The sequence below is a fragment of the Tritonibacter scottomollicae genome (assembly GCF_003003215.1).
In the GTDB taxonomy this organism is placed as follows: Bacteria; Pseudomonadota; Alphaproteobacteria; order Rhodobacterales; family Rhodobacteraceae; genus Epibacterium; species Epibacterium scottomollicae.
The window spans coordinates 1-93,081 of the sequence record NZ_PVUF01000014.1; the positions used below are offsets into that span (position 1 = coordinate 1).

Annotated in this window: 79 protein-coding genes, 6 pseudogenes and 1 other annotated feature; of the genes and pseudogenes, 59 read left to right on the forward strand and 26 right to left on the reverse strand. The window is 56.8% G+C overall.

From position 1 onward, the window contains the following. From CLV89_RS22935 to CLV89_RS17560, 4 genes and pseudogenes are all read right to left on the reverse strand, one after another. Positions 1-132, reverse strand: a pseudogene (locus CLV89_RS22935) (IS3 family transposase); the annotation flags it as partial. Positions 133-550: 418 nt separating this feature from the next. Then, positions 551-1,308, reverse strand: a protein-coding gene (locus tag CLV89_RS17550) for an IS5 family transposase (protein ID WP_106164977.1) whose coding sequence is annotated in 2 segments (ribosomal slippage) — positions 551-972 and positions 972-1,308 — 759 coding nt in all. Because the reading frame shifts where the segments join, the coding sequence is not laid out codon by codon here. A gap of 69 nt (positions 1,309-1,377) precedes the next feature. Next, a pseudogene (locus CLV89_RS17555) lies at positions 1,378-1,641 on the reverse strand (transposase); the annotation flags it as partial. Between the two features lie 163 nt (positions 1,642-1,804). Continuing rightward, positions 1,805-2,731, reverse strand: coding sequence for a LysR family transcriptional regulator (locus CLV89_RS17560; RefSeq protein WP_106164978.1), 927 nt, complete (start codon positions 2,729-2,731; stop codon positions 1,805-1,807). 116 nt (positions 2,732-2,847) lie between these two features. On the opposite strand from CLV89_RS17560, the gene CLV89_RS17565 reads away from it, so the two are divergent. The 6 genes from CLV89_RS17565 (at position 2,848) to CLV89_RS17590 (ending at position 10,412) form a co-directional block, all read left to right on the forward strand. Further along, a complete protein-coding gene (locus tag CLV89_RS17565; protein WP_106164979.1) occupies positions 2,848-4,296 on the forward strand; it encodes an aldehyde dehydrogenase family protein in 1,449 nt (482 codons plus the stop codon). After that, entirely contained in the window at positions 4,296-5,276 is a 981-nt protein-coding gene (locus CLV89_RS17570; RefSeq protein WP_106164980.1) for a membrane dipeptidase, read from the forward strand. Before CLV89_RS17565 ends, CLV89_RS17570 begins: the two co-directional genes overlap by 1 nt. Before the next feature lie 64 nt (positions 5,277-5,340). Beyond that, on the forward strand, positions 5,341-6,885 hold the full coding sequence (locus CLV89_RS17575) for a BCCT family transporter (RefSeq protein WP_106164981.1): 1,545 nt from the start codon (positions 5,341-5,343) through the stop codon (positions 6,883-6,885). Positions 6,886-6,996: 111 nt separating this feature from the next. Then, a complete protein-coding gene (locus CLV89_RS17580) occupies positions 6,997-8,688 on the forward strand; it encodes a hypothetical protein (RefSeq protein ID WP_106164982.1) in 1,692 nt (563 codons plus the stop codon). Beyond that, positions 8,685-9,335 (forward strand): DUF3726 domain-containing protein, encoded by a 651-nt coding sequence (locus CLV89_RS17585; RefSeq protein WP_106164983.1) that lies wholly within the window; start codon positions 8,685-8,687, stop codon positions 9,333-9,335. The genes CLV89_RS17580 and CLV89_RS17585 overlap by 4 nt, the downstream gene beginning before the upstream one ends. Positions 9,336-9,392: 57 nt before the next feature. Beyond that, positions 9,393-10,412, forward strand: coding sequence for an Ldh family oxidoreductase (locus tag CLV89_RS17590; protein WP_106164984.1), 1,020 nt, complete (start codon positions 9,393-9,395; stop codon positions 10,410-10,412). A 365-nt stretch (positions 10,413-10,777) separates the two neighbouring features. Here CLV89_RS17590 and CLV89_RS17595 read toward each other — a convergent pair whose 3' ends face one another. Both CLV89_RS17595 and CLV89_RS23235 read right to left on the reverse strand, forming a co-directional pair. Then, positions 10,778-11,887 (reverse strand): IS110 family RNA-guided transposase, encoded by a 1,110-nt coding sequence (locus CLV89_RS17595; RefSeq protein ID WP_106164985.1) that lies wholly within the window; start codon positions 11,885-11,887, stop codon positions 10,778-10,780. Then, entirely contained in the window at positions 11,884-12,102 is a 219-nt protein-coding gene (locus CLV89_RS23235; RefSeq protein WP_417818531.1) for a helix-turn-helix domain-containing protein, read from the reverse strand. Before CLV89_RS23235 ends, CLV89_RS17595 begins: the two co-directional genes overlap by 4 nt. Before the next feature lie 223 nt (positions 12,103-12,325). Here CLV89_RS23235 and CLV89_RS17600 point away from each other — a divergent pair, with 223 nt between their 5' ends. From CLV89_RS17600 to CLV89_RS17635, 8 genes are read left to right on the forward strand one after another with little or no spacing between them, the layout of a single operon-like run. Further along, on the forward strand, positions 12,326-13,081 hold the full coding sequence (locus CLV89_RS17600) for a FadR/GntR family transcriptional regulator (RefSeq protein ID WP_243395054.1): 756 nt from the start codon (positions 12,326-12,328) through the stop codon (positions 13,079-13,081). Continuing rightward, positions 13,074-14,267, forward strand: a complete 1,194-nt coding sequence (locus tag CLV89_RS17605; protein ID WP_106164987.1) for a PLP-dependent transferase — start codon at positions 13,074-13,076, stop codon at positions 14,265-14,267. The genes CLV89_RS17600 and CLV89_RS17605 overlap by 8 nt, the downstream gene beginning before the upstream one ends. 48 nt (positions 14,268-14,315) lie before the next feature. Beyond that, positions 14,316-15,575, forward strand: a complete 1,260-nt coding sequence (locus CLV89_RS17610; RefSeq protein WP_106164988.1) for an ABC transporter substrate-binding protein — start codon at positions 14,316-14,318, stop codon at positions 15,573-15,575. Continuing rightward, positions 15,557-16,507 carry a carbohydrate ABC transporter permease gene (locus tag CLV89_RS17615; protein WP_106164989.1) on the forward strand — a complete coding sequence of 317 codons (951 nt, stop codon included), beginning with the start codon at positions 15,557-15,559 and terminating at the stop codon, positions 16,505-16,507. The genes CLV89_RS17610 and CLV89_RS17615 overlap by 19 nt, the downstream gene beginning before the upstream one ends. A gap of 9 nt (positions 16,508-16,516) precedes the next feature. Next, positions 16,517-17,359, forward strand: a complete 843-nt coding sequence (locus tag CLV89_RS17620) for a carbohydrate ABC transporter permease (protein WP_106164990.1) — start codon at positions 16,517-16,519, stop codon at positions 17,357-17,359. A gap of 10 nt (positions 17,360-17,369) precedes the next feature. After that, entirely contained in the window at positions 17,370-18,446 is a 1,077-nt protein-coding gene (locus CLV89_RS17625; protein WP_106164991.1) for an ABC transporter ATP-binding protein, read from the forward strand. 11 nt (positions 18,447-18,457) lie between these two features. Beyond that, positions 18,458-20,842 carry a transketolase gene (locus tag CLV89_RS17630; protein ID WP_106164992.1) on the forward strand — a complete coding sequence of 795 codons (2,385 nt, stop codon included), beginning with the start codon at positions 18,458-18,460 and terminating at the stop codon, positions 20,840-20,842. A gap of 43 nt (positions 20,843-20,885) precedes the next feature. Next, the gene (locus tag CLV89_RS17635) at positions 20,886-22,148 is read left to right on the forward strand and encodes an AGE family epimerase/isomerase (RefSeq protein WP_106164993.1); all 1,263 of its coding nucleotides are present in this window, start codon (positions 20,886-20,888) and stop codon (positions 22,146-22,148) included. A 229-nt stretch (positions 22,149-22,377) separates the two neighbouring features. Here CLV89_RS17635 and CLV89_RS17640 read toward each other — a convergent pair. Next, positions 22,378-23,079: pseudogene (locus tag CLV89_RS17640) on the reverse strand (IS6 family transposase). 136 nt (positions 23,080-23,215) lie between these two features. On the opposite strand from CLV89_RS17640, the gene CLV89_RS17645 reads away from it, so the two are divergent. Together CLV89_RS17645 and CLV89_RS17650 are read left to right on the forward strand one after the other, a co-directional pair. Further along, positions 23,216-24,232: a nucleotidyltransferase family protein gene (locus CLV89_RS17645; protein ID WP_243395055.1), complete on the forward strand. Its 1,017-nt coding sequence runs from the start codon at positions 23,216-23,218 to the stop codon at positions 24,230-24,232. Between the two features lie 62 nt (positions 24,233-24,294). Then, positions 24,295-25,669 (forward strand): annotated as a pseudogene (locus tag CLV89_RS17650) (IS3 family transposase). After that, positions 24,629-24,745: a sequence feature (AL1L pseudoknot), on the forward strand. (Overlaps the previous pseudogene by 117 nt.) A gap of 268 nt (positions 25,670-25,937) precedes the next feature. Here the strand turns inward: CLV89_RS17650 and CLV89_RS17655 are convergent. Further along, positions 25,938-26,942, reverse strand: a complete 1,005-nt coding sequence (locus CLV89_RS17655) for an alpha/beta hydrolase (protein WP_165798148.1) — start codon at positions 26,940-26,942, stop codon at positions 25,938-25,940. Between the two features lie 36 nt (positions 26,943-26,978). Further along, positions 26,979-28,631, reverse strand: coding sequence for an RcgA family putative transporter (locus tag CLV89_RS22415; RefSeq protein WP_133166739.1), 1,653 nt, complete (start codon positions 28,629-28,631; stop codon positions 26,979-26,981). Between the two features lie 112 nt (positions 28,632-28,743). Between CLV89_RS22415 and CLV89_RS22420 the strand changes: the two genes are divergently transcribed. Further along, on the forward strand, positions 28,744-29,004 hold the full coding sequence (locus tag CLV89_RS22420; protein WP_133166740.1) for a hypothetical protein: 261 nt from the start codon (positions 28,744-28,746) through the stop codon (positions 29,002-29,004). Positions 29,005-29,008: 4 nt separating this feature from the next. Here the strand turns inward: CLV89_RS22420 and repC are convergent, their stop codons facing one another. Next, a complete protein-coding gene (gene repC, locus CLV89_RS17665; protein WP_133166741.1) occupies positions 29,009-30,259 on the reverse strand; it encodes a replication initiation protein RepC in 1,251 nt (416 codons plus the stop codon). A gap of 1,145 nt (positions 30,260-31,404) precedes the next feature. Here repC and CLV89_RS17675 point away from each other — a divergent pair. Genes CLV89_RS17675 through CLV89_RS17770 form a run of 20 tightly spaced genes read left to right on the forward strand, consistent with a single transcriptional unit; the run spans position 31,405 to position 50,751 of the window. Next, complete coding sequence (locus tag CLV89_RS17675) at positions 31,405-31,782, forward strand: hypothetical protein (RefSeq protein WP_106164999.1); 378 nt, start codon at positions 31,405-31,407, stop codon at positions 31,780-31,782. 55 nt (positions 31,783-31,837) lie between these two features. Beyond that, positions 31,838-32,125: a type IV conjugative transfer system protein TraL gene (gene traL / locus CLV89_RS17680; RefSeq protein ID WP_106165000.1), complete on the forward strand. Its 288-nt coding sequence runs from the start codon at positions 31,838-31,840 to the stop codon at positions 32,123-32,125. Beyond that, the gene (locus tag CLV89_RS17685) at positions 32,125-32,679 is read left to right on the forward strand and encodes a TraE/TraK family type IV conjugative transfer system protein (RefSeq protein WP_162804708.1); all 555 of its coding nucleotides are present in this window, start codon (positions 32,125-32,127) and stop codon (positions 32,677-32,679) included. Before traL ends, CLV89_RS17685 begins: the two co-directional genes overlap by 1 nt. 20 nt (positions 32,680-32,699) lie before the next feature. Further along, positions 32,700-33,410 carry a TraK domain-containing protein gene (locus CLV89_RS17690; RefSeq protein WP_165798149.1) on the forward strand — a complete coding sequence of 237 codons (711 nt, stop codon included), beginning with the start codon at positions 32,700-32,702 and terminating at the stop codon, positions 33,408-33,410. Further along, on the forward strand, positions 33,410-34,681 hold the full coding sequence (locus CLV89_RS17695; RefSeq protein ID WP_106165003.1) for a TraB/TrbI/VirB10 family type IV secretion system protein: 1,272 nt from the start codon (positions 33,410-33,412) through the stop codon (positions 34,679-34,681). The genes CLV89_RS17690 and CLV89_RS17695 overlap by 1 nt, the downstream gene beginning before the upstream one ends. Further along, positions 34,678-35,067 (forward strand): TraV family lipoprotein, encoded by a 390-nt coding sequence (locus tag CLV89_RS17700; RefSeq protein ID WP_106165004.1) that lies wholly within the window; start codon positions 34,678-34,680, stop codon positions 35,065-35,067. Before CLV89_RS17695 ends, CLV89_RS17700 begins: the two co-directional genes overlap by 4 nt. Continuing rightward, positions 35,067-35,282, forward strand: a complete 216-nt coding sequence (locus tag CLV89_RS17705) for a hypothetical protein (RefSeq protein WP_106165005.1) — start codon at positions 35,067-35,069, stop codon at positions 35,280-35,282. Before CLV89_RS17700 ends, CLV89_RS17705 begins: the two co-directional genes overlap by 1 nt. After that, complete coding sequence (locus CLV89_RS17710; protein WP_106165006.1) at positions 35,279-37,765, forward strand: TraC family protein; 2,487 nt, start codon at positions 35,279-35,281, stop codon at positions 37,763-37,765. The genes CLV89_RS17705 and CLV89_RS17710 overlap by 4 nt, the downstream gene beginning before the upstream one ends. Beyond that, entirely contained in the window at positions 37,762-38,121 is a 360-nt protein-coding gene (locus CLV89_RS17715; RefSeq protein ID WP_106165007.1) for a hypothetical protein, read from the forward strand. The genes CLV89_RS17710 and CLV89_RS17715 overlap by 4 nt, the downstream gene beginning before the upstream one ends. Next, positions 38,108-38,620 carry a S26 family signal peptidase gene (locus tag CLV89_RS17720; RefSeq protein ID WP_106165008.1) on the forward strand — a complete coding sequence of 171 codons (513 nt, stop codon included), beginning with the start codon at positions 38,108-38,110 and terminating at the stop codon, positions 38,618-38,620. Before CLV89_RS17715 ends, CLV89_RS17720 begins: the two co-directional genes overlap by 14 nt. Then, positions 38,617-39,264, forward strand: coding sequence for a type-F conjugative transfer system protein TraW (gene traW / locus CLV89_RS17725; protein WP_106165009.1), 648 nt, complete (start codon positions 38,617-38,619; stop codon positions 39,262-39,264). The genes CLV89_RS17720 and traW overlap by 4 nt, the downstream gene beginning before the upstream one ends. After that, positions 39,261-40,250 (forward strand): conjugal transfer pilus assembly protein TraU, encoded by a 990-nt coding sequence (gene traU / locus CLV89_RS17730; protein WP_106165010.1) that lies wholly within the window; start codon positions 39,261-39,263, stop codon positions 40,248-40,250. The genes traW and traU overlap by 4 nt, the downstream gene beginning before the upstream one ends. Beyond that, a complete protein-coding gene (gene trbC, locus CLV89_RS17735) occupies positions 40,235-40,990 on the forward strand; it encodes a type-F conjugative transfer system pilin assembly protein TrbC (protein WP_243395057.1) in 756 nt (251 codons plus the stop codon). Before traU ends, trbC begins: the two co-directional genes overlap by 16 nt. Further along, on the forward strand, positions 40,980-42,398 hold the full coding sequence (locus tag CLV89_RS17740; protein WP_106165011.1) for a hypothetical protein: 1,419 nt from the start codon (positions 40,980-40,982) through the stop codon (positions 42,396-42,398). Before trbC ends, CLV89_RS17740 begins: the two co-directional genes overlap by 11 nt. Next, positions 42,389-43,705 carry a conjugal transfer protein TraN gene (gene traN, locus CLV89_RS17745; protein ID WP_106165012.1) on the forward strand — a complete coding sequence of 439 codons (1,317 nt, stop codon included), beginning with the start codon at positions 42,389-42,391 and terminating at the stop codon, positions 43,703-43,705. Before CLV89_RS17740 ends, traN begins: the two co-directional genes overlap by 10 nt. Next, complete coding sequence (locus CLV89_RS17750; protein WP_106165013.1) at positions 43,702-44,094, forward strand: TlpA family protein disulfide reductase; 393 nt, start codon at positions 43,702-43,704, stop codon at positions 44,092-44,094. Before traN ends, CLV89_RS17750 begins: the two co-directional genes overlap by 4 nt. Further along, positions 44,094-44,912: a conjugal transfer protein TraF gene (locus CLV89_RS17755; RefSeq protein WP_106165014.1), complete on the forward strand. Its 819-nt coding sequence runs from the start codon at positions 44,094-44,096 to the stop codon at positions 44,910-44,912. Before CLV89_RS17750 ends, CLV89_RS17755 begins: the two co-directional genes overlap by 1 nt. Positions 44,913-44,925: 13 nt before the next feature. Then, the gene (locus CLV89_RS17760; RefSeq protein ID WP_106165015.1) at positions 44,926-46,161 is read left to right on the forward strand and encodes a DUF1173 family protein; all 1,236 of its coding nucleotides are present in this window, start codon (positions 44,926-44,928) and stop codon (positions 46,159-46,161) included. Beyond that, on the forward strand, positions 46,158-47,549 hold the full coding sequence (locus CLV89_RS17765) for a conjugal transfer protein TraH (protein WP_106165016.1): 1,392 nt from the start codon (positions 46,158-46,160) through the stop codon (positions 47,547-47,549). Before CLV89_RS17760 ends, CLV89_RS17765 begins: the two co-directional genes overlap by 4 nt. Before the next feature lie 4 nt (positions 47,550-47,553). Next, entirely contained in the window at positions 47,554-50,751 is a 3,198-nt protein-coding gene (locus CLV89_RS17770; RefSeq protein ID WP_106165017.1) for a conjugal transfer protein TraG N-terminal domain-containing protein, read from the forward strand. A gap of 2 nt (positions 50,752-50,753) precedes the next feature. On the opposite strand, the gene CLV89_RS17775 is transcribed toward CLV89_RS17770, so the two are convergent. Then, positions 50,754-50,987 carry a hypothetical protein gene (locus CLV89_RS17775; RefSeq protein WP_106165018.1) on the reverse strand — a complete coding sequence of 78 codons (234 nt, stop codon included), beginning with the start codon at positions 50,985-50,987 and terminating at the stop codon, positions 50,754-50,756. Positions 50,988-51,181: 194 nt separating this feature from the next. Here CLV89_RS17775 and CLV89_RS17780 point away from each other — a divergent pair, with 194 nt between their 5' ends. The 15 genes from CLV89_RS17780 (at position 51,182) to CLV89_RS17850 (ending at position 72,862) form a co-directional block, all read left to right on the forward strand. Beyond that, positions 51,182-51,883: a DsbA family protein gene (locus CLV89_RS17780; RefSeq protein WP_207796963.1), complete on the forward strand. Its 702-nt coding sequence runs from the start codon at positions 51,182-51,184 to the stop codon at positions 51,881-51,883. A 35-nt stretch (positions 51,884-51,918) separates the two neighbouring features. After that, the gene (locus CLV89_RS17785; RefSeq protein WP_106165020.1) at positions 51,919-52,317 is read left to right on the forward strand and encodes a hypothetical protein; all 399 of its coding nucleotides are present in this window, start codon (positions 51,919-51,921) and stop codon (positions 52,315-52,317) included. Between the two features lie 155 nt (positions 52,318-52,472). Beyond that, positions 52,473-52,958, forward strand: a complete 486-nt coding sequence (locus CLV89_RS17790; RefSeq protein WP_106165021.1) for a hypothetical protein — start codon at positions 52,473-52,475, stop codon at positions 52,956-52,958. 30 nt (positions 52,959-52,988) lie between these two features. Next, entirely contained in the window at positions 52,989-53,423 is a 435-nt protein-coding gene (locus CLV89_RS17795; protein ID WP_133166742.1) for a hypothetical protein, read from the forward strand. A gap of 478 nt (positions 53,424-53,901) precedes the next feature. Continuing rightward, positions 53,902-54,840 carry a hypothetical protein gene (locus CLV89_RS17800; protein ID WP_106165023.1) on the forward strand — a complete coding sequence of 313 codons (939 nt, stop codon included), beginning with the start codon at positions 53,902-53,904 and terminating at the stop codon, positions 54,838-54,840. A 565-nt stretch (positions 54,841-55,405) separates the two neighbouring features. Beyond that, a complete protein-coding gene (locus CLV89_RS17810; RefSeq protein WP_165798151.1) occupies positions 55,406-58,123 on the forward strand; it encodes a type IV secretion system DNA-binding domain-containing protein in 2,718 nt (905 codons plus the stop codon). 1 nt (position 58,124) lies between these two features. Continuing rightward, positions 58,125-62,912 (forward strand): MobF family relaxase, encoded by a 4,788-nt coding sequence (gene mobF, locus CLV89_RS17815; RefSeq protein ID WP_106165025.1) that lies wholly within the window; start codon positions 58,125-58,127, stop codon positions 62,910-62,912. After that, positions 62,909-63,400 carry a hypothetical protein gene (locus CLV89_RS17820; RefSeq protein ID WP_106165026.1) on the forward strand — a complete coding sequence of 164 codons (492 nt, stop codon included), beginning with the start codon at positions 62,909-62,911 and terminating at the stop codon, positions 63,398-63,400. Before mobF ends, CLV89_RS17820 begins: the two co-directional genes overlap by 4 nt. Next, a complete protein-coding gene (locus CLV89_RS22425; RefSeq protein WP_133166743.1) occupies positions 63,397-63,666 on the forward strand; it encodes a hypothetical protein in 270 nt (89 codons plus the stop codon). The genes CLV89_RS17820 and CLV89_RS22425 overlap by 4 nt, the downstream gene beginning before the upstream one ends. A gap of 145 nt (positions 63,667-63,811) precedes the next feature. After that, positions 63,812-65,086, forward strand: coding sequence for a tyrosine-type recombinase/integrase (locus CLV89_RS17825; protein WP_165798152.1), 1,275 nt, complete (start codon positions 63,812-63,814; stop codon positions 65,084-65,086). Next, positions 65,083-66,228 carry a site-specific integrase gene (locus tag CLV89_RS17830; protein WP_165798153.1) on the forward strand — a complete coding sequence of 382 codons (1,146 nt, stop codon included), beginning with the start codon at positions 65,083-65,085 and terminating at the stop codon, positions 66,226-66,228. Before CLV89_RS17825 ends, CLV89_RS17830 begins: the two co-directional genes overlap by 4 nt. Positions 66,229-66,645: 417 nt before the next feature. After that, complete coding sequence (locus CLV89_RS17835; protein WP_133166744.1) at positions 66,646-69,687, forward strand: hypothetical protein; 3,042 nt, start codon at positions 66,646-66,648, stop codon at positions 69,685-69,687. After that, positions 69,665-70,123 carry a response regulator gene (locus CLV89_RS17840; RefSeq protein WP_106165030.1) on the forward strand — a complete coding sequence of 153 codons (459 nt, stop codon included), beginning with the start codon at positions 69,665-69,667 and terminating at the stop codon, positions 70,121-70,123. Before CLV89_RS17835 ends, CLV89_RS17840 begins: the two co-directional genes overlap by 23 nt. Next, positions 70,117-71,268 carry a phosphorylase family protein gene (locus tag CLV89_RS17845; RefSeq protein ID WP_106165031.1) on the forward strand — a complete coding sequence of 384 codons (1,152 nt, stop codon included), beginning with the start codon at positions 70,117-70,119 and terminating at the stop codon, positions 71,266-71,268. Before CLV89_RS17840 ends, CLV89_RS17845 begins: the two co-directional genes overlap by 7 nt. Positions 71,269-71,992: 724 nt before the next feature. Then, positions 71,993-72,862: a hypothetical protein gene (locus tag CLV89_RS17850; protein ID WP_106165032.1), complete on the forward strand. Its 870-nt coding sequence runs from the start codon at positions 71,993-71,995 to the stop codon at positions 72,860-72,862. A 586-nt stretch (positions 72,863-73,448) separates the two neighbouring features. Here CLV89_RS17850 and CLV89_RS17855 read toward each other — a convergent pair. From CLV89_RS17855 to CLV89_RS22940, 7 genes and pseudogenes are all read right to left on the reverse strand, one after another. After that, positions 73,449-73,835 carry a thermonuclease family protein gene (locus CLV89_RS17855; RefSeq protein WP_106165033.1) on the reverse strand — a complete coding sequence of 129 codons (387 nt, stop codon included), beginning with the start codon at positions 73,833-73,835 and terminating at the stop codon, positions 73,449-73,451. Between the two features lie 80 nt (positions 73,836-73,915). After that, positions 73,916-74,245, reverse strand: coding sequence for an H-NS histone family protein (locus CLV89_RS17860; protein ID WP_106165034.1), 330 nt, complete (start codon positions 74,243-74,245; stop codon positions 73,916-73,918). A gap of 64 nt (positions 74,246-74,309) precedes the next feature. Continuing rightward, the gene (locus tag CLV89_RS17865) at positions 74,310-74,675 is read right to left on the reverse strand and encodes a hypothetical protein (RefSeq protein WP_106165035.1); all 366 of its coding nucleotides are present in this window, start codon (positions 74,673-74,675) and stop codon (positions 74,310-74,312) included. A 27-nt stretch (positions 74,676-74,702) separates the two neighbouring features. Continuing rightward, a pseudogene (locus CLV89_RS17870) lies at positions 74,703-74,930 on the reverse strand (transposase); the annotation flags it as partial. 94 nt (positions 74,931-75,024) lie between these two features. Beyond that, on the reverse strand, positions 75,025-76,023 hold the full coding sequence (locus CLV89_RS17875) for a site-specific integrase (RefSeq protein ID WP_106165036.1): 999 nt from the start codon (positions 76,021-76,023) through the stop codon (positions 75,025-75,027). Then, complete coding sequence (locus CLV89_RS17880) at positions 76,020-77,384, reverse strand: tyrosine-type recombinase/integrase (protein ID WP_106165037.1); 1,365 nt, start codon at positions 77,382-77,384, stop codon at positions 76,020-76,022. Before CLV89_RS17880 ends, CLV89_RS17875 begins: the two co-directional genes overlap by 4 nt. Continuing rightward, positions 77,381-78,118: a site-specific integrase gene (locus tag CLV89_RS22940; RefSeq protein ID WP_243395059.1), complete on the reverse strand. Its 738-nt coding sequence runs from the start codon at positions 78,116-78,118 to the stop codon at positions 77,381-77,383. Before CLV89_RS22940 ends, CLV89_RS17880 begins: the two co-directional genes overlap by 4 nt. Positions 78,119-78,943: 825 nt before the next feature. On the opposite strand from CLV89_RS22940, the gene CLV89_RS17890 reads away from it, so the two are divergent. Both CLV89_RS17890 and CLV89_RS17895 read left to right on the forward strand, forming a co-directional pair. Further along, positions 78,944-79,246, forward strand: coding sequence for a hypothetical protein (locus CLV89_RS17890; RefSeq protein WP_472143398.1), 303 nt, complete (start codon positions 78,944-78,946; stop codon positions 79,244-79,246). Between the two features lie 174 nt (positions 79,247-79,420). Then, the gene (locus CLV89_RS17895) at positions 79,421-79,840 is read left to right on the forward strand and encodes a hypothetical protein (protein ID WP_072506812.1); all 420 of its coding nucleotides are present in this window, start codon (positions 79,421-79,423) and stop codon (positions 79,838-79,840) included. Between the two features lie 186 nt (positions 79,841-80,026). Here CLV89_RS17895 and CLV89_RS17900 read toward each other — a convergent pair whose 3' ends face one another. Both CLV89_RS17900 and CLV89_RS17905 read right to left on the reverse strand, forming a co-directional pair. Next, on the reverse strand, positions 80,027-80,377 hold the full coding sequence (locus CLV89_RS17900; RefSeq protein ID WP_072506813.1) for a hypothetical protein: 351 nt from the start codon (positions 80,375-80,377) through the stop codon (positions 80,027-80,029). A 170-nt stretch (positions 80,378-80,547) separates the two neighbouring features. Next, positions 80,548-81,066, reverse strand: a complete 519-nt coding sequence (locus CLV89_RS17905; protein ID WP_072506814.1) for an SMI1/KNR4 family protein — start codon at positions 81,064-81,066, stop codon at positions 80,548-80,550. Positions 81,067-81,543: 477 nt separating this feature from the next. Here CLV89_RS17905 and CLV89_RS17910 point away from each other — a divergent pair, with 477 nt between their 5' ends. Continuing rightward, positions 81,544-82,206: a hypothetical protein gene (locus tag CLV89_RS17910; RefSeq protein ID WP_133166745.1), complete on the forward strand. Its 663-nt coding sequence runs from the start codon at positions 81,544-81,546 to the stop codon at positions 82,204-82,206. Between the two features lie 605 nt (positions 82,207-82,811). Here CLV89_RS17910 and CLV89_RS17915 read toward each other — a convergent pair. Beyond that, on the reverse strand, positions 82,812-84,503 hold the full coding sequence (locus tag CLV89_RS17915) for a DUF6892 domain-containing protein (RefSeq protein ID WP_207796964.1): 1,692 nt from the start codon (positions 84,501-84,503) through the stop codon (positions 82,812-82,814). 115 nt (positions 84,504-84,618) lie between these two features. Here CLV89_RS17915 and CLV89_RS17920 point away from each other — a divergent pair, with 115 nt between their 5' ends. After that, complete coding sequence (locus CLV89_RS17920; protein WP_106165040.1) at positions 84,619-85,059, forward strand: helix-turn-helix domain-containing protein; 441 nt, start codon at positions 84,619-84,621, stop codon at positions 85,057-85,059. 153 nt (positions 85,060-85,212) lie between these two features. Here CLV89_RS17920 and CLV89_RS17925 read toward each other — a convergent pair whose 3' ends face one another. Further along, positions 85,213-85,941, reverse strand: coding sequence for a response regulator transcription factor (locus tag CLV89_RS17925; RefSeq protein WP_106165041.1), 729 nt, complete (start codon positions 85,939-85,941; stop codon positions 85,213-85,215). Positions 85,942-86,026: 85 nt separating this feature from the next. Between CLV89_RS17925 and CLV89_RS17930 the strand changes: the two genes are divergently transcribed. The 3 genes from CLV89_RS17930 to CLV89_RS17940 are packed head-to-tail and all read left to right on the forward strand — an operon-like array spanning position 86,027 to position 89,903. Beyond that, the gene (locus tag CLV89_RS17930) at positions 86,027-88,417 is read left to right on the forward strand and encodes a vWA domain-containing protein (RefSeq protein WP_165798154.1); all 2,391 of its coding nucleotides are present in this window, start codon (positions 86,027-86,029) and stop codon (positions 88,415-88,417) included. Between the two features lie 11 nt (positions 88,418-88,428). Beyond that, on the forward strand, positions 88,429-89,328 hold the full coding sequence (locus CLV89_RS17935) for a hypothetical protein (protein ID WP_106165043.1): 900 nt from the start codon (positions 88,429-88,431) through the stop codon (positions 89,326-89,328). A gap of 26 nt (positions 89,329-89,354) precedes the next feature. After that, positions 89,355-89,903, forward strand: coding sequence for a hypothetical protein (locus tag CLV89_RS17940; protein ID WP_207796965.1), 549 nt, complete (start codon positions 89,355-89,357; stop codon positions 89,901-89,903). Positions 89,904-90,535: 632 nt separating this feature from the next. Here the strand turns inward: CLV89_RS17940 and CLV89_RS17945 are convergent. The 4 genes and pseudogenes from CLV89_RS17945 to CLV89_RS17965 form a co-directional block, all read right to left on the reverse strand. Beyond that, positions 90,536-91,083: pseudogene (locus tag CLV89_RS17945) on the reverse strand (IS5 family transposase); the annotation flags it as partial. Between the two features lie 243 nt (positions 91,084-91,326). Continuing rightward, positions 91,327-91,554, reverse strand: coding sequence for a hypothetical protein (locus CLV89_RS17955; protein WP_106165046.1), 228 nt, complete (start codon positions 91,552-91,554; stop codon positions 91,327-91,329). Between the two features lie 379 nt (positions 91,555-91,933). Continuing rightward, a complete protein-coding gene (locus CLV89_RS17960; RefSeq protein WP_106165047.1) occupies positions 91,934-92,125 on the reverse strand; it encodes a hypothetical protein in 192 nt (63 codons plus the stop codon). Positions 92,126-92,827: 702 nt separating this feature from the next. Next, positions 92,828-93,081, reverse strand: a 254-nt coding sequence (locus CLV89_RS17965; RefSeq protein ID WP_133166746.1) for an integrase core domain-containing protein, incomplete at its 5' end; no start/stop codon positions are given.

The following is a 93,081-nucleotide window of genomic DNA, read 5'->3' on the forward strand; positions in this document are numbered from 1 at the left end:
CCGGTAGTAAGTCTGAACCGTCACACCGATTTGCCGAACGGCTTCCTGAACCGAGCTCCCTTGCCCTTGCAGCACCTCAACCTGTCGCAGCTTCAGCACGATGTCCTCGGGCTTCTCTCGTTTGCCTGCCATCTCGTCGTCCTCCTGAAAACGGGATATTCCTATCCCAAAAGGTGGACCACTTCAGTGGGGGCACTCCACTTCGTGACACAGAAACTGAAAACGCAGATTTCACACACCGATGGCTCCCGCATACCGGCGTCTTGGTGGAATTCAGCTGTGACTGAACGATGTAGTTAGCAAAATAGCGTCTTCCGCTCGCACTATGGCAGCACCAACACCGCTCCATTTGGCAAAGGGCTAGCGTAATAACACCGAGCATCGGCGCTCCACTTTCACTTGAGTGGGGCGCGGTATCTCACCCCTCGGGTCCCTGACCCGAATGACCTGTATGGAGGTATGTGGACCCCGCCTAATTGCAACGGTCTGTTTTGGCTCTACATCGGAGGTCGCGATTCCTGATGTATATCGGGCTTCTTAGGGTCAGGATTCATAACCAGTAAATGACGAGAGCCGCGAGGGCGATGGCTGAGAGGAACACCTTCGGGCATCGATCATAGCGGGTCGCGACGCGCCGCCAGTCCTTGAGCCTGCCGAACATGATCACGATGCGGTTGCGCCGCTTGTGTCTCCTTTTGTCGTATTTGACCGGTGTCTTGCGTTTCTTCCGGCCTGGGATACAGGCGCGTATCCCCTTGTCCAGCAACGCTTCTCTGAACCAATCGGCGTCATAGCCACGATCCCCGAGTAGCCATTTGACGTTTGGCAGACCACTGAGCAGCGCGCGTGCGCCGATATAATCGCTGACCTGTCCGGCGGTGACGAACAGGTCGATTCGTCGTCCCTGACTGTCGCAGATGGCATGCAGCTTGGTGTTCATACCGCCTTTGGTTCGACCAATCAGGCGACCAAGCCCCCCTTTTTGGCGGCCATGCTGGTCGCTGTTCGGTGGGCCTTGAGGTATGTCGCGTCGATCATCACGGTCGTCTTCTCGCCGTGTTCCGCCGCCAGTCCGGCCATCATCCGCGCGAAGATGCCTTTCTCGCTCCAGCGCTTCCAGCGGCTGTAGAGCGTCTTGTGCGGGCCATATGCAGCAGGAGCGTCACGCCACCGCAAGCCATTGCGATTGATGAAGATAATCCCGCTCAGCACCCGCTTGTCATCAACCCGGGGCTTCCCGTGTGACTTGGGAAAGAAGGGAGCCAGACGTGCCATCTGCGCGTCGGTCAGCCAGAAGAGATCGCTCATGTCATCGCTCCGTTTTCGGAAGCGTGAATCACGCAGCGCAACAGAAATCAATGCATTCTGACCCTAGGGCAGCCCCACCATCATCCAAGCGAAAACACATGTCTCACTCCAGCGCTTCCAGCGACTGTAGAATGTTTCCGGAGCCACGGTCCCCTTCAACTGTGAGGGCCATAGGCGCTAGGAGCATCGCGCCACCTTAACCCATTGCGGTTGATGAAGATAATACCCGCTTAAAACACACTTATCTTCAACTCGAGGCTTGCCATGAGACTTCGGATAAAAAGGTTCCAGACGTGCCATTTGCTCGTCGGACAGCCAAAAAAAACCGCTCATAATCACCGCTCTGTTTTCCGGCGCGTGAAACACGCAGCGTGGCCGAAATCAGTGAATTCTGACCCTAGCTGTGTTGGCTTTGGTGATGTAAACGCCCCCGACGGCATCAATTTGCCAAGGTGGGTCTGCAACGATCCACATAGGAGAGCGGTTGAGGCACGGTTCAGGGCGCGTCTGACAGGCGCGCAGCATCAAGAGCGGCCTCCGACCCGACCTGCAACGTCGCCACCGTCTCTTTGATGCATTCTTCCAGAAAGCGTGCCGCGGGCGAGATAGACGAATCGGCCTTACGCAGCAGGTGAATTTCGCGCCGCGCCGTCGCATCCGCTAGCGGACGAAACACCAGTTCACCCACAGCTGCAGCCGATATGGCCATTTCCGGCAGCAGTGTGACCCCGATTTTCGCGCGCAGCATGCCAAAGATCGAGGTCAGGTTCTGCGCCGTCAGTAGCGCCTGCGCATGCAGGTCCCGCGCAGCGGCCGCTTCGATCCCGGCCGAGAGGCTGTTGGCAATCAGGCGATGTTCGGCCAGCTCTGCCCAGCTCACTGGCCCATCCTGCTGCGCCAGTGGATGGTCAGGTGCGCAGATCACCCCAAACTCGTCCGACAACAGCAACTCGCTGTGAAGCCCCGCATCATGTTTGCCCTTGGTGGCAATGCCAATGTCTATACGATTGCGCGACAGCTCATGCCGGATAGAGCTGGAGTCCATGTCGCGAACCTCGACGTCCACCTCCCCGAAGTCGTTGATGTAGCGCGAAAACACCTGCGGAATGATGGTGCCTGCAACCGAGGGCACGGTTGCGATCCGCACCCGCCCGTAGACGGCGCGGGCATATCCCTCGATGGCGCGCACGGTGGTGTCGAAATGCTGAACCTCCCGCTCCGCCTGCTCGAGCACAAAAGCGCCCAAGGCCGTCAGCCGGTTCTTCCGATCCGTCTCGAACAGCGGTTCGTCCAGATGCGCCTCTAGCTGTTTCAACATCATCGACAGGGCCGAGGGAGTTCTGCCCAGAACCTCTGCCGCGTCGCTCAGGTTGCCGCTGCGGGCCACGGTCACATAGGCGCGCAAAGTCTCAATTTTGAGCATGGTTTTGCTCCTGAATTTCAGCAAATCTGAAATTTACTTAAGAACTTTAAGTTTGCCTGAATGAAATCAGCGAGTCCATACCGGAGAAAACGGACTCCTGACGAGGCAAGACATCCATGAGAGAGATTCAAAAGAACCTGATTGCAGGCGAATGGCAGGCTGGCGAAGGCGAGATCGAGAACCGCAATCCCTCCGACCTCTCCGATCTGGTCGGGCTGTTTGCCCAGGCCAGCAGCGATCAGCTTGATGCGACGCTGGCGCATGCCCGCAGCGCGCAGCAGGAATGGGCCGCCTACGGGATGGAACGCAAACAGGCGGTGCTGATGGCGATCGGCACCGAGCTGATGACCCGGGCCGAAGAACTCGGCACGTTGCTCTCGCGCGAAGAAGGCAAACCGCTGGCCGAGGGCAGGGGCGAGATCTATCGCGCCGGTCAGTTCTTTACCTACTACGCTGCCGAATGCCTGCGCCAGTTGGGCGAGAACGCCGACTCCGTTCGTGCTGGTGTGGAAATCGACGTGCGCCGCGAACCCGTCGGCACCGTGGCGATCATCAGCCCGTGGAATTTCCCCACCGCCACCGCCGCGTGGAAGATCGCGCCGGCGCTGTGCTATGGCAATGCCGTGGTGTGGAAACCGGCCAATGTGACCCCGGCCTCTGCCGTGGCCCTGACCGAGATTATCGCGCGCCAGGATATTCCCCGGGGGCTGTTCAGCCTCGTTATGGGCGCTGGCCGCAGCATCGGCCAGAGGCTTGTTGAAAGCCCGCAGATCGACGCGATTTCCTTTACCGGCTCGGTGCCGGTGGGCAAGGGCATCGCGGCGGCGGCAATCCAGAACCTGACCAAGGTGCAGATGGAAATGGGCTCCAAGAACGCGCTGGCGGTGATGGACGACGCGGATCTGGACCTGGCTGTGACGCTGGCCGTTGGCGGCGCATTCGGCGGCACCGGTCAGAAATGCACCGCGTCTTCGCGCCTTGTGGTCCATGAGGCCGTGCACGATGCCTTTGTTGAGAAACTGGTAGCCGGCACCCAAGCGATGACGGTCGGCCATGCGCTGGAGCACGGCACCCAGATGGGCCCGGTGGTGAGCAAGCAGCAACTGACCGACAACCTCGCCTATGTGGATCTTGGCCGTTCCGAGGGCGCGGAACTGGCCTGCGGCGGCCAGCGGCTGGAGAGGGCAACCGAGGGCTTCTACATGTCGCCGGGCGTGTTCCTGAACACCACCAACCAGATGCGCATCAACCGCGAAGAGATGTTCGCGCCGCTGACCTCGGTCATCAAGGTCGCAAGCTATGACGAGGCGCTGTCGGTGGTGAATGACACCAACTTCGGCCTGACATCGGGCATCGTGACCCGCTCGCTCGCCTGCGCCACCCATTTCCGCCGCAACGCACGTACCGGCGTGGTGACCGTGAACCTGCCGACGGCGGGCACCGACTACCACGTGCCCTTTGGCGGGCGCGGTGACAGCTCTTACGGGCCGCGCGAACAGGGCAAGGCCGCGGCAGAGTTCTACACCACGGTCAAGACCGCCTACATCAGCGCCGGGCCTGTGTAATGCGGATCGACGGCCTGCAATATGCCAACTGGTCGGAAAAGATCTTCCGGCAGCTGCGCGAAGGTGGCGTGGACGCGATCCATGTCACCATCGCCTACCACGAGAATTTCCGCGAAGCGGTGCTCAACTTTGAGAAATGGAACCGCTGGTTCGAGCAATTTCCGGATCTGATCCTCAAGGGGCAGACAGCCGCCGATATCGACACCGCCCGAGCCACCGAACGCACGGCCGTGTTCTTCGGATTCCAGAACCCAAGTCCGATCGAGGATGATATCAGCCTAGTGGAGATCGTACACACCCTAGGCGCCCGCTTCATGCAGCTGACCTACAACAACCAGTCGCTGCTGGCCTCGGGCTGCTACGAGGACGAGGACACCGGGCTGACCCGCATGGGCAAGCAGGTGGTGCGGGAGATGAATCGTGTCGGCCTGGTGGTGGACATGAGCCATTCCGGCGATCGCTCCACCATCGCGGCGGCAGACCATTCCGACCGGCCCATCGCAATCACCCATGCCAACCCGCATGCTTGGGCCCCGGCGCTGCGCAACAAGCGCGACGACGTCATCCGTGCGGTTACGGAAAACGGCGGCATGTTCGGCTTTTCGGTCTACCCGCATCACCTGAAGGGCAAATCGGAATGCAGCTTGCAGGACTTCTGCGAAATGGTGGCCCGCACCGCCGAACGGTTCGGCGCGACGCAACTCGGGATCGGCACCGACCTGTGTCAGGACCAGCCCGACAGCGTGGTGGAATGGATGCGCGTGGGCCGCTGGACCAAAGAAATCGACTATGGCGAGGGGTCAAAATCCGCGCCTGGTTTCCCGGACATGCCCGAATGGTTCCGCGATAACCGCGACTTTTCCAATATCGAGCGCGGCTTGCGCGCCACCGGCCTAAGCGAGGCGGAGGTGGGCGGCATCATGGGCGGCAACTGGTATCGCTTCTTTTCTGAAAACTTTGGCCCCAAAACAACAACATAACCGGTCGAAGAGGACAACTTGCCCGCGCGGCAGACGCGGCACGGGCGGACAACGGGAGGGACTTATGTCCGACGCAACACAAGACGAAATCAAAAAGGACAGCCGCGTGAACGTGCCGCTGTTCCTGATCTCCGGCGGTTTTATCGCACTGTTCTGCCTGGCGGCGCTGATCAACCTCGACGCGCTCTCGGCAGCGGTCGACTGGGGGTTCAACATCGCGGCCACCTACTTTGGGCTGTATTGGCAGGTGCTGCTGCTGGCGACCTTCCTGATCGGGCTGGTGCTGTGCGTTCTGCCTGGCGGGCGGGCGATCATGGGCGGGCTTACGGCACCGGAATTCACCACCTTCCAGTGGGGGTCGATGATCATGTGCACCCTGCTTGCGGGCGGGGGCGTCTTCTGGGCGGCGGGAGAGCCGATTGCCCATTTCCTCTATTCGCCGCCGCTTTATGGCGCCGAAGGCGCGACAGAGGCCGCGGTGAACCCGGCGATCGCGCAGAGCTTCATGCACTGGGGGTTCCTTGCCTGGGCCATCCTCGGCTCGCTGACCACGGTGATGCTGATGCATTACCACTATGAAAAGGGACTGCCACTCGCGCCTCGTACACTGCTCTACCCGGTGTTCGGCGACAAGGCGATCCACGGCCCCATCGGGCTGATTGCTGACGCATCTTCCATCATCGCGGTGGTGGCCGGGACCGTCGGGCCGATCGGCTTTCTTGGTCTGCAAGTCAGCTATGGTTTTAGTGATCTCTTTGGTCTGCCCGACAGCTTTGCCACTCAGTTCGCGGTCATCGCCGGATTGGTCACGATCTATACCATCTCCGCAATGACCGGTTTGTCGCGTGGCATCCAGATGCTTTCAAAGATCAACGTTGTGCTGGCTGCTCTCTTGCTGCTGTTCGTGCTGGTAGCCGGGCCGACCACGTTCATCTTCGGCTCGTTCTTTTCCGGATTTGGCACCTATGTCGGCAATTTCTTCCAGATGGCCCTGTTCCGCGGTGAAGCGGGCGTGTTCGGCGATCCCGGCTGGCTTGGTTGGTGGACAGTGTTTTTCTGGGGCTGGTTCATGGGTTACGGACCGCTGATGGCGATGTTTATCGCCCGAGTCTCCCGTGGGCGCTCTATCCGCTCGATCATCCTCATGCTCTCGGTGATTGCACCGATCGTGACCAATTTCTGGTTCACCATTGTCGGCGGCACCGGCATCGCGATGGAACTGGCGGAACCCGGCACCATCTCTGCCGCCTTCGAAGGCTTCAACCTGCCCGCCGCTCTGCTGGCGATCACCACCAACTTGCCGATGGGCTTTGTGATCTCGGTCCTTTTCCTGATCCTGACCACCATCTTTGTGGCCACCACCGGCGATTCCATGAGCTATGTGATCTCCGCCACCATGAGCCGCGACGACACGCCGCCCACAGCCGTGCGGGTGTTCTGGGGCGTTGCCATGGGTGTCATGGCGGTGATCCTGATCTCCGTCGGCTCTGGCGGTGTCTCCAAGCTACAGAGCTTCATCGTGGTAACGGCGGTGCCGGTGTCGCTGCTCCTGCTGCCCTCGCTCTGGGATGCGCTGCGCATCACGCTAGCTAAAGGCAAAGAAAGCTGAACCTTTGCCCGGGCGCACCTGCGTGCCCGGGCGTCTATCCTGGCTGGAGGTGCTCCGGTCGACATACACACGGACTCTATCGACGCACACCCATTTTAAAGGCTCGACCGCATGACCGACGTTCCCGCCCGTGATCCAGATCTGGTAATGCGCCTCGCGCGCCTCGGCTCGATCCACCAGTTCCGCCTGTCGTTCATGCGGATCCTAACCCGCCGCATGGCGCGCGAAGGTTGGCGCTTCGAACAAACAGTGTTCGAGATCAACGAGCGCGGTGAGGGCCATGCAGTCTATACTGCCCATACACCTGACCGCGCTTATTCGCTTATCGCCTTTGCGCATGACCTGCCGCCGGAGAAACGCTCCGACCGGGTGATCGCCGACGCCTGGGACGCGACCTTCACCCTGTTTGACGGTATCCCGACGCCTGAGGACATCGCGCGGCTGGCACAGAATATCCCCCTGCAGGAAGCAGGCCGCGTCACCGGCAGCGAGCTTTCGGTCTCTCGCGCCAACCGCTCGGTGCGGCTGTGGGAGCATGTGGTGACCGCGCTGGCCGCCGGACAGCAGCCCGACGCGGTACAGATCGACGCCGTCGGCTACCTGATGCGCACCACCGCAGTTTACGGCTCCGGCAAGTTGGGCGCGGCAGATCGCGAGATGATCGCCGACCGCCCCGAATTCCGGGTGCCGTTTCAGGCCGAGATGCTCTCGGTCTACCTGACCCGCTGGTTCGTCACCGACCTTGTACAACATATGGCGGATTGCCGCGCCGCGCGGTTGGGCAAGACCGCCGCGACCCTTGCACCCGAACTGGCGCGTTCGATGGGGATTGGCAATTCCACCGGGCTTGGCATGGCCCCCTTCCTGCTGAACCACCCGGTGCTGTTCAACAACTGGATCGCCGCACGGGAGACTGCCCTCAGCCGGGTGCGCGGCCTCGATCAGGCCAGCCCTGTGGACATTGCCCTGTTTCGCGACCTGTTCGACCGCGCTGTGCAGCTGGTCAACAGCTGGCACTCCGAACACCCGGTTCAGTTGGGCAAACTAAAGGCGCTGAGGGACGACATCGACCAGTTGCGCGGCTACCTGGAGCGGGCGGATCTGTCGGCGCCCACCCCATGGGATACACTCTACCGCTGGGCCGAGACCACCCTGTCGCTGGAAGGGCAGGAATGGATCGCCTCTCTGATGCTGGAACCCTACGGGACACTGGTGGATGATCTGGCCGCCACCATGTCTGCCGACAACACTGCCACTTTCCGCATCGCCGGCGCCATGTCGATCAGGGATTTGCGCAACTTGCTGGACCGGATCTATGCCTGGGCCATAGAGACAGACTGGTCGGAGCCGGGCAACAAGGCCCGCGCCTGGTACGTGTCCGAGGAAAAGCTGGAACCGCGCCTTGGCGAACGGTTCGAGGAGCCGATCGAAGCCTATGAACAGCCGCTTGCTCCGGGCCGCGATGCCGCCCTGCTGCATGCGGCGCTGAAACACTGGCCGGACGAGGCGCAAGTTGCCGAATTCATCCTGCGCCATCCCGAGCACCGGCACGTGCTGCGCCGGGTCCAAATCGTGGGCCGCGCGCCTTATGCGGAAATTCGCGACAACACGATTTCCGACCGGGTGATGCCGATAGACATGCTGCGGTGCAAGCTGGCGTTCTTCGGTGCGACCAAATTCGATCCGCGCTCTGATCGCTGGGTACGCATCTGCATGTATGGCAACGCCCCGCTGCCTTGCGAATTGTCGCCGGAGACCGCCGATCTCTGGGTTTACCCCACTTTACCGGAGGGCCACGCATGAGCCACTCCCTTAATGAAATCGAAGCCATGAGCAAACGCGCGGCGCGCGGTGCAGGTCTGTCCTGGGGTCTCGCGGAAGAGGCGGCCAAAGGCACCCGCTGGCTGTCGGCATTCGGTTTTCCCGGCACCGACCTGTTAGCGGATCTCTTGGAAATGAACGACCGCATCCCGCCTATCGATGTCTCGCCCGTGTCCCTGCGCGCGCCCGTCTGGCATGCTCCCGCGCGTCGCATGAGCCCGCTGATCGCGGGTGCATCGCTCAGCGACTGCGCGATGCGGTTGTTGGAGCGTGGCACCATCGCGATGGAGAACATCTGCGTCCCGTTGTTGACCGTGCCATTCATGGCCGGGGCGGCGCTGCGCCTCAAGCATCCAGTGATGGCAGAATGGGATGGGGCCCGAGTGGCCACGGACGGGCGGCAGCTTTGCCTGCAAGGTGAAAGCGCCACGCTCCAAGCGCCGATGACCGCGCATATCTGCTTTGGGACCCCGGCAGAGATGACCGGACGCCGCGAACAGGTGCTGCGCGCCGAGGTCTCCGACCAGAGCTGGCGACGGCTGTCGACCTTTGCGCAGCGAACCTTTGCCCCGGCAACCGAAGAAAGCCGCCTGCGCGGCGCCGGGGCCGGGCTCAGCGACAATGACTGACCGCCCGGTGTCTCTCTCCCGTCGCCGCCCCAAACCCTAGCAGAAGAAAGATCCGCAATGACCGCCACTGAAACCCTCTCCTTGGGTGCCATCGAAGACCTTGCCTTTCGTGCGCTGGTCAAGGCTGGCACATCACCGCAGAACGCCCGGCCGCTGGCCGTCGCCACCGCCATGACCGAGGCCGATGGCGTCGCTTCCCATGGGTTGGCCTATATCCCGATCTACGCGCAGCATGTGGTCTGCGGCAAGGTGGACGGCACCGCCATCCCGATCCTGTCGCAGCCACGTCCCGCCGTCATTTGCGCCGATGCCGCCACCGGATTTGCCCATGCGGCGATCGACCAGGGCTTTGAACAGCTGATCCCGCTGGCCCGAGACATGGGCATCGCCCTGCTGGCGGTAAACAATTCCTACAATTGCGGGGTTCTGGGCGTGCACACCCGGCGCCTTGCTGAGGCCGGCCTGCTCGGGCTCGGCTTTACCAATGCGCCCGCCTCGATCGCGCCCTCGGGCGGGGCCACGCCGGTGGTCGGGACGAATCCGATTTCCATCGCTGCCCCGGCCACAGGCACGGGTGAGCACGACAGCGCCGCCCTTCTGATCGACCAGTCCGCCAGCACGATCGCCAAAAGCGAGGTGATGAAATACGCCCGAGAAGGCCGCTCGGTGCCCGAAGGCTGGGTACTGGACGAGGCCGGACAACCGACCACGGATCCGGCAGCCGGGCTCAAGGGGTCCATGGTGCCCTCGGGGGGCTATAAGGGCGTTGGGATCGCGCTGCTGGTCGAACTGCTCGCGGCGGCAATGACCGGAGCGAACCTAGGCACCCAGGCCAGCCCGTTCTCCGGCACCGCAGGCGGGCCGCCGCGCACCGGTCAAGTATTCATCGCCATTGATCCGCAGGTAAGTTCCGCTGGTGGCTACGCCGACAAGCTGCGCTGCCTTGTCGAGTCTATCCACGCGCAGGAGGGCGCGAGGCTTCCAGGCGATGGCCGCAATACCCATCGCCAACGCGCCGGGGAGCGCGGCGTCGAGGTCAACGCAGCCTTGCTTGAGACCGTGCGTAGCCTGAGCTGATCTCCGCACTCTCGCCGGGGCGCCACTAGACGCGCTGTTACCTTGACTGCCGTCACCTGTGATAGGGGTCTGTTCCCGCTGTGGGCAGAATGACACCTCTCATGAGCGTTTTTGATTTTCCCGGCACGATAAGACTACCCCGCTGGCGCGAGATGGTCAAAATCTGTGGCCTGTACAGGCGCTGGAGACGGCAGGCCGAACCGATGGTTGTCATTCTCTCATCCGCGGATTGGATACCGCCTGACCAAATTCGATACGGGTGACCTTTCTCTAAGACCGGATATTTGTCCCAAAGCGTAGACCGAGGATTTCCCTATCCATGGCCGCCATCTCCAGCGTGCTGCACAGGCAGTCTGAGTTGGCGTTCAAGCTGTGAGTGGTGTCTTTCGCGCGATATCCCAAATGACCCCAGCCAGTTCCCGGGCGATTGCGGCCAACACTCTGGGCTGCGGTTTGCCTGTCCGGCTCAGGTCGCGATACCGTTTGCAAAGCCGCGTCTGAGCTTTCCAGCCAATATCCTTGATCTCCTGCGGCAGATGCGCCGAGCGCTTCAGATACGGATGTCCTTCTTTGGGAGGATGTCGGTATGACCACCCCGCCTCGACCAGCATGGTGCGCGCCAGCGCGTTCCCCGCTTTGGTCAATCGTCCTCTCCTGACGGTGCTGCCACTGGAATGCTCGCTTGGCACGAGGCCGAGCCAGGACATGAGTTGGCGCGGGTTTTCGAACCGCGTGATATCACCGATCTCTGCCACAACAGTCGCGGCAATTGTCGTGTTCACACCGCGCAAGGCGCGCAGGGCATCAACTACCGGCGCAAAATGCCAATCAACGATAGCAGTTTCGATTGCCTGATCCAGCGTAGCAACCCGTTCCTCGGCTTGGTCCACCGCGCGTTTGAGTTCCTCAAAGACGAGTTGCTGATGCGTGAAACGGAACCGGCGCAACTCGGCGAGCCACCGGCGGTGCCGCTGCGTCCAGTAGCTACCCGTCTCATACGTGAGTCCATGTCGCAGCAGGAAGCTGAGCAGTTGCTGCTTGGCCACCTTCACCGCATCCATTGCCTGCTTGCGCGTGCGGATCAGGTCTCGCATCGCTTCTTGCTCTTCATCGGGCGTCCAGATTGGCGTCAGTTCTCCAGCGCGCCAGAGCCGGGCCAACATCTCCGCATCACGCCGATCTGTCTTGATCCGATCCCCCACTTTACGTGGGATCATCGCGGGAGAGACAACGGCACACTCAAATCCGAGCTTCACCAAGTGCCGGTGAAGGCCGTAGCCGCATGGACCTGCTTCATAACAAAATGATGGCCTGTGGTCATTCCGGGTAAGCGTTTTTGTCAGCCGCAGCACTGCATCCGCCGAATTGGCAATGACCCCATGGAACCGGATCTCACCGCCGCGTCCATCCTCAGCGACAGCCACTGCAATCCTATCCTTGTGGACGTCTAAGCCCACATAAAGCGTTTTGTTCATTTGCATTTCCTCCGTCGAACAATCCATGTTCGCCGTGAAAACCACGGGCACCACGCCCGCCGCAAAACGCTCATCTGGTCTAAGGCAACTAAGGCAACTCGGCTGTGTTTGCCCACTTCTTTGATCAGCCTGTAAGCAGTTGACCTTGCGATACCGAATTGTTTCGCGGCTTGGCCGGCGGTCATTCCGGCTTGAACGAGATTTTGCAAACCCACCCTGGCACATTGATGCCGTCGGGAGGGGCATCCACGCCATCAACAGAGCCCTGTGAACTGCGCCGATTGTGTGAACCGCCACCGAGATAAATTCGCAAAAAACGACAAAATCTGTTTATTTTCAAAAGTCTAAGCGCGAAAATTTTTATGTCCGACATTATTGTTGATTTTGTCGGACATTATGTGCAAGCCTTGTCTCAGCAAACGCAGAGCAGGACCCGCCGTGACCCAGCCGACCAATCCCAACCAGCAAACACAGACGCAGGCCGCAGGCGAAACGCTTGCGATCCTGCCGCCCGGCAGCACCAGCCGGGATGTGCTGGATGCGCTGTCGCGGATGATTGACCGCGAGGGGCTGCGGATCGGGGACAGGCTGCCGCCAGAGGTGGACATCGCCCGGCGGCTGGGGATCGGGCGGGCCAAGGTGCGTGAGGCGCTGACGTCCTGGCAGAGCATGGGCATTGTGGTGCGCAACAAAAAGGCCGGCACCAGGCTGGCAGCTGAAGTGGCGGCAAACGCCATCCATCTGCCGGTGACCATGAAACTGGAAGCCGAAAGCCTGCTTCGGACCCATGCGGTGCGGCGGCCACTGGAAGTAGAAGCGGTGCGGCTGGCCGCGCGCAATCGCAGCCCCCAGGACGCCGCCATAATCACCACCCGCGTCAGCGAGTTGATGCAGGTCTATGGCAGCAACACAGACTGGCGCCCGGCCGACGACCTGTTTCACCGGGCCATCTATGAAGCCTGCGGCAACCCGCTGTTTGGTCAGCTGATCCAGCAGATCCAACAAGGGTTCAAGGAAGTCTATGAAGCCCCGCTGGGCAAGCCCCATCTGGGCCACGAAACCATCCCGCTGCACCCGCCACTGGCACAGGCGATTGCAGAGGGCAACGAAGCAGAAGCCACGCGGCTGATGGACGAGATCCTGTCCATCGTCGAGGCCGAAATCCGCCAGGTTCTGGAGACCAAGAATGATTGATGAAACCGCCCTTGCAACACTGCTTGCCGCCACTCACGGAGCAGATGCCCCACTCGGGCAGATAGGGCAGTCGGGGCAGGCTGGGGTAGGCGGGTCGGTGCCCCCCCCCATCGTGCAAAGCTCGCTGTTCACATTTGACAGCTATCAGGCCTTTGCGGACCGCATGTCAGGCAAAACCAGCTCCCCGATCTATACCCGCGTGCAGAACCCCACCGTGGCTGCATTCGAGGACTTGATGGCCAAGGCAGAACGGGGCGAGGCGGCCATTGGCTTTGCCTCTGGCATGGCGGCGATTTCGTCGACCCTGCTGGCCTATGTGAAACCCGGCGACCGGATCGCCTGTGTGGAACATGTCTACCCGGATACGTTCCGATTGATGGAACGGCTGCTGCGCCCCTTTGGGGTGGAGGTGGAGTACCACCCGGTCAGCGCCTTTGAGAACGATCCAGAACTGCTGGCGGGTGTCACCATCGCCTATCTGGAGAGCCCCAGCTCCAACACCTTTGAGGTGATAAACCTGCCGCGGGTGACGGAACATGCCAAACGCCATGGCGCGGTGACGATGATTGACAATTCCTGGGCAGGCACGCTGTTCCAACGCCCCCTGACGCTGGGCGTGGATATCGTGTTGCATTCGGCCTCGAAGTATATTTCGGGCCATTCGGACACGGTTGCGGGCGTGGTTGTTTCCTCCCACGATCATATTGCCCGCATCCGTGATCTGACCGTTCCCTTGCTGGGCGCCAAACTGGCCCCGTTTGAGGCGTTTTTACTCACCCGCGGGCTGCGCACGCTGGTGGCGCGGATGCGCCAGCACGAGGCCACCGCAAATCTGTTTGTGGATCGGCTGAGCGTGCTGCCACAGGTGCGCAAAATCCGCAGCCCCGGCCCCAATGACGTGCCGGGCCTGACCGGAAGGTCCGGCCTGATGGGCGTGGAGTTCGACGACAGTGTGGATATTCCGACGTTCTGCGACGCGCTGACCCATTTCAAGCTGGGGGTCAGCTGGGGTGGGTTCGAGAGCCTGGTGATGCCGGCCCGGATTGGACTGGCGCAGGCCGGTGAGCAGAACTCTATGCAGAAATTTGGCGTCTCGCCAAATCTTGTGCGGCTGAACCTGGGCCTGGAGGAGGCCGAGGATCTATGGGCGGACTTTGCCACGGCACTGGCGGCAAGCCAGCGCTGAGCGCGCAGAAAAGACAACCAACCAATACCAACAACAGGGAAGGAACTCATGAAACATCTTCTGAAAGGGATCGCCGCTGCGGGCATGCTGATGTGTTCGGCAGCTTATGCGGAAACAAACCTCAAACTGGTTGAGGTCATCACAAGCCCCGAGCGCACCAAAGTGCTGCAAACGCTGGTCGATGAGTTCGAGGCCGCCAATGAAGGCGTCAACGTCGAGATCGTGTCGCTGCCCTGGGGCAGTGCGTTTGAAAAGCTGGCAACCATGGTTGCGGGCGGCGATGTGCCGGACATCGTCGAGATGCCGGAACGCTGGGCGGCGCTGTATGCCGGGTCGGATCAGCTGGTGGCGCTGGATGATTATGTTGCCGGCTGGGACCATGGCAGCACGCTGACCGAAAAGACCGTGCAGATGGGTCGCCAGACCGGCGAGATGCATATGCTGCCTTATGGGTTCTATCTGCGGGCGATGTTCTACAACAAGACACTGCTGGCTGAGGCCGGCGTTGATGGCCCGCCTGCCACCATGGAAGAGTTCATGGCGGCCTCGGCTGCGGTGTCTGAGCTGGACGGCAAGTCCGGTTACTGCCTGCGCGGTGGTCCCGGTGGTCTGAACGCTTGGGTGATGATGGCGGCCGCGATGAACGGCACCAATGAGTTCTTCACCGAGGACGGCAAGTCGCGGATCAACGAACCGGGCTCTGTAGCGGGCATCCAGTATCTGATCGACATGTACCAAAAGGGCTATGCCCCCAAGGACAGCGTCAGCTGGGGCTTTAACGAGATCGTGGCGGGCTTCTATTCCGGCACCTGTGCCTTCCTGGACCAAGACCCGGATGCGCTGATTGCGGTGGCAGAGCGGATGCCAGCCGAAGATTTTGCCGTGATCCCGATGCCGGTTGGTCCGGCGGGCAAGGCGTTCCCGACCATTGGGTTTGTCGGCTGGTCGATGTTTGAAGCCAGCGAGCACAAAGACGAGAGCTTTGATCTGATTGCGCATCTTTCGGCCCCTGAGGCCAACGCTACCTGGGCCAAGCGCATTGGTGTGATCCCTGTACACAAGGGCGCCGATCAGGATCCGCACTTTAAGACCGAGCAGTTCAAAGGCTGGTTCGACACGCTAAACGGCGACGAATATGTGCCGACCGTGATGCCGGTCTATCTGGAGCAGTTTGGTTATTTCGCGGACAGCATCGCGCTGGATTCCAGCCAGGAAGCCCTGCTGGGTCAGCGCAGCGCGCAGGACATTGCCGATGAATGGGCCGAGTTCCTGACCAATGAATATGCCACATGGAAGGCCGCGCAGTGATTGCCCGCGCCACAAAAACAGTCGTGCCCCGGAGACCCCGGGCACGACGCTCCCTGTATCTTCAGTATCTGGTGGAGCCTTTTGCCTATCTGTCGCCTGCGATCGTGTTGATCGGCACGGTGATCCTGATCCCGCTGATCATCGGAATTTCCTACTCTTTTCAGTCGATTGAACTTCTGCGCCCATTCGACAGCGGCTGGGTTGGGTTTGAAAACTATGCGGCGCTGTGGAGCGACAGGAAATTCTGGATCGCGTTGGAGAATACGTTTTTCTGGACCTTCTGGTCGGTGAGCTTGCAGTTTCTGCTGGGGCTGGGGCTGGCCTTGCTCCTGAACACGCAGTTCTTTGGCAAGCGGCTGTTTCAGGCGCTGGTGTTCCTGCCCTGGGCGGTGCCAACGTTCCTCTCCGCACTGACCTGGGCCTGGCTGTTCAACCCGGTGATCGGCCCGTTGCCGCATTGGCTGGCGGATCTGGGTATCCTGAGCGAGCCTTATAACATTCTGGGCGACCCGGAGCTGGCGATCTGGGGGCCGATCATGGCCAACATCTGGTTTGGGGTGCCGTTCTTTGCCATCACCCTGCTGGCCGCGCTGCAATCGATCCCCGGTGAGCTGTATGAAGCCGCCGAAATCGACGGTGCCAGCGCCTGGCAGACCTTTAGCAAGATCACCCTGCCGTTCCTGGCGCCGATGATTGCCATCACCGTGATGCTGCGCACCATCTGGATTGCCAATTTCGCAGATCTGATCTTTGTCATGACCGGCGGTGGACCCGCCAATTCGACGCAGATCCTGTCGACCTATATTTTCACAACCGCGTTCCGCAAGCTGGACTTTGGCTATGCCTCGACGATCGCGGTGGCGCTGCTGCTGATCCTGCTGATCTATTCGCTGATCGTGCTGTGGCTGCGCAAGAAACTCATCAAGATCTAAGGACACGCCATGCCTGCCGCTCTTCGCCGCAGCCCTGCTGCCACCGTTGCCAAATATGCCGCGCTGCTGTGCTATCTCGTGTTTGCGCTGTTCCCGCTGTACTGGCTGATCAAGATCGCCGTGACCCCGGATGCGCTGGTCTTTACCGAAGGCACCCAGGTGATCCCCAGCGCGGTGACGCTGGACAACTTCCGCACCGTGCTGCTGCAAACCGACTTTCTGTCCTACTTTGGCAATTCCCTGTATGTGTCGCTGGGCACCGCGGCGGTGACCACGCTGGTGGCGGCTGCGGCGGGCTATGCGTTCTCTCGGTTCGACTTTGCGGGCAAGAAGCTGTTGATTGCGGTGATGCTGATCACCCAGATGTTTCCGCTGCTGATGATCATCGCGCCGATCTACAAGATCATCTCGCAGGTGGGCATGCTGAACTCGCTCACCAGCCTGATTGTGGTCTACACCGCCTTCAACATCCCCTTTGCCACCTTCCTGATGCAGTCGTTCTTTGATGGCATTCCGAAGGATCTGGAAGAAGCGGCGATGATGGACGGCAGTACCCGGTTTCAGGCCCTGTACAAGGTGGTGTTCCCGTTGACGCTGCCGGGACTGGGCGCGACGCTGGGGTTTGTGTTCACCGCCGCCTGGTCAGAGCTGCTGTTTGCCTTGATGCTGATCTCCAAGAACGACGCGATGACCTTCCCGGTGGGGCTGCTGACCTTTGTGTCCAAATTCTCTGTCGACTGGGGGCAGATGATGGCGGCGGGCGTTCTGGCGCTGGTGCCCAGCTGCCTGTTCTTCATCTTCATTCAACGTTACCTCGTGCAAGGGCTGACGTCCGGCGCGGTCAAAGGCTAGGGAGGCCAAAATGGCACGTATCCAACTGAACGACGTCAAGAAAAGCTATGGTGATGTCAACGTCCTTCGCGACATCAACCTGGACATCCAAGACGGTGAATTCATCGTGCTGGTCGGCCCGTCGGGCTGTGGCAAATCCACCCTGTTGCGGATGATCGCCGGGCTGGAGCCGATCAGTGGCGGCGATTTCATGATCGACGGGGAACGCATGAACGATGTGCGCCCGCGAGATCGCGACATTGCCATGGTGTTCCAATCTTATGCGCTGTACCCGCATATGGATGTGGCGCGCAATATGGGGTTCTCGATGGAGATCCGCGGCGATGCCGCAGAGGAGCGCAAATCCAAGGTGGCCGCCGCCGCCGAAACCCTGGGCCTGTCGAAACTGACCAACCGCCTGCCCAAGGCCCTGTCTGGTGGCCAGCGGCAACGGGTGGCCATGGGCCGCGCCATCATCCGCGACCCGCGCGCGTTCCTGTTTGACGAACCGCTGTCCAATCTGGATGCCGCGCTGCGGGTGGAAATGCGGCTGGAAATCGCCCGGCTGCACCAGAAACTGGGCGCAACCATGATTTATGTGACCCATGATCAGGTGGAAGCGCTGACGCTGGCCGACCGGATTGTGGTGCTGGAGGGCGGCGACATCCAGCAGGTTGGCAGCCCGCTGGAGCTGTATGAACGCCCGGCCAACAAATTTGTGGCGCAGTTCATTGGATCCCCCACCATGAATGTGGTTCCGGTAGAGGGCGGGGCAGGGGGCATCACCCTGGCTGGCAGCAAACTGACGCTGCCGCATCTGGGCGATACCTCTGCCGCTGTGGAGCTGGGCATTCGCCCCGAACATATCGATGTGGTGGCCCCGGATCAGGGCATGCTGAAAGCGGTGGCCGATGTGGTGGAACATCTGGGATCGGACACCAACATCTATGCCCGCGTTGAAGGCATCGGCCCGATGATGGTGCGGGTGCATGGCAATATCCCGGCCCGGTCGGGTGATCTGCTGGGGCTGAACATCCAGCCGCTGAACGCCCATATCTTTGCTGCTGATGGTACCGCCCTGCGCCGTGCCGACGCGATTGCTGCCTAAGGCCTCATTCAATGACACAGACTGACCAAATCCGCGCCGATCTGGAGCGCAAGACCCTGTGGCTGTCCGCATGGATGATCCACCACGCCAACAACCTGCGCGAAAAGGGCAGCATCAAGGTAGGCGGGCATCAGGCGTCTTCTGCCTCGATGAATGCCATTCTGAATGCGCTGTATTTTGACGTGTTGCGCCCTGAGGACCGGGTGGCGGTGAAACCGCATGCCAGCCCGGTGTTCCATGCCATCCAGTATCTGCTGGGCAACCAAAGCCGCGCCCAGCTGGAGGATTTCCGCCGGCTGGGGGGCGCGCAGCCGTATCCGTCGCGCACCAAGGACGCGGATGACGTGGATTTCTCCACCGGGTCAGTGGGCATGGGGGTGGCGATGACCGCCTTTGCCAGCCTGACGCAGGATTATCTGGCGGGCCATGGCTGGTTGCAGCAGCCCAAGGGGCGGATGATTGCGCTGGTTGGTGATGCTGAACTGGACGAGGGCAATATCTATGAGGCGCTGCTGGAAGGCGCCAAACACGACCTGCGCAATTGCTGGTGGATCATCGATTACAACCGCCAATCTCTGGACGGGGTTGTCTCGGACGGGTTGAACGCGCGGTTTCGCGATATTTTCACCGCCTGCGGCTGGCAGGTGATTGAACTGAAATACGGCCTGTTGATGCAGGCGGCGTTTGAACGCCCCGGCGGGCAAGGGCTGCGCCAGTGGATCGACCAATGTGACAACGGGTTGTATTCGGCGCTGACCTTCAAGGGCGGTGCCGCCTGGCGGTCGCAGCTGGAACAGGATCTGGCGAATGATACGGATGCGCTGGCGCTGGTGGCGGATCATGATGATGCTGCCTTGGCCGCGTTGATGGGCAATCTGGCGGGCCATGACGCGGCGCTGCTGGCTGACACCATGAACGGCATCGACCATGACCGCCCGGTGTGTTTCATCTGCTACACGGTCAAGGGGCACGGGCTGCCGCTGGCCGGACACAAGGACAACCATGCGGGGGTGCTGACCAGCAGTCAGATCGACCGTTTGCGCCGTGAGATGAACATTGATGCAGGCGCAGAATGGGACCGGCTGGCAGGGGTGAGCGACCCCGACGCGGTGGAGGATTTCCTGACGGCAGTGCCGTTCAATCAGGGCGGCAATCGGCGGTATCAGGCGGCCACCTTGCCCGCCGACACACAGGTGCAGCCGCGGCTGAAGGATGTGATCTCCACGCAGGAAACATTCGGGCAGGTGCTGGCGGCGCTGGCCTCAGACGCGCCACAGCTGGCAGAGCGAATTGTGACCACCTCACCCGATGTGTCGGTCTCGACCAATTTGGGGGGGTGGATCAACAAGACCGGGCTGTTCGCCAAGACCGGCGTGGCGGATGTGTTCAAGGATCAGGCGATTGCCAGCCTGCAAAAATGGCAGCGCAGCCCCGAGGGGCGGCATGTGGAACTGGGCATTGCCGAGAACAATCTGTTCACCTTCCTTGGCGCGTTGGGGCTGTCGCATTCGCTGTTTGGTCAGCGTCTGCTGCCGGTGGGCACGGTCTATGATCCGTTTATCTGCCGCGGTTTGGATGCGCTGAATTATGCCTGTTATCAGGATGCGCGGTTCATGCTGGCGGCAACGCCCTCGGGCGTGTCGCTGAGCCATGAAGGCGGCGCGCATCAGTCGATTTCGACCCCGCTGATTGGCATGGCGCAGGATGGGTTGGCGACGTTTGAACCCGCCTTTGCCGACGAGCTGGCAGCGATCATGCACTGGGGGTTTGATTACATGCAGCGCGATGGCTCCGGCGTGGCCGAGGAACAAAGCTGGCTGCATGATGAGCGCGGCGGTGCGGTGTATCTGCGGCTGTCGACGGTGCCGTTGGAGCAGCCGCAGCGGCAGATGGATGCGGGTCTGGCGCGGCAGGTGATTGACGGCGGTTACTGGCTGCGGGCGCCTGAACCGGGAACCTCGGTGGTGATTGCCTATAGCGGCGTTGTTGCCCCTGAGGCGATCCGCGCCGCCGGGCTGCTGGCCGAGGACATGCGCGGCGTGGGCGTGCTGGCGGTGACCAGTGCCGACCGGTTGAATGCGGGCTGGCAGGCCGCCGAACGGGCGCGCCAGCGCGGCCAGGACACGGCGATGTCGCATGCCGAACGCCTGCTGGCGCGGATGCCGCGTGATGCCGGGATGGTGACGGTGACTGATGGCCATCCGGCCGGGCTCAGCTGGTTGGGCGGGGTCGAAGGCCACCGGGTGAAATCGCTGGGAGTTGAACATTTTGGTCAGGCCGGCACGGTAGAGGATGTCTACCGGTTGCATGGGATCGACTGCAACGCGATCCTGCATGCGGCGGCGGCGCTGCGGTCTGGACGGGGCAAGCGCTATGCGCTGCCGCTGGCGGGCTGATGATTGCCTATTGTATTGAAAAGACGCCGATTTGGAGAGCTTGATGCCTGATATTCTGACCGACAGCACCGCTGAGACCGGCACGCTGTGGATCACCGACCCCGGCCACCGCGCGGCGCTGCTGTATGAGGCGCGGCGGCAGTTTGACTTCTTTGCCGCCAGTGTGGACCCCAAAGGCGGGTTTGATACGCTGGATTTTGACGGTAAGCCACTGCCCGGTCAGCTGCGGGAAATCCACACGGTGACGCGGATGGTGCATTCTTATGCGTTGGCGCAGATGGCCGGTATTGAGGGCGCGGAGCAGATCGTCGATCACGGGCTGAGCTATCTGCTCAGCCACCACCGCGACCCGGTGCATGGCGGATTTGTCTGGGGGGTTCAGGGCAACGCCCCAGCGGATGATCGCAAACTGGCCTATGGGCATGCCTTTGTGCTGCTGGCGGCGGCCAGCGCAATTCAGGCCGGGCATGCGCACGCCGAGGCGTTGCTAGATGAGGTCTGGCAGGTGCTGGATGAACAATACTGGGAAGAGGACCACGGGCTGTTTGCCGATGAGTGGAACCGGGACTGGACACCATTTTCCACCTACCGCGGCATGAATGCCAACATGCATTCCATTGAGGCGCTGCTGACCGCCTATGAGGCCACCGGCCGGGCCGTGTTCTTGGAGCGCGCCGGGCGGATCTTGGATTTCTTTGTGAACCGCATTGCCCCGGCTGAGGGCTGGCGGCTGCCGGAACATTACGACGCCAACTGGCAGGTTGACCGCGCCTATAGCGGCAACCCGATGTTCCGTCCCGCTGGCAGCACGCCGGGCCATTCGTTTGAGCTGGGTCGGCTGCTGTTGCAATATTGGGACCTGCGGGGCCGTCCCGAAGGTGATGCACCGCAAAAGGCCCGCCGGTTGATCGAACAGGCGCTGACGGATTCCTGGAACACGGAGCGCGGCGGCTTTGCCTATACGCTGGGCGACGGCGGCACGGTGGCGATTGCGGATCGCTATTGGTGGCCGGTGACCGAGGCAATCGGAGCCATGGCAGCGCTGGTGAAACTGGACGCCCGCCCCGAGGACGAGGCCTGGTACCGCCGCCTGTGGGGCTTTGCCCATGCACATCTGATTGACCACGACCGCGGCGGCTGGTTCCCAGAACTGGACGCCAACAACAAGACCGTGTCGAAGCAGTTTATGGGCAAGCCTGATATCTATCATTCGGTGCAGGCGGCGCTGTTCCCGCTGGCCGCAGGCCTGTCGCGCAATGCGGCGGATCTGAAACGGCTGGACCCGCAAACCGCCGCGCTGCGTTGACCTGAACCGATCTTAATAAACGCGGCTCGCAAGCGCGGCCTGTAATGCCCGAAGGTCGGATTTCCCACCCGCGGCCGGAACTGCCCCACGGGGTGGTTCCGGTTATTAATGCCGGACGGGGCAGAAACCTACGCTCTCGTGAGCGTTTTCAGGTTTCCTGACTCTATTAAGCTACCCGGTGTTGTTACGTTTACTAGCGCATTCGGCAAATCGTGGTACCGATGGTGTATCAAGCGACATTCGCCGCGGATTTCCACATCTCGAAAGCTTCGAGCCGATGGTAGCGAATGGTGAGGACGGAGCGGCGGCGGGCTGAGACAGAGAAATAATTGCGGGTTGCGGACTACATGAATACGAAACGCTGCAAGCCGCCCGGTGATCGGAAGCCCTGCATTGCTCGCTCTCGTTTTCGAAATGGCAGATGGCTGTTTTCAGCGCGGTTGTTGAGGCCCTTGTGGGACCAATGATCAAGGCCGGGCGCGACCTCACGTTTTGCGGCACCATAGGATCGCAATTTGTCCGTAATGATCCTTTTGGGCACGAAGCTCCAACGTTTCATCAGCTTGATCAAAAGCCGCTTTGCGGCGTGCTTGTCTCGCCTCGATTGAAGGATTTCCTCAAGAACGACACCGTGTTGGTCGACGGCACGCCACAGCCAGTATGACCGGCCCGCGATCTTCACCACGGCTTCGTCCAGATGCCAGACATCACCAGGGCGCGGCTGCCGCCGCCGCAGAACGTGGGCGATCAAGGGGCCGAACTTAACGGTCCAGCGCCGGATCGTTTCATACGAAACGTCCACGCCCCTTTCCAACATAAGTTCCTCGACCTCGCGCAGGTTCAAGTTGAACCGGGCGTAGAGCCAGACAACATGAGCAATGATCGGAGGCGGAAAGCGGTGGCCCTTATAGCTGGTTTTCTCTGTTTGCATCGATACTGCCTACGCCCAGGTCACTAAAACAACAACCTCAGGACCGATAACGTGACAACACCGTCTAGAGGGATATGCCTAGCAATTTCATATTTTGATAGGTATACGTGCCAAGCAAAACTTGGAAATGATTGGCATGACCCCACTCAGCAGCATCGCGTTGAGCGCTTACACCGATCTCGTGCGGTTCCTCAAGGATGACGCGTTGTCTAGCGTAGAAGGTAAGCCGACGCTCAAGAAGCGTGCCGATAAGGCCTATTGGTATGTCGCGCGACGCGTCGGAACTGAAATGCGGTTTATCTATATGGGCGAAGACAGCGACGAGACGCGCGCGCGCATCGACCAGATAGAAGAGCTGCGCGCAACGGCTAAGGAAAGGCAGGCGGAACGGTCGCGGCTTGTTCGGCTCTTACGCGCCGAAGGCATGACGCCCACTGATCGCGCGACCGGTTCCATCCTGTCGGCTATGGCTGCAGCCGGGACCTTCCGGTTGGGGGGCACCATCGTTGGAACGAATGCTTTCCGGCTTTACGAAGGCGAGCTTGGCATTCGCCTTCCCCTGGGCGGCATGGCCAATACCGGCGACATCGACATTGCGCAGTTCGAAAAGCTAAGCGTGGCCTTGCAGGATCAGGTCGATCCGGGTCTCGCTGAGACCTTCTCGGCACTAAAATTCGATCCCTTGCCGGCTCTTGACCAAGGTCGGACGTGGCGATGGGCCCAGGGTGGTAGCGGCCAGTTGGTCGAATTTCTCACACCGGCCTTCGGAGATGAAACCATTCGTGATCTGCCAGCATTGGGCGTGAACGCCCAAGGATTGAATTATCTCAACTTCTTGATCGCCGAACCAATCCACGCAGCGGCGATCTACCGATCTGGCATTCTGGTGCAGATCCCGCGCCCGGAACGTTATGCGATCCACAAACTGATCATTGCAGACCGGCGCCGTGACGGAGCAGGCAGCCTCAAATCCGCGAAGGACAGGGAGCAGGCAGCGTTCCTGATACAGGCGATGGCGGATGACCGGCCCGATGACCTGGATCGCGCCTATGCCACCGCCATGGCGGTCGGACCGCGCTGGCGGGCTCATATCGACAACTCGCTGAAGCGAATGCCTGGGACGAAGGCCATCCTCGAGAGCCTGGACGCGTGATCGCCAGTTGAACCGCCCCGGGTTTGCCGGAGGCTTCAACTCCTGAGTAGGATGAAGCCACAATGAGCAAGACAACAAATAAATATTCTCCTGAGGTCCGCGAGCGTGCGGTGCGGCTGGTGCTGGACAACCAGGGCCAGCATAGTTCCCGCTGGCAGGCGATCATGTCGATATCCGCGAAGATCGGCTGTTCGGCGCACACGTTGAATGAGTGGGTCAAGAAGGCAGAAGTCGACTGCGGCAAGCGGGCGGGCGTCCCAACAGATGTCGCCGACAGTGCGGGTCGTTCGCGCAGCGCTCAAATGATCCGGGGGATCATTTGAAGGCCCAAACGAAGGCGCTGGAGCGGGAGAACCGCGAGCTGCGTCAGGCGAACGAGATCCTCCGCAAGGCATCGGCGTATTTTGCGATGGCGGAGCTCGACCGCCGGTCGAAGTGATGGTGTCCTTTATCGACATGCATCGCGGTGAGCATGGGGTCGAGCCGTTCTGCACTGTCCTGCCGATTGCCCCTTCCACGTATTATGAGCACCTGGCGAAGCGGGCTGATCCGGCCCGATTGTCGGACCGTACCCGGCGTGACCAGGCATTGCGGCCCGAGATCCTGCGTGTTTTCGAAGAGAACTGGCGGGTCTATGGCGTGCGGAAGATCTGGCGGCAATTGCAGCGGGAAGGTTTTGACGTCGCCCGCTGCACGGTTGCCCGGCTGATGAAGAGCATGGGTATTCAAGGCGCTCGCCATTGTCCTCGGACCAATGGCGGACAAAGGCTCGCTCCGGGGCAAGCCGCACAAGACCACGGTTCCCGACAAGAAGGCCCCATGCCCGCTGGACAAGGTGAACCGGCAGTTCCGTTTGCCCGCGCCCAACATGCTTTGGGTCAGCGATTTCACCTATGTCGCCACTTGGAAAGGGTTCGCCTATGTCGCCTTCGTTATCGATGCCTATGCCCGCAAGATCGTTGGTTGGCGTGTCAGCACCTCGGCGCATGCCGGGTTCGTTCTCGATGCTCTGGAGCAGGCTGTTCACGAGCGGCGGCCGACAAAGGCGATGGGGCTTGTTCACCACTCCGACCGCGGCAGCCAATACCTGTCGATCAAATACACAGAGCCGTTGGGATAAGGTGGTATCGAGCCCTCTGTCGGCAGCGTCGAAGACAGTTACGAGTTCAAGCAGGTCCGCGCAGCGGATCAAATGATCCGGCGGATCATTTGAATGCGCAGAACGCCCTGGCCGAGACGATCAACGGCTTGTTCAAAGCCGAGGTCATTCACCGCCGCGGCCCTTGGCGCAACTTCGAGGCAGTGGAATACGCAACACTCGAATGGGTGGATTGGTTCAACAACCACCGTCTGCTTGAGCCTATCGGGAACATTCCGCCGGCAGAAGCAGAGGCCAATTTCTACGCCGCTCTGAAAAATGAGGAACGAGCCGCGTAACTAACTGCAATCAGCCTCCGGCAAACCCGGGGCGGTTCACTTTGGGCACGTCTGGCTGAGATCGAAACAATCGAGATTACGCCGCATTGCCCGTCTCTCCGCAACCTACGTGTTTCGGAAGCGGCTGATGGTTGCTCTACCTTGTCGCTTTGATCTTTGGCGAACGAAGGGTAACGTCCACCAAACCGCTGCTCCGAAGGTCAGCCGCGCACCGCTCTCCACAAAAAAAGGCTTTAAGCCGATGCTGGCTAGGATGATAGAATATTAGCTATCCTACAATTCCCTTCTTGAAAAGACGATCCATGGAGCTCAAAATTACGTTCCTCGTTTCAGGCGTCTCAAATAGTAATTCATGCTTTACTCCTTCAATCATCTGAAATTCACCTTTTTTCCATTCTACAAGCCTGCTTTCAATCGCAGAAATATCAACGATATGATCTTGATCACCACAGAAACAAATGCATGGAATGTCTGGAGATGACATCCTTTTTAGAGTTTTGGTTTCCTTTAGAGCTTCGAATAGCCACCCCATGCTTGGTCCGCCAAGTAGTAGTTCGCCATGGGTGCTCGCCTGGTCAACACAGTATTGGTACATGTCGGCGTCAGTAGTGAGCCGATTGCCTTCGAAATCGTGGCTCAAGACATAGCTATTACCTGAGTATCCGGGGGCAAAGCTATGCGCTCTGCCCATAAGACACGCTGCCCAGGTTAGCGGCCATGCAGCAGTTCTCTCAATTTTAGAGAGATGAATATCGAACATTGGGGCAGAAAACGCACAAGCTGATATTGGAAGTCTTCGGCTCAAGGCTCGAATCCCAATACATGCGCCCATAGAATGGGCCAATAGATTCCATGGCTTAGGAAGCTCTAGTTCAGTCGCAGCTTTGACCATTGCATCGACATCGTTTTGATAGTCCAGAAAGCTATTCACATGTCCTGTCATTGCGTTCTTTGTGTCGCGGTCTGAAAGACCTTGACCACGCCAGTCTATTACAAATGTCGAGTAGCCAAGGTCGGCTAAGTCAGACGCAGTTTGACCATATATTTCAATGTACTCAGTCCGTCCTGGGAACAAAAATATGGTCCCATTGGTAGCATTGCCGACATTCCAAACACCAATTCGAAGACGAACACCGTCTTCTGTTGTAATCCAGCACGCGAAACCTTCGTCGGGGCCGCTAGCGATATCACTGAAAAGAACTGCTTCATCCATAGACCCATTGACAACATCAAATTTTGACATGCCAGTTGGTGTAGAATTTTCGCGGTTCATCTTAGGTTCCTTGTTCATGTAATTTGCCATTCAGCGCTAGGAGACATCTACAAACTTATCTCGCCAAAAGAAACTATAGATCGCGAGAACCACGCAGGCAGCTAATAGGAATGAAAACCCATAAAACACACCAATCGCGAAATAATTTGCGGCAAGCAAAACAACCACGGCCAACATTCTATTCCACATTACCATCGCCGGCATCACCATATCAGACGTGTTTTTTATACACTTTCTCTTGCAATCCTTACTCCTGCGTGAGCTACCTTCGAGAACGTGATAAATTTGAACTGAGCATAAGAAAAATACAAATGTCGTGATAAACAAAAGTAAGAAGCTCGTGAAGAATGGAGACGGGCTTTGGCTTAACCAGCTCCAACGGTCTATTCCAGTTCCAATAAATATCAAAGCGTCTTGAACAAGCCATATCAAGATATTCTGCCCATCAGAAACTAAATATGCCGCGTTAAGTTTGATACTTGTTGCAAGCATTACGCCAAGCACGGTACAGCGGAACAGCCCATGCATAATCCGCATGGATACTTTTGTCGCCATTTCATCTAGACGTTCACTACTTCGATTCTTTTGATCTTCGTAAACTTGCCTAAAGTCACTTGTGATTTTATACAACAGCAAGAGGCCTACAAAGAAGAACCAGTATATCAAACCTGAATAAAAAAATGCAAAAAATGAAACTGAAATCATTTCAATCTTCGTTGCGATTTCGGGCTTCACAAGTGTTACTAGGATCCAATCTACCATTGCCTTACCTGGCTGCCCCTCCAGCAATGGCTTGAGGTACACTCCTGCCCATTGCAACAAGAATATCCCAAAGAAACATATGAGTAATATTGCCCAATAAGAGAACGAAAAATTCTCGACTCTTCTCAACCAACCACTCTCGTCTACTTCATTGCAACCGCTGACGCAAAGAGACGATCTACCTTCATTCTTCCAGAATGAAATGAGATCAGAAACCAAAATAAGGAATACTGGTAGAAGTGCCATTTCTCCTATCGTCCAGCTGATTGACCAATAGAATCCCACTTGTTTGTCCAAGCCGGAGGCGGGACTATAGGTGACACTATGGACACCCAAAATGTAGGTAGAGAACCATAGGATACCGCAGGTTGTCCAAACCGCGATCGGTAGATTCAATGAGTTTCGTGCGTTAAACAATGCCTCTGATCGCTTCGCGAGGTTGAAACCGTCCCTCTCATCTTTCTCTTGATAGAGCCCACCGCCAGCCGACGGCGTGGGATCTTTGGCAACCTCTATGTCCAGCTGTTCTGTCGTAGCGTACTCATCAGAAGGGGCTGCTCGGCGCCTTCTTTGTCGCCTTTTAGCATTGAGCCGTTGCTGACCGGCCGCTAAAGCAGTTTGCCATTCAGAAGTAGCGTTGGTCTCTCCACATCCGAAAATCCTTGCCAACCATCGAATGTTGTCTGCGCTGATACCTTTGTCGTTCTCTTGGAACCATAGCTGCACGGTTCGGAGATCCACGCCAACACTGTTCTTATCGATTTCAGAAATTGCATCTGTTAGTTGATCTGGAGACCAAGGACCGGGAGATATCCCGTCACGATCAACAGCTCTCCCAGCTCCATTCGCGATGGCAAATCTGAGGATTTCCTTGATCGTTCCATCTTGCCCGGGTGGGGCAACGAAAAACTTATCATTCTTTATCAATTACTTACATGCTCTCGTTTCGTGTCGTTTCGTTCTATTTCGTTTCGTTTCGTGCAGGATAGGAAGGCTGGCGCCATAAGAAGGCTAACGCAACGTTAAGGTGTATTATCCCATGATCCCCTCCAAGAAAATCGCCCTTAATGCGATTGAGACCAAGCATGCGCAGATGTGTAATTTCTCAAAACGCGATATGCGCCGTGGTGTTAGAATTCTCAGTTTCATAAGTGCTGATGCACTCAGTTTGCAGATGCCTGACAAGGTCACCGCTCGTGTGGTTGCTGTTCCGTATGCAAGGGTTCGTGACGATAGAAGGCGTATGGGAATAGCATACCGCTGGAACAACGGTGATATGTCTGTTCGTTGGAGTGCCTGATCTTTTAGCTTCCATGCTTCCTTTGGAATAGCCCAAAGATGCTCCGATTGAGGTTCAGTTGTCCGCTTGCGTGCCTCCTGGTCATGGCTCTGAGAACGCCGCCTGGGCTCTTGATCGGGGTGGCCGGATGGAACCTGTTTCGATCAATAATCATGATACAAAGGCTCGCAGCCATACTACCCATCTGATCAGTGGCATCGTTAAACGCTGAAGGATGAATACCAAGTGGCTGCAATCGATCAATGGCGCCATTTGTGAAATCACGCTCATCAGGATATAGACGATCCCCTTGCGAAATTTGCACCTGGAGCTGCATTTCCTCCGTGCAGAGGTAAAACAAGCGCATTGGTGTCAGGTGGTCGCCCAAATCGGTCTTGTCTGCCGGTTGCGGATCACGATCATTTCTTACTTTGCTGACTGCGCAGCCGTTAGGCTGTGCAGTCAGCTGGTCTACGTCTGCCCGCTTGCGGGCAGCCCGCATATCCACGATACCATTACAGAATACAGATGTGTCTTGAGTTGTATCTTGTATATATTGAAGGGCATCCGTGTCCGCTCGACCGGACATTTTTTGCTTAGATTGTGAAAAGGCTACCAGCTTATCCAGAACTTCTGAAACCTCGGTCAAATGTTCATGCAACTCATCCACAGATACCGATGCATAGAAGCGTGTAGGCCATGACAGAAACGTATCTGCAGCCTCTCTAAGAGAGCTGTCATCAGGGAAGCGTGGTTGAAGATCCATTAGTTTGCTTTTCACCAGTCGCTTCGCAGCACTAATTTTTTGCTTCAGGATTGAGCGGTCAATGCGCCCTGAGTGCAGGTCTGCTTCCAGCTCGATCAAACGAGGCATGGCTTCGATTAGTGGGGAGAACACGATCCCCTGACGATACTCGGAACCATCGGACCGCCGAAACCGGCAACGCCGCCCATTCATCGCCACATCTTTACGGATGAAGCCAAATGCACCTTCAAGGACAGCTTCTACACGGCGTACCGTGCGTTCATCTTTTCCAGTGAGCGCTGCGATGTTGGACTGCATTGCAAAGCAAACTGGTTCGATGGTTGGATCAACCCAGTCTGATGGTCGCGTTTCATCAATCATTGCGAGCATGACGGTTAATTGCCCGTCATTCATACCGATCGCGGGTGCTACACGCCTCATTAGTCTCTGCACATCACTGCGCTGCATGTTCCCTGGTAGTACAGGGAATGAATATGCCTCCTCGCGGTAGGCATGGGAAATACTGCTCAAGGTCTTGCTCCATGTCGTGTGAAGCAAGGCGGATCTGATCCTAATCTGCAGACAACTAATCTCTGTTCGCACAAATGCGTTTTTTGCTTGCCTGGGATGTAGGGAATGCTGTAGAAAAAGGGTGACAAGGCTTTTTCTTACAGCACCCCCCGTTTAGGCTCCGCCTTGCGGGGGTTTCTTTTTGTCTTCTCGATAGCTCCTCTTGATTCCTATCCCTGTATGGTCTCGCTACTACCGCTAGCGAGTAGTAGCGCGCATCTCATGCCCATATAGACCTATCGCCATGATCACGTTCTTTGGTCAGCATGTTCTGTGCGGCATCCGAATGCCTATGCAAGTCCTACAGAACTGTTTTGGCCCACCACCCCATCCGTCATCATAATTCTAATGCCGAAATAATCCACTTGGCAACAAAGGTATTATTTCACCTCTTTCAGTTTTTGCTTGCGCGCCACGCGGTCCGACCTTATCACATGACAACAGACGTGCTACATCGCTTTCTATCAAACGTCAAACATCCTATGAAATCGTCTCACTGGGGAGACGATACATGCCGAGAGAAAGACATTACCTTTTGGTCACGATTGCTGGAGTCCGACTCTGGAGATCAGAGGGTAAGACGTTTCAAGTGCGGTATGACTTGTTGAGGACAGGGCAGCGCAATGTCTCCTCGGTCTACAACTGCGTCTATCTTCTTGAAGGGCGTGAATACATGCTCGTTGCCTCTGGAACTCGCCCAGATGGTACAGTTCAAGATCGTAAAATCAGTCTATGGCCCGGTGTCCTTGTTAAACACCACCTTGAATTCGGTGACGGTTCCCAGATCATTTTCAACCCGGCAGATCAGACAGTCTCAACCTGTTTTTTGGTTGATGATGCGACGGCTAAGATTAGCACTGTCGGTCGCGACCTCACCTAAGTCAGACAATCAATTTAGCTTTAGTACAGCTAACAGCATTGAAGTTTCACCAGAGGCCAGCTCGCATCGCGAACTAGGCCACTATCGCGTGCGCCCCTTTATCGGGACGACAGCACGCCGATCATTTGAGAATTCCGAGTTTCGCCCCGTGATGGGGTGAAAACCCTGCGGTTGAGGGACCGCGGGGCAATTTTGTGCATCTACATCAATAGAAGGAACGAGGGACATGCACTTTTCGAACAACCTGAAGCGGGGGGCCAAAGTTGCATTGGCGACCGCTGCACTCGCGATGAGCGCAACTGGCGCCATGGCTGCAGGCACGGACACTGGCGTTGAAGCTGGCTTCTTCGCAATTGCGGCGGATATCTCCACCATCCTGTCCGGCGCGGGTGGTTATCTTCTGATGATCATGGCCGTTGTCATTGGCGGCATTACTCTTGCCGTCTCGGGGCGCTGGACCCATGTGGCCGTTGCCTTTGGCGTCTCGATCTTCCTTGGCTACGGTGTTGATACCCTTGCGAGCCTCGGCGGCGTAACGGCGAGCACCGACCTGCTGGCGCAGTCCGCTGTCGATATTGCGGCAGTGGAATCCACCACTCACTAAGCGCCACTTCCTCCCGCGCCGCTAGGCGCGGGAGGATCGTCTGTAGGGAATTTTTATGAGCAAAGTCATCAAAATCGAACAGAGGCTGCAAGATCCACCGATGTTCTTCATCGTGCCCGCTGACGAGGCAATCGCAGGGGCATTTCCGATGCTGATGGGGTTGTTTACGCAGCATGCGATCCCGGGGATCATCGCCGGCGTGGTGTTCTATTTCATCTGGAAACGAGTTAAAGGTGAGCGCGGACTGCAAGGCTTGCTGGCACTCATCTATTGGATCACGCCGAAAGAGATGTCCGTGTATCGCTCTTTCCCAGATAGCGCCGTATGCGCCTGGAGGGCGTGATGAACTTCCAGAACATGGATAAAGCGCTCCGCAAATCCCGCCGTGCCCTGATGGTCGTAGGTGTTTCTGCTGTCGCGCTTGTTGGCTCAAACGTCCTGATGGCCGCAAAGATGTACTCACAATCCAATCAGGTGGTACTTGTGCCTACGGTGGTCAGCGATGGCATGGTTGCGCGCGGCTCGGTGGACAAAGGATATGTCGAGGCACTGGCGCTGGATGCAGTCTACGCAATGTATAACAGCTCGCCCCGCACCATCCTCTATGGTCGCAGTGTCCTTGAGCGACTGAGCGGCCCTGCAGAACGTGCATCCATCCTTGATACCTACGACCGTATTTCCAAGGACATCACCGAACGGAAGATCTCGACTGTCTTCTTCCCTCGCAAGATCGAACACAACTTCGCCAAGTATGAAGTTGTGGTTGAAGGCGACCTCGCCACTTACCTCGAAACAACTCAAGTCACCCGCGAAGATCGCCGGATTTTGATCCGGTTCAAGCCGCAAGCTGGTTCTGTCCGGCTCGCCGCTATCGGGAAAATCTCAGCGCAGGAGTGAACCTTACCATGCTGAAGTCTATGAAACTGGCTGCGGTCCTCGCAGCCGGGCTGGCCGTGGCTTGCCCAGCGTATGCCGTAGAGCAGCGATTTACTGTCAAAGAAGATGGTCTGGTCCGCTTCAAAGCATCTACCACCGGCATCACCCGTGTGAGCGTGGTCGGGGACCGAATTGCCTCGATCATCAATGACAACGAGTCCTCGGTCTACCAGGTCCGCAACGACGAAAAGACCGGCGATCTCTTCCTCAAATATGCCGGACCGGATGAAATGCCGTCCAAAGAGGGCGGATATATCGTCACCGAAAAAGGCCGCACAGTGGCCTACGAGATCCTGCCGATCCGCTCCGAAACCCAAACGGCGCTGATCACGGTGCGCGGCAACGCGCCGGAAGCAGACGCACCATCCGGCGGCACCGCCAGTGGCGGTTTTGCAGAAACCTCCTTCGGGGGAGGCGACGGACTTGCTGACCAGCTGACCTCAGCCACCCGCGACACCATTCGTACGAAAATCAAAAGCCCGCTGCCGCGCAGTGGTCGCAACGGAGAGCTGATTACGACGCATCGGTTAGGTGAGCTGGTCGGCGAGGTGCGCGTTGCAGCGGCCGGCAAAGACGCACGGCAGGTACGGGAACAGGAGTTCTATCGCTCGGGTGTTCTCTCGGTTTGGGTTCAGAAAAAGAGCCTCGCGGCTGGCGAGCGCTCCTGGGTTGTTGTTGTGAGGTCGAAGTGATGGCGCAGTCAGATCGCAAGAAAAACCAGATCATCGCAATTGGTCTCGTCAGTGGTGTCGTCCTCGTTGGCTTTATCCTGATGGGGGCGCTGCTGAACAACAGCGATCCAACTGGGGGTCTTCCTAGCCGCTCATCTCCTACGGTCGATGAAACCATCATCTCTGATCGCACCGCTGCGGCCTCTCCGGAAATGTCGTGGATCACGTCTGGCCGTCTGAAGATGGAACGGCTGACGAAAGAAACCGAAGAGCTGCGCCAGCTGCTCGATCAAGCCCGCAAGGAAGCACAAAACCAGTCGGAGACCATTCGACAGGAATATGACGAACTTCTGATCCAACAGACTGCAAAGATCGCCGCACTAGAAGCGGAACGGGCCAATACAAGCGCGCCTGCATCCAGCACCGGGCCTGAAGAAACATTCAACGCGGCTGCTGAACGACCTGGAGCGGACCTCACACCACCGCGCGCATCTGGCCCGGGTAGCGATTTCGTTCAGCGCCGTCCTCTGTCCCGCACCAGCACGCCGTCGTCACAGGGTGGCACAAGTGAAGCACCGGCCAGCACTGGCGGCAACTTTGGCCAAAGCTTCACGCTCGCCGCACTTGAGCAGCCGGAAACTGACGAACGCGAAATCCGCCGCCTCGGAAACTACCTGCCTGCAGGGAGCTACGCGCCAGCGGTTGTGCTGTCTGGTGCTGACGCCGCCACCAATGTTTCAAACCGGGACAATCCGATCCCGGTTCTGTTCCGGATCACCGGCTCGGCCGTCACCGCTGCACTCGGAAAAAGCCGCCCCGCTCGGGTGAACCTCAAGGGCTGCACAGTGCAAGGATCTGCAACCGGAGATCTGTCGTCTGAGCGGGTCAAGGTCCGCCTCATCTCGATGACCTGTGTGAACGGGCAGGGCGATATTCTGGAAACCAAAGTTGCGGGCTATATGGCGGGCTCTGGCAAGGAAGGCGTGCGCGGCAAAGTTGTAAGCCGCGAAGGTCCAGCCGTGACCAATGCGATGATCGCAGGTGCGCTTGGCGGACTTGGCAAAGGCATCAGTGCTGCAGGCAATGCCTCGATCTCTCAGGAAAACGCTTCTGTAGACCAAATCCTGCGGGGTGCTGGTGTCGGAACACTGGCCGGTGCCGCAGAGAACGCGGCCACGACACTTGCCGATTATTACATCAAACGAGCCGAACAATATCAGCCGGTGGTCTCCCTTTACGGCGGCACCAAGGTCGAGCTCGTGTTTCTTGAAGGGGTGGAGCTGGGCCAATGAGATCCATTGCAATTTTGATGTTCGCAACATTTGTCACCGGATGCGTCGCGTCCAACACAGACAAAGATTTCCTCTGTGAAGCGCAGGCCGGATCGCCGTGCACCACGATTTCTGCTGTCGATGGCACTGGTGCTGCTGGCGTGACCTCCGTGCAGGAACGACCTGAAGATACGGCAGTCAAAAGCCTGGCCCAAAACCCGCTGTTCGCAGGCAAAGGCAACGTCACTGGCGCGCCAGATGGTGGTTTTCCCTATAACGCAGCCGCCTATCGCTCTCCTGAAGTGGTCGGCACGCTCTGGATCGCCCCGATCCTCGACGAGGGAGGGATCATGCATGAGGCACGCTTCGTCCATTTTGTAATTCAAGAAGGCCATTGGCGTCAGTGATGGCCGGCAAATTGTTGAGCAAGATCGCCTCCCGCATGGCCGAAATCCGTAAAGCGCGGCGCGATGCAGGCTTTAATGAGGTCACGATCTGGGTGCCAGAAGAACAGGTACGCACCTTTCGTGACCTTGCTTGGCAGGCGGTGGAAGCCTGCGGGCGCAGCTTTCCGCACCGCGCACCAGATGGCCAGCATAGCCGTCAAAGGAGCAAGAAATGATGTTCTTTCGTGATGTGATGTCCGGTCTCTTTGGGGATGTGCCCTGGACCGAAGATGTTCCGGATTTGATGGGCGGGGATGTGCTTTCCGACATCCTGCCGTGGCGGGTCTATGATCCGGAAAAGAAGATCTATCACTTTCAGCATGGAAACGGCTTCCTCATTGAGGTGGGTGCCGCCATTGGTCAAAGCGATATGGCGGAAAACGTCGGTGGCGTCATTGCGGCCAACCTACCGTCCGATGCCACGTTTCAGGTGCTGAACTGGACCTCACCCGCCATTGATCCCATCACAGGACATTGGAAGAAAGCCCGTCTTGGTCGCACGCCCCTGGTGGATGAAATGGTGCGCCAGCGAGAAGCCCATCTGAAAAACCTGCGCTTTGGCATGGAAGAGGATGGCGCTCGGGCGATCCCCTTTGATCGCCATATCTTCATCGCAGTCTGGCTGGAAAATGATGATCTGAGCATTGCAGACGAAAAGCGACTGAGTTCCATGCGGTCCGGTCTGCGCAACGTCTTCAATACGGTGAGCTGGGCCGAGGATGTGGAACCACGCCGCTTCCTCGCCTTTCTTCGCGAGCTGTTCCACACCGCACGGCCGGCCGGGAGCGACGGAGATTGGAACGAAGAAGCCTATGACGAACATATGCCGCTCAACTACCAGATGCCGGGCGCGACCCTGCGCGTCAGCAGTGATGCGCTGACCTTTTCCGGCACCCCGGAAATGTCGGCCACGGTTGCCTCGGTCAATGCCTACCCGCCGGAATGGGTCTTTGGTCTTGGCATGGCGCTCAACGGTGATCCCGCACGCCTGATGGATCGGCCCGTTGGTCCTGTTCTGACGTCCTTCACCCTGAAAGCGATGTCGGTGCAGAAAGCCGGGGCTTACATTGTCAAAAAGCGCGGTGCCGCCGAGCATGCGTCAACGACCTCCTTTGGGAAGTTCATTCCAAACTTTGCTGAGAAGAAACGGGAAATCGAAGATCTCGCCGGGGAAATCAACGCCGGGGAACGCCTGTTCGAAACCCTGTACACGGTGGTTTCCTACGCCAAAGGTGGCGCGACCGATGCGCAGATGGCCTCAAGCGAGGTAGAGTCCATCTATCGTCGCCAGCGGGTCAAGCTCTCCAAAGACACCTATCTTCAGCTGCCGCTCTTCATGGCCAGTCTTCCCTTTGGCTGCTCGGACAAGATGATGTCTGATTTCGGGCGGCAGATGCGGATGCGGTTGATGAAATCCGCCGCCTCGATGTCATTCCTGCCGCTGCACGGTGAGTGGATGGGCAACGGTCGCGGCCAAGGCATGCTTCTGGCTGGTCGTCAGGGACAGATGTTCCAGTGGAACAACTTTGTATCTGCTGGCAACTACAATGTCGCAGTGGTCGGCAAGTCCGGGGCCGGTAAATCGGTGTTCATGCAGGAGCTGTCCGTTGGCATCTACACTGCTGGTGGCCGCGTCCTGGTGATCGACGACGGCTACTCGTTCAAGACCACTGCGGAAATCCTTGGCGGCAAGTTCATCGCCTTTGATGGCCAGACCCGCAACCGGCTCAACCCGTTCTCGCTGCTGGACGTGGATTCAATGGTCAGTGACGATTACCGGACTGACGCTATCGAGCTTGTGACCCGTGTGGTTGCAACCATGGCGGATCTGGGCAGCAACAGTTCAGGCCGCGTCGAGGGCGTGGAAGAGGATTACATTCGTGCCGCCATTTCAAAAGTCTGGAACGAGAAAGGCAGCGCGGGAGAAATCACCGATGTTCGGGATCACCTGAAAGAAGCGGCAAAAGAAGAGTCGCGCCTGCCGGATGTGGTGCGCAAGCTCGATGCATATTCCATAGGCGGTGCATATGGGCCGTATTTCGAAGGTGAAGCCAATATCGCGCTCGATGCCCCCTTCACCGTGGTGGAACTGAGCGACATCAAAGGGCAGGCGGGCCTTGAGGCCACCATCCTGCAGATCGTCATGTTCCTGGGCACGGAGCTTATGTACAAGACGCCGCGCTCGGTCCCGGTCGCTATCGTGATCGACGAGGCCTGGGATCTGCTGAAAGGCGAGGCAACCGCCAAGTTCATCGAGGGCGTTGTGCGCCGGGCCAGGAAATACACCGGCGCCCTCATCACCGGCACGCAGTCGATGCAGGACTACAAGGCCAACCCGGCCGCAAACGTCTGTCTGGAAAACTCGGACTTTCGGATCTTTCTCGCGCAGAAGCCAGAAAGCATCGACGCTCTGGGCAGTATCGACCCACCTGTGAAGATGCTTCTCAAGTCCATCACGTCGGTTCCCGGGCGGTTCTCTGAGCTGGCGATCCAAATGCCCGAAGGCTTTGCCTATGGTCGGCTGCTGCTCGATCCGTTCTCGCTGGCGGTGTTCTCCTCCAAAGGCAGCACGGTGGAGCGGATGAACCACTACAAGGCCCAAGGTATGACCACGGTCGAAGCCATCAAGACCCTCGTTGAACGGGGAGAAGTCTCATGAGCTGGACCAAGAAAGTTCTCTTCGCGCTTTGTGCGGTTTTTGCCCTTCAGCTGACTGCGCTTGCCGTCATGGTGCTGCCGGATCTTTTCCGCTCAGAGCCATCCGTGGCTGTCTTCGATCCCGAGCGCAGCCTGACGATGTTTGTCATCTGGTCCAATGGGCGGGTGGATGACGCGAAATTCCAGCAAACCCTGCCGGTGTTCCAGCAGTCGGTCCAGACGGAAATCAACCGCCTGACGGCCGAGACAGGTCAGTTGGTCGTGCGCAAAGACGCCATCCTGTCGCAAAGCCGCGCGGCCTCCGTCGATGTCACCGAAACCATCATGCAGAAGGTGCTGACCGATGCGGCGTTCTAATCTTCTCTGGATCGTGCCTTCTCTGGCGTTTTGCGCTGTAGGTTACTACGGGCTGGCGTTTGGTCGCCTGACCCTTAATGCGTCAGACAGCCTGCAGGGCAACGCTTACGCCATGGTCACTTGGCCCTTGGATATTCGGCCCGGCACCATCGCTGCAATCAAACTTCCAGAGGTACTGCGCGACAAATTTGACGGGCACGAGCTTTACCTGACCAAGCGTATTGTCGGCATCGCCGGAGATCCTGTTTCGGTCAAAGGCAACACCTTCTGCGTCAACGACAGCTGTGTAGAGGGCCAGCTGAAGGACGGCAAACTCGTGTCTCCTCTCTGGCAGGGTGACGTGGTTCCGGACGGCATGATCGCAGTATTCGGTGACAGCGCTGACAGCCTCGACAGTCGCTATGCGGTGATCGGGCCCCGTCCAGTTGATGACGTGATCGCCACCGGCATCGAGATTGTTTTTCCCCATTGGACTGAACTCGCGGAGCGCTGGAAATGATCGCACATCGTCTCTTCCATACCGTTCTCCTGTGCTCGCTTGCTGCTGCAGGGCAGGGGGTGGCCAAGGATCTCGGCACCCATGGACCTCTATTCGAGGTCGCAGAGCCCTCGCTTCTGGACACCATCAAAGCGCGCCTCAAGGACATGGAGGCGGCGGGTGAGCTGGATGCGATGCGTCAGGAAATGCAGGACACCACCCGCGCCTATGTCAGTCGTCCGCGCCCGGTGCAGGGCCTCGGCAAGGCTGAAGACTATGCGATTTGGGAAGTCGATATGTCGATCACGCTCACCGAGGATCTGGCCGACCACCAAGGACAGATCTTCGCGCATGCCGGCACCGTCGTGAACCCGATGGCCTACTCACGGTTCAACAAGCGGATCGTGCTGCTGGACGGCGACGATCCAGATCAGGTTTCCTTTGCCCTCTCTGATGGCGATGAGCTGGACACGCTTCTAGTGCTGGTGAACGGGGATCCTCTCGGGCTGATGCGGGAACATGGTCGCCGGTTCTATTTCGATCAGGACGCTGTGCTTGTGAAACGCTTCGGCGTCCAGAACGTGCCGGCTGTCGTCCAGCGCGCCGATCCCTTCATGCAAGTGGAAGAAATCGCCCTCGGGAAGGGCGGGGAGATTGCACAATGACATTCCGTTCCTTGCTCTTCGTCCTGACGTTCAGCCTCGCTGCGACGCAGGCGGCCGCCATTTGCAACAAGCGGTTCTTGAACCCGATCACAGAAATCTGCTGGGATTGCATCTTTCCGATTTCCATCGGCGGGTTGAGCCTGAGCATCGGTGCCAGCCGCCCCGATACGGACAATCAGTCCTTTCCTCTTTGCATCTGTCCGGGCGTCCCTCCGCGCCCTGGACTGGCCATTGGCTTGTGGGAACCGGCTCGGCTCGTCGATGTAGCCAATGAACCCGGCTGCTTTGTGAATATGGGTTTTGACATGGATTTCGGGCTGCTTTCGCTCGGGAAATCCAGCGCCAGCCAGCAGAACGGCGGCAGCACCGGATCGAGCTGGCAGGCTCACTATTATTTCTACCCGCTGATTTCATGGCTCGGTGTGATCGTGGACGGCCTCTGCATGCAGAATGCGCAGTTTGACGTCGCCTATATCTCGGAAATCGACCCGCTCTGGCAGGACGCCGAGTTGAACAACCTGATCAACCCGGAAGCCATTCTCTTTGCCAATCCGATCGCGCAGGCCGCGTGTTCTGCAGATTGCGTCCAGTCATCCTCTGGCAGGTTGCCGATGGACAGCCTGTTCTGGTGCACCGGCTGTGGCGGCTCGATCTATCCTATTCAAGGCGATGTCAGCGCGCATGTCGGTGGGGTGATGGCCAGTCAGGTTGTTGCCACCAAGATGGTCGCGCGGATGCATCGCCTTCTGATCGCCCGCCAGACGGCCTCCGACCGGGCCTTGTGTCAAACGCGGTCGCAGCCGGTGATCAAGAAAAGCCAGTACCGGATGCAGATCACCCGCCCGCGCCCCAAAACCTCGGGACGCTATGGCTGCGGCCCCATCGGCTTCTCATCTCAATTTGTCGACACCCTGCGGGAGTTCCCCTTCAAAGGGGAATCCTTCGGCTGGCTGCTGTGGAGGAAAAGAAATTGCTGCGCACTCTGAGCTTTGCATTGGCGGCAAGCGCCGCTCTGACGTCTCCGGTCCTGGCACAGGATGATGAGGACAAGGTGATCGACTATGCACCCGGCAGCACCGGGCGCATCACAGCCCCGCTGGCCACCATCGTGGATGACGCCAAGCGTCAGGGCGAAGCCCTGCGCGAGACCCTGATCCCGCAAGATGCGGCAGAGGGTGCATTTTCCGGTGTGGACTTCGAAGATCTCCGGACCAAGGCACTCTCGCACCCTCGGGTGAAGGCGCTTCTTGGAGCCAATGGGGCAGGGGTCTCGGGCGCAGAAGGAGATGAGGTGCGCTATGACGGGTCCACTGTGTTCCTGCTGGCCTCCTTCTCGATGCCCAAAGCCTCCCTGCGGCAGATGATGGAAGAAGCCAGCACCTATGGGCTTCCCATCGTGTTCCGTGGCTTCGTCAACAACTCGGTCTATGAAACGCGGGCCGCGCTGGAAGAAACCTTCGGCTCGATGGATGACGCGGTTGGCTTTTCCATCGACCCGACTGTCTTTGCCCGCTTTGGCGTCACCTCTGCACCGCAAGTGATCGCCATGGGGGAGGCCGTGGATGTTTGCGAAACACCCGGTTGCGAAAACGATCCTGTGCCTCCGCATGACCGGGTGGGCGGCAACGTACCTGTGGAGTTTGCCCTGCGCATGATCGCGGACCAGGGCGATGTGGCGGCAGCTGAAGCGGCCCGACTGCTGCAGGAGGCTCACGATGCGCAGTAAGCTTATCACCGCCTCCGCTCTGCTTTGCGTTCTTGCTCCGATGGCAGTTGCGCAATCCGCCATGGATCGTGCGGCCGCGGCGGCCGGCGCCGCGGTGGATACGGACAGCACGTTTCAGGATGGCAAGATCAACGAGGTGGTCACGCCCTTTGAAACCTCAAATCCAAACGAGGCTGGCATGAACCATACCAGCTTTGAGGATCGGATCCTTCAGATGCGGGACGCGGACAACAATCAGGGGCGGGTTCTGCGCGCCACTGAGGACAGTGCCGAGATCCGTCCGGACGTTGACATCGACGGGCAGGGTGAGTTGTTCGATGACGCAAATTGGGCGCATGAAAACGCCGACGACATCGCCGGCCAATACTTCACCAGCGAGAGCGGCAGCTGCACGACGCCAGACGTGCCGGTCTCGAACATTCGCGATGAGTTCTGCGAGAGCCTGCCACGCCGCCAGAACCATACCTGCGAATTGATCCGCAATATCTGGGTGGACCGCACCGACCGCTACAGATGCGACAAGCGCGCGGCCAACTTCGTGAAGGTCTGCGAAAAAGTCTCCAGCTACTCCTGCAACGTCAACACAAATGCAAACGCCTGCATCTCCCGCAAGGTGCGGTTTGAAGGTGGCGATGTGACATGGAATGGCAATGAAGCAACGATTTCACTGCCAGAGCCAGATCAAAAGCCTGCCGCTCCGATCCACTGGCAAAGCCCAGACCTTACCGCTTATGCAACGCTCGCGAAGCATGAGTTCTCGATTAGCTTCTCCGACAGGTTTCAGCCGTCCAGTGTAATGTTAAAGACCGTGACTGCCGGTGGTCCGGTCCAGATCATTGGTGACGACGGGCGCCCGATTACCACCGTCGCCTCATCAATCATCAGCACGTTCGGAAATCCCTCTGGGACCTGGAGCCATTATTTTCCCGTGAACTCTGAAGATGGTCTGCTCGTGCCCATGACTGCATGGCACGATAGGGGAAGCGGCGTACAAGCGTGGTTGGAAGCCTGGATCGTAAAATTCCCACTGTCAGTGGATTGCCAGTTTGACCCCTACTGCAACCATCGGATCGACTACAACGCCACATCAAATGTCTTTGAAACTGGCTGGGACATTGGCAGGGATGCCCCTGTGGAATGGGCATTGCGTTGGGTCACGAACTACTCGGTCTATGCGAATGTCGTTCACAACACTTCAGTTACCAGAAACGTCCTGCGCTTTCTGGAGCTAGAGCACTTCACGGAAACCAATCCAGCAGGGGCCGAGCGCTTCCGCGAAAACCGGATGACGGCCCGCGTCGTCTACAACAACGCGACCCCGGCAAATGGCGCGGCACAGCTCACTTTCGAATTCGAAGGCGCGTGCTGTGACAGTTTCACGGATACGGGGGGCGAAACATGCGAGTGATTTGCACCCTTTCCCTGCTTCTGAGCCTGTTTCAGGTCTGGGTCAGCCCGGCTGTCGCTGCAATCACCTGCACGGATCCAACTTATGACTGTGTTGAATGGTCTGATGGTGAGCTGGTGGGCGGCATCAACATTGGGCGCCACTGCGCGCGCTATGCTGGTCGGCAAGACTGCGTAGACAGCGATCCCATCAACCAATGTACGGCGCTCCAAGCCAGCGCAAAATGTGAGCGGACCAACCGCGAATGCGTCGATTACAAGAATGGTGCCTGCCGTCAGTGGCGTGAACGCTTCAGCTGCCTCAACGAGAATGAGAATATGGCTCCTGCGGTGCTGACCAGCACCGAGTTTGGGCCGACACAAGAGAATATCATCAACCAATGCTCCGAGTACGAGGGGCGAAGTGAGTGTGAGCTTGTTAACACCAGAACCACTGAGGGCGCAGAGATCCGCGACATCAATCGCAAGGATTTCTCGCGCAGCTGGTGGAAACGTGAGCGGACGTATTCCTGTCTGGCTCCGGGTGAAGGGGACAACACCTGTGGGCCGCTTGAGAGCGATCCGACCTGCACCCTGCAAGGCGCAACCTGTCTGGTCGAGAATGCCAACGGCGTCTGCAGCAACCGCGAGTTCCACTACACCTGCGGCGTCCAGTCCGGGGATCTTGAGACCAGCTGCGAGCCGATCAACGTCTGTGTCGGTGACAACTGCATGGGCATCGAGCAGGAAACCTCCAGTGACTTCGGCAGCTCCGCCGCCTGGCTGAACGTACTGGCACAGATGCAGCGCGACTACCGCGCGCAGGCTGCGACCGATCCGAACGATGTTCGTTTCTTCACAGGCACCAAAATGACCTGCAGTAAGGCCCCCGGCCGGAACTGCTGTTCGACGGGTGGTATCTTCGGCAGCACCTGTCCGGAGTCGGCGGCCATTCTTCGAGACAAGCGGGCTGCCGGATCGACCCACTATGTCGGTGTAACCTGTCAGCAGAAGGTTTTGGGCCACTGCGTCAAGAAGCGCTACCACTACTGCACCTTCAACTCGAAGTTTGGTCGCGTCTTCGTCGAAGAGTTCAAGAAGCAGGTCGAGGAAGGCTGGGGCACACCTCATGCTTCGGATTGTGGCTCTGTCACCATCGAAGATTTCGGCAATGTGGACATTGAAGAGATGGATCTGTCCGAGGTGTTTGGCGACATCATGGGGACCATCCAACTCCCGGTGTCTGAGGGCATTCAGGACTTCTTCGAAGATCGCTTTCCTGATGCCGAGGGCGATGCGTCAGGCGCATTCGAGGAGGTTGGCCAATGAACCGGCGCATATTCCTCCTGTCTTCCTTCTCCTTGGTGACAATGCCTGCGCTGGTCGTGGCGCAGGGAAATGTTGGGGTCATCTTCGTGGGCGCATCCTGGTGCGCGTTCTGCAAATCTGCCGCCCCGGTTCTGGCCGCCATGACGCAACCGGCGGGTATTCCGGTTCTTGTGGCCTCGCATGACGCCCGCCCCATCCCGCCCTTTGCGGAAATGGTGGATGCCCGCACGCATCCCATCGCCTCGCAAATCAAGGCGCTTCCCACAACCATGATCTATTCGCAGGAGGCCGGAACCGTGACGGGACAGATCTCGGGCTACCGCAACGCGCGCCAATATGCGCAGTCCGTCAAAGCGGCCATTCTCGCAGCTGCAGGGGGGCAGGGATAATGCTCAAGCCTGCAACTCTTGCCCTCCTGCTGGCCTCCGTCGCAGCCCCGGTACAAGCCCGGCTTACCTGCAATGGGGCCGAAGTGGACGGCTGGCATTTTTACTGCGACCCCGAACCTGCCAAGGAGCCGGAACCCGCGCCACCGCCGCCTGAACCGGAAGCCAAGAAGCAACCGCAGGATCCCGAAGAGCCAAAGGAAATGACAGCGACGGAAGAGATCGAGGCATTCCGCAAATACGCGGATGAGCTGAAGCATCGCGCCATTCTCGATCCGACCCCGGAAAACGTGCAGGCCTATATGGAGGTCAACAAGCAGATGGCGCAGCAGGCGGCACGCTTTGCAGCGGTCTGGCAGCGCGTTCTCTTTGGCACCCCGCACCTCGATGCAAATGTCAGCCGCCCACTGACCCAGATGGGCACCAATATCTATCAGGATCAGCGCAACGCAGCAGAGCAGGCCGCTTTGCAGCGGGCCGCGCAGGATGCCGGTCTGATCTTTGTCTATGACGATCCGGTTGATTGCCGCCTCTGTCTGGCACAGGCGCAGATCCTCGACGCTATGCGGAACGCATACGGCGTGGAAATCCTCGCGGTGTCCACCGATGGCAGTCCGATTCAATACTTCCCTGATGCCGTGCCCAATGAAGGCCAGCTCGAAGCGCTGGACCTTGCTGACAAGCCGCGCCCCTTCATTGCCATTGTCGATCCCACCAGCGGCGAGACGCAGCTGATCGGGGGCGGGTTGCTGACGGAAGACCAGATCCTTGAGCGCATCTACGTGGTTCGGGAAGTGCCCATGGGCGAACGGTTTGAGTGAAGGAGCAGGTACAATGTCATTTTCCATCAACAACACCGCAGTAGATCCGGCCACGGAAGAGGGCCAGATCCGTCTTGGCAAGGCGCATCAGGAGCGCAGCCGCGTCATCTGCACTTGCAGCTCACCCGCGCCCGCCATGTATGTCGCCTGCGTCAATGGCCGGTTTATCCTGAAACGGATGCCGGGCAGCGGGCCTGAACATGCACCGGGTTGTGACTCCTTCCTCCCTCCTGAAGATCTTTCCGGCCTTGCACAGGTGCAGGGCAACGCGATCAAGGAAGATCTTGAAACGGGCATCACCTCTCTGAGGGTCGATTTTTCCCTGTCGATGGGCAGCAAGCGGCCGGCACCGCCGCCGCCGTCTGGCAAAGCGCCGACCGAGGCCAAGATCACACCCCGCAAGCTCGGGCTATCGAGCCTGTTGCAGTATCTGTGGCATGAAGCCGACCTGGTGAAATGGACGCCGGCCATGAAGGGCAAACGCTGGTGGGGTCCGGTGCAGCGTGCCATTGGCACCGCAGCCGTCGGAAAAACCGCCAAGTCTCGCGATCTGCGCGATATCTTGTATGTGCCGGAAGTCTGGAAGCCGGAGCTGAAGGCGCAGAATGCAGCCCGCCGGGCAAAACTCCTGCGCACCCTGCAAGCTCCGGAGCGGGGCACCGCGCCGCTTGGTCTGGTCGTGGCGGAATACAAAACCCATGAAGCGACACGGATGGGCGCCCGCTTCCTGTTCAAACACGCCCCCGATTGCGCCTTCTTTGCGGAAGCGGATCTGGTGAAGAAGTTCGAGACCGTCTTTGCCCATCAGTTGATGCTCGCGGAAACGCTGGGCGATGTGCATGTGATGGTGATCGCCACGTTCAATGTCGCCAAGGCCGGTTATCCGGTTCTGCGCGAGATCGGCATGATGCTGGTGACAAACACCTGGATCCCGTTTGAAAACCTCCGCGACTACGAGCTGATCACCGCACTGACAGAGACCGACCGCGCGTTTCTGAAATCTCAGCGATTCATGCTGGCCGATGCCACGCCGATTGCCTCGGCGGTGCTGACGGATCTCGCCAGCCCGATGTCACTGTTTGCCGCCTCACCTTCAGCCAATGCCGATGAGATTGCTGCCCTGGGCGAGGTCGCCGCCGATGGCACCTATCCGGCGTGGCTCTGGATTGAAGACGATCTGATGCCAGAGCTGCCCGCAAAAGGCGCGCAAGTGGCTGAGGCCTCCCTCATTGAAAGGAAAGACGCATGAAAAAGCTGTTCGTAAACTGTGCGTTTGTCGCCGCCAGCCTCTTTGCAGCTGGTCCGTCGCAGGCCGATGTAGGGTCTGACCTGAAGAATTTCTGGGAGCGCACCGGCGGTGGCGTGAACGTCACCAAACCCACGGCCTACCGAGGTCAGCAGGCGGGCTATGCCACGCTCGGCTCTCTGTATCTGCGCACCCGACCGCGCAACAGTCAGCTGGCCACGATCCAGCTGCCCTCGATCCGCGCGGGTTGTGGTGGCATCGACATCTTTGGTGGCGCGTTTTCCTTTATCTCCGAGGACGAGCTGATCGCGCTGATGGAAGCGATCATGCAGAACGCTGCCGGGTTTGCATTTGAGCTGGCGCTGGAAAGCCTGTCTCCGTCTGTTCAGGAAATCGTCGCCAAGCTGCGCGACCTGATGCAGCAAGTGAACTCCACCAACATCAATTCCTGCGAAGCCGGTCAGCTGCTCACCTCATCGCTTTGGCCCAAGATGGACGGCGCATCCCAGCACGTTTGTCAGACCATCGGCGGCTACACGGGCCGTTTCGCCGACCGGGTGGCCTCCCGCCACGGCTGTGGCACTGGTGGCAATCACAGCTCCACCATGGACCGGGCGGATGGCGCGCTCGCGGATCAGGTGCCCACGGACGTCAACTATGCATGGCGCGCAGTGAAGAAGAACAACTTCCTGTCCTCGAACCCGCGCATTGCGGAATTCTTCATGACGCTCACCGGTACGATCATCACCGTTGCGGCGGAGGATGACGATACCAGTCCGACGCACCGCACCATTCCTGCGCGCGCCCTGTCACCTGATGCGGCCAAGGCGCTGGTGGAAGGCGGCGCCTACAAAAGCCTGCGCTGCGACGAAGTGAATGAATGTCTGAACCCGGTCATGCGCGATCTGACACTCAATGCAAATGACGCTCTCTTTGCTGTCACCGCCAAGGCTATCCAGGATCTGTCGGACGCGATCAGCAACGACACTGAGCCACCGGATGAAGCCATTGCGCTGATCAACCTCACATCAGTCCCGATCTATGAGCACTTGGTCACGGCCAAGAGCTACAAGTACAAATTCGTTCAGGACGACATCAACTCGATGGCGGAGCTGGTCGCTGTGGATCTGTCGATTGCCTACATTGATGAAGGCGTGAGCGAGATCCTGAACAGCGCCGCCAATGTCGATATTGCCGGCGATCTGAACCGGGAGTTTCAGGAAAAGGTCAGCCACACCAAGGGTGTGCTGCAGGATCTTCGCGCCTCCGCGCAGCGCAAATATGCGGAAGCCCTGCGCAACCTGGAGCGGCTGCATCTCGCCAAGGGCGAACTGGCTGCTTCGTCCAACACCATCTTTGGCAACATGATCAACGTGTCGGGAGGACAATAACCCCATGCCCGAACTCGAATTCCATACTGTTGGTGGTGGCTTCTACCTTTACGACATCTTCAACTACCTCGCAGCCTTCACCGGCTCGGGGAGCTTCGGGGCTTTGCTCTATGGGGGCATCGCCGCCGGGATCTTTGCTGCCAGCATTCAACTGGTCGTCTTTGGAGCCGTCCGGCAGGTCTTTACCTATTTTATCGGAGCCATGCTGGTAGTGGGCATCGGCATCGGTCCCAAGGCGCGGGTGGTAATCATGGATTCCACCGTGCCACTGGGGATCTACGGCGTTGTCGATGGCGTGCCGTGGTCCGTTGCCTGGGTCGGCTCTCTGACATCGAGGACCGGGGCCGCGATCACCGATCAGATGGAAACGCTGCTCGCCGCCCCGGATGACCTCACCTACCAAAAATCCGGCATGATGTTTGGCTCCACGATCATGAGCCAGGCGGCACGCTGGCGCGCGGTGACTCCCATTGTTCACGACAGCCTCGTGAACTTCATGGAAAACTGCATGGTCGATGGTTCCAACATTGGCTTGGTGGATACTGGAAATTTGGGGCATGCGGGCGATCTCTATGCGTTCATCGGCGCCTATGTCCCGAACTCTTTGGCCTACTTTGATCCGGTGCTCGATGAAACCACCACTTGTAAAGATGGCTGGCCACGCATTCAGGAGCGTCTCAACAATGAAGTGGTCAATGTGCTTCGTCAGAAAGCCGCGGCGCAGTTCGGCCTTCGTCGCGGAGGGGACGTCACACTTGCCGCTCAGAAAATGCGGGCCACCCTCTCTGACTTTCAAAACTACATCGGTATGACCTCGGCCGGATCGACGGAGACGATCCGCCAGACCATGCTGACGAACTCCATGGACGGTGCAGTCCAGCGCCTCATTGCCAGCTCGGGCAACAATGCTGCCATGACGGCCTATCAAGCCGCACGGACGGAGGCACAGACCTCAGCCAGCTACAGCGCAGTTGGGATCTCCGCCCTTAAATGGGTGCCGCTCCTGAAAATCGTGTTTACGGCGATCTACCTTGCCGCCTTCCCGCTGGCGGTGATCATGATGATGACGCCAATGGTGTGGAGCGTTCTGAAAGGCTACTTCGGCGGCTTCATCTGGCTTGCAGCATGGGATCCGCTTTCCGCTATCCTGCATTCCATCGTGATGAAAGCCAGCGCGGGCTATTATCGTGAAGCCATGGGCTCCTTCCGGACCGGCACCATAGATTATCAGATGACCTTCGCCAATTACCTCGGCATCCGCGCCGTGGAGCAGGATGTCGGGACAATTGCCGGATACCTGATGATGTCCGTGCCCTTCCTCGCCACCGTGATCCTCTTTGGCGCCGGTCGCATGGCGGGTCTTGCCACCTCGATGCTGAATGTGAGCCAGGGCGCCGGCATTGAATCCGGGCGCGAAGCGGCCACGGGCAATATCTCTCTGGCAAACGCCAGCATGAACAACTTTGCTGCAAACAAGTGGAACACCTCGTCTGTCCACGACGCCGGAGCCAGCACCGTCCGTATGGGCAATGGTGCCATGCGGACCGTCAACTCCGATGGTTCGGTGGTATTTGGAACCGGCTCGGCGCAGTCCACCAGCGGCATGTCGGCCAGAGTTGGGCAAACCATACGGGAAGAAATCTCGGACCGTAAGGAAGATGCGGTGCGCAACGCGACCTCGCTACGCGACGAATGGAGCACGGCGGTCAATCAGACAGCCTCGAATTACGCAGACTTCGGGCGGTCTTTGTCCTCGGGGACATCCGTTTCCAATGACCAGTCCACGTCGCAGGGGCGTCGTCATCAACAAGAAGCGCGGGAAGCCCATTCCGCCGTCGAGAGCTTTGCGAAAGAGCATGGGATTTCCCTCGATGCGGCTTACAAGGTCGCCCTTACCGCTGGCGTGAAAGGCGGAAGCGGCGGCGGTGGCACAGGTCTTTCTGCTGGCCTCGATGGTACGATTACTGGAACTGGCCTCGATCAGGACGCCTACCGCCGTGCTGAGAATGCGGCCCGTGAATCTGGCCTCTCAGAAACAGTCGCAAAATACGGCGATGCGGTGAATGCCATTCGCGCCAGCGAGACCAGCAATCTGACCAATACGGAAAGTGGCGGCGACCGCTGGAGCATCGAGGATGTTAAGCGCAAAGGCGAAACCTATGCGGAGGCACGCGAAGAGGCGCAAACACTCGCCTCGGCAGAAAGCAACCTCTACTCCCACGGCGTCAGCTATGACAGTCAGCTGACAGACGCTGTGATCGGGGAATGGCGCGAAGCTGGTATCAGCGATGAACAGATTTCCAGCTTGCTGAACCCAAAATCAACCGCTGGCGTCAAAGCTCAGGAAGCAGCGGTTGAACAGGTTCTACCCAACCTGCTGCAAGAACTTGGCCTCGACAGGCCGAACCCTGGCCTCGCACAGGCTCATACGCTCAGCCGCCCGGAAGAAGAGATTACCACAAACAAGCTGCCGTCGGCCGGGGTTGAGCATACCCAAGACTACAACCGGGTCAGAGCAGCGACAGACAATGTGTCATCCGTCATGGACGGCCGCCGCAACACCATGACCGATGAAACCAATGCAAGCGCGACAGAGCACGAGCGCGCCGTAGTGGAAGGGCAGGACTTTGGTGTTGTTCCGGGTGCAGTGGCGAAAGTAGGTAGTACGCTTTCTGATATAGCAGACAGCGCCGCTGATGCTTGGAATGGTGCTTCCTCTGCAATCACCGGCACGCCTCAGCTCACCAATTACGACCGTGACGTGATGATCCGGACCATCCATGGAGAGGCCGGTCGCGAAAGCGATATCGGGCAAGCTGGTGTGGCCCATGTGATCATGAACCGCGTCGACGACCCACGCTGGGGAGACAATCCAGCCGAAGTCAGCCTTCAGCTGAAACAGTTCTCAGCCTGGAACAGCGGCACTGGCGGAAACAGCCTTCCTACAAAACTTGAAGAAGGCAGTGAGCAATATGAGCGCATTGGCCGGATCGTCGATGGCGTCGCAGCCGGCGACATCGGCGATCCGACTGGCGGTGCGACCCACTACTATTCCCCCAAAGGCATGGCAGCTCATGTCGCTGCGGGTGAACAATCCAACGAAATTCCAACCTGGCTGGGGCAGGAATCCCAAGCACGCGGACATGACAACGTAACCATTGGCGGCCACATCTTCACTGGTCTCAAGAGGGACGGGGAATGATGTCAGTGATCTCTGTAGTAGCTGCCGTGCATGTTTCTGGAATCCATCAGGTCGCCATTGATGTCATAGCCACCACTACGGCTCCCGTCATTGTTCCGCAGAAGCCAAATGACGAGCCACGCGGTTCCTACAAGGCCATAGGCGATGAACAGACCTTCAAACGGGCTGAAGTTGAGCACCACAAAGCCCACGATGTAGGCGATCACTTTCCAGTTTTTGGTCATGAGACGTTTCATAGCGGTCTCTCCTCTAAGGCGAAGCAGTGTAGCAGCTTTCGCGTTTCCATCCAATGAACCCCCGACAATTCGAAGAACAGAAAGGCAACAGTATGATTTCGAGCAACAGAACATTTGGTAAGACCTTGATGGCGTCTGCAGTGGGTTTTGCCCTGCTATGGACCCCTGCAGCCGCCGAACAAGGCTCGCGTGACATGTCGAAACGGCAGGCAGGTGAAGGTTTCACTGCGCGCGCGGTCGAGCGCACAGAAGGAACCGACGCTGAATTTGATGAGCGTGTTCGTCAGGCACTGCTCCGCAATCCGGAAATCATGTTGGAGATCTTCGCTCTCCTTGAGCAAAAGGAAGTGGCTTCAAAGGCTGTGAAAGATCAGGATCTGATCGCCTCCGTAGCTGATGACCTGTTCGCCGGCCTCGATCCGGACAAGCCGATCCTGGTCGAGTTTCAGGACTACAACTGTGGCTACTGCCGGAAATCGCACGCCACCGTTCAGGCCCTTCGTGAACAGATGCCGGATCTGCAGCTGGTCTTGATGGAAATGCCAATCCTCAGCGACGGCTCTCGCTACACCGCACAAGCCGCATTGGCCCTGAAGGCACTGGAAGGTGAAGAGGCCTATCTCAACTTTGCCGATGCGATCATGGGCGGAACAGCGACCGCGAATGTTGGCACCGTGCTGCGCGTGCTAACCGATCAGGGGCACGACGCTGAAGCCGTCGTGAAAGCCATCAAGTCAGGGCAGGGCGCAGACGAGCTGAAGAAGGCACAAGATCTCGCCGATGCGCTTGGCGTGACCGGCACACCTTACTTCGTGGGTCCAAGCGGCATCATTCGCGGCGCCGCGTCCATCGAGCGCCTGAAAGGGCTGACCACAAGCGGCGAGACCAACCGTTAAGCAAAGCACTTGGCAACGCATACAGGAGAAACAATATGACCCGTCAGATCTTGGAAATCTCAAAGAGCCTGCTTGGAGCAACGCTCTCAACCACACTCACTGTCCTCAATCGTAGCACGACACTTTTTCCCTTCGTAGTCGCCGCGAATGTGCTCCGCCTGCGCATTCAGACCGTTTTCCTTTCAGATATGGAAATTGCCGTAGGAGCGGATAGCGCGAGAGGAGCCACTTGGTACGACACTCTCGCGACCTCGATGGAGCCTATCAACCTGCTCCCTGTTGTCCTTGTCTCCTTGGCGGCCGGCATCGCCTTGGCGATCTTCGAGGCGATCTCGAAGGAACGGATGATCAACACCTCCGGAAGCGCTGGAGCTGGCCGCAAGGATCGCAACGACTGGATAAGACCGGCCACCAGCGTGGAAACCAACGGATAGGCACTGTCAGGGATAATCGCGGCGGGCCTTGGCTGAAAACGGTGTCGTCGTGATGAGGCTCCCAGCCTGGGCAAATCTGGCCCGCCGCTTCCAATCAAATTCACCCCAAAGGGTAGCGCTGTAAAGGCAGCCCCCCGAACATTTTGGAACACGACATGAAAACAACAGTTATTTCACTCACACTTATCTCTGCTTTTACGCTCTCCGGCTGCATGGGCGGCGTGTCTCAGACGTCCGCCAATGTGATGGGCATGCAGTCCATCGCAGGCGTTCAGCGCTCCGCGCAGGCACAGCCCACGGAAAAGGATCTCGCTCTGTCCTGCAGTCAGGTGCAAAGCGAGCTGAGCCGGATCTATGCGCGCATGGAAGAGGTCAACAAATCCGAACGTGCCCGCGAGCGCAACGCCAACCTCACTGGCGGTTTGCTTGATGCGGGCCTGTCCGTCGTCGGCGCTGGCGCCATCGCCAATGCGGGATCCGCTCAGGCCATTTCCAACATCGGCACCGCCACCACCGTGGCCGGCGCGGCCGCCAGCACCACGCGCGGCTCCGGTCCCAGCGCCCAGACATACAATGAAGCAATGGCCATGGCCGAACGCAGCTCGGTCCTTGAGCGCGTGAAACTCGCCAAAGGCTGCTGACAGATGTCGATTTCCAACAAGAGGTCCAAGATGAATATCAAACCCATTGCCGCAACGCTCCTGGCTGCAACCACGCTTGCCGGCTGTCTCAATGACGGGACAGTCGCCGACAAACACGCAATCACCTTTGAAAAGCCCAACCCGGGCGGCGGGCCATCAAAGGCGCAGAGCCAATCGGCGCTGCAGCAATGGCTGATTGCCAATGTCCCTGAAGGTGACACCGCCAAGAATATCAGCGTCGGCCCGGTACGCTACGCGGCGATCCTCTGGCCGTTTCCGGAAAAGGACTACTTCGTCTGCGCTCGATACACGGCGAAGAACCAGTACGGAACCTATGAGCCGCCGCGCAACGTCCTGATGACCATGCGTGTCTATGACGCCGCCAAAGGCTGGCAAGCCGCGCTGATCAAGGATGAGACCTTCGACGGCTATCGCCAATACTGCATCGGTCAGCCGCATGCATAGTTTGATTTCCGGCTGAGTGGAGTTGAAATGATGGATACCTGCGAGGAAGACCTCTTCAATATCGGCGGATACGTTCCGCCCGAAACAGACTGGGCTCTCGGAACCGTCCTGACCTTTGCTAGGGACGGCGGATGCCAATGCCAGGTGGAAGTGAGCGATGCTGTAGTTGCTTTCCTCGCCTTGGACCGAGATGGGCTGATCCCGGAGATTGACCAAGAGTGGAAACAAGGCTTTGCAACTGCCCTGTCTCAGCATTCAGCGCCTCAAGGATCGGGACTGGTGCATTACAGCGGCCTTGAACCTGTTCCAGGTCGGATCTGCGATTGCTGTGCAGCGGAATGTCACGCTGTATTCACAAACGAGAGCGCTCGCTTTCTGATTGAGCGCTGGTCAATTGTTACCGCTATGATGGTATTGATCCGCCAAGGGCAGCTGCCAAGGCTATCCTTTGACTGGCACATTTCATTGGAGCGGCATTATGAGCGAATTTGTGAGACTGGGCGATACCACTACCGCCCCGGTGCGGGTGGACCTCAACATGTTTGAACGACTAACAAGAGGAAAGCACCCTTGGGCCCAATACGACTCTTCAAAGAAGAAAGTTCAACGGTTCGGCCTCTGCCCGGAGTGCAACAACGCCATGGTTCTGGTGAATATTCATAATCCAGAACCGCAGGTTACTCCGCACGGCCGACACCGGTTAAAGCGCGTTGACGGTTTTGAGTACTGCCTGGAAGAAATCTTGGGATGCCCCTTGCTAGATTCCCGACTCAAAAGTGATCTTGAAGCCGATATCACGGCCTTGACGCCTGAAGCAGTCGAACTCCGGGAGTTTCTAGTTGAGAACTTCAACTTGGCCGCGGGCATGTTTGCCGAGACAACCGGGATTTCACCATCCAAAACGATGTTACGAAAAATGCTCCGCTTGTTTTTCGAAGATCGCTGGTACCGTTGGCCAACAGTCACAAAAGGCAACTTGCCTTGGACTTTTGCTCGGCTGACCTGCAATTTCAATCTCTACAAGCAAAAGATCCGACCTGAATCTGCAGTGTGGACAGCGGTTCAGAAACACGTTCCACACGCGGCTCTCGGAGAATACGGACGACTGGAAGCTCGTGGCAGTCATCGTGTCTACCTTGAGTTCGGCCTTGGTCAACACAAGGTTCGATCAACGCAAGATGGCCGCATTCGGGAAACCATTAGTTTGCATGTTTTGAACACGGACCCGGTCGCGAAGGTCGATGAGCCAGTCTTTGAGACAACGCTTGATTTGAACACCGAGGAGTTCCTAAGGCGGGTCGCCCATAAACTGCACCCGGCCGGATATGGCGCGGAGCTTGTTGAAGAAGCCCGTATGGTCCTCGCTGACTATCTCCACAATCATCCAGAAGCCCGCAGTCCGGAGGTCGAGACATGAAGCTACTGCGAGATGTCGCCCAATGAAACTGCCGGTTCAGTTAGTGCCGCCATAGGGCCGCGACGGGTCAGAAATGGGTCAGGAATACTGACTTATTTAACATAAGAAGTATTATCACGCACGACGAAACACTCAAAAGAACAGAAAGGAGGACGGCATGAATACCCTCTACCATTGGTTTTATCTGGCTGGATATGGCGGATGGATCATGCCTCGTCTCCTGCGCAGGGTGACAGCGCGTTCTGAGTGTCATCGCGCGTGGGTACTCGGCCACCTTGGCTACTTCGAAGAAGGCGGCATCAGGTTCAGTCCAGCCAACCCTTACCCGCCCGGCTGACCCCAGCACATTTGTACCATTTTGGTGAAAAACCGCGCGGCCCGAAGCTACCTCGGGCCGCGACACCCGAGCTTTTGCCATTCGAAAACAACATCAGCCAAGTGCCGCGGGTGTCCCGAACTATGAGGGATAGCTCGCGCTGCAGTGGAACGAGGGACATCGCCCATGCGCAACAGAGGACACACGCAACTTGTCAGAGGCGGCCAGACGACACAACACTGGACGCGAATGGCAACACAGGTGCTCAAGTACAGCATCTCAATGGCCGCTGCGGCCTTCTCACTCTGCTATATAATTCTGGTCGCCAATAATTACGAAATGGATAAGGCCCGCCTGACCGGGACTTATTGGATTGCGGAATTCAACGTCGAGCAACGTGGCACTGAAGACCGCAAGCTGGACTACGTGGATCTGAGCGGCAAGCGCGTCGAGCGCACAGCCGGACAGATCTACGCAGATCGTGAACTCCGCGAGATCTACAATCGCTATTCTGCGAACGCCTGGCGCTTCATGTATATCTCGCTGATCCCGGCCGCCCTCGCCTTCGTGGTGGTGTTCGCGATCTTCGGGATGGTTGGCAACTCCCTGAAGGAAGAGGAATATATCCGGGGCGCGCGTCTGGTGACGGCCAATGAGCTGAAGGCCTGGTCAAAGCGGAAATGGCGCGAATACGAAAAGCGTTTTGGCAAAAACTCCAAGAAAGGCCCGCGCTACACGCTTGCCGGCATCGAGTTCCCGCCCAACTCAGTAGAGGCCCAGATCGGCATCACCGGGACAGTTGGTGTTGGTAAAACCAATGCGATGCATGAGTTGCTGAACACGATCCGCGAGGCGGGTGGTCGCGCCATCATCTATGACCGGATGGGGGGCTTGCTGCGGGATCACTACGACCCGGAAAAAGACATCATCCTGAACCCCTTCGATGAGCGCTCTGTTGGCTGGTCTCCCTTCAATGAGGTGATCTCCGCCGAAGGCTTTGCCCAGATTGCCGAGGTGATGATCCCAGACCATCCCGGTTCTCTGGATAGCTTCTGGACGCAGGCCGCGCGGCTGGTGTTCCAGTACACCGCCCGCGAGCTGGCCAAATCCGGAAAAACCACCAACGACGAATTGCGCAAGGCGATCATGAACATTCCGTCCGAGGAGCTGGCCGAGATCGTGGCGCCAACACCTGGCGCGCACTTCTTTGGCGAGCATGTGGCGAAAACCTCCGGCTCGATCCGGGCCAATATGATCACCGAGCTGCGCTTTCTGGAATACCTGCGGGACGATGCTGACCCCTTCTCAATCCGAGATTGGGTTGTGAATGACCGGCCCGGCTTCGTGTTCCTGACCGGCAACGCGGAGCAGTCGGCGGCGGTGCGCAATATCGTCTCGACAGTCTTTGAGGTGGCGGCAAACGCGCTGATGACAACTGAGGAAAGCCGTGATCCGAAAATCTGGTTCTTCCTCGATGAGGTTCCGACCCTCAACAAGTTGCCGTTCCTGCCCAAAAGCCTTGCGGAAATCCGTCAGTTCGGCGGCGCGTTTGTCGTGGGATATCAGGTGTTCTCCCAGCTGGAGGACATCTATGGCGACAAGGCTGCGGAGACCATCTCCGGGGTATTGAACAACCGCGTTGTCTTCAACACGCCTGATTACAACACGGCGCAACGGTCCTCTCGCTCTCTGGGCGAGGAGGATGTGATCGAGCAGCAGGAAAACATCACGCTCGGCGCGAACGACACGCGCGATGGCGTGGGGATTGTCGGCCGGCGCACACAGCGCGCGATTGTGACCCCTGCAGAGATCCAATCCCTGCCCCAGTTCGTGGCCTATTTCCGGCCCGCATATGACGCCCCAACAGCCAAGGTCCGGTTTGAACCTGTTCCAACCAAGGCAACGGCGGAAAAGTTCATCGCCTATAAGGGCAATGGGTTTGACCAGGGCGGCATGCAGGTCTCGGCCGTCAACGTGGAAATCAAAGAGGGCGCCAAGGTCGTCGCAGGCTTTGCATCTGACAAACCGCAAGATCAGAAGGCTGAATTTTTCCGCTGGCTGGACCGCGTGCGTCCCGAAGGATCAGCACAGATCGAGGATCCAGCCAACACGTCTGAGCGGGACTGGTACTGGCAGCATTTTGCCACGGCGCGCGTGCGTGGCCTCGATGTGAAAGAGATCGCCCATCCCGATCCCTATGCTGGCTTCGCTGGCAACGGCATCGGTCAGGCGCGGGAAACCGTCTATGTCCCCTACCCCGGCGCCGCACCTGGGCCACAGACAAGCCCGCCCAAAGAAAAGGCACCAGCTGCAGCTGAAGAACCCGTTCCCTCGTCCGTAAATAACCAACCCATTTGGCGGCAAGTACGGAACAAAGCCATTTTCCTCGACTTTGATGGCGTCCTGCACAAAGGGACATCAGGAACCTTCAATAAGTTGCCGCTTTTGGAGCAATTTCTGCGCCAGAATGATGATGTCGATGTGGTGATCTCTTCGAGCTGGCGTACAGCTGACCAAGATTATCTGGAACGCCTGTTCAGCTCTGATCTTCGCCATCGCCTGATTGGCACCACTATACCAGAAAATACAGTTCCGACCCGAAACATGGAAATCGACCTTTGGGCCGGGACCTATGGGGTGAAGTCCTATGTGGCGCTCGATGACGACGCCACCCTGTTTGATTCAGCCTGGCCCCATCTCCTTCAAACTGACGGTAGCAAGGGACTGCAGCCAGACGACATTCATCGGCTTGAAGAATGGATTGGGGCGGGCATTTCCACCCCGGATCAAAGGCCCCTGCCCCTCTCTCTTCGTGCCCATCCGGCTTTTGGCCAAACACAGCCAGACCGGAAAACGCCCCAGCGTCCAGCATCAGCGACCAAGTTCAGACTAAGCGAAGCAGATCCCCTCGATGATGCCGCCAGAAAGTTTCTGAGCCTTGAAACCGCTTTCGAGGAGGATCACTGACATGATGTCGATTTCCAACGTCTCGGCCGGGGCTGCTGCCAGCGGTTACTACAAGGAAGAAGGCTATTACAAAGCCGGATCAGAAGAGGGCCAGAAGGCTGCAACCTGGTTCGGAAAGGCCGCTGAGGAAAACGGCCTGACCGGCTTTGTCGATGACAAACAGTTCGCACAGTTCCTCGATGGTGAAGCTCCGGATGGTAAGCTGATGGGGCGCTATGTGGATGGTGAACGCCAGCACCGGCCCGGCCTTGATCTGACATTCTCTGCATCAAAATCGGCCTCGGTAGCAGCACTGGTCATTGGCGACAATCGGATCATTGAGGCCCATGACGCTGCCGTGCGCTCTGCCATGACGGTGGTGGAAGAGCGGTTCATCAAGACCCGGTTCCAGCAAGACGGGGAAATAACCACCAAGAATGCTGAAGGTATCATCGCCGGCATCTACCGACACGATACCTCGCGTGCGCTTGATCCAAACCTGCACAGCCATGCCGTCATCGCCAATATGGCGAAGAACGAGAATGATGGCTTCACTGCCATCCGCAATGAGGCTGTCTTCAACAATCGCAAGCTCATCACAGAGATCTACCGTTCCGACTTTGAGAACCGGATGAAGGAGCACGGGATCGCCACTGAACGCGGTAGGTATGGAGAGGTGAATATTTCCGGCATCCCACGTGAGGTCACGGAAACATTTTCAAAGCGCCGACAGGAGATCCTAAATGCACTTGATAACAAGGGTGTAGAATATTCTGCTGATACGGCGAGCAAGGCCACACTGGCGACCCGTGCAGCCAAGCATAAGAACCTGGACCGGGAGGCCCTGCGCGCTGACTGGCGATCTGATGCGCTTGCCGCAGGTCTCAGCCGGGATCAGCTGGAACGCGGAACTATTGAGAACGCCCCTATCGCGCCAACGGCCCCGACCCCAATACCGCGCTCGGTTCAAGAGGCAGAGCAAACCCCTCAATCGGACCCAAAAGAGGCCTCACTCGTCGCCGGCATCGTCTCGTGGATGAAAAACCTGGTTGCAGCCCCGCAGCAACAGCAACCGAAAGCACAAACGACGCCTGATACGATTGAAGGACGGGCCGTGAGCAAAGCCATCGAGCATGTAAGCGAGCGACACTCTGTTTATGAACGCTCCACCCTCACGGCAGCGGCGCTTCGCTTCTCCAGCGGCACCAACCTTGAAAAACTGGACAAGGAAATTGACCGGCGCATCGAGGCCGGCGATCTCTATGCCAACGGAAAGAACGGCGAACACCTCACCGATCGCGCATCGGTTGCGGTCGAAAAAGCGGTCCTGCAGACGTGGAAAGACTCTGAACAGACCCCCGGTCTCGATCTAAACTCAAGACACGCCAAATCGGGCATCCCTGATCTTTCCGCCACCTTGGCGAAGGAAAGCACGCTGACAGCAGGTCAGCTGGCTGCGCTCGAAACCTCACTTTCCGGTCAGGGCAGGTATGTCGGTGTTCAGGGCTACGCGGGATCTGGTAAGACCTACATGGTCGAAAAACTCAGCGAGTTGGCCGGTCAGGCTGGCTATGAGGTCAAGGGCTTTGCCCCTAGCCTTCAGGCGGTCAAAGAACTGGATACCGCCCTCCCCGGATCCTCAACACTGGCGCGCGTCGTGAACAGCGAACGCAACTATCCCCAGAAAGTGGACAACAGCCGGTCGATCCTTTTGGTGGATGAAAGCTCGATGGTCTCCGCACGCGATATGCGCAGCTTCATGGACTATGCGGAGCGCACCAACGCTGCCCGCGTCGTCCTGGTCGGTGATACCAAGCAGCTTGATGCCGTGAGCGCCGGCCAACCCTTTGCCCAGCTTCAGGAGACCGGCATGCGGACGGCCGTCATGGATGAAATCAGGCGGCAACGCGATGGCACCCTGCGCGAGGCAGTGTATGACACCGTGCGTGGCGACATTGCTGGTGCCTTCGCCAAGCTGGAGAACAACATCCACAAGGCGGAAAACCCACAGCAGGCGGCAGCAGAGAAATATCTATCCCTCCCGGCCGATGAGCGATCAGAGACCCGTATCCTGACGCTCACAAACGCGTCCCGCGCCGAAATCAACGCAGTGGTTCGAGACGGGTTGAAACAGGAAGGCAGCCTCGCATCTGAGGGTGTGACTGTTTCTGGTCTTGCCCCCCGCCCGATGACGGCTGTCGAAAGGAGTGATGCGCAGAGCTACGCCGCCGGCGATGTCTTGCAGTCCCTTGTCAGCAGCAAGGATCATGGGCTGTCGAAAAACGCCCTCTACATCGTTCAGGAGGCCGACACAAAAACCAACAGCCTGACGGTCGCGCGTGAATCCGACGGGGTACGCCTCGATATCCCACTGAATGGCATGACGGGAAACAAGGAACTCGGTGCCTCATTCATGGCCTATCGGCCGGAGGATCGAGAGCTGTCGGCCGGCGATGCGGTACGCATCCGGATCACCGACAAAGCCAATGACCTTTCCAATGGTGAGCGAGCAAAAATTACATCCGTCGAGGATGGCGCGATTGGATTGGAAACATCCAACGGCAAGCAAATCCAACTCAATGCACAAAGCCTCGGCGCGCGCGGTCTTGAACATGATTATGCAGCAACCGCCCATTCGGTTCAGGGTGAAACTGTTGATCGGGTCATTGTGTCGATGAATGGCGGCGACAGGCTGGCTACTCAAAAGGGGTTCTATGTGGAAATCAGCCGCGCACGGGATGAGGCGGTTTTATACACGGACAACCGGGCGGCCCTGGCAAGAAACATTGCAGAGAATACCGGCATCCAGACAACCGCATTGGCAACACAAATTGAATCACAAAAACCACGCGAGGAAATTATCGACTCTGTTCAAGCGGTGGATAGAGCGGTCGAGCATATAAGTGAACGCGACTCCGCATATAGCCGTGGGCATTTGACAATTACTGCTTTACAATTTGCCTACGGCTCTAGTTTTGATCAGGTCGATAAAGAAATTAACACACGCATTAAAGACGGTCGGTTATTTGTAAGCGGCGATGAGGGTGAAATGCTCACAGACAAGGCATCTGTTGATTTGGAGCGTTCCATTATTGCGACGTGGCAGGCTTCCGAGAAAAGTGGCGGATTGGACCTCCCGTCCGAACAAGGACGCAATGGGGAAAGCTTACTATCCCGACGGTTAAACGTCGTCCGTTCTCTAACTGATGGTCAGCGGTCGTCAATTGAAACGGCTCTCACGGGAGAGGGGCGATATGTTGGTATTCAGGGTTATGCGGGTACTGGTAAAACCTACATGCTTGAGCGCATGTCGCATTACGCCGCGCAAGCCGGGTACGACGTAAAGGGTATGGCCCCAAGCCACCAAGCTGTGCACGAACTCGCCAGTGTACTTGGCAGCGCGGAAACCCTCGCAAAGATCACGACAGCTGAACGTCACCACCCGCAGGACGTGGACAATAGCAAGACCATTCTGGTGGTCGATGAGGCCTCGATGGCCTCAGCTCAGGACTTGCGCAGCTTCATGGATTACGCCGAGCGCACCGGTGCACCTCGTGTGGTCCTGGTCGGCGATACACAGCAGTTGGATTCCGTGGCCGCAGGTCAACCTTATGCGCAGCTGCAGAACGCCGGGATGCGGACAGCCGTCATGGATGAGATCCGCCGACAACGGAACGATGATCTGAAAGCGGCCGTCCATCACTCGATCCGTCAGGAAATCCAACCTGCCTTCAGCCGCATGGAGGGCAATGTTCTGCAGGTGGAAAACCTCAGCATTGACGCCGCAGAGCGATACTTGTTGCTGTCCCCGAGTGAACGTGAAGGCACCCGGATCCTCACCCTCACCAATGCCTCCCGCTCAGAGATCAATAGCGTTGTCCGTGATGGGCTTTGGCAGGAGGGACGATTGAAAGGAGAAGAAGTCGAGCTGAAGGGCCTCCAAAATCGCCAACTGACCGAAACCCAACTTGCCGATGCGCGCAGCTACACCCCCGGCGATCTGGTTCTGTCAGTGGCCACCAGCAAGGAATTCGGGCTGCAGAAAAACAACCTCTATGTGGTTCAGCAATCCGATCATCAGCGCAACAGGCTGATCGTCCAGCATGAAGAAACCGGCGAGAAATCCATCCTCCCACTCGATGCAAAGTTCAATCGCCGAGACCTCGGAAAAGCCCTTGTTGCCTATGATCGAGAGAACCGGGAAATGGCGGCCGGCGACCAGGTGCGGTTCCGGATCACCGATCCAGAGGCGGGTGTCACCAACGGTGTTCGTGTTGAAATCAAATCAACCTCAGGTGGAATAATTGAAGCGAAAGCGCTGGATGGCAGTACCATCAGCGTGCCGCAGAACAGCATTGCAGCGCGCGGAATGGAGCATGACTACGCGGCCACTGCGCATGCCGTTCAGGGTGAATCTGTGGATCGTGTGATCGTGGCCATGAACTCAACCGAACGTCTCGCCACACAGAAAAGTTTCTATGTGGAAATCAGCCGCGCACGGGACGAGGCGGTCCTTCTGACGGACGATCCAGATCGTCTGTCAAAGACCATCGAAAAGCAGACCGGCATCCGGCCGACAGCGCTCGACACATGGATGGACGGTCGTCTGATTGGCGTTCGCGAGCAGCAGCCAGAGGAAGAGAAAGCCAAGGATCAACAGCAGGAAAAAGCTGAACCCGAGAAGGAAAAGACGATCAGGGATAGGGAGCCTGACGCCCCTACCCTACCCGGCCTCTTTGAAGCGAAACTTAAAGAATTTGAAAAGCAGGCTGAACTGGTCCTGCAGCGACAGAAGGAAATTGAACGATGAGCGACGTACAACAAAACCTCCGTGTGCGCCTCGGTCCTCTGGCAAGCGCCTTGATTGAGGGCAGCTCGGAGACCCGGCAGGAGGCACTTGAGCAGGCGATCCAGAAGCTTCAGGAGGCTGCAGATGGATCAGAAAACACCAAGGCCGCACCTGCCGATAGCAGCACTGATCTGAGCGCTCTCTCGCATCAAATCAGCCAACAAGGTGAACTCCTTTCTTCGCTTCGGCTCCAGGTGATGAAAGAGATGCAGATGCTCCGTTTGCTCGTCGCGTCTTTGATGTCTGATACGAATTCCGGGCAACAACAGCTGCTTGCCTTTGCAACTGATGCGATTGAGGATTTGCGCGAACACAACGGCCTCTTGAAGGAACAAGAGCTGTCGAACCTCGAAAGCGCAGAAGCAGCATTCACGGTCGCGGTACGTAACCAACTGCAAATGGGCGGCGATGAAATCGAGTCCGATTTGGAAGAGGAGATCGAGCGATGAAACCGACGGAGCAGCAGCCGATTTTGCCGGGCCACAGCTGGGCCAAGGGGTGGGCCAGCCTGGGCCAGAGCCGGGCCACAGCTGGGCCAGAGGCGATTTCGACCCTTAAAAATAGGGCGTCACAGGTTGCTGCCAGTGACCGATTGGCAAAACGCCAGTTTTGTCAATTAAATCAGCGCATTGCGCTGATTGCAGCATCGCTGCGTTATGTGTGGGACAAATCTGAGGCCCCCGGGCCGAAACCGACGTTCCAAGGCACCCAGTAAGCCATTCAACCGACTGGCTTACCCGCCTGCGGAACGGGCCGCGGCGGCGGTTTCTCTTCCTGAATTATGCTGCTTCCCCGCTTTTCCTGGCCGCTTCCCGGGAAACTGCGCGGAATTTTTCCTGAAGCAGAGAAGGAACACAGCCATGCGTAAATCCGCTCTAAACACCGCCAATGCCCGTCCCACTTCCCAACGGTCAGAGACCGTACATTGGGACGCTGAGGTTCCCAAGCTGGGCCTCCGGCAGCGCGGCACCAATAGCTCCTGGATCGTGCAGTGGCGTGACGATGGCAGGACCCGGAAGCAGACACTCGGACGGGCCAATGCGATCCCCCTGCCCCAGGCCCGCGAGCTGGCCCGCACGCTGCTCGACGGCGTAGAATCAGGGGCAGCTCCGGACGCCGTACCGACGGTGGCCGCCTTCAGCCGCCGCTATCTCAGGGATCTCGCCCCGAGATGGAAACTGGCCACGCATCGCGCCCACGCGCACGACGTCGAGCACCTCATTATCCCTTATCTAGGCAGCAAGCGGCTCAGTCAGGTAACCCGGGCAGATTTGGCTTCCTGGAAAGACGGGTTGCCCGGCAGTGCCGCCAGCGGCAACCGGGCATTGGCCGTTTTGTCCGGTATGATGCGCCACGCGGAACTGCTTGGCCTCCAGCCGCCCGGCAGCAACCCTTGCAAGGGGCTGAGGCGCCGCAAGACAAGCTTCACGGCCACTTACCTCTCCGAGGCACAGTGGTCGCGGCTGGGAGCTGCTCTACGGCGGCTGGAGGAAACCCACCCGCGTGAGGCCGGGTTCTTCCGCTTTCTCGCCCTCACCGGCTGCCGCAAGGGAGAAGCGCTAGCGTTGCGGTGGGACATGATCGACGGCCTGCGCTGCGCTCTGCCAGATGCCAAGTCCGGACCGCGCGCGATCTGGCTCGGGCGTCCCGCAAAACGGGTCCTGGCCTCCTTTCCGCGTAGCAACCTGTACGTGTTCGGTGAGGGCAAGGACCCAATGCCGGACCACCGGATTGACAGGATCTGGCGCAAGCTGCGGCAAAGTGCAAAACTTGATGGAATCCGCCTGCATGATCTGCGTCACAGCTTTGCATCCGTTGGCGTCAACGCCGGGCTGGACCTTCGCGTGATCGGCGGGCTGCTGGGCCATTCCGATCTCGCAACCACCGAAGGTTACGCCCATCTCGAAGACCGCACCATCAAGGCCGCGAGCCAGCGCGTTGGCACCCATCTGGAAAAGATCGTCAAGGCTCCAGCCTCGGGGCGCGGGGCGGACCGTTCCCTTTACCAGCGCTTTTGCAGATCGCCCCTCTCCATCGACGCCTTCTGTGCTGAAAACGGGATCGACCCTGCCACCTTCCGGAACGGGCTGGTCGCATGGAGGCGTACGAGCCAGAACCGGGGCGCAGGCGCATGAAGACCGTCACCCTTCTCACCCCGCTGATCCTGTCGTCCCTTAAGCCGCGCAAGAAGGAATACGTGCTGCATGACGCGCAATGCGATGGCCTGGCCCTGCGTATCCAGCCGGGCGGCGCAAGGTCCTGGGTCTGCTGGAAACGGGAAGCCGGCAAAACCAGGCGCGTCACCCTGGGCCGTTTTGAGGACATGGATCTCGATGCGGCACGCGAAGCCTTCCACGGAAACATGGGTAACAGCCAGCGCGCCACGGGCCCGCTCCAGCGCAACACGCTCCCCTTTGGGAAGCTCTGCACCGCATTCCTGGATGCCAAGCACGGGGTCTATGCAGCCTCCACCATTTCCTCTCTGGGGTACTATCTGGACACGCAACTTCTGCCCGCCTTTGGTCCGCGGAAGATTGCACGGATTACGACGCCGGAGATTGCCGAGTGGTTCTATGCCTATTCCCGTTCGCGGCCGGGCGGGGCCAACCAGGCGCTTGGTCACTTCACGACAATTCTGAACTGGGCCAGGGAGGCAGGCCACCTCCCCGAAGACTTCCCCAACCCGGCCGCCCCTCTGCGGTTCAACCGGCGCTTGGCACGCGGGCGCGTGCTGAGCAGTGACCAGCTCCGGCGGCTGGCGGCCGTGCTGGACTCCGCAACCGCCAGACAGCGGGACGCTGCGGACGCAATTTGGCTGATGCTGCTGACAGGCTGCCGCTCTGGAGAGATCCTGCGGTTGAGATGGGATGAGGTCCGGAAAGACAAGCTTGCCCTCCAGCACACCAAGACGGGACCGCGCGAAGTCAATCTGAGCGATGCTGCTATCCAGTACTTCGGCCGGTTGCGTAAACAGCCCCGGTCCAGTTACGTGTTCCCGGCGCAGCGCACAATGAAGCCGCATCGCACATCCATCGACCACGCTTGGCAAACCTTCAAACATCTGGCCAGTTTGCCCGACGAAATTCGGTTGCACGATCTCCGCCACACATACGCCTCTCACGCCATCATGTCAGGGGAGTCCCTGCACATGACCGGCAAACTGCTCGGCCACAGGTCGCCAGGCAGCACCGAACGATACGCGCATCTCGATGCCGGATTTCTCGAAAAAGCTGCGGACAAGGTGGCGCAGAGAATAGACGGATTGTTGGGCGGCTAGCGGACCGACGCAGGCACATAGAGAGATTAGCAGTTATGTCTTACATTGAGGCAAGAATCTGTTCAGGAATGCGCAGTTACAGCAGCTCAGAGCCGTGGCACCAGTGATAATACTGGTCGTTCTCCGATTTCGACAGAAAACCTGGATTTCTGCAATCTCTCGACCGATAGAATGATAGTCCGGATAACGTTTGTACACTACTTCCCGTCTGTACACAGACCGGAATACACGAACCAAACACAGGCAACCAGACCCAACACTCTGCGAACGACTTTAGACGACCCCAAGCAGTAACGTTTGTTGCAAAATTCCGTAACTCGAACCATATTGTCCTTGGTCTCTAGCATATTTTACATAACCAATGAAGAGTGGCGTCTCGACCAGCCGCAACTCTGACAAAGGTAAACCTCATCACTGATGAGCAAGATTAGGCAAGGCAACAAATTGAAAAGATTAGAAACCTTTGCTCGCCGCAACACTGAGAGTGTTTCCCCTAAGGTTCTCAGCCTGGTAAGAAGATTTTCAAAAGAGCGGCGCAATGACGTTCGTGGAGCAATATCGAAATACAAGCAAAATGGGTTAACCTCGAAAATCGAGCAAAATATTCGTGCAAACCAAAATGCAGCAGACATGGCGGTAGCTGCCGAATTATTAGAATCCCCATTTGGATTAAAAAATAGAAAACCCAAAGATCTTAAACAAGAAGAGACATGGGTAACTTATGAGAACCCTACTCATAAAATAGAATTAGAAATCGCTTACGCCTGTGGATTTCTAAACTCATGGAAGACATTATCGCACAAGGCGATTGGTACGATCAAGTTTCTCTCCACAATTTCTAATGTCAGCACAGAAGATGCCTGCGGCGCGGTGAAAGCGTGCGCTAAGGAATGGGGAGCTTCCCGTTATCTTAGTTATAAAATTGCATATTTGAAATCGAACGCAAAAAACGAAACATACCTCCAACGCGACCTGGCAGAGGCGGATGAAATACTAGGTCACAAAGAGTATCCCGGAATCCAATATAGCGCACTAGAGAATATTGAAGATAAGATCTCTATCTTCTCAGTTGCACGTCGGCATACAAACACTTTACGCCGAAGCGTCGGCGCAAACTTCCGCAGGAGTCAAAGCTTAAATAACATTGTATTTACACCAGTTTCAAATGACGACGCTGCTGCCTTCCTCCATCGAGCCGTTGAAATAAGCTTGATAGATACTGTACACGCCCTTTGGATTTTAATGAACCTCCGAGACAGATTTCCATATGCGCAAGAAAAAATACAAAACCATCTGCACACAGATATCTTTACCGCTTTTCGAGATGCTCAGCTCCAAGTTTCTCAACTTCATCAGCCAAAGCTTACTGAAGACATCAACGAAGGTACCGACCTTTCACTCCGAATTTACCGGTACAGCGCTGCCTTTCTTGAATTTGAAAACCTTTGTAAGTTTAGAAATGATATCGACAGAGTAGTTGGCTATCGCCTAGTCGCCTCCTTACACCGAGGCATAGACACATGGCATGCAAATTCATTCGACAACATCGCCATAATGAGACGTACTAACTCGGATTTTCGACTTGACTTACATGACCACGAAAATGTCAGAGTTGACACTTTTTATCGAACATATCTTTTCCTGAGATTTATTCAGCAGCCAGCTAACCTATCCTTTATCGAGGAAAAAGATGTTAAGTTCATTTTCGACAACACAATTGGGCTGGACTCGCTGTTGCTGGAAAGGGAACTGCAATCCCTTCACTTGAATGCGTCCGAATCGACAAGACCTCTAATTTCGGTTCTTGCACTTGCCCTATACCGTGGACGTTCATCAGATCCAGATATCGATTTTGATTATCGCTTAAAGTTAGAACAGTACATTAGTGCGAATTTCAACAGTCACATTCCATCCTTTATAAAATCCCTGACAACTGAAAGCCCTCAAATTGCCAGCTACCTAGCAACTTCCTTAAGCGAAGCCACATTGCAAAAAATGTATTCTCTTATTCAATCACCAGAGCAAGCCAGTGAAGCAAGAAAAGAAATTTTGCATTGTATTGGGTTCGCCCTTAATCGTATAGAATATATCATCGAGGCCGAAGCGATTGAGACACGGGGCAAGGTTGCAACTCTAAGAAAGTACTTTGACACTAGTCGAATGTTTGTCGACTCCGTCGCAATGAGGGATTGGTTGGAAGCAAACCCTTCTGCATATACACAGCAATATAAAGAACTGCTACCGAAACTAGTAGCAACTCTAGCAGCGGTAGCTGATATCAAGAATGAAAAAACTGGAGAAACGACGAAAGTTCCCATCGTTCAAATTTCCTCAACGGTTGACCATCTAGTCAAACAAATTGCGGTCGAAGCGTTTAAGGAATTTTGCATTAATGCGGAATTTGGAATTGAATCGTATCTTGGGCGACGAATTCGGCACAATACTCTTCACGGTGTTATGACTGACCCTATCGATGGCGTACTTTCTTCCCCAATGTACCACCCAGTCATTGCGGGTACGCGGTTCGGTTATGCTCTACAAGGGTGGCAATCGTTCTATCGAAATTACATCGAAAGAATTCGGAAAGAATATCTTCAGTTTCTGGATGAATCCAAGCCAAACTCCCTCTTCGATCCTGTTTTGAACTTTGAAGACTCCGCGACCATACGCAGTGTATCACAATTATCGCAATCTCTTAAGCTATCCGGCCCGGAGATGCTTCCCGATCTAATTATCGCGTTCTGCTGGAAACAGATTGGCCCTCAACTTGACTATGCTTCTCGTCAGATCAAGGTAAAAATGGCCGGCGAAGTTAAGCAATCTTTAGAATCAGCACTATTGAAGTACAATGGGCCCGAAGAGAGAAGGGTTTTTACGGAACTGACCGAGGAGATTGATGCAGTTTTCACAAAAGTAGCCAGTTGGTTTCGACTTCCGGAAACCGGCTTCGTACCTGCAACCATTAATTCCCTATGTAACATCATCGACATAGAGTTCGGCCGAGAAGAAATGCCAACAATAGTAACAGGGAACGCGCTAAAAACTGAATACACAGGCATCAGTGTACACAGGATTTATGATTGCTTGGCAGTATTAATACAGAACGCAATCCACCATGGAGAGCTGCAGGGTGAGATACGTGTTAACTCGAAAACAGAAGAGATTCCAAATACGAACCTGCATCGAGTCCGATTATCAGTTTCGTCACATATCGATGACGAAAAAGTTGAAGAGTGCGTAAACCGAATAAATAACGCTTTGAAATCAACAGAAACAGGAAAGGACATGGTGACAGAAGGCTACTCAGGCCTAAAAAAAGTAAAGTACATTACAAAGCTCAATGAGGGGAAACACACTGTGGAGTTGACGTCCGTTGGTAATGAAATCGAACTTCGCTTTACATTGAAAGCGGAGGTAGCTTCAGAGCGTATCGAAGATGAAACAGATTTTGCTGATTGAAGACGAGGCGCACAAAAAGGAAGAGATCACTGGATATCTCAAGGAGTTTCTTGGTTCTGACCTAATACTCAGTGAGGCGGACAGCGTTCGAGAAGCCGTGATGGCGGTAACTGAAAACAATTACGACTTGATTGTACTAGACATGGCATTACCGACTTTTACAGCGAGCTGTGAATCGATAAGCGGCGGTCTTGATCAAGCCCTAGGCGGAGTGGAGGTGCTTCGCTCACTAAAAGCCTTGGGAAAGGAACTCAACGTAGTAATCGTAACACAATATCCTGATATCTCACTTGGCGGAAAGCGAATAAAACTGAAGGCAGCCAAAACAACGCTGGAAAAAAAGTACGGACAAAAAGTTAGGGGCACCGTCCTGTACAAATATAAGTCGTCCCTAAATCGATCAAAAATAAAAACTATCGTGGACTCAATATGGTAAAAATACTAGTTACTGAAGACAACGTTGCCAAGCTTGAGGAGATTATCAACTTTCTAAGATCAAAGAATAGTGGAAATCTCGAAATTCTTGTCGCTACAAACCTAGTGGAGTTCTCTCAAAAGCTTGGCGAAGATATAGATATTTGCATAATCGATGTGCGAATACCGGCCTACACCGGAGCTGAAGCGGAAAAAAATGGACTCGGCATAATTCAACACCTAAAAAGCTCTCCAAATCCGCACATAAAGCTCATTGCGATCAGCTCATTTCCGGATGAGTTCGAAGATATCCGTTCAAAATTTGAACGCAATGGCTGCATATTAGCAAATTTTCACGAGAAAGACGTTTGGCAAAACGCACTTGAGATACTAATCATGCAATCTGCCGCAAATACAAAAAAAGACTTTCTAATTTTCACAGCACTCCGTAAGGAACGAGCACCGTATACTTCTTTTCCTGAACTTAATGGCAAAGCAGTAAGCTCTGACGGCATCACTCGTTACGACGTGGAAATTGGTGAAAAGTGCGGATCTGTGATCGAGTTGCCGAGAATGGGCTTGGTAGACGCGGCGGTTACTGCAGGAAAGTACATCGAACTTTACTCACCAAAGCTAGTTGCCATGTCCGGTATTTGCGCGGGGTTCGACGGCAAAGCGGAGATGGGTCAGTTGCTGGTTTCCGAACTGGCTTACGAGTACCAAAGTGGAAAATGGTCAGGTGATGGCTTTAAATCTGAACCGTATCAAATACCTGTATCTGAAGGACTTCGATCCAAGATACTCCATTTAATCGAAGAGGAGGGTAATGTTTCGAACTTTGAAATCGGTTGGAATGGAAACAGACCCAGCACAATGTCCGAACCTAAAATGGTTACCTTTACGAGTGGATCAGCGGTCATTGCTGACGCTGCTCATATGGATCATGTTCAACAATTTCATCGCAGAGTTTCCGGACTCGACATGGAGATTTATGCAATTCACCGTGCTGCTCACTTATCAATTTATAAACCGGATGTTATTTGCGCAAAGGTAGTGGTGGACTTGGCCGATAAAAGTAAGGACGACCGCATCCAAGAATACGGCTGCTTTGTTTCGAGCAGGTTCATAATCAAAGCAATCGAGCGGTACTTTCAGCCGAACGCGTGATTAGAACGAAAACTGCAAAAAAAGGGGGGAGGCTGGTCGACGCTTTGGTTTTATAGAGATCCCATGAAAAATGTGCCACATGAAACTTTAAGCCGTCGATTTGGTTTTGCCTCAGGCATGGCCAACGCTTTCCCCCTCAGCAACAGTGGTCAAATATCTAATCCTTGTTGGTGAGAATCCTGAACTCATCTCGCCCGAGGCCGCGGTTGCCGTACGATGTAGTGTTGGCCCGATCCAGACATCGAATGAAAAGCTCGCGCTGCTCTTAAACCGCGATTGACATTGGCAAGCCAACATCGCGTTCTAATGTGTGGCGATTGCGCACATACGCGATGGTGAGAGAACCAAGGTACACGCAGCTCCGCGGCCGACAAAAGGTAAAACCCGGCGCTTTCATCAGAAGCAGAAAGTAGCTAGAAACGCGCCAAAAACAATCCACGCACTGGAGAGAAGCTCTGCGGCAAATGAAAGTGTGGGTACTCGTCGAGGCTGGTATTTTTTTCCTGTCTCCGCTAGAATTTTTCCTGAGGTCAGCGACTTCAAGAGAAACCAGCCATTCGGCTAGCCACATTTCGGAGCTGTTTTCATACGCATACAGGGTCATGTGGCCGGACATATGAAACCGCGCTCCTGCAGATTGCTGCGTTATGTGTGGACCTTTTATGAGGACCAAAGGGCCGAACACAGCTTTGACGGCCCGATATTCAAAGGAGATCGTGGCCTCATGCCCGCCAACGAGAAGGCGCTGAGCGCTTCCTTTACCCTCCGCACCTCTGGGCTACGGACGGCCTACCTTGCGCTCCTGATGGCTCTCCTGCCCCCTACGGCGATCCTTGCTGATGACTGGTCGAGCTCAGGTAGTTTTGACCTCGAAGAAGCGGCTCAGATCCGGAAATCTCTCGTGGAAAACCCCGCCTCCGATCACAGCCCATGGAGATCCACGGACAGGGCAAATCAGTGGGTCGCTCTCGATGAATTTGAACGCGCTCGCCCCGGCAAGCGACCACCTGCCCCGAGCACCTTCCAGCTCCCATCAGGATCCAGTGTCGATCAGCTCTTTGCACTGATTGCCTTCGCCGAGGCTCCAAAGGGTCGCTATGACTCCATCCACCATGACGCCAAAATCCGGCCCGCCAAGCAACCGTCTCAGATGACCTTGGCAGAAATCTATCAGTGGATCGGCGACACCCCTGGCCAGCCTCACGCCATCGGAAACTTTCAGATCATTCCTTCGACATTACTTAATTTGCAAAAACGTCTTGGACTGCCTGACGGTGTTCTCTTCAACCGCTCCACTCAGAACCGAATGGCCGCGCTTCTCCTTGCTGACGCCGGCCATCACAAGTTTGGATCGGGGAAGATTTCTTTGGCGACCTATCAGAACAACCTGGCGCGCATCTGGGCCGGCCTTCCGCTCACATCTGGCAAGTCTGCTTATCATGGGTACGCTGGAAACCGTGCGACCATCACACGGGCGTTCTACGATCAGAAGATGCAGTTGATTTTTGGAGGTGGTGAGAGCCGTGTAGCCAAGGCCACATCCGATGTGTCTTCAGCCCCGGTTACAGGCACTTGGAGTAAACTTGGAGAATGATCCTCGGCCGGGAGTGTTGGCGATCCACGTCAACACTCAGCGCCACTCAAATCACCCGCATAAGGAGAGTAAAAAGATACCAGCTCCCCGTCTCGCGACCTTCTGAAATATTCAGCGTTTCAGCTCCCAGATCGCGACACGATCACAGTACGCCGAGAATTTCCCTGACAGGACGCTCAAGAAAAAAAGGTAATAGAGGGCCGCTAAAACACCTGACCAAATCCCGAAGATCGCGGCCCAACCTAGCGTCAGAATAAAGAGCGATGGAACGGTCAAACGCACCTCCACAGATCGGCTCGACTCGGATCAGTCTGAAGCCGTTCTGATGATAACACGTTTTTGGTATTGAGTGTTTTAAGCTGGAACCAAGAACGGGCCTGCAGAACTCAACGCCGCTCGGATCACATCACCCGCCAGCAGGTAGGATGTCATTGGACCCAGACATGTCAGCAGCAGATTGGGCTATGATGCAGCTCGTGTCCGGAGACACCTTCCAAGCCCGACCTCCCAGGACTACGGCCGCAATCGGACCCTTCGCTTGCGAACCGTTCACGGGACTGGTGAACCTATGTCGGCACTGACCCTATCACTTGCACCAGCTCGACCGACGGCCACCATTGTAGGACCTGGCTAAACCTTCTGAGATCAGGATCTCGCCCAGATCGACGCCAGCGACATAGAAACGGGCGAGTCCTCGACCGTACTTGTCGCGCCCTGGGAGGACGACCACCTCTACCCTGCCCGCGTTATCGACCAGCTGACGGGCACGCTTTGTCGCCTCTGTTCCTAGCGCTTTCTCGTACCCACACCTTGGCTTGTAGGTCTCGGGCGTATCGTAGCCAACCAGCCGAAACCGTTGCCCTCCGATATCAGCCGTATCTCCGTCGATCATGTAGATGTCTCCGCTGCTCACCGGGGCCGCCTGAGATACTGATGCAGTGAGTATGATCAATAGCGTTGAAAGTACCTTCATCAGGTTCTCCTAAAAAAGAAAGGTGAGGCCTATAACCTCACCTTTGATAGATATACTGGTCTCTTGTAGCTGTGGAGAAATCAGGATTTGAGTTCAAGCTCTTCCATTGAAACCCCGGATTGAACAGCCTCGATCAGCCAGATAGGTTTACGACCGCGCCCTGTCCACGTTTGTGAAGGATCTTCAGGGTTCGCATATCTTGGAGCCCTTTTTGAAGTCGATTTCTTCGTCGGCTTTGCAAATTTATCGACGACCTCCTGAAAACTTACTTCGTATTTTGCAGCGATGGCGAGCATGTCAAAATAGGCTCGCTCCTTGTTTTCTTTTTCAAGCTCAACTATGCGGACCTCTATATCTTTCGCCAAGATTTCGAGTTCAGTGCGGCTGAGTTGACCAAGGTTAATATTCATGATGCCCCTCTGGATATGTGATTGCTACCAGAAAGCATAAATTCCGACCTGTAGCAACGAACATTCAAAACCTTCCAAATAATGCCTTCGGATCTCGAAGCAAATTTTTGCTTACTGATTGGACAAAAAATTCGATACAGGGTTCCCAGTTCTTGGACCCATACTTTCGTCCATTCACTGTGATCCTGTCTTGATCGTCGATTGGAACTTTCTCCTCTTCAAGTTCTCCATCCTCACGAACCCGATAGACATAGGCTGAAATACCATCGAACCCGACACCCTCGATGTCAAACTTCCAAGGCCCCCTGCCCTGTTTACGTTTCTGGAAATACCCTTCGAAATTCCGGCATTGATATGCCCCGTCCCACCATTGTGCGCCGGGTTTCCCTTTTTCACCATCTGACATCGGGATCAGTTTAAGCTGTCTCATGCCTCTAGGGTCAGGACTCGTTATCCTTCATAGCCAGAAGATGACGAGAGCGGCGAGAGCGATAGCTGACAGGAACACTGTTGGTGATCTGTCGTATCGTGTTGCGACCCTTCTCCAGTCTTTCAGCCTGCCGAACATGATCTCGATCTGGTTGCGGCGTTTGTAACGGCGCTTGTCGTACTTGACAGGGGTTTTACGCTGTTTGCGGCCAGGGATGCACGCCTTTATCCCCTTGTCTTCCAACGCTTCTCTGAATTATCGCGAGGAGAGTATAATGCGGAGGAAGTCCGCCAAAATATTGGTTTTTCGCTACTTCCGGTTTATGGCCTCCACATTATTTTGATGCGCGTCAGAGCGTATCCAACCAGTCGAGCACGCTCTGGTCGCGTCGCCATGAAGGCTGGCGATCGGTCTTCGGTCTTTCGACCCGTTCCAGCGCCCTGCGTTTGGTCTCCAGATTCGCTTGGGCATAGTGGTTTGTGGTTTCGAGGCTAACGTGACCTAACCAGCTTCGGATGACCGTGACGTCGACTCCGGCGGCGACCAGATGCACGGCTGTCGCGTGCCTGAAGCTGTGCGGCGTCACATGTTTTGTTGCCAGCGACGGTGTGACCTTTTCAGCCGCCCTGACATAGTCCGCCAGTTTGAACCGCACCCCCGAGGCGCTCAGCGGTTTGCCATAGCGGTTCACGAAGAGTGGCGCATCGACCGGCCTTGGTGTTCGCTCAAGCAGCGACTTCAGCAAGGCCACCGTCTCGGGCCAAAGCGGGCTGATCCGTTCTTTCCGGCCTTTTCCGTACAATCGCACGCAGGCCGGAGCATCGAACCTGATCGCTTGCGGACAAAGATCGAGCGCTTCCTGGATGCGGGCGCCAGTATTGTAGAGGAACGACAGCAAGGTATGGTCCCGCTGGCCGATCAAGATGGAGCGGTCGGGTTGAGCCAGGATCGCCTGCACCTCTTCGGGTTCGAGGTAGTCTGGCGCGCGGATCGGTGCCTTTTTCGTCGGCACGTTCAGAACCTCCGTACATTGCGACATGAGCGCTGGCTCGCGCGTCGCCACGAAGCCGAAGAAGCTACGCAGGGCCGCGAGACGGCAGTTCCGGGTGCCGATGGTGTCACCGCGCTCGACCTCAAGATGGTGCAAAAATGCGATGACCTCTACAGCAGTCAATTCGTTCAGAGTTAGACCAACAACCGGCTTGCCACATCGCGTCGCGACAAAACGCAAAAAGAGCCGCCACGTATCCCGATAAGACTTGACGGTATTCACCGAGGCGTTGCGCTGCTGGACCATCCAGTCGGTGAAGAACATGCGCAGCAATTGGGGAAGCGGATCAGATTTCATGACGCCACCTCAACTGATTCAACGTTGCCCGGCGTGGCAAAGGCCCGGAACCGCTCACTCGCTTCATGCAAAAGTTCCTGGGTCACGGTGATGTAGACCAGCGTGGAGTTGATGTCACGGTGACCTAGATATGTTGCAAGATACGGCAGCTTTTCCTGGGGATTCTCACCTTGTCGGTACCATTCGAGGATCCGGTGAACGACAAAGGTATGGCGCAGGTCATGGATGCGCGGCCCGGTCTTGCCCGTGGCCGGTTTGAGGCTTGCCATGCGCAGAATGGCAACCAGATGATTGCTGATAGTTGCCTGACAGTAATAGCGGTTCTTTTGATCGTGCCAGAACAAGCCAGCATCAAGGCTGCGAGACACGTTGGCCCTCTGCCGCGCTTCGAGAATCGCGCGCAACGCATCCATCGCGCTGTCCGACAGCGGCAGAATACGGGACTTGAAGAACTTCGTCTCCCGGATCGCGATGGTTCCCGCCCGCATGTCAACGTCGCCAAGCGTCAGCCTTGCAATCTCGCCGATCCGCAGCCCGGCGCAATAGGCTAGAACCAGCATGGTATAGAGATTGATCGCACGCGAGGGCGAACGCGGTGACGGATAGACCCGGGCGATTGCAAGCAGCTTCTGGATATCCTCAGAGCTGTAGATATACGGGCGCCGCCAGCCGCGAGCGACCTGTTTCGCTGGCCAGTTGTCCGGTTGCCGTTTGGGGCGTGATGGATCGTCATGGCACAGTGCCTTGTTCAGGATACGGGCCAATTTCTCGCATTCGGCCGGATGGTTCGCGGTCGTCTTTGTCCAGCGGTAGTGCTCAAGCAGGGTCTCCAGTGGCTGGCCATCGAGATCGGGTCGTTGCTGCAGAAAGCGGTCGAACCGGCGGCAAATGACGTCGGCCGCCTCATACCGGTAGCCCCTGCGCTGCATCCGCTCGACATGGTCGCGCATCAGCTCTCCCAATGAACTCTCGAACGGTCGGGGTTGCCGCAACGCCTCGAGTGCCTGATTGGGATCAGGGGACATCAAAGCCCGTATGATGCCCGTGTCACTGTGGGCATTATAGTCACGGCGAAGGTCGGAGATCGGGTTGCTCTCAATCCTTCTGTCATCCGCCAAGGCATCCAGAAAGCGGGCGACAATCCGGGCGCGGTGCTGCACTGTTGAGCGGGCCCAGACCTCGCCACGCTCACGCAACCAGTATTCAAGCGTTTGTCGGTCAGTCACGCCAAACCACACCGCCACCTGTCGGAAGCTGTTCAGTGCTTGCCGGTAGTAGATCGGCGTTATCGCGTAGTTCAATGGAAGCCGCGCGATGTAGTTCTCGATCATCTCATCGCCATCCTCGGGCCGGCGTGTCATTGTCTCACCTCCCAGCCCGGTAGGTCGATGGCAATTGCACGCAGGTCCTCGGTGGCAAGCTTCAGATAGGGAGCTGTCGATTCCGGGGATCGGTGTCCCAGCACATCGCCGATGACCTTGCGCGGTGTGGCGGCGCGCAGCATGCTGACGGCACGGGCATGGCGGAAGATATGTGGTCCACGTTTGCCGATTGGCTCTATCCCGGCATTTTCCAGACGGCGTTTGACCACGCAATAGAGCCCACCCGATTTCATGGCTTGATAGGGAGCCCGGCTCCGCAAAAATACGGTGCGCGAATGTGCCTGTGGACGACCTTCGCGAAGGTATAGCAGGATTGCTTCTCCAACGGGTTCCATCAACGGCAGCACCGCCGTGGCATTGGTCTTGGACCGCTGCACCCGAATGGTATCTGCCCGCCAGTTGATATCCTCGATCTGCAGGCTGCCGACCTCGCCGGACCGAAAGCCGTAACTGGCAAACAGCTGCAGGATCGCGTGATCACGCAACCCCAAGGGCGAGCTGTCCTGTCCCGCAAGTTCAAGAACCGCCGCAATCTGTTCTGCGGTCAGAATCGACGGAATGCCCTCATAGGCATAGAGAAGCGGAGCGATCACATGACCCGAGAGATCATCTGCATGCAGCTTGCTCCGGTGTAGATGCCGCAGGAAGCCACGCAACCGTTCCGCCACATCCTTGAGCGATTTGCGAGTCAGGCCCGGTGCCCGGTTATCCATATATGCATCAATGTCGCGCACGCTCAGATCGGCAAAATCGGCTTTTCCAGTTTGCTCTAAGAGCCATTTACAGAAGTAGTGCGCCTCCCACATAAGCGCTTTGATTGACGGCTCCGCCAATCCGCGTTCTTGGCTCAGCCACAGTTTGTAGGCGGCGCAGACAGCCCGGCTGTGTCGTTCCGCTGCGCTTGCGGCAGGTGGATTCGGTGGCCATTCTGCTAGAGCAGACCGCATCAAGGCGTGGATGCTGGATCGAGGAATCGAAGACCATCTAGATGCAGGTGGTCGCCCGCGATCCTTCTCAAATTGTCGCACCGCATGATCTAGATAGTGCGCTACAAGGTCTGGCGTTACATCGCACAGCGCAGTCTCTTTCGCTTGCAACCAAGACAGGAACTGGCCTGCATAAAGACAATAATTGCGCACGACAGTCGGACTGTAGCGCTGTTCTTGCAAAGCCTCGCGAAGTTTCAGAAGTGCTTTGGGGGGTGATGATAACATCGGGTTCTCCTTGGGTTGGTTAACCCAACCAAGAAGCCCCTAGCTAAAGTTCGAAAGCAAATTGCCCTCGACTGATCCTGTAAACAACCGCCGTTCGCGCAAAGCGCAGCAAATCCAACGAAAGAGCCCTCAGCCGCCATCCCCCAGCAGGTGGGATGCTGCAGACGCACGAGGTCGGTCACAGCCCAAAGCAGACCGTGCGGTAGCCAAGGAATTGAAGATACAAAGGCTTATCTGATTTTCCACCTCAGTTTACCATGCTATGTACTTTGAGCGTTTTGTTGCGCAGCTTAGGAGGCAGATAGATGGCACTTAAGCTACCAGATCAGAGATGGACTTCCCTTGATCGAAAGCCAAATCGCTGCGGCAAAAGATGGTTCACATTTTGGCATTGATTCCAGCAACTTAAAGGTTCTGTTGCAGGGCGAAATTTACCAAGGGATGGCCATCATAGAGATCAATAGTAAAATTGACACAGGAGCATTTGCGAGAGTTCAACATGCGGTTCGGGCCAAGACACTAGACTTCATAGGTGTTTTGCCCAATACTCAGTTGCGTTCCCCTATTGTTCTCCAAGACGCCCAAATATGCACGTTCGGTCCAGTTGGGCCAACAAAGCAGTTCTAGCGCCAAAAAATCATGAGCTAGCAGCCGCTGAATGGATAGCGCCCTGAATGTTGAGCAGGAGGCGACCAGTTGCATCTAACGTGTTTGACCACCACGCGATAAAGGATCATTATGCTATTTATCCGAGCAAAAATCTTATTAGCACCATTTTGCTCTTAACAGGAGTCGCCCTCCATGAAGGCAGTTGTTACGGTTATTGCTTTTTTACTGGCTTGCCTAGCCGTTGCAACATTGTGGTCAATTGTCGCGGCGCTTGGGTCGCCGCGGGACATAGGCTTTACCGCGTTTATGGTGCAGACTGGCACGATTTTTGGGCTTGTAACCACCGCTAGCGCCGTTCCGGTCTTGGCAGTTTACGCTGTTGCGACCCACCATAACATGGTCAGTTACCACTTGGCGGCTATGGTGGGATTTTTTCTGGGTGCCGGATTGTTCGTCGTATTTTTCTCGACTTGGTTCTCCGGGTCACGCGTGCTCGAGTACATTAAGCTGATCAGCGCTGGTGGCGGATTAGGGCTATTCGGCGGGATGACCTTCTTATTTTGTAAGTTTCGCTTAGGCCAAATGGTGAGCAATCGAAAATTTGCTCGTTAAGGCTGGCGCTGATGACATCGAAAGTAGTAGCTTCTTAGATGCATTCAAAAATACGGAGAGGCTGAAATGCTCCACCGTCTGCGCCAACCAAAGGTACCCAGTCACATCAAGTTTGCGCGGGTAGTGAGATCGATTTGGGCTGAGGCCATGATATTCGGTTTAGCCCTCTCAGTAAGGCCTGTCTTATCAGCGTTGCAGCCAAAGCTGAAATGCCAAAACCGCAGTCATAATCAAAAAGAAACAGCAAAGACCCAGCCCAGCGGACCGCGCGGTGGACTTGAGTCCGGGCCGCATAATGGTTTGCGCCATACGGGATTTGGTCCCGCTGCGCTGAATGGCGTTCTGTACCGCCTGAATAAACCAGCCCCAGATGGCCGGTTGAGCAAAAGCAAAGGCAATTCCACCCAGCAAAACAAAACTAACTTTTGAGACTCGCGCTGCCAACTCTCTGTCGCCACCATAGAATGGAAGAATAGTCTCTCCCACAACGCCAAGCGCGATAAGAAGAACAAAAAAAATAGCGGACAGTTTCAACATATTAGGGTTTTAAGCAGCGCCATCACCGACGGCAAGTCTCGTGCTGCCCAAGAACTTCATATCATCATGGCCAAGCGCAGTAAGCTCTGCGAGTGAGGGTAAACTCGACCAGCATGTCAGGCCAGGCATCGCGATACGTCGCGTGCCATTTTTCGAGAGTTGAAACACCGCTACAGGTTGTCCCAGTCATCAAGGTTGTAGAGAAACCCGAACAACGTATCCGCGCAGCGGGCCAGACCCTGAGTGTTGTTGCCTGTCCCCCAAGGGTCACTGGCCGTTTCCCAAAGATATACGGCATTGTCCGTTGGGTCGGTGCCATTGGCCAAAAGGTTGGTGTGGCCTGCGTCTGCTGTGCCGATAAACACCATATCATGGGGAAAGCGGTCGGGAAATTCACGGCCTTTTCGAAATATCTCGAAGTTGTCGATGACAGATTGCAACGGTTGGAACGGCACCTGTAGTTCATGTTTGGTCTGTGCGCCGTCTGGCCAAGTCGCCAGAAAGTAATAGCCAAACCCATGTTCAAATTCGCCAGCCGTTTCCAACAGCTCTTTGTACTGGGTGGGCAGACGACAACCCGTCTTTTCTAACAGCTTTTCGAAATGCGCCTTGTTCCAAAACAGGGTGGCAGGCGCATAATCGGGGTCCTTTTTGAAGCGGGACAAAGCCATATCGAGCGTGATTTCCATGTGATCGCCTTAATTTAGTGGCCTTCGGGCTATACTTGCACCACCAAAGTGCGGAACGCCACCGTTGCGAACGCGGGCCGACTGACGGTCTTGTTGGCAATCGCCATCCCAATGGGAAGACCAGAACCAGATGGCGCCCATGTCCGCAGGGTCAATGGACAGAACAAGGTGTCACCACCTAAAATCGCCGTTGTCATATCAATCAGACAAGTCGCTGTATCTTGTCACGGCGGGCCTGTTCTGCAAGACCAAAGTCACCGGTTTCAGCGTCGGTAGAGCGGTCCCCGCGCATCGGTAGTTCGACGCAACCTTTCGCTGCGTTGGAAACTGGCCAGTTTGAAGCGGTCAATAACAAGACAACCGAAGCCCTTGACGACTAAGGTGCCAATAAGGTCGCATTCAACGTTTTCAGTCCGGATCGTTTTTTGGGTCATAAATACGCTGACTTTGATCGCTACAACACATTGGGGAAACTAGATGCAGCAACGGCGCCTTTGGCAGATGGCCCTATCACTCTTCCTCTTGGTACCCAGTACGATACATGCGCAAAACCCCAGCTCCTTGGAAAAATCCACCATCGAACGTCTTGAAATCGCTACAGATTGGCTGGTGCGCAACGGTGCGTTTGTCCTGGATATGCGCGGCAAGGAATTCCTGAAATCCAAGCTGACTGAACAGGGGCCGGTTCTTTTGTGGGTTACCCCGCAGGTGGATACCAAAGACACAATTGCCCAGTTCCGTATCAAAGCAGGCGGATATAACTACGATATCGAAGCCATCTACCGCGAAACCCTGAACGATCAAAAAATTGTCTATTGGGTCACCCATATCACCGCACAAGACTGGGTAACCCCGCTGCGCGGTTGCCGTTTCCATATCAGCACACCGCAAGATGATGGCAAACAGATTGTACTGCTGTCATCAGAACGGTTTATTCCGTCATATAAAACCGCCAAAGGGGTGGTCTTTGCCTTGCCGCAGGATGATCTGGACATCCTCTATAAACTGCAGGCATGGCGCTTTCCAATGTGTTTTTCCGGAACAGATTTATCTAAGAACGAAGTCACCCATGATGCACAAGGCAGGCTGACGACTGCTCCAGCGACATCCTTTGAAGGGGGCTGTTGCACTAACCATTGAGAAGTACCTCACACCTTTACATGGCACAATATATGCATTTAGGGCGTCCAAATGTTGTCGATATCAAGATGACCGGGGACCGTAACCTTGATGAAGCCCTTGCTAATGGAGCATCCTTTCGAGCGAACACGCCTCAAGGCTATAGTTGGCGCCGCGGCAATGATGGGACAAGCATGTTGAAGCTGGTTGTGAGTGTTGCACTGAGGCGGTGGGTGACGCTAGTGATCAACCTTCGCCTGCCAGTTCGGACTTGATGCCGGTTGGGTTCACCTTGGCCCGGGTCGCTCGCAGCCCAATCACGACATTCAGGCAGGGCGCAGCGCAAGCGCCGCTGCGAGCGCGAAAGCCTCCCGAAAGCGGACCTTCAAGCCTGTAAAATTGATCCAGGCGATACTGCGATCAGTGTAGACGTCAGCGACGCGGAGATAGCAACCTTTGCAAAGTAGTGGAATCTGCCAGCCAGGCGGCGGTCCCATGCTACACGAGCAACGGATGGAGCAGACCTTCGCCGCAAGTGCAGCCACTAACCATCATCGAACGGACGGGATGCGGACAAAGCGCCATTTCGCTGCGGTTGCTCCAATGGCTGCTTACGGGGATCAGTCTTAATCCTTGCCCCAGATGGCAAGACTTTCAGGGATTGTGTTGATCCCTCGCTTTTCCAATTCTTGCAGCAACTTTCGGGGTTTCGGTTCATTAACCTCATGTTCTAGCCCGACGATGCATGTGAGATTTGGCAATAGGTCTAGGTCGACCGCAGCCTTGTTTGTAACTGGAACCGGGCCATCACCGCCCCCTGGATCCCAGAAGGGCACCATCTGCTCGATCACGCCACCTCCCCCCCCATCAAGGCCCGATTTTTGGGTCAACACCTCGACATGGGAGAGCAACTCACCTGGAATCGCGAGGTTTTTGAAGTAGGTCATGGCTTCAGGGATAACGTCGTAGCCATCATCCTCAATGGAGATTTCGCGTTTCGTCCATTCTTCTGCAAATTGCCGGATGTCAAAGAGCGGGAGCAGGCGCTTTTGGACATACATCAATTCGTCAATCACCATGAACTTCAAGCCAATATCTTTGAAGCGGTTGTCAGACGCCTTGGGCATTGGAAAGGCAACCGGTTGCATCTTGATGGCGTCAGCCTTCGCCAAAGCCTCCTTCAGGGGCGCGGCAAGGTCCACGGGCAAGGCCCTTGCGATTATCTCTACCGTTTTACGCGCGCCGTTGGCTTTGGCGAGGTGCTTGGCAGCGGCGGTGAAATGCTCCGCTCGGACCGAGTCAAATCCGGTTTCAATCTGTTTGAGCCGCGCCTTCGCCGCTTTAAGTCTTTCGCGGCTGAATTGCTCTGCCTGCTGAGGGGAGATCGAATTGTCCGGCCCGTCAAAGCCCTCGGCAATTCTGGCCTCTTCACGTGCGATGCCGTCCAGCGCCTTTTGAGCCTCTTCTTCTGCCGTGCCGATTGTCAGGTCCAAAGGATCAAAGGCAAAAACCCGTGCTAGGTTGGAAAGGTTTTCACGCGGCCAGACTGCCGCGTCCGCCAACACATGCGCCATAATCTTTGGACCGTACTTCTGAAACGGATCTTCGCGCAACGCGTAAAAACCTGTCATGTTTTGCCCGATCCAACCATAGGGACCGCGTTCGGGATCGTGGCCGGGATCTCGGAAAATATCTTGGATCAAACTCCCGGCCTCATCGACGAGACTGGGATGATCCCCTAGGATCGAGACGATCAAGTTGGAGTCGAGGTAAGCAAAGCGCCTCAACAGCTTCGGAACTAGGTGTGCGGCCTCCGCCCTCAGGCGTCTGCCCTGGGGGCCAAAATCCGTATGATGGAAGTAGCTGAGCAGCGCGGCCCCAGCCACCTCGCCAAGGGTGCCTTTAGCGCCCGGCAAGGGCGTGTTTGTCATGACCCGGTCGGGCACATCCAACAGGGCGCGGATCAACTTCAGGTGTTCAGCGTGGATCAGGTTAAGCTGCTGTTGCGTCGCTTGCCGTGCACCGTGGCCAGTCAGGTACTTGCCAGAGGCGAAGCAGATCGCAAAGCGGTAGACCGACACGTCGGTGCTGTTTCCGTCAACGTTGGAGCTACCGAAAAGCCTGTTGAAAAGACCCCTTGGCCTGGGCGCAGGCTCAGACCCCAGAACAGCACGCAGGTTGACTAAGTGGTCTTGGAACATCCCTTCATAATCTGAAACATCGCGACCGATGCATTTGGCCCAGTCAGCATGAATGAGTTGTACGGTTGCACTATTGAAGTCGGAATCGACGAGATGTTTTGACGTAAGAAGGACCACAATATTATCCTTATCGGTTTCCCCAATCATTTAACCCAGCGCTGATGATTGCAAAAGTAGACTTTCATGCAAAGCGCAGCATCCGGTAAAATGGGCTCGTTTCTGGCTTGCGGCGATGCACCAGCAGAGTTGCAGCGTGCGCGCACATGTTCCCGGTCCTCAGAGGACGCCAGCCCAAAGTGACCGATGCGAAGCAAGGTTGGCTCTCGTTGCCGCACATGCACAAATCGCGCCTCGACTTCCCGGAACCGGACATTCAAGCTGTCAAACGCGGCTTTTTGCCTTCAATGTCGGCAGTGATCTTCGAGTCCGGGGAAGCTCTCTCGCAAAGATCGCCCGCGAATTGGGCGTGACTGACTCTGCTGTCACCTTGGTGGGCAAGAGAATGTGCCGGTCTGCAAAGATCGAGCAGGCTTTGGCCGAGGCTTTACAAACTACGCCAGAGCAGCTTTTCCCAGATCTTTGCGAAAGAGGACAAAGAGCCCACAGAAGACCTAGCAAATTCACGCTGCGTGCGCTCGCAGCGTCACAGATGCTCCATGAGCGAAAATTCTGATGCTACTACGCAGCTAGAAAACCAGTCATTCATACAAGCCCCAGCATAGACTCGGGCGAGGCGCATACACAGGTTGTGGGACTTTGCTGACATCTGGTGAAAGTCTGCTAACATACGATGAGCACCGAACCGAGGCGAACTTAAGAAATCACGTCATCTGTGGTCTTGCAGAAAGCGGACCACCGCTTCTTCGTTGGTTGCAACCCCCAGTTTGAGGCGTGCATTCTTTATATAAAGGCGGACGCTGGACAAGCTCAACTCAAGCAGCTCTGCAATCGTTTTGGGGCGATGGCCGCTTGAGATCAGCTCCAGCACCTGGTATTCACGCGCGCTGAGGCGCCGGTGCGTGGATGGGCCGCCATCGAGCCGCCGGCAGCTTTCGATTTTGCGGTGTGCTATCAAACAGAAAGTCTGTAACTGGTCCGCCAATGGCATGACGCTGCGCTCAAAGCCATGCCGTGCCATGTTGTTCCCAACCACAAAGCCGCCGTACCGTCCAGAGCCGACAAGAGAGCATGGAATGCCCAATCCCGCCTGCCAGTCAAACCGGACTAATTTGGACAAATATTCGCGGGTATAGTCATCGATATATCCTTCATTTTGGTCCAGAAACACGACGCCAAGCTTGGTGACCTCAAACGTCGCACAGCAATAGGTCACAAATGGTTCATGAAAATCGGCGTTCGTTGTCTCGGCCAATGGCCATTGATTGGGTAGGTTGGACAGAACAAACCAATTTGGAACCACGCCTTCGTCTCGCACCGCATATAAGATGCGGTCGATATTGTGTGTCGCCAAGACGTCAACGATTACGGCCCAGGTTTCGGAAACCGATTTTCGGGTTTCCAACCGGTAGGCCGCTTCAAGTAGCTCTCTGTTCATGAGATTATTGATATATCACTTTCAATGTATTGCAAGGTGACCGTTTATCCCGAACATTCCGCTTAGAATGTGCTGGGATAATACGATGAAGCTTGCGTTTTACGGGCGGAAGATGCGCCACTTTTTCTGCAATACGGCAGCCGTCATGGGCATCGTTTGCGCGCCGGGGGCGTTTGCTCAGGACGCACAACCTGATGATCTGATGGTGGTTTTTGATGCCTCGGGATCGATGTGGGGTCAAGTTGACGGCATAGCCAAGATCGAAATTGCCCGTGCCGTCTTTGCGGACATGTCCCAAGACTGGACTTCAGGTGATCGGGCGGTCGGGCTGATTGCCTATGGCCATCGCCGCAAGGGTGATTGCGGCGATATTGAGCTGCTGGCAGAGCCTTCGATCGAGGGAGCCGCATCCTTGGCAGATGTTGTTACGGACCTTTCCCCGCGGGGCAAAACCCCATTGAGTCAGGCCGTGCGCTTGGCCGCCGAGACGCTGCGCTTTACCGAAAACGCGGCCACCGTCGTTCTTTTGTCAGATGGCAAAGAAACCTGCGATCTGGATCCCTGTGCGGTTGGTGCAGAGCTTGAACAACTTGGCGTCGATTTCACGGCCCATGTGATCGGCTTTGACATTCAGGAAGAGGCCGATAGGGCGCAATTGCAATGCCTCGCGCAAAACACAGGCGGCACCTACGTGGATGCGCGTGATGCGGCTACTCTCACCACGGCGCTGACTGAGGTGACGGGCCGGGATGTGACCACAGCTCCGGCCGATACAGAGACAGGAACGACCGAAGTTAACCTCAACATTGCAGTTGCAGATGGAAGTGCACGTCCGGCAACTGTCCGCTTGTCGGCAGCGGGCGCAGGAACCGGAGAGACGTGGGATCTGGGCGTTTTGGAAGGTGCGGATCAGATCATTTCAGGCGTGACCCTTGATCTTCCCCGAGGCGACTGGACATTTACTGCAGCAGGAGACGGCGGCGCTGGCGAAATCGCTGTGAACCTCACGGAGATCCAGCAAGAAATTTCCATACCTTTTGCGGCCAGTAATGCCACCTTTGAGTTCATAGGCGCGGATGCCTTCACGACGGACGGTACTATTGCCTTCCAACTGCGCAGTCGCGAACCCTTGCAACAAAACGCGACCTACAGCGTCATGTTGTTCCCAGACGGTGCCACCACCTTTGACGAGAACATTACTTTCACCTACCGCTTTGGTAGCGACCCCGAGACCACGGAACATGCCTTCTATCCTTGGGAATTCGATTTGCCCGTTGGAGCCTATGAGGTCGTGATCATGGGCGACAGCTATGACCTTGGAGAAAATCTTGGCCGGTTCCCTGTGCAGCTTGTCGCAACAATTGAAGACAGCGCGCCACAGGCAAACGCGGCCCAAACTGAAGAGCTGACTGCCCCACCGAGCTTTGCACTCTCACAGATCGTAGAGCCACTGAGCCCTGGGGTATCAGGGGCGTTTTTGCTCGAAGGCCCCGCGGAATCGGGAGATCAGGTGATGTTCATTGGTCTGGATGGGCAAGACACACAATTGCTTGCAGTGCCACAAAGCGGCCTTGTCGCCGTGCCGTCCCAGATTTCCGAAGGCGCCTTCAGGGTCCAATTGGTGCGGCAAGATGGATCCGATATTCACCTTGGATTGGTCGATATTCTGCCCGCCTCCGCGCAAGACATGGGCAATCACTCAACGGGCGGAGAACCCAGCGAAACGATGCTCAGTGCCCAGGAGTACGCTGCCGAAACAGGGCCACAATCGCTGAGCTTTGTGGCGTGGAAAACCTGCGAGGAAGACGCAGCTTGCCGCGTCGCTGATCGGCGCGTTGGCCTCGAATGGATGATGCCATCCGGCTGGGCCAGCGAAGAACCATTTTACTATACGACCGCCTCTGGTGCACAGGCTGATCACCCCACGATGCAAATGGCGCGCGCAACAGGCGGTGCGTTTAGCATCGTGCTGAACCCACGGCAATGGGATGCACAGCTTGGCCCCTGCGAAGAGATCCAACAGGGTCTGTTGTGCCGCGAGACATCGGACGTTCTGAAAGATCAGACAGACTATGAACTGATACGTAACAGCCTGAATGGGGATTTTCCCAAACCCGAGGGTTGGTTGCCCATCGGGCGCAGCTGGACAGTCGAAGACCGGAATTTGGGTGTCCGCGTTGGGCTCATTAAATTCGACGAGCCTATTGAGCGTGCCGAGACCGTCTCTGCATCGATCCACTTGGACAACCCCGACCAATTTGGTTTGGATGAAAGCGGTATTGTGCAAACTCAACTGGGGCTCATCTGGGATCAAAATCTGATTGTAAATGCGATTGACGGCGAAATTCCCGTGGGTGACGGTACCCTATTCTTGCTGCTGGCTCGTCCCGGTGGTTGGGATGGCACCAGCGACGTTTGGGTCGGCAATATCGCAAACCCTGCCAACGGCCGTGCCGTTCTTGTGAACCTCTATTGAGGACGAGAGATATGAAAAGCGCTTGGATTATCGCAAGCTTGGTGGTCTGTTCCCCGATAGCCGTGATTGCACAAAATGTGCCGCTCTACACTGAAACTGATGGGCAGCTGGCGTTCACGGGTGACTATCTTGGCGACGCTCAGCTGACAGAGTTGCTCGGCGGGGCCGATGCTTTTGATACATTTGGCCCACCTAAATTTGTCGCCCGCAATGAACGTACTGGAACCGTCAAGCCGGTCTGGGCCGATCTCGCGGACTACGAGATTATTCACGATGGTGATGGCATGATCGAAAACCGTCACGATGATCTGGTCTTTGACGAGAGCGACGCCGAGGACAACCAAGAGGACTTGGTGTTTGACGAAGCCGAGACTGAAGACCTGCGCGAAGATATTGACTTTAGTGAAAGCGACGTGGCGGAGACCGGGAATGATATGACCTTCGCGGAAAATGAAGGTCTATCCGTTCCGAATATTTTCTCTGGCACACAACCAGATTTCTTACAGCCAGCCCATGGGATTTGGAGCATCGCACTGTCACGGTCCGATGCCGTCGGCTGCCCACCTGGCATTGCAGAACTGGCGTCAGCGCAGCTTGGTAAGTCAGGGGCCAGAGACATCGTTTTCAGCGAACCCGGCTGGGTGCCTGCCGATCTTAATCCCGATTACGGGCTTTATTCTTGGACGCCCGTTGGCACCAATGGATTTCAATCAGAGCCTTATACGACGGGCGTGCAGGCTGCTGGGTCAGGTGTCTCTTTGGTGGTCACCATAGCGCTCAACGCAAAGTCAGACCGGCAAATAGACGTTTGGGCGCAAATTCAAATGGACCTTGCTCCGGCCCTTGTCGCAGTTGCGGGCGCCACGACGACTTGCCTTGCGACCATTGAAGGCAGCTACACTAAAAACTGAAAGGACCTTTTATGATCCGAAATGTCTTGGCCGCCATCGGCCTGATTGTTCACCTCTCAACACCTGCTGCAGCCTGTGGCATCAGCAGTGAAGAACTCAAGATCTCTCTCATTGGCGATTGGCAGGTGTCTAACGGATTTGGCACGCTTAGCTTCAATGGGCGCACTATGCCGCTTCCCTCTGGAAACAGCACGTCAGCCAAGATTGTTCCGACAGAAAACGGCCTTGCGGTCACGGGCGGCGCCGCGCCTGGAACCTACGATATGGATTTTATCGAAGACGCCCGATTTGTGTTGGACGCGCCAAGCCAGACCATTCTGGACCAGGGCGAAGCTTGGTTCGGCGAGCATCCTGAAATTATCACCGATGAAGAGCTGGCCATCGTAGCAGGCTGCGGAACAGGGCAAATGTTGCCTCAACTTCAGGTCTCGGGCACATTCGAGGACGCCGAAGGGCAGGTCGATTTTGAGGTCTACCTCTTTGTACTCGATCAAGCGACCATGTACGGGATCATGTCAGGCAACCTCTTGTCGATGGGCGGCACGGCCAAGCGCGTAACCAGGTGGACACGCTAGGGGCGCGTGTCCCGTTAGGTTTTTAGGGATCCGCGTCCTGCAATTTCTTTGCTTCCTTAATTGAATCGGATCTACTGGGACTTGGGAGAGGGGTATCAACATCCACATCCCGAATGCCGACTGCGGTCTTCATCTCTATATCGCGCCTCGCCCGCAGCAAAGGTCTACATCTCACCAAGGATGTGTTTCTCGGCGGTTGCCGCAAAAAAGAAAATGCAGCCGGCGGATGGGAAGTTGCCAAGGTCGGCTTCGTCCGCGACTGAATCGTTAGAACCACCTAAGCCGAAAGCATGGCTTGAATTTCGTGGCTCAGCAGAGCTTTTAACGACCGCTCTGGTGACCTTGGTTGCAACGCAGCGACGAGCGTGCCGCGATTGCGAACGAATGCTGCGTTAGCGAGGGGCGAAAAACGAATGGCAGGTACGTCCGCAATTTTCCGGTTCAGTCCGAGCGCAGCGTAGGTCTGCAATCTAGAGATCTTGGTGACAGTGCGCTGGCTAAGTGTCAAACTATCTTATCCGAATAATGTGCAGCAAAAAAGCTATGAACATCCTGGAAAATAAGGGTGGGGCCAACGTACTTCGCATTATCCGGTCCTCGTGATAACTGCTGTAATGACGAGCTCGCCATTAACGCAACCAGTCAGCGTCATAGCCCCGGTCGCCCAGCAGCCATCCGACCGTCGGCAGGCTGCTGCACAGAGCCCGTGCTCCGACGTAATCGCTGACTTGGCCGGCAGTGATGAACAAGTTGAGCGGGCGACCACGGCTGTCGCAGATCGCATGCAGCTTCGTGTTCATCCCGCCTTTTGTGCGACCGATCACCCGCCCGCGCTTGTCTCCAGGCCCCCTTTTTTCGCCCGTAGGCTGGAAGCCGTACGGTGCGCTTTGAGATACGTCGCATCGATCATGACAGTTTGTTCTTCGCGATGATCTGCGGCCAGACCGACCAGCATTTGTGCGAAAATGCCCTTATCGCTCCACCGCTTCCAGCGGTTGTACAACGTTTTGTGTGGGCCGTATTCCTTCGGTGCATCACGCCACCGCAAGCCATTGCGATTGATGAAGATAATGCCACTTAGGACCCGCCGGTCATCAACTCGCGGCTTGCCGTGAGACTTGGGAAAGAAGCGCTCAAGACGCGCCATCTGCGCATCGCTCAACCAGAAAAGATCAGACATCGTCACCGCCCATTTTTGATGCGGTGAATCACGCAGCCAACCGAAAATCAATGGGTCCTGACCCTAGCTTCCCGGTCCGCACGTATCGCTCTGGATTCTTCTCGACGATCTGGCATTCCCCCTCGGTGTGCCCGTGGTGGAGTGCTTTTTTGCGCGTCCCTGCCAGATTTTCGGGTTTGATCACATCACCAGCCGTGAGAGCGACCGCGAAGGTATAGAGGTGTGTTTCCCAATGTGGCGTCGTCATTGGTCTACCTCGGCGCTGAACACCACAGTCTCATCTTCGATTGTGTATGGCACTTCCTTGGCCAAGAGCTGCTTGAATGCCTCTTCTGGAATACCGGACCAAGTATTGCAGAGTGTCTTCAGCAGCTGGGGTTGGTCGTCTTCGAATGCGTAGCCATTGATGGCCCAAGCAATAATGCCGGGTGTGTGAACCATCGAAGACGATCCAAGGCGGTAGGTTGTCATTCTGTCTCTCCGTTATCGTGTGGCACCGTAAAATTGCGGCAGGTTTCTGGTCATGCGCCGCAGGCGCCTGATCCTGAAACCTTGGCAAGTGCCGAACTGGAGTGGTGAATTTCCAAGTGCGCGAAGCGGGACCGGACCCGCGCGCAGCTGCACGAAACAGCCCCCTCAGGGCTGTGAAGGAAGCGAGCACGGCGAGGACCCACCACTTGGAAAGAGGCGGGGAACCCCGCCTTCATACGGACGTGCCTATGGCGCGTCCCACTAAGATGCCCCCTGCCCTACTGGATGATGTGATCCGCGCCGCAGGCGCGGATCTTCTTAGATCTTCGCAACGGCCCGGATCAGACGAACGGACGACCAAAGCCGCCCGTGCCGTAGCTCATTCGGTGACGTCATCCTTGTTTGGGAAAGCGACCATATCAACGTTGGGGAACATGCTGTGCTTGACGCTGATCGAGGTGATGTTGCCCTGTTCATCGGTCCGGACGAATAGGGCACCGCAGCGGTCCCAGAATGTCTTGCCATCTTTTTCGCCGGATTTGACGTTCAGTTTCAGAGTTTGAGTAGCCATGATTTGATCCTCGCCTTGAGTGTTTCGATGAACATTGCGGAAGCGGGCTCCAAGGGGATGTCAGCTGGAAATTTGGTGCGCGAGGAATGGGCCGCAGGCACAGGGGAAATTTCCAGTTGAAGTAAAGCGACCATCCCCGACTGCCCGCTTATGTTCATCAGAGAGAAACACGGCCTTGCGAGGATCGACATGGCTACAGCCTGAAAGTGCGCAGTGATGAAGGGCCGGCAAGACGTTCTAGGACCGCGGCCGCCAAGTCTCCAAGCTACCGACAGATCACGGGCAACCTTACCCCGATCTTAGCCAGCTCCAATACTCATGGAGAAATCTGGACACTATCCCAAACAAGGATGTTGCCGGCTGCGATCCCGCCATTTGTGTTCCCCCTCCCCCGCCCATGGACAGAGCCAAGAATAGATCTGAAGCGCCGCGCAAGTGATCGTCACCCGCAGGGCCGATCCGGACATTCGGAAACGACCATGGTCCAAAGCCTATCAGCTGGCCCGGATGGGACAGATGCTAGGCTATTGGCCCAGGGAGTGCCGCATGTTCGGTTCGGGGAAGCACCGCTTGCGGTGCTGAGTAGTGAGTGGTCCCATGTTTACATGGGATGCGCTCTCAATAGCCATTACCACGTAACACATACCTCCCCTACCACACACCTCCACTGATGTGCCCCCATCGAGTGGTCCAATTTGAATGTTAATGCATCGTCGGTCTTTGGTCTATCGGGACGATGCTTTTGGGCGCTGGGGGCCGGTACCCTAAGGCGCTGTGGGGCCTAACCGTTTTGTAGTGGCGACGCCAGCGTTCGATGAGGATCTGTGCTTCACGCAGCGTGGTGAAGACCTCGCCGTTTAGTAACTCATCCCGGAAGCGGGCGTTGAAGCTCTCGCAGTAGCCGTTCTCCCAAGGTGATCCCGGGGCAATGAATGCGGTCTTCGCGCCCACGGCAC

Coding starts and splice junctions, on each gene's coding strand:
- CLV89_RS17560 (WP_106164978.1), bottom strand. CDS start 2,731: ATGCTCAAAATTGAGACTTTGCGCGCCTATGTGACCGTGGCCCGCAGC.
- CLV89_RS17565 (WP_106164979.1), top strand. CDS start 2,848: ATGAGAGAGATTCAAAAGAACCTGATTGCAGGCGAATGGCAGGCTGGC.
- CLV89_RS17570 (WP_106164980.1), top strand. CDS start 4,296: ATGCGGATCGACGGCCTGCAATATGCCAACTGGTCGGAAAAGATCTTC.
- CLV89_RS17575 (WP_106164981.1), top strand. CDS start 5,341: ATGTCCGACGCAACACAAGACGAAATCAAAAAGGACAGCCGCGTGAAC.
- CLV89_RS17580 (WP_106164982.1), top strand. CDS start 6,997: ATGACCGACGTTCCCGCCCGTGATCCAGATCTGGTAATGCGCCTCGCG.
- CLV89_RS17585 (WP_106164983.1), top strand. CDS start 8,685: ATGAGCCACTCCCTTAATGAAATCGAAGCCATGAGCAAACGCGCGGCG.
- CLV89_RS17590 (WP_106164984.1), top strand. CDS start 9,393: ATGACCGCCACTGAAACCCTCTCCTTGGGTGCCATCGAAGACCTTGCC.
- CLV89_RS17595 (WP_106164985.1), bottom strand. CDS start 11,887: ATGAACAAAACGCTTTATGTGGGCTTAGACGTCCACAAGGATAGGATT.
- CLV89_RS17605 (WP_106164987.1), top strand. CDS start 13,074: ATGATTGATGAAACCGCCCTTGCAACACTGCTTGCCGCCACTCACGGA.
- CLV89_RS17610 (WP_106164988.1), top strand. CDS start 14,316: ATGAAACATCTTCTGAAAGGGATCGCCGCTGCGGGCATGCTGATGTGT.
- CLV89_RS17615 (WP_106164989.1), top strand. CDS start 15,557: ATGGAAGGCCGCGCAGTGATTGCCCGCGCCACAAAAACAGTCGTGCCC.
- CLV89_RS17620 (WP_106164990.1), top strand. CDS start 16,517: ATGCCTGCCGCTCTTCGCCGCAGCCCTGCTGCCACCGTTGCCAAATAT.
- CLV89_RS17625 (WP_106164991.1), top strand. CDS start 17,370: ATGGCACGTATCCAACTGAACGACGTCAAGAAAAGCTATGGTGATGTC.
- CLV89_RS17630 (WP_106164992.1), top strand. CDS start 18,458: ATGACACAGACTGACCAAATCCGCGCCGATCTGGAGCGCAAGACCCTG.
- CLV89_RS17635 (WP_106164993.1), top strand. CDS start 20,886: ATGCCTGATATTCTGACCGACAGCACCGCTGAGACCGGCACGCTGTGG.
- CLV89_RS17645 (WP_243395055.1), top strand. CDS start 23,216: ATGACCCCACTCAGCAGCATCGCGTTGAGCGCTTACACCGATCTCGTG.
- CLV89_RS17655 (WP_165798148.1), bottom strand. CDS start 26,942: ATGAACCGCGAAAATTCTACACCAACTGGCATGTCAAAATTTGATGTT.
- CLV89_RS22420 (WP_133166740.1), top strand. CDS start 28,744: ATGATCCCCTCCAAGAAAATCGCCCTTAATGCGATTGAGACCAAGCAT.
- CLV89_RS17675 (WP_106164999.1), top strand. CDS start 31,405: ATGCACTTTTCGAACAACCTGAAGCGGGGGGCCAAAGTTGCATTGGCG.
- traL (WP_106165000.1), top strand. CDS start 31,838: ATGAGCAAAGTCATCAAAATCGAACAGAGGCTGCAAGATCCACCGATG.
- CLV89_RS17685 (WP_162804708.1), top strand. CDS start 32,125: ATGAACTTCCAGAACATGGATAAAGCGCTCCGCAAATCCCGCCGTGCC.
- CLV89_RS17690 (WP_165798149.1), top strand. CDS start 32,700: ATGAAACTGGCTGCGGTCCTCGCAGCCGGGCTGGCCGTGGCTTGCCCA.
- CLV89_RS17695 (WP_106165003.1), top strand. CDS start 33,410: ATGGCGCAGTCAGATCGCAAGAAAAACCAGATCATCGCAATTGGTCTC.
- CLV89_RS17700 (WP_106165004.1), top strand. CDS start 34,678: ATGAGATCCATTGCAATTTTGATGTTCGCAACATTTGTCACCGGATGC.
- CLV89_RS17705 (WP_106165005.1), top strand. CDS start 35,067: ATGGCCGGCAAATTGTTGAGCAAGATCGCCTCCCGCATGGCCGAAATC.
- CLV89_RS17710 (WP_106165006.1), top strand. CDS start 35,279: ATGATGTTCTTTCGTGATGTGATGTCCGGTCTCTTTGGGGATGTGCCC.
- CLV89_RS17715 (WP_106165007.1), top strand. CDS start 37,762: ATGAGCTGGACCAAGAAAGTTCTCTTCGCGCTTTGTGCGGTTTTTGCC.
- CLV89_RS17720 (WP_106165008.1), top strand. CDS start 38,108: ATGCGGCGTTCTAATCTTCTCTGGATCGTGCCTTCTCTGGCGTTTTGC.
- traW (WP_106165009.1), top strand. CDS start 38,617: ATGATCGCACATCGTCTCTTCCATACCGTTCTCCTGTGCTCGCTTGCT.
- traU (WP_106165010.1), top strand. CDS start 39,261: ATGACATTCCGTTCCTTGCTCTTCGTCCTGACGTTCAGCCTCGCTGCG.
- CLV89_RS17740 (WP_106165011.1), top strand. CDS start 40,980: ATGCGCAGTAAGCTTATCACCGCCTCCGCTCTGCTTTGCGTTCTTGCT.
- traN (WP_106165012.1), top strand. CDS start 42,389: ATGCGAGTGATTTGCACCCTTTCCCTGCTTCTGAGCCTGTTTCAGGTC.
- CLV89_RS17750 (WP_106165013.1), top strand. CDS start 43,702: ATGAACCGGCGCATATTCCTCCTGTCTTCCTTCTCCTTGGTGACAATG.
- CLV89_RS17755 (WP_106165014.1), top strand. CDS start 44,094: ATGCTCAAGCCTGCAACTCTTGCCCTCCTGCTGGCCTCCGTCGCAGCC.
- CLV89_RS17760 (WP_106165015.1), top strand. CDS start 44,926: ATGTCATTTTCCATCAACAACACCGCAGTAGATCCGGCCACGGAAGAG.
- CLV89_RS17765 (WP_106165016.1), top strand. CDS start 46,158: ATGAAAAAGCTGTTCGTAAACTGTGCGTTTGTCGCCGCCAGCCTCTTT.
- CLV89_RS17770 (WP_106165017.1), top strand. CDS start 47,554: ATGCCCGAACTCGAATTCCATACTGTTGGTGGTGGCTTCTACCTTTAC.
- CLV89_RS17775 (WP_106165018.1), bottom strand. CDS start 50,987: ATGAAACGTCTCATGACCAAAAACTGGAAAGTGATCGCCTACATCGTG.
- CLV89_RS17780 (WP_207796963.1), top strand. CDS start 51,182: ATGTCGAAACGGCAGGCAGGTGAAGGTTTCACTGCGCGCGCGGTCGAG.
- CLV89_RS17785 (WP_106165020.1), top strand. CDS start 51,919: ATGACCCGTCAGATCTTGGAAATCTCAAAGAGCCTGCTTGGAGCAACG.
- CLV89_RS17790 (WP_106165021.1), top strand. CDS start 52,473: ATGAAAACAACAGTTATTTCACTCACACTTATCTCTGCTTTTACGCTC.
- CLV89_RS17795 (WP_133166742.1), top strand. CDS start 52,989: ATGAATATCAAACCCATTGCCGCAACGCTCCTGGCTGCAACCACGCTT.
- CLV89_RS17800 (WP_106165023.1), top strand. CDS start 53,902: ATGAGCGAATTTGTGAGACTGGGCGATACCACTACCGCCCCGGTGCGG.
- CLV89_RS17810 (WP_165798151.1), top strand. CDS start 55,406: ATGGCAACACAGGTGCTCAAGTACAGCATCTCAATGGCCGCTGCGGCC.
- mobF (WP_106165025.1), top strand. CDS start 58,125: ATGATGTCGATTTCCAACGTCTCGGCCGGGGCTGCTGCCAGCGGTTAC.
- CLV89_RS17820 (WP_106165026.1), top strand. CDS start 62,909: ATGAGCGACGTACAACAAAACCTCCGTGTGCGCCTCGGTCCTCTGGCA.
- CLV89_RS22425 (WP_133166743.1), top strand. CDS start 63,397: ATGAAACCGACGGAGCAGCAGCCGATTTTGCCGGGCCACAGCTGGGCC.
- CLV89_RS17825 (WP_165798152.1), top strand. CDS start 63,812: ATGCGTAAATCCGCTCTAAACACCGCCAATGCCCGTCCCACTTCCCAA.
- CLV89_RS17830 (WP_165798153.1), top strand. CDS start 65,083: ATGAAGACCGTCACCCTTCTCACCCCGCTGATCCTGTCGTCCCTTAAG.
- CLV89_RS17835 (WP_133166744.1), top strand. CDS start 66,646: ATGAGCAAGATTAGGCAAGGCAACAAATTGAAAAGATTAGAAACCTTT.
- CLV89_RS17840 (WP_106165030.1), top strand. CDS start 69,665: ATGAAACAGATTTTGCTGATTGAAGACGAGGCGCACAAAAAGGAAGAG.
- CLV89_RS17845 (WP_106165031.1), top strand. CDS start 70,117: ATGGTAAAAATACTAGTTACTGAAGACAACGTTGCCAAGCTTGAGGAG.
- CLV89_RS17850 (WP_106165032.1), top strand. CDS start 71,993: ATGCCCGCCAACGAGAAGGCGCTGAGCGCTTCCTTTACCCTCCGCACC.
- CLV89_RS17855 (WP_106165033.1), bottom strand. CDS start 73,835: ATGAAGGTACTTTCAACGCTATTGATCATACTCACTGCATCAGTATCT.
- CLV89_RS17860 (WP_106165034.1), bottom strand. CDS start 74,245: ATGAATATTAACCTTGGTCAACTCAGCCGCACTGAACTCGAAATCTTG.
- CLV89_RS17865 (WP_106165035.1), bottom strand. CDS start 74,675: ATGAGACAGCTTAAACTGATCCCGATGTCAGATGGTGAAAAAGGGAAA.
- CLV89_RS17875 (WP_106165036.1), bottom strand. CDS start 76,023: ATGAAATCTGATCCGCTTCCCCAATTGCTGCGCATGTTCTTCACCGAC.
- CLV89_RS17880 (WP_106165037.1), bottom strand. CDS start 77,384: ATGACACGCCGGCCCGAGGATGGCGATGAGATGATCGAGAACTACATC.
- CLV89_RS22940 (WP_243395059.1), bottom strand. CDS start 78,118: ATGGATAACCGGGCACCGGGCCTGACTCGCAAATCGCTCAAGGATGTG.
- CLV89_RS17895 (WP_072506812.1), top strand. CDS start 79,421: ATGAAGGCAGTTGTTACGGTTATTGCTTTTTTACTGGCTTGCCTAGCC.
- CLV89_RS17900 (WP_072506813.1), bottom strand. CDS start 80,377: ATGTTGAAACTGTCCGCTATTTTTTTTGTTCTTCTTATCGCGCTTGGC.
- CLV89_RS17905 (WP_072506814.1), bottom strand. CDS start 81,066: ATGGAAATCACGCTCGATATGGCTTTGTCCCGCTTCAAAAAGGACCCC.
- CLV89_RS17910 (WP_133166745.1), top strand. CDS start 81,544: ATGCAGCAACGGCGCCTTTGGCAGATGGCCCTATCACTCTTCCTCTTG.
- CLV89_RS17920 (WP_106165040.1), top strand. CDS start 84,619: ATGCACCAGCAGAGTTGCAGCGTGCGCGCACATGTTCCCGGTCCTCAG.
- CLV89_RS17925 (WP_106165041.1), bottom strand. CDS start 85,941: ATGAACAGAGAGCTACTTGAAGCGGCCTACCGGTTGGAAACCCGAAAA.
- CLV89_RS17930 (WP_165798154.1), top strand. CDS start 86,027: ATGAAGCTTGCGTTTTACGGGCGGAAGATGCGCCACTTTTTCTGCAAT.
- CLV89_RS17935 (WP_106165043.1), top strand. CDS start 88,429: ATGAAAAGCGCTTGGATTATCGCAAGCTTGGTGGTCTGTTCCCCGATA.
- CLV89_RS17955 (WP_106165046.1), bottom strand. CDS start 91,554: ATGACAACCTACCGCCTTGGATCGTCTTCGATGGTTCACACACCCGGC.
- CLV89_RS17960 (WP_106165047.1), bottom strand. CDS start 92,125: ATGGCTACTCAAACTCTGAAACTGAACGTCAAATCCGGCGAAAAAGAT.